100 protein-coding genes, 1 tRNA gene and 2 pseudogenes are annotated in these 115,343 nt (G+C 34.2%); 53 read left to right on the forward strand and 50 right to left on the reverse strand.

What is annotated here, in order from left to right:
* Nucleotides 1-362 precede the first annotated feature (362 nt).
* The 4 genes from BW942_RS03620 to BW942_RS03635 all read right to left on the reverse strand — a co-directional run bounded on the left by BW942_RS03620 (nt 363) and on the right by BW942_RS03635 (nt 4,705).
* On the reverse strand, nt 363-1,181 hold the full coding sequence (locus BW942_RS03620) for a metallophosphoesterase (protein ID WP_001228669.1): 819 nt from the start codon (nt 1,179-1,181) through the stop codon (nt 363-365).
* Nucleotides 1,182-1,683: 502 nt separating this feature from the next.
* Entirely contained in the window at nt 1,684-2,019 is a 336-nt protein-coding gene (locus tag BW942_RS03625; protein WP_000187969.1) for a rhodanese-like domain-containing protein, read from the reverse strand.
* A gap of 503 nt (nt 2,020-2,522) precedes the next feature.
* The gene (abc-f, locus tag BW942_RS03630) at nt 2,523-4,463 is read right to left on the reverse strand and encodes a ribosomal protection-like ABC-F family protein (RefSeq protein ID WP_002167151.1); all 1,941 of its coding nucleotides are present in this window, start codon (nt 4,461-4,463) and stop codon (nt 2,523-2,525) included.
* A gap of 71 nt (nt 4,464-4,534) precedes the next feature.
* The gene (locus BW942_RS03635) at nt 4,535-4,705 is read right to left on the reverse strand and encodes a hypothetical protein (RefSeq protein ID WP_001288293.1); all 171 of its coding nucleotides are present in this window, start codon (nt 4,703-4,705) and stop codon (nt 4,535-4,537) included.
* 1,319 nt (nt 4,706-6,024) lie between these two features.
* Here BW942_RS03635 and BW942_RS03640 point away from each other — a divergent pair.
* The gene (locus BW942_RS03640; RefSeq protein ID WP_000615575.1) at nt 6,025-6,474 is read left to right on the forward strand and encodes a DoxX family protein; all 450 of its coding nucleotides are present in this window, start codon (nt 6,025-6,027) and stop codon (nt 6,472-6,474) included.
* A gap of 1,583 nt (nt 6,475-8,057) precedes the next feature.
* Here the strand turns inward: BW942_RS03640 and BW942_RS03645 are convergent.
* Both BW942_RS03645 and BW942_RS03650 read right to left on the reverse strand, forming a co-directional pair.
* Nucleotides 8,058-9,107: a FecR family protein gene (locus tag BW942_RS03645; protein ID WP_000792403.1), complete on the reverse strand. Its 1,050-nt coding sequence runs from the start codon at nt 9,105-9,107 to the stop codon at nt 8,058-8,060.
* A gap of 159 nt (nt 9,108-9,266) precedes the next feature.
* The gene (locus BW942_RS03650) at nt 9,267-9,815 is read right to left on the reverse strand and encodes an RNA polymerase sigma factor (protein ID WP_000951509.1); all 549 of its coding nucleotides are present in this window, start codon (nt 9,813-9,815) and stop codon (nt 9,267-9,269) included.
* 103 nt (nt 9,816-9,918) lie between these two features.
* On the opposite strand from BW942_RS03650, the gene BW942_RS03655 reads away from it, so the two are divergent.
* A complete protein-coding gene (locus BW942_RS03655) occupies nt 9,919-10,761 on the forward strand; it encodes an LA_0442/LA_0875 N-terminal domain-containing protein (RefSeq protein WP_017861839.1) in 843 nt (280 codons plus the stop codon).
* Between the two features lie 665 nt (nt 10,762-11,426).
* On the opposite strand, the gene BW942_RS03660 is transcribed toward BW942_RS03655, so the two are convergent.
* Both BW942_RS03660 and BW942_RS03665 read right to left on the reverse strand, forming a co-directional pair.
* A complete protein-coding gene (locus BW942_RS03660) occupies nt 11,427-13,445 on the reverse strand; it encodes a hypothetical protein (protein WP_000043034.1) in 2,019 nt (672 codons plus the stop codon).
* Between the two features lie 166 nt (nt 13,446-13,611).
* Nucleotides 13,612-13,824, reverse strand: coding sequence for a hypothetical protein (locus BW942_RS03665; RefSeq protein WP_000433865.1), 213 nt, complete (start codon nt 13,822-13,824; stop codon nt 13,612-13,614).
* A 10-nt stretch (nt 13,825-13,834) separates the two neighbouring features.
* Here BW942_RS03665 and gpmI point away from each other — a divergent pair, with 10 nt between their 5' ends.
* Together gpmI and BW942_RS03680 are read left to right on the forward strand one after the other, a co-directional pair.
* Nucleotides 13,835-15,481, forward strand: a complete 1,647-nt coding sequence (gene gpmI / locus BW942_RS03670; protein WP_002084923.1) for a 2,3-bisphosphoglycerate-independent phosphoglycerate mutase — start codon at nt 13,835-13,837, stop codon at nt 15,479-15,481.
* A 595-nt stretch (nt 15,482-16,076) separates the two neighbouring features.
* Complete coding sequence (locus BW942_RS03680) at nt 16,077-17,774, forward strand: acyl-CoA dehydrogenase family protein (RefSeq protein ID WP_001199925.1); 1,698 nt, start codon at nt 16,077-16,079, stop codon at nt 17,772-17,774.
* 1,438 nt (nt 17,775-19,212) lie between these two features.
* On the opposite strand, the gene BW942_RS03690 is transcribed toward BW942_RS03680, so the two are convergent.
* From BW942_RS03690 to BW942_RS20760, 5 genes and pseudogenes are all read right to left on the reverse strand, one after another.
* Nucleotides 19,213-19,758, reverse strand: a complete 546-nt coding sequence (locus BW942_RS03690; protein ID WP_000687983.1) for a GyrI-like domain-containing protein — start codon at nt 19,756-19,758, stop codon at nt 19,213-19,215.
* Nucleotides 19,759-19,765: 7 nt separating this feature from the next.
* Nucleotides 19,766-20,272 (reverse strand): hypothetical protein, encoded by a 507-nt coding sequence (locus tag BW942_RS03695; protein WP_000577315.1) that lies wholly within the window; start codon nt 20,270-20,272, stop codon nt 19,766-19,768.
* A 2-nt stretch (nt 20,273-20,274) separates the two neighbouring features.
* Nucleotides 20,275-20,622 carry a PadR family transcriptional regulator gene (locus BW942_RS03700; RefSeq protein WP_000159365.1) on the reverse strand — a complete coding sequence of 116 codons (348 nt, stop codon included), beginning with the start codon at nt 20,620-20,622 and terminating at the stop codon, nt 20,275-20,277.
* 1,054 nt (nt 20,623-21,676) lie between these two features.
* Nucleotides 21,677-22,411, reverse strand: a complete 735-nt coding sequence (gene srpB, locus BW942_RS03710; protein WP_000615100.1) for a sigma factor SigX-regulated lipoprotein — start codon at nt 22,409-22,411, stop codon at nt 21,677-21,679.
* 275 nt (nt 22,412-22,686) lie between these two features.
* Nucleotides 22,687-22,770, reverse strand: a pseudogene (locus BW942_RS20760) (transposase); the annotation flags it as partial.
* A gap of 747 nt (nt 22,771-23,517) precedes the next feature.
* Here BW942_RS20760 and BW942_RS03715 point away from each other — a divergent pair.
* The 3 genes from BW942_RS03715 to BW942_RS03725 are packed head-to-tail and all read left to right on the forward strand — an operon-like array spanning nt 23,518 to nt 25,783.
* Entirely contained in the window at nt 23,518-24,351 is an 834-nt protein-coding gene (locus tag BW942_RS03715; protein WP_000809416.1) for an ankyrin repeat domain-containing protein, read from the forward strand.
* Nucleotides 24,352-24,359: 8 nt separating this feature from the next.
* The gene (locus tag BW942_RS03720; protein WP_000619735.1) at nt 24,360-25,046 is read left to right on the forward strand and encodes a TetR/AcrR family transcriptional regulator; all 687 of its coding nucleotides are present in this window, start codon (nt 24,360-24,362) and stop codon (nt 25,044-25,046) included.
* A 17-nt stretch (nt 25,047-25,063) separates the two neighbouring features.
* Nucleotides 25,064-25,783, forward strand: coding sequence for a PPK2 family polyphosphate kinase (locus BW942_RS03725; RefSeq protein WP_001237262.1), 720 nt, complete (start codon nt 25,064-25,066; stop codon nt 25,781-25,783).
* Nucleotides 25,784-25,903: 120 nt separating this feature from the next.
* Here the strand turns inward: BW942_RS03725 and BW942_RS03730 are convergent, their stop codons facing one another.
* Nucleotides 25,904-26,086, reverse strand: coding sequence for a hypothetical protein (locus tag BW942_RS03730; RefSeq protein WP_001010166.1), 183 nt, complete (start codon nt 26,084-26,086; stop codon nt 25,904-25,906).
* Nucleotides 26,087-26,516: 430 nt separating this feature from the next.
* On the opposite strand from BW942_RS03730, the gene BW942_RS03740 reads away from it, so the two are divergent.
* From BW942_RS03740 to BW942_RS03765, 6 genes are all read left to right on the forward strand, one after another.
* Nucleotides 26,517-28,046, forward strand: coding sequence for an SBBP repeat beta-propeller lipoprotein, LipL53 family (locus tag BW942_RS03740; RefSeq protein ID WP_000620247.1), 1,530 nt, complete (start codon nt 26,517-26,519; stop codon nt 28,044-28,046).
* Nucleotides 28,047-28,238: 192 nt separating this feature from the next.
* The gene (locus tag BW942_RS03745; RefSeq protein WP_001981943.1) at nt 28,239-29,477 is read left to right on the forward strand and encodes a hypothetical protein; all 1,239 of its coding nucleotides are present in this window, start codon (nt 28,239-28,241) and stop codon (nt 29,475-29,477) included.
* A 719-nt stretch (nt 29,478-30,196) separates the two neighbouring features.
* Nucleotides 30,197-31,639 carry an SBBP repeat beta-propeller lipoprotein, LipL53 family gene (locus BW942_RS03750; protein WP_000620240.1) on the forward strand — a complete coding sequence of 481 codons (1,443 nt, stop codon included), beginning with the start codon at nt 30,197-30,199 and terminating at the stop codon, nt 31,637-31,639.
* A 1,172-nt stretch (nt 31,640-32,811) separates the two neighbouring features.
* On the forward strand, nt 32,812-33,354 hold the full coding sequence (locus BW942_RS03755; protein ID WP_000752033.1) for a putative Ig domain-containing protein: 543 nt from the start codon (nt 32,812-32,814) through the stop codon (nt 33,352-33,354).
* Nucleotides 33,355-33,431: 77 nt separating this feature from the next.
* A complete protein-coding gene (locus tag BW942_RS03760) occupies nt 33,432-33,977 on the forward strand; it encodes an Ig domain-containing protein (RefSeq protein WP_001025523.1) in 546 nt (181 codons plus the stop codon).
* A gap of 773 nt (nt 33,978-34,750) precedes the next feature.
* Entirely contained in the window at nt 34,751-35,299 is a 549-nt protein-coding gene (locus BW942_RS03765; protein WP_000875567.1) for a hypothetical protein, read from the forward strand.
* Nucleotides 35,300-35,701: 402 nt separating this feature from the next.
* Here the strand turns inward: BW942_RS03765 and BW942_RS03770 are convergent.
* A pseudogene (locus BW942_RS03770) lies at nt 35,702-36,144 on the reverse strand (O-methyltransferase); the annotation flags it as partial.
* 336 nt (nt 36,145-36,480) lie between these two features.
* Between BW942_RS03770 and BW942_RS03780 the strand changes: the two are divergent.
* Nucleotides 36,481-37,560, forward strand: a complete 1,080-nt coding sequence (locus BW942_RS03780) for an LIC10774/LIC10365 family surface protein (protein WP_000680185.1) — start codon at nt 36,481-36,483, stop codon at nt 37,558-37,560.
* Between the two features lie 61 nt (nt 37,561-37,621).
* On the opposite strand, the gene BW942_RS03785 is transcribed toward BW942_RS03780, so the two are convergent.
* A complete protein-coding gene (locus BW942_RS03785; protein WP_000087787.1) occupies nt 37,622-38,317 on the reverse strand; it encodes an O-methyltransferase in 696 nt (231 codons plus the stop codon).
* Nucleotides 38,314-39,498 (reverse strand): acyl-CoA dehydrogenase family protein, encoded by a 1,185-nt coding sequence (locus tag BW942_RS03790; protein WP_001202091.1) that lies wholly within the window; start codon nt 39,496-39,498, stop codon nt 38,314-38,316. The genes BW942_RS03785 and BW942_RS03790 overlap by 4 nt, the downstream gene beginning before the upstream one ends.
* A gap of 78 nt (nt 39,499-39,576) precedes the next feature.
* Between BW942_RS03790 and BW942_RS03795 the strand changes: the two genes are divergently transcribed.
* From BW942_RS03795 to rsmA, 9 genes are all read left to right on the forward strand, one after another.
* The gene (locus BW942_RS03795) at nt 39,577-39,978 is read left to right on the forward strand and encodes an LIC10362 family protein (RefSeq protein WP_001973450.1); all 402 of its coding nucleotides are present in this window, start codon (nt 39,577-39,579) and stop codon (nt 39,976-39,978) included.
* A gap of 82 nt (nt 39,979-40,060) precedes the next feature.
* Nucleotides 40,061-40,822 (forward strand): electron transfer flavoprotein subunit beta/FixA family protein, encoded by a 762-nt coding sequence (locus tag BW942_RS03800; RefSeq protein ID WP_000692396.1) that lies wholly within the window; start codon nt 40,061-40,063, stop codon nt 40,820-40,822.
* Between the two features lie 11 nt (nt 40,823-40,833).
* Nucleotides 40,834-41,793: an electron transfer flavoprotein subunit alpha/FixB family protein gene (locus BW942_RS03805; RefSeq protein ID WP_000072965.1), complete on the forward strand. Its 960-nt coding sequence runs from the start codon at nt 40,834-40,836 to the stop codon at nt 41,791-41,793.
* Nucleotides 41,794-41,917: 124 nt separating this feature from the next.
* Complete coding sequence (locus tag BW942_RS03810; RefSeq protein ID WP_000874918.1) at nt 41,918-42,511, forward strand: LolA family protein; 594 nt, start codon at nt 41,918-41,920, stop codon at nt 42,509-42,511.
* Nucleotides 42,512-42,516: 5 nt separating this feature from the next.
* Nucleotides 42,517-44,337 carry a hypothetical protein gene (locus BW942_RS03815; protein WP_000016926.1) on the forward strand — a complete coding sequence of 607 codons (1,821 nt, stop codon included), beginning with the start codon at nt 42,517-42,519 and terminating at the stop codon, nt 44,335-44,337.
* Nucleotides 44,334-45,302, forward strand: coding sequence for a tryptophan--tRNA ligase (gene trpS / locus BW942_RS03820; protein WP_001221811.1), 969 nt, complete (start codon nt 44,334-44,336; stop codon nt 45,300-45,302). The genes BW942_RS03815 and trpS overlap by 4 nt, the downstream gene beginning before the upstream one ends.
* A gap of 610 nt (nt 45,303-45,912) precedes the next feature.
* Nucleotides 45,913-46,110 carry a hypothetical protein gene (locus BW942_RS03830; protein WP_001973364.1) on the forward strand — a complete coding sequence of 66 codons (198 nt, stop codon included), beginning with the start codon at nt 45,913-45,915 and terminating at the stop codon, nt 46,108-46,110.
* Nucleotides 46,111-46,165: 55 nt separating this feature from the next.
* Entirely contained in the window at nt 46,166-48,475 is a 2,310-nt protein-coding gene (locus tag BW942_RS03835; protein ID WP_000410893.1) for a ComEC/Rec2 family competence protein, read from the forward strand.
* Nucleotides 48,438-49,343 carry a 16S rRNA (adenine(1518)-N(6)/adenine(1519)-N(6))-dimethyltransferase RsmA gene (gene rsmA, locus BW942_RS03840; protein ID WP_000098504.1) on the forward strand — a complete coding sequence of 302 codons (906 nt, stop codon included), beginning with the start codon at nt 48,438-48,440 and terminating at the stop codon, nt 49,341-49,343. The genes BW942_RS03835 and rsmA overlap by 38 nt, the downstream gene beginning before the upstream one ends.
* Here the strand turns inward: rsmA and BW942_RS03845 are convergent.
* The 3 genes from BW942_RS03845 to BW942_RS03855 form a co-directional block, all read right to left on the reverse strand.
* Entirely contained in the window at nt 49,340-50,851 is a 1,512-nt protein-coding gene (locus tag BW942_RS03845) for an HDOD domain-containing protein (protein ID WP_000701780.1), read from the reverse strand. The two genes, rsmA and BW942_RS03845, sit on opposite strands and share 4 nt — an antisense overlap.
* A gap of 83 nt (nt 50,852-50,934) precedes the next feature.
* On the reverse strand, nt 50,935-51,759 hold the full coding sequence (locus tag BW942_RS03850) for an ABC transporter permease (protein WP_001058915.1): 825 nt from the start codon (nt 51,757-51,759) through the stop codon (nt 50,935-50,937).
* Entirely contained in the window at nt 51,752-52,666 is a 915-nt protein-coding gene (locus BW942_RS03855; RefSeq protein WP_001288326.1) for an ABC transporter ATP-binding protein, read from the reverse strand. Before BW942_RS03855 ends, BW942_RS03850 begins: the two co-directional genes overlap by 8 nt.
* Before the next feature lie 207 nt (nt 52,667-52,873).
* Here BW942_RS03855 and sixA point away from each other — a divergent pair, with 207 nt between their 5' ends.
* Nucleotides 52,874-53,356, forward strand: a complete 483-nt coding sequence (gene sixA, locus BW942_RS03860) for a phosphohistidine phosphatase SixA (RefSeq protein ID WP_000691324.1) — start codon at nt 52,874-52,876, stop codon at nt 53,354-53,356.
* 257 nt (nt 53,357-53,613) lie between these two features.
* A tRNA-Pro gene (locus BW942_RS03865) sits at nt 53,614-53,685 on the forward strand.
* A 1,535-nt stretch (nt 53,686-55,220) separates the two neighbouring features.
* Here the strand turns inward: BW942_RS03865 and BW942_RS03870 are convergent.
* Nucleotides 55,221-55,478 carry an LIMLP_16025 family protein gene (locus tag BW942_RS03870; protein ID WP_000428739.1) on the reverse strand — a complete coding sequence of 86 codons (258 nt, stop codon included), beginning with the start codon at nt 55,476-55,478 and terminating at the stop codon, nt 55,221-55,223.
* A gap of 149 nt (nt 55,479-55,627) precedes the next feature.
* Here BW942_RS03870 and BW942_RS03875 point away from each other — a divergent pair, with 149 nt between their 5' ends.
* Nucleotides 55,628-56,689: an NHL repeat-containing protein gene (locus BW942_RS03875; protein WP_000917839.1), complete on the forward strand. Its 1,062-nt coding sequence runs from the start codon at nt 55,628-55,630 to the stop codon at nt 56,687-56,689.
* A 643-nt stretch (nt 56,690-57,332) separates the two neighbouring features.
* Here BW942_RS03875 and BW942_RS03880 read toward each other — a convergent pair.
* From BW942_RS03880 to BW942_RS03895, 4 genes are all read right to left on the reverse strand, one after another.
* Nucleotides 57,333-57,983: an SGNH/GDSL hydrolase family protein gene (locus BW942_RS03880; protein WP_000844347.1), complete on the reverse strand. Its 651-nt coding sequence runs from the start codon at nt 57,981-57,983 to the stop codon at nt 57,333-57,335.
* A complete protein-coding gene (locus BW942_RS03885) occupies nt 57,980-59,476 on the reverse strand; it encodes an ArnT family glycosyltransferase (RefSeq protein ID WP_000506554.1) in 1,497 nt (498 codons plus the stop codon). The genes BW942_RS03880 and BW942_RS03885 overlap by 4 nt, the downstream gene beginning before the upstream one ends.
* Before the next feature lie 27 nt (nt 59,477-59,503).
* Complete coding sequence (locus tag BW942_RS03890) at nt 59,504-59,839, reverse strand: STAS domain-containing protein (RefSeq protein ID WP_000404111.1); 336 nt, start codon at nt 59,837-59,839, stop codon at nt 59,504-59,506.
* 64 nt (nt 59,840-59,903) lie between these two features.
* A complete protein-coding gene (locus BW942_RS03895) occupies nt 59,904-60,482 on the reverse strand; it encodes a tyrosine-type recombinase/integrase (RefSeq protein WP_001053455.1) in 579 nt (192 codons plus the stop codon).
* A gap of 1,634 nt (nt 60,483-62,116) precedes the next feature.
* Between BW942_RS03895 and BW942_RS03910 the strand changes: the two genes are divergently transcribed.
* From BW942_RS03910 to mtaB, 5 genes are all read left to right on the forward strand, one after another.
* Nucleotides 62,117-62,902 (forward strand): ATP--guanido phosphotransferase, encoded by a 786-nt coding sequence (locus BW942_RS03910; RefSeq protein ID WP_001987099.1) that lies wholly within the window; start codon nt 62,117-62,119, stop codon nt 62,900-62,902.
* Nucleotides 62,903-63,046: 144 nt separating this feature from the next.
* Nucleotides 63,047-65,587 (forward strand): ATP-dependent Clp protease ATP-binding subunit, encoded by a 2,541-nt coding sequence (locus BW942_RS03915; protein WP_017861729.1) that lies wholly within the window; start codon nt 63,047-63,049, stop codon nt 65,585-65,587.
* A gap of 2 nt (nt 65,588-65,589) precedes the next feature.
* Nucleotides 65,590-66,015, forward strand: coding sequence for a hypothetical protein (locus BW942_RS03920; protein ID WP_001121994.1), 426 nt, complete (start codon nt 65,590-65,592; stop codon nt 66,013-66,015).
* 216 nt (nt 66,016-66,231) lie between these two features.
* Nucleotides 66,232-67,146: a tetratricopeptide repeat protein gene (locus BW942_RS03925; RefSeq protein ID WP_000599558.1), complete on the forward strand. Its 915-nt coding sequence runs from the start codon at nt 66,232-66,234 to the stop codon at nt 67,144-67,146.
* Nucleotides 67,127-68,440 (forward strand): tRNA (N(6)-L-threonylcarbamoyladenosine(37)-C(2))-methylthiotransferase MtaB, encoded by a 1,314-nt coding sequence (mtaB, locus tag BW942_RS03930; protein ID WP_000555988.1) that lies wholly within the window; start codon nt 67,127-67,129, stop codon nt 68,438-68,440. Before BW942_RS03925 ends, mtaB begins: the two co-directional genes overlap by 20 nt.
* A gap of 73 nt (nt 68,441-68,513) precedes the next feature.
* On the opposite strand, the gene BW942_RS20770 is transcribed toward mtaB, so the two are convergent.
* The 4 genes from BW942_RS20770 to BW942_RS03945 all read right to left on the reverse strand — a co-directional run bounded on the left by BW942_RS20770 (nt 68,514) and on the right by BW942_RS03945 (nt 72,099).
* On the reverse strand, nt 68,514-68,762 hold the full coding sequence (locus BW942_RS20770) for a hypothetical protein (RefSeq protein ID WP_000270800.1): 249 nt from the start codon (nt 68,760-68,762) through the stop codon (nt 68,514-68,516).
* Nucleotides 68,763-68,832: 70 nt separating this feature from the next.
* Entirely contained in the window at nt 68,833-69,141 is a 309-nt protein-coding gene (locus tag BW942_RS20775; RefSeq protein ID WP_001068001.1) for a hypothetical protein, read from the reverse strand.
* Between the two features lie 17 nt (nt 69,142-69,158).
* On the reverse strand, nt 69,159-71,348 hold the full coding sequence (locus tag BW942_RS03940) for a sensor histidine kinase (protein WP_001010496.1): 2,190 nt from the start codon (nt 71,346-71,348) through the stop codon (nt 69,159-69,161).
* The gene (locus BW942_RS03945; RefSeq protein WP_000660873.1) at nt 71,338-72,099 is read right to left on the reverse strand and encodes a response regulator transcription factor; all 762 of its coding nucleotides are present in this window, start codon (nt 72,097-72,099) and stop codon (nt 71,338-71,340) included. Before BW942_RS03945 ends, BW942_RS03940 begins: the two co-directional genes overlap by 11 nt.
* Nucleotides 72,100-72,177: 78 nt before the next feature.
* On the opposite strand from BW942_RS03945, the gene BW942_RS03950 reads away from it, so the two are divergent.
* The 3 genes from BW942_RS03950 (at nt 72,178) to BW942_RS03960 (ending at nt 75,600) form a co-directional block, all read left to right on the forward strand.
* Nucleotides 72,178-73,566: a sugar transferase gene (locus BW942_RS03950; protein WP_000555539.1), complete on the forward strand. Its 1,389-nt coding sequence runs from the start codon at nt 72,178-72,180 to the stop codon at nt 73,564-73,566.
* Nucleotides 73,567-74,072: 506 nt separating this feature from the next.
* Complete coding sequence (locus BW942_RS03955; RefSeq protein ID WP_001982375.1) at nt 74,073-74,621, forward strand: hypothetical protein; 549 nt, start codon at nt 74,073-74,075, stop codon at nt 74,619-74,621.
* A gap of 76 nt (nt 74,622-74,697) precedes the next feature.
* Nucleotides 74,698-75,600, forward strand: coding sequence for a WG repeat-containing protein (locus tag BW942_RS03960; RefSeq protein WP_000598833.1), 903 nt, complete (start codon nt 74,698-74,700; stop codon nt 75,598-75,600).
* 741 nt (nt 75,601-76,341) lie between these two features.
* Here the strand turns inward: BW942_RS03960 and BW942_RS03965 are convergent.
* Nucleotides 76,342-77,004 carry a class I SAM-dependent methyltransferase gene (locus tag BW942_RS03965; RefSeq protein ID WP_001973506.1) on the reverse strand — a complete coding sequence of 221 codons (663 nt, stop codon included), beginning with the start codon at nt 77,002-77,004 and terminating at the stop codon, nt 76,342-76,344.
* Between the two features lie 329 nt (nt 77,005-77,333).
* On the opposite strand from BW942_RS03965, the gene BW942_RS03975 reads away from it, so the two are divergent.
* Together BW942_RS03975 and BW942_RS03980 are read left to right on the forward strand one after the other, a co-directional pair.
* Entirely contained in the window at nt 77,334-78,908 is a 1,575-nt protein-coding gene (locus BW942_RS03975) for a fibronectin type III domain-containing protein (protein WP_000704134.1), read from the forward strand.
* Nucleotides 78,905-80,041 (forward strand): tetratricopeptide repeat protein, encoded by a 1,137-nt coding sequence (locus BW942_RS03980; protein ID WP_001082055.1) that lies wholly within the window; start codon nt 78,905-78,907, stop codon nt 80,039-80,041. Before BW942_RS03975 ends, BW942_RS03980 begins: the two co-directional genes overlap by 4 nt.
* A 72-nt stretch (nt 80,042-80,113) precedes the next feature.
* On the opposite strand, the gene BW942_RS03985 is transcribed toward BW942_RS03980, so the two are convergent.
* Together BW942_RS03985 and BW942_RS03990 are read right to left on the reverse strand one after the other, a co-directional pair.
* The gene (locus BW942_RS03985; protein WP_000581000.1) at nt 80,114-80,542 is read right to left on the reverse strand and encodes a pentapeptide repeat-containing protein; all 429 of its coding nucleotides are present in this window, start codon (nt 80,540-80,542) and stop codon (nt 80,114-80,116) included.
* Nucleotides 80,543-80,714: 172 nt separating this feature from the next.
* On the reverse strand, nt 80,715-81,686 hold the full coding sequence (locus BW942_RS03990) for a metalloenzyme (protein ID WP_000578515.1): 972 nt from the start codon (nt 81,684-81,686) through the stop codon (nt 80,715-80,717).
* Nucleotides 81,687-81,798: 112 nt separating this feature from the next.
* On the opposite strand from BW942_RS03990, the gene BW942_RS03995 reads away from it, so the two are divergent.
* From BW942_RS03995 to BW942_RS04015, 5 genes are read left to right on the forward strand one after another with little or no spacing between them, the layout of a single operon-like run.
* Nucleotides 81,799-82,731, forward strand: a complete 933-nt coding sequence (locus tag BW942_RS03995; protein ID WP_000141840.1) for a hypothetical protein — start codon at nt 81,799-81,801, stop codon at nt 82,729-82,731.
* Nucleotides 82,728-84,818, forward strand: coding sequence for a hypothetical protein (locus BW942_RS04000; RefSeq protein ID WP_000147223.1), 2,091 nt, complete (start codon nt 82,728-82,730; stop codon nt 84,816-84,818). The genes BW942_RS03995 and BW942_RS04000 overlap by 4 nt, the downstream gene beginning before the upstream one ends.
* Before the next feature lie 19 nt (nt 84,819-84,837).
* Entirely contained in the window at nt 84,838-85,440 is a 603-nt protein-coding gene (locus BW942_RS04005; RefSeq protein ID WP_000274050.1) for a hypothetical protein, read from the forward strand.
* On the forward strand, nt 85,440-85,628 hold the full coding sequence (locus BW942_RS04010) for a hypothetical protein (RefSeq protein WP_001140951.1): 189 nt from the start codon (nt 85,440-85,442) through the stop codon (nt 85,626-85,628). Before BW942_RS04005 ends, BW942_RS04010 begins: the two co-directional genes overlap by 1 nt.
* The gene (locus BW942_RS04015) at nt 85,625-86,041 is read left to right on the forward strand and encodes a hypothetical protein (protein ID WP_000878663.1); all 417 of its coding nucleotides are present in this window, start codon (nt 85,625-85,627) and stop codon (nt 86,039-86,041) included. The genes BW942_RS04010 and BW942_RS04015 overlap by 4 nt, the downstream gene beginning before the upstream one ends.
* On the opposite strand, the gene BW942_RS04020 is transcribed toward BW942_RS04015, so the two are convergent.
* From BW942_RS04020 to serC, 4 genes are all read right to left on the reverse strand, one after another.
* Nucleotides 86,003-87,745 (reverse strand): LamG-like jellyroll fold domain-containing protein, encoded by a 1,743-nt coding sequence (locus tag BW942_RS04020; RefSeq protein WP_002070138.1) that lies wholly within the window; start codon nt 87,743-87,745, stop codon nt 86,003-86,005. The genes BW942_RS04015 and BW942_RS04020 overlap by 39 nt on opposite strands.
* Nucleotides 87,746-87,988: 243 nt before the next feature.
* Nucleotides 87,989-88,426: a ribose 5-phosphate isomerase B gene (gene rpiB / locus BW942_RS04025; RefSeq protein ID WP_000719443.1), complete on the reverse strand. Its 438-nt coding sequence runs from the start codon at nt 88,424-88,426 to the stop codon at nt 87,989-87,991.
* Nucleotides 88,427-88,912: 486 nt separating this feature from the next.
* Nucleotides 88,913-89,512: a hypothetical protein gene (locus tag BW942_RS04030; protein WP_000670745.1), complete on the reverse strand. Its 600-nt coding sequence runs from the start codon at nt 89,510-89,512 to the stop codon at nt 88,913-88,915.
* Nucleotides 89,512-90,603 carry a 3-phosphoserine/phosphohydroxythreonine transaminase gene (serC, locus tag BW942_RS04035; RefSeq protein ID WP_001973456.1) on the reverse strand — a complete coding sequence of 364 codons (1,092 nt, stop codon included), beginning with the start codon at nt 90,601-90,603 and terminating at the stop codon, nt 89,512-89,514. The genes BW942_RS04030 and serC overlap by 1 nt, the downstream gene beginning before the upstream one ends.
* Nucleotides 90,604-90,762: 159 nt before the next feature.
* Between serC and BW942_RS04040 the strand changes: the two genes are divergently transcribed.
* Nucleotides 90,763-92,436, forward strand: coding sequence for a P83/100 family protein (locus BW942_RS04040; RefSeq protein ID WP_000488503.1), 1,674 nt, complete (start codon nt 90,763-90,765; stop codon nt 92,434-92,436).
* Between the two features lie 269 nt (nt 92,437-92,705).
* On the opposite strand, the gene BW942_RS04045 is transcribed toward BW942_RS04040, so the two are convergent.
* Together BW942_RS04045 and BW942_RS04050 are read right to left on the reverse strand one after the other, a co-directional pair.
* Nucleotides 92,706-93,035, reverse strand: a complete 330-nt coding sequence (locus BW942_RS04045; RefSeq protein ID WP_000713411.1) for an LA_0364 family Cys-rich lipoprotein — start codon at nt 93,033-93,035, stop codon at nt 92,706-92,708.
* A gap of 481 nt (nt 93,036-93,516) precedes the next feature.
* Nucleotides 93,517-93,777, reverse strand: a complete 261-nt coding sequence (locus BW942_RS04050) for an LA_0364 family Cys-rich lipoprotein (RefSeq protein ID WP_001226103.1) — start codon at nt 93,775-93,777, stop codon at nt 93,517-93,519.
* A 764-nt stretch (nt 93,778-94,541) separates the two neighbouring features.
* On the opposite strand from BW942_RS04050, the gene gcvT reads away from it, so the two are divergent.
* Genes gcvT through gcvP form a run of 3 tightly spaced genes read left to right on the forward strand, consistent with a single transcriptional unit; the run spans nt 94,542 to nt 99,001 of the window.
* A complete protein-coding gene (gene gcvT / locus BW942_RS04055) occupies nt 94,542-95,657 on the forward strand; it encodes a glycine cleavage system aminomethyltransferase GcvT (protein ID WP_001973508.1) in 1,116 nt (371 codons plus the stop codon).
* A 17-nt stretch (nt 95,658-95,674) separates the two neighbouring features.
* The gene (gene gcvH, locus BW942_RS04060) at nt 95,675-96,067 is read left to right on the forward strand and encodes a glycine cleavage system protein GcvH (RefSeq protein WP_000852369.1); all 393 of its coding nucleotides are present in this window, start codon (nt 95,675-95,677) and stop codon (nt 96,065-96,067) included.
* A gap of 39 nt (nt 96,068-96,106) precedes the next feature.
* On the forward strand, nt 96,107-99,001 hold the full coding sequence (gene gcvP / locus BW942_RS04065) for an aminomethyl-transferring glycine dehydrogenase (protein ID WP_001089345.1): 2,895 nt from the start codon (nt 96,107-96,109) through the stop codon (nt 98,999-99,001).
* A 1,141-nt stretch (nt 99,002-100,142) separates the two neighbouring features.
* On the opposite strand, the gene BW942_RS04070 is transcribed toward gcvP, so the two are convergent.
* Together BW942_RS04070 and BW942_RS04075 are read right to left on the reverse strand one after the other, a co-directional pair.
* Nucleotides 100,143-100,838 carry a hypothetical protein gene (locus BW942_RS04070; RefSeq protein WP_000668002.1) on the reverse strand — a complete coding sequence of 232 codons (696 nt, stop codon included), beginning with the start codon at nt 100,836-100,838 and terminating at the stop codon, nt 100,143-100,145.
* Between the two features lie 225 nt (nt 100,839-101,063).
* Nucleotides 101,064-101,285, reverse strand: coding sequence for a hypothetical protein (locus BW942_RS04075; protein WP_000982944.1), 222 nt, complete (start codon nt 101,283-101,285; stop codon nt 101,064-101,066).
* A 198-nt stretch (nt 101,286-101,483) separates the two neighbouring features.
* Between BW942_RS04075 and BW942_RS04080 the strand changes: the two genes are divergently transcribed.
* The 3 genes from BW942_RS04080 (at nt 101,484) to BW942_RS04095 (ending at nt 104,001) form a co-directional block, all read left to right on the forward strand.
* Nucleotides 101,484-102,461, forward strand: coding sequence for a dienelactone hydrolase family protein (locus BW942_RS04080; RefSeq protein ID WP_000838456.1), 978 nt, complete (start codon nt 101,484-101,486; stop codon nt 102,459-102,461).
* Nucleotides 102,462-102,745: 284 nt separating this feature from the next.
* Nucleotides 102,746-103,126 carry a hypothetical protein gene (locus tag BW942_RS04085; protein WP_001983340.1) on the forward strand — a complete coding sequence of 127 codons (381 nt, stop codon included), beginning with the start codon at nt 102,746-102,748 and terminating at the stop codon, nt 103,124-103,126.
* Between the two features lie 392 nt (nt 103,127-103,518).
* Nucleotides 103,519-104,001, forward strand: a complete 483-nt coding sequence (locus BW942_RS04095; RefSeq protein WP_001254762.1) for a YbaN family protein — start codon at nt 103,519-103,521, stop codon at nt 103,999-104,001.
* Nucleotides 104,002-104,090: 89 nt separating this feature from the next.
* Here the strand turns inward: BW942_RS04095 and BW942_RS04100 are convergent, their stop codons facing one another.
* The 4 genes from BW942_RS04100 to BW942_RS04120 all read right to left on the reverse strand — a co-directional run bounded on the left by BW942_RS04100 (nt 104,091) and on the right by BW942_RS04120 (nt 107,640).
* Complete coding sequence (locus BW942_RS04100) at nt 104,091-105,332, reverse strand: DUF3592 domain-containing protein (RefSeq protein WP_001170509.1); 1,242 nt, start codon at nt 105,330-105,332, stop codon at nt 104,091-104,093.
* Between the two features lie 197 nt (nt 105,333-105,529).
* On the reverse strand, nt 105,530-106,579 hold the full coding sequence (locus tag BW942_RS04105) for a tetratricopeptide repeat protein (RefSeq protein WP_000821095.1): 1,050 nt from the start codon (nt 106,577-106,579) through the stop codon (nt 105,530-105,532).
* A 32-nt stretch (nt 106,580-106,611) separates the two neighbouring features.
* On the reverse strand, nt 106,612-106,953 hold the full coding sequence (locus BW942_RS04110) for an LIC10301 family lipoprotein (protein WP_000822936.1): 342 nt from the start codon (nt 106,951-106,953) through the stop codon (nt 106,612-106,614).
* Between the two features lie 396 nt (nt 106,954-107,349).
* Entirely contained in the window at nt 107,350-107,640 is a 291-nt protein-coding gene (locus tag BW942_RS04120; RefSeq protein WP_001290019.1) for an STAS domain-containing protein, read from the reverse strand.
* Between the two features lie 121 nt (nt 107,641-107,761).
* Here BW942_RS04120 and flgB point away from each other — a divergent pair, with 121 nt between their 5' ends.
* The 3 genes from flgB to fliE all read left to right on the forward strand — a co-directional run bounded on the left by flgB (nt 107,762) and on the right by fliE (nt 109,106).
* On the forward strand, nt 107,762-108,193 hold the full coding sequence (gene flgB, locus BW942_RS04125) for a flagellar basal body rod protein FlgB (RefSeq protein ID WP_000462091.1): 432 nt from the start codon (nt 107,762-107,764) through the stop codon (nt 108,191-108,193).
* Nucleotides 108,194-108,258: 65 nt separating this feature from the next.
* A complete protein-coding gene (flgC, locus tag BW942_RS04130) occupies nt 108,259-108,720 on the forward strand; it encodes a flagellar basal body rod protein FlgC (protein WP_000522494.1) in 462 nt (153 codons plus the stop codon).
* Between the two features lie 2 nt (nt 108,721-108,722).
* Entirely contained in the window at nt 108,723-109,106 is a 384-nt protein-coding gene (gene fliE, locus BW942_RS04135) for a flagellar hook-basal body complex protein FliE (RefSeq protein WP_000405186.1), read from the forward strand.
* Here the strand turns inward: fliE and BW942_RS21660 are convergent.
* A complete protein-coding gene (locus BW942_RS21660) occupies nt 109,079-109,264 on the reverse strand; it encodes a hypothetical protein (protein ID WP_002076295.1) in 186 nt (61 codons plus the stop codon). The two genes, fliE and BW942_RS21660, sit on opposite strands and share 28 nt — an antisense overlap.
* A gap of 3 nt (nt 109,265-109,267) precedes the next feature.
* Complete coding sequence (locus tag BW942_RS04145; RefSeq protein WP_000522883.1) at nt 109,268-109,468, reverse strand: hypothetical protein; 201 nt, start codon at nt 109,466-109,468, stop codon at nt 109,268-109,270.
* Nucleotides 109,469-109,927: 459 nt separating this feature from the next.
* On the opposite strand from BW942_RS04145, the gene BW942_RS04150 reads away from it, so the two are divergent.
* Nucleotides 109,928-110,335: a GFA family protein gene (locus BW942_RS04150; protein WP_000053804.1), complete on the forward strand. Its 408-nt coding sequence runs from the start codon at nt 109,928-109,930 to the stop codon at nt 110,333-110,335.
* Nucleotides 110,336-110,609: 274 nt separating this feature from the next.
* Here BW942_RS04150 and BW942_RS04155 read toward each other — a convergent pair whose 3' ends face one another.
* On the reverse strand, nt 110,610-110,843 hold the full coding sequence (locus BW942_RS04155) for a hypothetical protein (RefSeq protein WP_000554570.1): 234 nt from the start codon (nt 110,841-110,843) through the stop codon (nt 110,610-110,612).
* A gap of 283 nt (nt 110,844-111,126) precedes the next feature.
* On the reverse strand, nt 111,127-111,615 hold the full coding sequence (locus BW942_RS04160) for a GlcG/HbpS family heme-binding protein (RefSeq protein WP_000284396.1): 489 nt from the start codon (nt 111,613-111,615) through the stop codon (nt 111,127-111,129).
* A 1,260-nt stretch (nt 111,616-112,875) separates the two neighbouring features.
* Here BW942_RS04160 and BW942_RS04170 point away from each other — a divergent pair.
* On the forward strand, nt 112,876-113,871 hold the full coding sequence (locus tag BW942_RS04170; RefSeq protein ID WP_000595809.1) for a glycerophosphodiester phosphodiesterase: 996 nt from the start codon (nt 112,876-112,878) through the stop codon (nt 113,869-113,871).
* A gap of 121 nt (nt 113,872-113,992) precedes the next feature.
* Here the strand turns inward: BW942_RS04170 and BW942_RS04175 are convergent, their stop codons facing one another.
* Both BW942_RS04175 and BW942_RS04180 read right to left on the reverse strand, forming a co-directional pair.
* Nucleotides 113,993-114,265, reverse strand: a complete 273-nt coding sequence (locus BW942_RS04175; protein ID WP_001973446.1) for a hypothetical protein — start codon at nt 114,263-114,265, stop codon at nt 113,993-113,995.
* A 385-nt stretch (nt 114,266-114,650) separates the two neighbouring features.
* Nucleotides 114,651-115,154 carry a hypothetical protein gene (locus BW942_RS04180; RefSeq protein WP_000809294.1) on the reverse strand — a complete coding sequence of 168 codons (504 nt, stop codon included), beginning with the start codon at nt 115,152-115,154 and terminating at the stop codon, nt 114,651-114,653.
* Nucleotides 115,155-115,343 lie beyond the last annotated feature (189 nt).

Consider the following 115,343-nt stretch of genomic DNA (forward strand, 5'->3'; position numbering starts at 1 on the left):
TGAGTTTCAAACGCGATCCGTAAAAAGCGTTTCATTGAGTTCTTTTCGCTCCAGTTCCTTCGGAATTTTTCAAACTCAATGCTGCTTCTCTACGGATCGCAGCATAAGAATATCTTTCGCATTGGATTCTATCGAATTTACGTAAAACGACACTTTATGATAGAAATTTAGGCAATTCAATTTGATAAGGACCAGTAAAAAGAAAATTAAGATCAAAGTTTTAATAGACCATCTCAAAAATATCTTAGAATAACCGTCTTCATTTTAAACAAAGATAGATTATTTTGAAACGGTTTTTAATAGTTATATGAGTTTTTGAATATTCAAAATTCAGAAATTAATTACGAATTAAAATTAAGTTCCTACGGAGAACGCAATACGATCAAAGAAATTTCGGAAGGACAAAAGAATCGAATCGGTAAAATTGACCAACCGATACCAGCAGAAATAAATACGTCTTCACCAAACTTATTTTTTTTAAAACCAATATCAAAGTTAGAATCCTTTACGGGTAAAACAGGAGAAAAATTAAAAAATGGAATTCTTACTTGCCCACCATGAGTATGTCCAGTTAGAAACAAATCCACTTTTTCTTTGTGTTTTGTATTGGATGAATCAGGATTGTGAGACAACACAATTCTCAAATCTTTAGAAAAAGTACCGGATAAAACTTTATCGATGTCAGCTCTATCTTCCCAAAAATCTCCAATTCCAGCCAGGATAAACTTTGATATGTTTCGTCGTATCACTATATTTTTATTTCTAATAGATCGACCGCTTTTTTCTAAAAGTTCAAGTGATAGTTTATCGTTGGCCCAATGATCATGATTGCCATTAACGAAATAAGCACCGTCCTTTGCTTTTAGCTCTTTTAAAATAGGCCAAACTTTTAATAATTCTACATCCGTATTTCTTTTCTTAACATAATCTCCCAAACCGACGACTAGATCGGCATTTTGAGAATTTACTCTTTTGATAACCCATCGAACCCAAAATTCAGGATTTAAAAAGCCATAGTGAAGATCAGAAACGACCGCAATTTTATAACCGTCAAAATCTTTCGTAACTTTATCAGACTTGAATTCGTATTCTTGAAATCGAACCCAATATCTTTCAATAATAAAACAATTTACTCCAACTAAAAATAGAATTAATATAACATAAAATTTTAATTTTCTCATATATCTCTTAAAAACCAAGCAACAAAATACTCAAAAGCCAATCGCCAGACATAGACAATACATTATATAATTTTAATATTTTCTTCAGGTCAAATTCTAGTTTTATCATGAAACTTAAATTGTATAAGTTCCCACAAAAACCGTTTCATTGACAACAATCGAACAAGCTTCTAAAAGTTGAGTCTAAAAAATTTATAAATTCCTTAAAACAATATAATCTTTGTAAACTATCATCCGATTTTTTTAAAAATTCTGAAATGAACTTTTGCTGGGAACATATAACAGAGTAACCGCATATTTTGTACTAGAACAGAGCTTTGTTATAAAAATTTACAGTAATTACTTTATAGATATTCAGTAACAGAGTTGTTGAAAAGTGAATTCTCCACCTATTTCTGTATAAGTTCCCACATTTCATTTTTTCGTAAAAAATTAGATATAGGAACTCTTACAATTTCAGAATTGTGTCAATTCTTACAATCGAAACTTTAACATAAGCATATTAGTATTTAATAATAGAAGAATCCACTTCATCTGAATAAAGTAAAATTCCACCTTCCACATTATGCACTTTTGAAAAACCGGACTGTTTTAACATTCCGCAAGCCATCGCGGAACGTCCACCAGAACGACAGTATACAATCACATCTTTACCCGATTGTTTCCAAGAATCGATTTCAGAAAGCCTATTGGAAAGTTCTCCAACCGGAATCAAAAGATCGGTTCCTTCGATCGTACAAATATCCACTTCGTTAGGATTTCTTACGTCCAAAAGATAAAACGAATCTTTTGCCGTTTTTCTAAGATCCAATCGAGACTTAAGCTCTTTTGGTGTCATATACAATTTTCCTCATTATAAAAATAGAATATAATACTAAATAAATTTATTTTTCTTTTTGGTCAAACAAACTTAAAAAATTCATATATGCTATCAAAAGCGAGGTAAATCATTTTGTTTTCACAAAAAGAAAAATGAATTTTTAAACAACTATAATCGTTTCAACAATTTATTACTACAAAGACGTACAAAATTGTGTCAAAAACAAAGTATGTATTTTATAAAAATGTAGAAGCTCTTGCAAACGCACCGCGCTATTCTGAAATCAAAGGATCTAAAGAAAATGTTAGAGAATAATTTTCATTAATCTTTTACACCATCTAAATTTTTTATCTGACAATTACAAAATAATCATTGTACACAAAGATTTTATTAGAGTTGTTGAAAAATTAATTCTTGATCTGTTTTCGTTGTATTGAAACGGACAATTGAAGCAATTTTACAAATCTTCACTATGGAATTTTTCAACAACCTTATTTTAAATAAGATTCTTTTAGTAATTCCTAATTTACAGTTCCAGAAAGTTCTTCGAACTCTAATTGAAGTGACTCCCATTCCAAAGTCAAACGTGTAATTTCGTTTTTGGTTTCGTTTAAATTGTCCAATTCTAATTGATAACTACGATTTTTAAAAAAGTCGGGATCGGCTAACACTTCTTCCAAATTCTTTTTTGATTTTTCTAAAAGTTCGATCTTAGTTTCCAGTTGTTCTAAATCTTTCTGAATTTTTTTGATTCTGTTTTTATCTGAATTTCTTTTAGAGCGCGTTTGCCCTGTTTCCTCTTTTTTAAAAACCAAGTTTCCGATTTGTTGTTTAGATGATGTGGTCTCTTGCAAATTATATTTTAAATAATCCTCAAACGTGCAGTTAAAATCCCGAATTTGTCCCTTGTCCACAGAAATAGTACGATTACAAAGACTTCTTAAGAATTCAGGATCGTGAGAAATAATTAAAAGAGAACCTTCATATTCCATCAATGCTCTCAGTAAATTGTCCCGTACTACTAAATCAAGATGGTTGGTAGGTTCATCCAAAAAAATAGAATTAGCAGGAAAACGAACAAGCATTGCAAGACGAAGACGACTTTGTTCTCCACCCGAAAGAAGACTGGTTTGTTTATAAACAGAATCGTCAGAAAAAGAAAAATAACCTAAAAGACTTCTGGCCTGTTGTTCCGAAAGATCCGGGTATGCGGACATAACCGTTTGAATAAGATTTTTAGAAGGATCTAATTCCTCGTGATGATTTTGTGAGAAATAACCGATTTTCGTTTTAGGTCCATAATAAATTTTACCGGAAGTTAATTTATGAATCTCTAATAAACAACGAAGAAACGTGGACTTTCCTGCACCATTAGGACCCACTACCGCAATTTTATCACCCGCTGAAATTTCCAGATTAGCGCCGCTAAAAATAGATGGAGTTTTATCCGAATATGAGAAAGCTCCATCTTCAATTCTTACAGTAATTTTTCCGGAAGATATAAAATTAAAACGATAATCCGACTTGGAATTCCAAAAGGATTCCTCAGGCGCTTCTACCTTATTTCTTTTTTCGAGTTTTTTGATCGCGGATTGGACTTGTTTCGCTTTTGTAGCCTTTGCGCGAAAACGTTCGATCCATTCCATTCTCTTTTTGAGATAAGTTTCTTCTTTTCGGTACTGAGCTCTAAGTTTTTCTTGAAGTTCATTTTTATGTTCGAAATATTCCTCTAAGGTTCCCCGAAATTCTATAACTTCGGAAGAGGAAAGTTCCGCAATCGTATCACAAGTCGCATCCAAAAATTCCGGATCGTGAGTTACGAGTACAAAAGATTGACCTGTAGAATTAAGATAGTCCGCCAACCATTCTTTAGAAGTATTATCCAAATGATTTGTAGGTTCATCTAACAACAATAAGTTGCCCGGATTCAAAAGAGTAATTGCTAAACCAAGACGATGTTGATAACCTGGAGAAAATTCCCGAACTTTCATTTCCATCTGAACATTAGAAAACCCTAATCCACCTAAAACTTTGCGAGCTTTAGATTCAAGTTCGTGTACTCCATATGTAAAAGCATATTCTTCTAAAGCGCTTTGTTCATCCAGAATCGTAGTAAATTCCTTCGAATCGTGAGAAACAAGATCGAACTTACGATTGATTTCTTTCAAACGTTCTGAATATTCCCGATAATGTTTATGTTTTTCTAATGCAGTATCAATGACCAATGCTTCAGGATTAAATTCTGGAATCTGTTGGAATACTGAAATTTCAGTGTTTTTAGATTTTGCTACACTTCCTTCGTCCGGAATAAATTTTCCCTCTGCGATCCTAAACAAAGTCGATTTACCAGAACCGTTTGGACCCACAAGACAAACGCGAGACCCCGGTTTGATGTGCCAAGAAAAACCGTTAAACAATACGTTAGAACCGTACTGATGTTTTATGTCGATAAATTGAAGCAAGGATAGAAATGTTAGGGAAGCTAAAAACGAGCAGGAATTAGTCCGTCAAAAACAGACGGACCGGAAAGAAATTATTTCTTACCTTTTACTGCGAGCTCTTCCAATCTTGCATTGAGATGCAAAATGTATTTGCTAGAAGAGCCGTTCATTTTTTCTTTGGAAGTTTGAATCGCAGCGTTAATTTCAGCTACGGTCATTTTATTGATTTTTTTGTTTTTCTTTTCTTGAGTTTCTTCAGACATGAATATTCCGCCAAATAATCTTATGCCAGATTTTTAGACTCAGTAAGATTCGACAACCGATTTTAAGGTCAAATTTCTATATGAAATTTGCTGCTTTAGAATCACCGCACTACAAAAGTTAAAAATCTGTTTTATAGAACCCCCGAATCTTTTAATAAAAATGCAGTAGTTCCCACAGATACTCTCTTAGAATAGTTGATAGGTTATTGAATAAACTTTTGCTATTACTCATAACTATATAATAAGGTACCTAATATTTTACATAGAATCAGCGTTTTGTGATAAAATTAACGGTACTCAATTTTCTAGAGCTCAGTACGATTTCGAGTCAAACCCATAAAACCTACAAAATGTGGGAACTCATATGTAAGCCTAACAACAAAATGAGATTTAAAACAAGCAAATTGGTTTGAAAGGCATCATTTGTAAGAACTAACTATTTTTGTGAAGAACTAATTCAATGATTAGATTGGCTTACTTTTAAAGCCTTGGAATGAACTCTTCAATATTTCATTTAAAGTGACATAACTTTTAAAAAATATAAGATCAAAATTAAATTCTAAAAAGTACAAATGAAGGATGGATATTTTATTACCTTATAAAAAACAACTGAAACACGAAAACCAGTCGAAATGTGGGAACTGCTACTTTTTACTTTAGAACTTGTCCCAAAACCTAAAGACCGACCTTAAGGGAGGTGTTTGTTGAGCTTCCCGAGCGCCCATAGAAACGAGAACGTTGAGTTTTACTTGAACACCTAAAACGTGACCCCGAAAACTTAGCGAATGCTTCTCTAAGGATCGGCATTCAGGAAATGAGATTGGGTTTCACAACAATGTAAGAACTATTACAAAAATTTAACGAGATTAAAACTGCTCGAAAGTTCGTAAATTAGCCAAATAAGACCTAATTTCTAGGAACTACTGCATTTTATTAAAAATTTCAAAGAATGTTACGTAGAATTCTTTGAGGTTTTGGAATCAGCTCTTAGAATTCCAAAGATTCAATGTACTATTCAGACATACAAAAATAATACTATGATACTCTTTGTTTCAAAAATGAGAATGTGGATCTTCTTTAAAAAAATCAAAATGCCAAATCAAAGGCAATTCTAAAAGCTTTTGCATCTTTGGAAAATTGTCTCTTCATTTTTGGTACCACTTTCATACGTCCGAGTAGTAAATCAAAACTATTCAGTTACAATCGATTTCTAAAATGTGGGAACTATCACACCCAACATATTTTTCTCTTTGATTTTTTATCCCTTTACTTATTTTTAAAAGTTCATTAACGAAAAGAATACTTTGGAGTTTATCACTATGATTCAAAATTTCTTCTCAACGAAAGAATCGCTTTCTCCTCTTTTACTTCGACTCGGGCTTTCAATTTGTATTTTTCCACACGGAGCTCAAAAACTTCTGGGTTGGTTCGGAGGCGCGGGGTACGAAGCGTCCATGGATTATCTGGTAAATACTGCTCAGTTTCCGGCGACCTTATCTATATTAGCAATCATGTCTGAATTTTTCGGATCCATCGCCATTTTATTAGGTTTTTGCACAAGACTTTCCGCATTTGGAATTACGTGTACTTTAGCAGTTGCCGGATGGACTCACAAAGAAATCGGTTTTTTTATGAACTGGTTTGGTAATCAAAACGGAGAAGGATTTGAATACCATATTCTTTCAGTTTCTATGGGACTTTCTCTTTTACTTTTTGGGGGAGGTTCTTGGTCCTTAGATTCTTGGATCTACGACCACCTAGATTCTTAATAAACCTGAGTTCGATGTAAGAGTTAACAATAGCGATTACAGAGCCCTTTAATTTTATTACATCTACTTAGATATATATAATAAAGTACTAAATATCTTGCACTCAAACAGTGTTTTGTAATAAAAATTAAAGACTCTCAATTTTATAGAGATTCATAAAGTCAACTCTCGTCAAAAATTGAAGATAAACTTATAACTAAGATCAATAAGAAAACATTTTTAAATAATAGTTTTTTATTTTTATGAGGCCAGTTCCTTACCATAAACCAACCCCACAAGTATTTGATCTCAATATAAATCTGTCGGAATTACGACAAATCCTCTGTAAACTTAGTTCCCACCCCACAACGCGATTCATAAAGAGCGTTGTGCTGAGTTTCCAACGCGATTCATAAAGAGCGTTATGCTGAGTTTCCAACGCGATTCATAAAGAGCGTTATGCTGAGTTTCCAACGCGATTCATAAAGAGCGTTATGCTGAGTTTTCCCTATTTTTGGGTGGGGGAAGAGGTGGAAAGGTTTTCTCTATCAGAAAAACATACTTTTTGCAAGTAAAAAGACTCATTCTTGTCGGAACACTTGAAAAATGTGCCTTTTTGAGCCCAGAACGGCGATCCATAGAAAGCCCGTTCTGTTGAGTTCATTTTGATTCTAAAATCCTATCCAACTTGTGGGTAAGATTATGGTTTCTTACTCAGAGCAAAATTGAGTTTTTAAAAGTTTCACTGTAAAATCATATTTGTGAGAGTTCCCACATCATTTTACAGATAAATCTAAGTTTTATGGTAGTTCCCACATTTAAATAATCGATCTGTAGAGTTCAAATTCCAACTTTCAAAATCGTGAATTCCTTACGCCGAACTCACATTAATTTAAATCTACTTACAAACTTTTAAATACTTATTTTTTGAGATTTTAGTTTGTCTGAGTTCCCACATTTTATTTTTTGAGAAATTAATTTTTATACAGCAAAAAATATTACATCAAACCTATATTAGTCGGAACAAGTCCCAAAAATTAGTCGGTATCATTTTCATACGCCTTTGTAATAAAAACTTTCAAAAACGACACTTAAAACGTATCAACATACTTTAGGAGCTACTACGCTTTGATTCAAACTAATATTTTAAAACAAATTCTCACACAAAATCATACAATAAAATGTCTCAAACTTTATCTCTAAATTAGAATTTATGGCATCAATTAACACCGGAATCAATAGTAAATATCGTGAGCTCGACGTAAGAAAATCTGGGCGAATCCGGCTTACCTATGGACAAGCCCGGACAAGGCTCTCAGTTCTGGTCAATAAATTGTATATAGGAAAAATTATACAACAATCGTCTTTAGTTCCAATATAAAACGCAATTTGTCGAGCGACCGTAAAAGCGAGACACTGAGTTTTAGAGAACGTTCTGCTGAGTTCCATCATCTTGACGCTTTTGCGTTATACTGAATTCATGTTAAATAAATAAAAAGGAATATTAAAAAGTTAATATATGCTACAAACCACAAAATAAAAAGCCGCTTGGTCTTATATCAAGCGGCTTAATTTATAGAAAAATAAAAGTATAAAATAAAATCTTAATATTTAATCTTATCTACTGCATCTTCGTCTAAAATATACGAACCCTTCAAAGTTTGAACGACTAGCTTTCCTTTTTTCTGAGAAACAACTACACCTCTTAATTCTCTTCCATCCTTCATAATAATACGTTCAATACTAAGATCATAAGCTTTGCTTAACTCTTCTTCGGTTTTCGCGGATTTTAAATTCTGAACATCTAAAAGAAGTTCGCTATCCAGACTTCCAAGATTCTTTCTCATTTCTTTATATTCTGGCAGAGTAGAATTTAGTTTAGAAATATCGATCGATTCGATTTCTCCATCTTTGTTCACGGTTACTAATTTACTTTTTTCTAAAATATATATTTTTTTTGCAGGGTTCAAAGAAATTACTTCTACCGCTCCTTCCACTACAAAAACCATTGATTCGTTTTCAGAAGCATTTACTTCAAAAGAAGTCCCTCTAACAGCAGCAACTGCAGAAGGAGTTTCTACATAGAAGTTGCTCGTTTTTTTCTCTTTTTCTATTATGTTTAATACCCTACCCGAAGTTAAATTGATTCTAATCTGAGATCCATTGTCCTCTCTCAACTGTTTCAAAATCAATTTACTATTTTCTTTCACTCGTACAACACTAGAATCAGTTAAACCTATGTCCAATGCACCACCCGTACCAGTAAGAATTATATCGGATTCATTTAAAAGATCGCCTCGGTGCAATTTCATCTCGACATCTCTCATAACGGAGACCTGACCTTTTACAAAAACCACAGCAGCCTTTAAAGTAGTTCCTCGAACAATTTCAGATTCGGGTTTTGAAGTATAAAAGGTAACCCAAACTCCAATCGTAAATAATAAAATGGCTGCAGCAGCTAACCACACAATCTTTGGAAAACGAAAAATATTGGTATTATCGGTCGAGACATTCATGATTTTGTCTTCTACGATAAAGCGAGGTTGTTTTCCAATCCAACTCGGATCAAAAGCGGGAAGTTGGGTTGTTGGACCCTTTTCTTTCAGGAATTTAGAATATCCTTCAAATTCGGGAGTATTTGTTTTATTTTTCATATTTATGCTTCCCGTGCTTGCGTCATTCATCCGCTTCCTGTTCGTTAAACAAAACTAAATGAGTCAATTTGAGCTTTTTTTTCCATTTCTAATTTTTTTTATCAAAGTGGTCCGAATTCTTCACTTTTAAGACTATAAGAGGAATCAAAAAATATTTTATCATATATAATCCGCAGGTTGAAAACCTATTTTTTTACCTTCTTGAGCTAAAGCTTTCTCGGCTCTTTCAATCAATCTGGAAACACCGGAAATACTCATTCCAAGAATTTTAGAAATTTCATCCAGTTTCAGATCCTGTTGGTATCTTAAAAGCAAAGCTTCTTTATACTCTGTAGAAATTGTATCTAAGAGTGAATCTATGATATTTTTTACATCCAATTGATCAATTTTTTCCATCACTGAAAATTCAGGACTTGGTGATTTAGACGTAAAACTACTACCCGCATCTTCTCCTACCAGAGATACATTTCGCTGATAATAAGATTTAGAATGATTAATAATTAAATTCCTTGCAATTCTAAATAAAATCATCCTGCAAGAAGTAGGATCTGGAATGTCCCTATTCTCATAATATTTAAAAAAATTTAGAAAAGAATCGTGTAGTATATCTTGGGCAGAATTTTCGTCATAGAACGATTTTCTTATATAATGAAATAAATCGTCTTTATTGTGGTTATAGAGTTTTTCTAACTCGGAAGTATGTGCCACGGTAATAAAGAATCACCAATTCCTACTTGTTTTTTCAAGCAAAAAGATAATTTCTTGCACAAAAGATGAATTTTAAAATTTCATGACTAAGAATCATAACTCTATGTCTCGAACGTATCAACTTATAACCTCTTCGGGAATTTTCGTTTTAATAATTCTATTTCCTTTATCTCTAACAGCAAGTACGATCGTTCTTAAAAACGGAAGAACTCTTCAGGGTAAAATCATCAATCAATCCAGAACTGAAGTTCAGATAGAGGTGAACGGCAAATTACAAACCATTTCTAAAGCAGAAATTTCCGAGATCAATTTAAAAGATCCTAAAAAAGAAGAATCCAAAAAAAAAGAAGTTATTACTACCCAACCACCCGATCATACAAATCCGACTACGACTCAACTTTCGTGGCAAGATACTCGATGGGCAATCACGGGAAGATCTGCAATTCTTCCCGGTTGGGGTCAATGGAAGGTAGGGCAAAAAAGATGGGCAATTATCAGTTTTTTACTTTTTGCAAGCGCGGCTTTATACGCTAATAATTGTAAGGAAAAAGCCATAGCAGAAGAAAACGATTATAAAATCAATTCAACTGCAATCACAATTGCTGCATTTGCAGATCCAAATTTAAACCCGATCACTTCCGACGAAACGGTTCGTGTAACCGCGTTAATCACTAGAATTTTTACCACGGCCGCCGCAACCAATCCTTACTTCAACAGTTATGATCGTGCTACCTCTCAATACAATCAAGCTCAATGGTTGTTAGGTGCTATTTACGGATTACAGTTAATTCATACTTTTTTATTGGCTAAAGATTATCAAAAGTTACAAACCTTACTTTCTGATCCAAGTCCAGAAGGATGGAAATTTTCAACCCTTGTAGTTAGAAATCAGATGAATGGATCTACAGAAATTTCACCTAATATCGTTTATACGATTCGATTTTAAAATTCTTTCAAAACCCAAGTAGTTGTGAAAGTTTTTTATAACAGTTGAAACTATTGGATGAATTTATGATTTTGAAAAAAGTTGGATCCGAAATTTATAAATCGATTCCTAATGTGTAGGAACTACCACAATTTATAAAATAGAAGTTTATAAAACTTGAATCTATTATATTCAAGTGTGGGAACTATTACGAAAATTAGTTTGTCTGTAAAATTATGTAGAAACTACCACAAATCACGATTTTAAAAACAAATTCTAAAATTGTAGGAACTCATACTGTTTAGGTTAACTTGAATTTTGTATGTGAAAGCGATTATTATATTGCGACTATAACAAACAGCATTGAGTTCAAGAAACTCAGTAAAACGCTTTTTACGAAAGCGTTTCAGGTACGAACCATTAGATATAAAATTTGCGAACTGTTACGACTTCCCAAAATGCGATCTGTCGAACGTGAGCCAGAAAACTCAGCGAATGCCTCTCTAAGGATTAGCGTTCAGAGAATCGTTGTTATTGAGTTTTTTTATTCGCCAAGATTTTTTACGGCGAACTCACGTTAATTTACGCCGTTTATAAAGGATTTTTAATATGAGTCTACTTCCCGTTCCCGCACACTTCAAGTTTTAGCATAGACTTTGAAATAATTTCCACAATATAACAAACTTCTAAGTTGAAATTTTTTCTTTGCCCTTGATCTTTACAATTTCCTTCCGGAAATTTTCATAAGGATCTTCATTTGAATTTCCAGAATTATTTTTACCTTCTTTAGAAGCATGAGCTTGTTCCGGCTTAGATGCAAACCAAGAATCCAAATACTTTAAGGTTTTTGCAACTTTCTCGCTCTGAAAATCTTCTTCTTTATTTCTAAACTTAAAATCCAAACTTTTCTTTTTTTCAGTTAAAACTTTATGAATCTCTTTTGCTCTAAAACGAAAAGACTCATCGTTTGGATACATTAGAATCGACTCCGTTTTATCTCCCGAAGAATCTTGTATGAGTACAAACTTCTCACGATCTACAATTTGATGGATCAGTTCGGGCGAATATCCTGGAATCTCATAAAGAATTTCTTTTAATACAGGTGGGATATTTCTTTCAAAATAATATTGATTCAAAGCCTCCGAAAGTTTGGACTTTTGTTCCAAGGCTTTAATTTTTTCATCCTCTTTTAATTTTTCCTGAATTTTGCTTTGTTCTAACTTAAAAGCCGCATCTCTATTTTTGGATTTAAAATAAGATTGTTCAGAACGAATTTTTTCTTTGGCTCCTTGAAAAAATAAATCCTGAAGTAATTTTGCAACTCCGACAAAATCCAAAATCGAAAAGTACCAAGGAAAGTATCTAACGTAACCTTTACGAAGCACCTTTCCGTAATTTCTTACAAACTCTTCGTCTTTAAAAACAGAATGAATAGAATCTTCGTTCAACTCGATTAAATTACGAATACCTAATATCTTCCAAGCCTCTACGTTAGCTGCTGTTGAAAGTGATTTGATTACGGACCGAATAGTTTCTGTATCCATTCTCATAAAAGAATGGATTGTAATCCCTTTAGTCTCCCAAGGAGAATAAGCGATATGCCTATCTTCTGTTAAAAGTCTTTTTAACTCGGTCGGATACGTTTTAAATTCTTCATCAGAAATAAATAATACAAGTTTATCCCAACGACCAGCCTGTTTGGAAAGATGATCCGTCATTTCGTGAAAACGATTTCGAATCTGTTCCTGGTAAGAAGACTTGAGGGTACTTTCAATTTCATCACTTAAATTGAGAATCAGTTCTACTCCTATCAATTTACGTTTTGATTTTATTTCGGAATCCGACTCTAACGCTTTCTCAATTGCTCTCGCTCTTTTTTTACCAAATAGAGTAGTAGGAAGTGCAGATGGATCGTTTGCGTGCATTCTTTCTTCTTGAGAAATCGCAGCGAATGCATCCGATAAAGCCCATTTATATTTAGGAAATACTTTTTTAAAGTGAAATTCATCCACAAGCTCGAATAACGTCTGAAGTTCTTTTATTTTTACGACTAAATATCCGACTTCCGGTATTTCCCGAATTCTTCCTTTTTTAACCAATCCATCCGTTATTTCAAGCAACATATCTTTTACATATTCCGGATTTAAAGGAATGCTAATATTCGGAGCTTGGAAATAACTTTCAGGATTAAAAAAGAGTTTTAACTTTTGTATATTCTCTCCTTTAAAATCCGCTTCTAAATCCTCCCATAACATTTCTTTTCCAAGAGAAGGTCTATTTTCTAAATAAGATAGTATCGAATTAACAGAAAGATCCACTAATAAAAGATAAATTCGAGTAAGATCCCCTAATTCTGCATCCGAGTAAGCTACGTAACAAGGTTTCAACTTCAATTCGGAAGTGGCTGGGTCTACATAAAAGTAAGCAAATTGAAGAACAACACCATCTTCTAATAATCTTTTAATATGAAATGCAACTTCCGCAGTAGTAAGTTCGGGAGCTTCTGGAACTTTAGATTCCACTTGGAATAAATTTTGAGATCGAACATTTTTATGACTGGTTTGTGTAACGATCGCTTTATAAACAGAATGTGTCAGTCGATCATTTAGATAATAGCTGACTACTTCATTAATCTTTTTAACTTTTAAAAAGTTTTGCGTTTGGTTTGCGCCACCGAACGTTGGATTTAAAACCGGCTTACTCATCCATTTGCACCGTCAACAACATTGAAATCATTTTTAAATTCTCGTAAGACTTTTAGATCTCCGAAAAAACCTTATCACTAGTTCCAAGATCAAACTTTCTTTTTAAATTTCTCAAAGCCGCAAGTCAACTTAGGAAATTGATATTGTTTATCTTCAATTCAATCTGTCAAACGATCCATACAACAAATCTAAGAAAACACTCGTTGTATTTTTTCATTATAACAAACTGATACACTCTGTTATTTTCAGCATTAAACGTAATATCACAGACTCTAGTACAACTTCTTATCTTTTCATTTGATTTAGGAAAGGAAAGCAAATTTCCAAGTTTTTTTAATATTTGAATCTCTTGACTTCCGCTATAGTCAACTGGTTCCATGAATCCTAATATGAAGCTTTCAAAAAAATACACCTTTCGGTCTAGAAAAGTTTTACTCATTATCTTAGACGGCGTCGGTTACTCTCCCAAAGGTCCAGAATCTGGTAATGCAATTGCTGGCGCCAAACTTCCTTTTTTAAATCGAGTTTGGAATCAATTCCCAACGCTTCATATTCAAGCTCACGGAAAAGCAGTAGGAATGCCATCGGATGACGACATGGGAAATTCAGAAGTTGGGCATAATGTTCTTGGTTCGGGACGTATTTTCGATCAAGGCGCTAAACTAGTTTCTAATTCGATCGCGTCTGGTGATATTTTTAACGGTCAAGCTTGGAAAGAAGTGATCGGGAATTCTAAAAAGAACAATTCCACCTTACATCTGTTAGGTCTTTTTTCGGACGGAAACGTTCATTCTCACATCGATCATACAAAAGCTTTAATTTCACAGGCAATTTTAGAAAAAGTTCCCAAAATCAGACTTCATATTCTTTTAGATGGTAGAGACGTTCCTGAAAAATCTGCATTAGATTATTTGAATCCTTTTGAAACTTGGTTGAACTCTCTTAGAAAAAGTGGTACGGACATCCGAATTGCTTCAGGTGGCGGAAGGATGACCATCACGATGGATCGTTATGAAGCGGATTGGTCTATGGTGGAAAGAGGTTGGAAGGTTCACGTTAAAGGAGAAGGTAGATATTTTTCCTCCGCAAAAGAAGCAATTGAAACCTTCCGTTCGGAGAATCCAAAAATAATCGATCAATATCTTCCCTCGTTTGTAATTTCTGATAATGGAAAACCCGTCGGTAAAATTCAGGATGGAGATTCGGTTGTTTTTACAAACTTCAGAGGTGATAGAGCAATCGAAATTTCTCTGGCGTTTACTGAAAAAAATTTTGATAAATTTGACCGTGGCCCTCTTCCTAATGTTCTATATGCGGGAATCATGCAATACGACGGGGATCTCAAACTTCCGGAACGTTTTTTAGTGGCTCCTCCTGCCATTGATCGAACGTTAGGCGAATATATGGCAAGTTCGAACATACCTCAATACGCATTATCCGAAACACAAAAGTACGGTCATGTTACTTATTTCTGGAATGGCAATAAAAGTGGTTACTTCGATCAAAACTCAGAGGAATATCGTGAAATTCTTTCAGACGTAATTCCATTTGATCAAAGTCCTGAAATGAAAGCTCTTCTTATTACCGAAGCATTGGAAAAAGCACTGAATGAAAATAAACAAGATTTTTATCGAGTAAATTACGCTAACGGTGATATGGTAGGTCATACTGGAAATTATCTGGCCACCGTTCAAGCGATGGAATTTTTAGACGGTTGTGTGGAACGTCTCTGGAAAACATGCGAAAAACAGAATATTGTTTTATTGGTTACTGCAGATCACGGCAACGCAGACGAAATGTTCCAGTTAGATAAAAAAGGAAACGTTGAAAAAGATTCTCATGGAAATCCAATTCCTAAAACGAGTCATACTCTGAATCCGGTTCCGATTTCCATTTTAGATCCTGAAAATAAAATTCGATTTAATTCCAAACTTTCCAACCCAGGTCTTGCAAACGTAGCGGCCACAATTTTAGACGTGATGGGATATGAAACCCCGGAAGGGTATCATCCTTCTTTGATTCAAAACGAATCTTAAAGATAATGTGAATTCAACGTAAGAAAATTAGGGCGAATCCGACTGCCTGCGCCAGCCGGACCGGGCTCTCAGCTCTGGTCAATAAATTGTATACAAGAAATGTTATACAACAATCACTTTTAATTACAATTTATTAACCTCGCATCGATCCCTTTCGCGTTAATTCACGTTAAATATAAAATGTAAAACGGCTCGATTTTTTGAAATTTAAGAATAGAGTTATTGAAAAATTCCATAGCAACAATTAACAAAACGCTTCAATCGACCGTTTCCATACAACGAAAACCCATAGAGAATTAATTTTTCAACAATTCTAATATATGTTCGCGTCTGTTCTTCTTTTTTTCGCTCGCCCTAAAAGCAGGCAAAGTTATACTTTCCTAAAAATCTTTTTTCAAAACACAAGGTTTCAAAGAAAAAACCCGTTCTTACAGATTACTTTGTTTTTCAAATAAAGTTTACAAGATTATATTAGAATTTTTTGATAATATAATCTTATGAGTTCATGATTCTATTATTTGAGTTTCCACACTTTTAGATTTTGAAATAGACTTTAAAAATCAAATGATTCACTTGAATCAATTAGGAAAGAACAATGCAATACCCATTCAATCAATCTACAAATCCAGGGCTGGCTCCTTTTGATATTTCGAACTATAAAGGCAATCGAGGAAAAAACTTTTACGAAGAAGACAGAGTATTACAGACACTTGTAGAAAAATATTCTAAAGGTTACGATTCTACACATAAGAAAGCTATGATCGAACATCTTTTAGGTTATGGCGCCTTGGTCGGAGGAATTTTAGACGAACTTACAGAAGCTTCTCATAAAGAAGGAAAATACGGCGAGATTGTTAAATACGACCGAACCGGAAATCGAATCGACGCAGTTGTATATTCTAATGAACAAAAACTTTCTAGAAAAATTTCATACGACTATGGAATCGTAAATCTAAACTATCATTCATCTTGGAAACATCCTTTTACCGATTTACACCGCTATGCTCTTGCTTATCTCGCCAATCAAAATGGAGAAGGTGGAGTCACTTGTCCACTTGCAATGACCGAAGGTATGATTAAAGTTTTAGAGGCTCTCGGAACTTCAGAACAAAAAGAAAAATATCTTCCTCTTGTTGCAGGCGAAGGAAGTCAATCCCACTTTATGGCGGGACAATACGTAACCGAAAGAGTCGGGGGTTCTAACGTAAGCGCTAACAGAACGATCGCAAGAAAACAGGATAACGGTAAATGGATTCTCACGGGAGAGAAATGGTTCTGTTCTAATCCGGGAGATCTTTGGGTAACAACAGCAAGAGTAGAAGATACAAACACAATTGGAATGTTTTTAGTTCCTAGAATTAAAGACGATGGTACTTTAAACGGACATCATATTTTACGTAAAAAAGATATTATCGGTTCCAGAGGTAAACTCACTGTAGAAATAGTTTATGACGGAGTAGAAGCGGAAGCACTCGGAAGACCCGCACACGGAATCGCCAATTTAATCAAATACGTGATCGGGATTTCAAGATTACACGTATCCATCGCGGCTTCCGGAATTTCGAGAAGAGCCTGGATGGAAGCCTACGAATACGCCAAATTTAGAACCGCTTATGGAAGTAAAATATTAGAATTTTCTTCTTTACTAAAACAACTCAGTGATCAAAGACTCAAACACACTGCGATGTTAACTTCCATTTTCAGACATTTTCATACCCCTGAAACTTTAAAACTCGCAGGAGAGGTACTTGCTCCACTTTTAAAGTACAAATGTTCCGCCACCTCCACGGAAATTACCTATAACTCCATTTTAGTTTTAGGCGGAAACGGTATCGTAGGTGATTTTTCCCCACTTCCTAGACTACATAACGATTCCATAATCAATGAAACTTGGGAAGGAACCCATTTATTATTAAGCGAACATGTACTTCGGGGATTTAAAAGAGAAAAAGTTGCAAAAGCATTTTTTAAATATGTGGAAGAAATTACAGATCCAAACTCAGTAGCAGCAGAAACGACCCTTAAAAAATCAGAACTTTTACAAAATCTACTGGATCATTCAAGTTCTCAAGAATTGGATCTAAATCGGATTTATATCGCAGACCTGGCGTTTGAAACATTCGCACTCGCCGCACTTTCGGACGCTTCTGGAAAAAATTCTCCAGATTCTCAAAAGGATCTGTCGGCCTTCCGAGACGGTTATTTAGATTTAGTAAATTCCTCTCAAACTTTTTCTCAAAAAGAAAATTTTTCTGGAAATACGGAAAATCTCAAATCCGTTATTCATTTCTAAATAGAATTTTAGATTTTTATCATGTAATTAACGTGAGTTAGAAAAATATTTAGGACGCGTTAGAAAGGCAGATCATGACATTTGATAAACAAATTCAGAAGTTAAAAACCTAGGCATAGATAAAACTAAACATTGTTGTAAAGAAAAATAAGTTAGTTTGTGAATACCTGAACTTCTTTAAAATTTCACTGTGAAATCTAGATTTGTAGTTATTTCCAGAGATTCAGTCACATTACAAATTTTAAATATTTATTTTTTGCAATTGGAATTCGTAAAAGTTCCTACATTTTATTTTTACGAAAACGTAGAAATTTTTTTCAAATTTTATCTATTTCAAAATGGATTACTTTTTTGAAGTAATTCCACTTATCTCAAACAAACAATGCAAAAACAATTATTATGCTGCGATCCATAAAACAATCCATAGGGATCATTGTGTTCAGGAAGCAACGTTGAATTTGAGCGTAATTCGGCCATGACTAGACTCGCCCAAATTTTATTACGCCAAACTACGCCAAACTCATGTTAATCAGAATTATAAAATAAAGTCCCCAGTATCCTGGCACTAAAAGCTTGCCCTAGAACCAAACACCGACCTGCAGAACGACATAACCAACCCCACAAGTATTTGGATCTCAATATAAATCTGTCGGAATTACGACAAATCCTCTGTAAAACTAGTTCTCACCCCACAACGCGATTCATAAAGAGCGTTGTGCTGAGTTTCCAACGCGATTCATAAAGAGCGTTGTGCTGAGTTTTCTCTATTTTTGGGTGGGGCGGTAAGGTTCGGAAAATTTTTCTCTATCAGAAAAACATACTTTTTGCAAGTAAAAAGACTCATTCTTGTCGGAACACTTGAAAAATGTGCGTTTTTAATCCTTCTCATTCTAAAATCCTATTCAACTTGTGGGGTTGGTTATGGCAGAGCGATCATAGAAGCGATACATTGAGTTGGGGGTGTTTGGTAAATTACTTCGAACGATCCTTAGAAAGTGAAACTGAGTTTCATAAAAATGTGGGAACTACTATGAGAAAATTTAACAAGATAGAACTGCTCGAAAATTCATAAATTGACAATGAACTTAATTTATAGGAACTACTATACTTGATTTAAAATTTCTAAAGAATTATCGCATAAAATTCTTTGAGGTTTTACGACAAACTCTAAAACAGAACTTTGCAATAAAAATTTATGATACTTAATTTGATAAAGATTAGTAAATAGAATTGTTGAAAAATTAATTCTCCATTTGTTTCTACTTTATGGAAATGGGTAATTGAAGCAGTTTTGTTAATCGGAACTAGGGAACTTTTCAACAACTCTAATGTATAAATACTAGTACGTACTATCTATCTCAAAAACCTTATATTCTTACTTTTGAATATAATTTCAAAATATTTTAATTTATTTTTAAGATAGATTTTAATAACTTTTCTAATCTAAAGGCAGAAGATATGTAGTCTTATGTTCCGTAAGAGGTTCATAAATTTCAATGGATGCCCTTCCTTTAAGATCACAACCTCTTTCTTCACAGGCTCTGAAAAGTTTCGGATAAACCTTATAAATTCCAAGAAAAATAGAAAGAAAATTTCTCAATGGAAATTCCGCGGTAAGATATTTTTTAGAAGGAATGGTTCTTATTTTTAACTCTAAAGAAAGTCCATTTGGAATTTTTTCTAATGGTTCCGAAAAAAGAGCTCCTACTTCACATCGTAGTTTTTCTTTAGGAACCTCATTTGGATTATCCAAATATATTGAGAACAATTTAAAATTTCGAATTCCTTTTTCAGGCAGTTCTTTTTGAAGGGCTTCAAACGTAAGCCCAACGTTTCTATAATCTCCAATCCTTTCATGCGAAAGAACGTAAAACGGTCCTTTCATTTCCTCTTGAACCAAAACCCGATTAAAAGCGCCCATATAAAACAAGAACGCTACAAGTAAAACTACTAAAACTAAAATACTCAGTGCAAAAATTTTCATAAACTCCTCAAAGAACTAAAATTAGAAAAAAAGGAACTACTAAACTCATATTTATATAAAATAGATAAGAATATCTTTTGAAAACAGATCTTTTCTTTTTCAAAAGAAATAAATCTTGAACAAGTAAAACTCCCGCAAGAAATAATAGAAAAGGAAAAACGGATTCGGCAGGAACATTTTTTTCATAAGGGAAATTATGAAAAAATTTTAACCAACCTGGCCCGCCTATAAACAAACTCGCAAAAATCAGGATTAAAAATAAATTCCATGGAATCAATATTATAAGACCAAAAACGGAACGATGATCATATTCCCATAAAAGTCGCAATGATCTCATTTCGCTCAAGATTCTTTCTCGAAAACCAGATATTAAAATATCAAATAAATAAAATATTCTAAATGATCCATCTCGATATGAATCTTCCAAATGAATCTGAATTGCATCTTTCATTTTTTTTGGAAAAGAAACAGGATATACAATTTGAATCAGGATTTTAAAAAACCGAAAAATCATTTTCAATTTCCCAACAGTTTCAATTTTTTCGCTCTTTTTAAAGTCGTTTCCATTTTTTTGAGTTCGTAGACAAGTATCTCCTTACCGTCAGAAGTAATTTCATAATAGAGTCTTCTAGGATCGTCATTTTCCATCACTTTCTTTTTAGAATATCGAACCCAGCCAAAACCTCGAATTAATTCTAAAGTTCTATACAAAGTTCCCGGTCCAAGATGAAAATTTCCTTCCGAGGAAATTTCCACTGATTTTCCAATTCCATATCCATGTTGCGGTCCTTCCGCTAAAGAAAGAAGAATATGAAACATCGCCGGAGTAATTCCCTTCGTTTCAATTGACTCTTCTTTAGTCATCATATATCCATTATGGATATATCTACTTCGGACTCAATCATTTTTTAAACGATGGTTTAGTATTCTTAGAAAGGTGGCGTTCGACTATTTATTCTCACGTCTAACATTTTTACATTTATGATCAATTTAGAAGCTCCTCCCAAATCCTAAACACCGACCCTTAGTTGAGTTTTTCGAACGACCTGCAAGATTGAGTTTGATAAAATATAGAAAGCTACTACGAAAATTGAACGACATTAGAACTGCTTGAAAATTCGTAAATTACCAAATACGACCTAATTTGTAGAAACTACTGCATTTTATTAAAAATTTTTAAAGAATTACTACTCGGACACATGAATAGAATACTTGGGTTAGATTGTTTCAAAAATTTGAATATTTTGGTTCTGCTTTAAAATGCAGTAAATCCCAAATTTGCGGTATTTTTTAAGTACCACTATTTTTTTCGTAAATTCAGCCGTTAATAACTTGGTACTATGTTCATGCGTCCGGGTAGTAATTACGCGTAAAATTCTTTGAAGTTTTGAGACAAACCCTTAGGAGGGGCAATTCATAAATTTCAGATCATCCCATTTCCATAGATTTGGCTCTATCGATCTTTAAATCAAAGTTACAAGAAATTTGGAATTTTACCGAGCCTATAAAATTGAATATTGAAAATATTCACCATATAGAACTGTTTGAATGTAAAATATTGAGTATTCTATTATATAGCTATGAGTATTACAAAAAGTTTAGTAAAAACGAGATCCTTTCGTTTCATAAACAAATCATTATGAGAATTATTATATATTCGCAAGAAAATTTTTAAAAGAAGACCTTTATATTTATAAATGGATTTTCAATTTTTATAATGAAATTTCATTCAAAAACTTTGTTAAAAAAACGCATTCAAAAAATATAAATTTATCAAGGTAATCTAATTTTTCTAAAAACTACTACATTGAGTTAAAAATCTAAGATCAGGTTTTTAAGTCAGGCGGTTCTAAGATAATTTTTGAAAGAAACGTTTTGATTGAAAAACCGCCGAGCCTTTTACTCGGCGGTAATAGAATTAATGAAGTTTAGTTGTACTTTTATACTTTATCACTTGATTGATTTCTTCATCTCCAATCTTTCCGGTGACTTCTACAGTTTCATCCACGGTCATCGTTGCTTTATCCACATCATCCATATGTTCGAAGGCATATTTTCCATTGCTTGCTTTAGTAGTAATATCGCTCTTAGGATACGCATGTCCATTTACAGTATAAGAATCGAAATTGTTTCTAGAAGTAGAATTCATAGTATATCTAAGTTCAGGCTTTGCATCTTGAGGGGCAAAACCGACATCAAATATGAGATCTGCTCTTCCTTCAATCATAGCATCACCGTTCAAAGCCATGATTCTATTGGCTCCAGTGCCGGATGTGTCACGACCCATAATTCTACAGTCTATATACTTTACTTTAAGAGAATATTGCAAGCTCGCTCCAGTTTGAGAATCACTTTCATTCCATTCACCAGTGTGCAACACCTTTCCACCTAATGGACACACAGTAGAAACTTCTTCGGTAGTACTGGTTGTTTGAAAAGGAGATACGATACCTTTAGAATAAGCTCCGGCTCCACTTGAACCACCCATAGAACGCATAAGATCCATAGGAGCTAATAGTCCCGCAATTCCTGGATCTTGAACGGCTAAGGCCTGGAGTAAAAGTAAATTGTTATCTTGTTTATTTTCTGACTTATGACAGTTAGAAAAGAGTACGATCAAAAACACCAACATTACTATTTTTTTCTGAATCATGATTGGATCCTCCAATTGTTTCATCTATGCCAACGATTTTCGTTTTTTTTTGTGCCAAAAAAAATTTAAGAAATGAAATTAAAATTTAGGAGGAAATTGCGTTTAAAAAATAATAGAAAAATGAATTTTAAAAATTTCTATAAAATCTAAAGATAATGATTTTACCACTGATCCCTATAACCTGAATAAAATTGTCATTACTCAGAAATATAGATCTACAAATTTATCATAAAACCCGTTTACGTTGGAATACAAAATAGAATTGTTGAAAAACTCTATAGTTCAATTAACAAAACTGCTTGAATCGACCGTTTCCATGAAATAGAAAACAGATGGAAAATTGATTTTTCAACAACTCTAATACTGGTCCTCTGCTATATAAACCTAAGTAATCCTAAAACATTATTCTATAAATTTTTGAAATGAATATACTATTTAACGCAAAATTTGAACGCCCTACTTTACAGAACTTAGTAAAAAGCTTGTCCCAAAACCTAAACTATTAGGAAGGTATTTGCTGAGTTTTTCGAACAGCCTATGAGATTGAGTTTCACAAAAATGTGGAAACTACTACGAAAATTTAACTAGATAAGAACTGTTCACAAATTGCTAAATGTGACCTAATTTGTAGGAACTATTACATTTTATTAAAAATTTCTAAAGAATGATCGCGTAAAATTCTTTGAAGTTTTGGGATAAGATTTAAGTATAAATCGAAAAATGGATGAACTTCTACAATTTAGAGGATGTCATTTGTCATAACTTGCTAAAACTTGTTTTAAAAAATCGATTGTAAAGAAACGGTTTCTGTGGGAACTCTGCCACATTTTATAGAATAGAGTTATTGAAAAATTCCCTAGTTCCGATTAACAAAACTGCTTCAATTGCCCATTTCCATAGAATAGAAACAAATGGAGAATTAATTTTTCAACAATTCTAATATTCACAAAAGTTCAATTCTAAAGTTTTGGAACAAGTTCAATAAACTCAGCTACAGATAGAAATCATAAATTAAAAAATATATTTTTGAACGAGTTCAAAAAACTTTATTGCCAAAACAAAGTACTTCTCCAAAATTTGAACATGTTCAAATTTTGGAGAAGACCATGAAACAAATCATTTTCGGAATGATATTATTCGGAATTACGTCCTCAACCTTTGGAGATTCTATGTCCGATTTTTTTAAAGTAGTACGTAATGGAGATCTGTTACAGACTCAGAAAATTCTTGCATCCAAGCCAGAATTACTAAATCAAAAGGATAGCAGAGGAAGAAGTGCCGTTTTTTTTGCAATCGAAAGCAATGACACAAAAATGCTTCAATATATCTTAGACAAGGCAAACGACGAATCCCCATCAATAATATCAGATAACGATTACGCAGGGGATTATCCAATTCATTACGCCGCTCAGTTTCCAGATAAAAATATTATAGAATTATATTATTCTAGATATCCATATTCGGACTATTTGAATCGTCACGGCGAAAACGCGTTAGACATTGCCACTCACTATGAAAACACAGCTGTAATTTCTTTTTTGAACGCTCAAGGTCTTAAACATTCCAAACCTGGTTCTGGCCCTTATACGATTGGTCTTTATTTTGGATATTTGATCATCAGCATTCTAATGACAATCTGGGTCGCAAGAACTCTCTTCCATAACGGTAGAGTTTTTCTTGTAAAAATGTTCAATGGAGAGGAAAAATTAGCAGATTCGATCAATCACCTTTTGATCGTAGGATTTTATCTGATTAACATAGGTTATATTAGTCTTTCTTTGAGCACCGAACAAAAACCTTTAGATCTGGCGGAATGTATCGAAGTTCTAACTAAAAAAGTTGGAATCGTCCTTTTAATCCTAGGAGCAATGCACTTTTTCAATCTATTTTTGTTTGCAAAATTCAGAAAGAAAATCTCAAATACTTTCGGAGAATCTTAAATCCCGATATGATTCGGAAAAAAACCACAAAACAAAAAGAGACCGGCAAATCACAACAAACTCGGTCTCTTCTTTTTAAAACCGCAATTTTATCTTTTCAAAAAGAAGGTTATGACGAAACTACGATGCGTACCATAGCTAAAAAAGCAGGTTTGGCAGTAGGAGCATCTTACTATCATTTTAAAACAAAAGAAGAAATTGTTCTAGAATTTTATAGAACTACTCAAGAAGAAGCAAATATTCAAAATATTGAATTCTGTAAATCCAATTTAGATCTTAAGGATAGGATCAAAAACATAATTCGATTTAAACTTGGGCAATTTATCGGTTACGAAAAATTTTTACACGTTCTTTCTAGAAGTGGCGGAGATCCCAAACATCCTCTTTCTCCGTTTAGCAAGGAAACAAAACAAATTCGAGAAGACGCAATTTCCATTTTTAGGAACGCAATTTTGGATTCAAAAAATCCTTTTCCTTCCGATCTAAAAGAAGACCTTCCTTTGTTATTTTGGCTTTTTCAACTCGGAATTATATACGTTTGGCTTTTTGATGAATCCACTCATAAAAGAAAAACTGAACTTTTAATCGACAAAGGGTTAGATCTAATATTCCAACTTTTGAAACTATCTTCACTTCCAATTTTTAAATCTGTTCGCAAATCAATTTTATCATTAGTAAACCTCTTTAAGAAATGATTTCAAAGTAAATTTAAATGCGCCTTAAAGAAATAGACACCCTCCCGCCAAAAGATAAACTCAAAGAAGAAGTGATTCAAAAAACGGAAGAATACATTAAGAATCTTTCTTATCTTCAAGAAAAGTTATATGCGCTAAAAAAACATTCGATTCTTATTATATTACAAGGTGTAGATACGGCCGGTAAAGATAGCACGATCAAACATGTTTTTGCCGGAATCAATCCTCAAGGTTGTTATGTTAAATCTTGGTCAATACCAAATTCGGAAGAGATACAATTTGATTTTCTTTGGAGAATTCATAAATACGTCCCTCCAAAAGGTATGATTTATATTCACAATCGCTCTCATTACGAAGACGTAATCATGCCTAAAATACAAGGAACTCTTTCGGATAAAAGAATTGAAGAAAGAATGGAATCGATCCGTGACTTCGAGAAACACCTTTTCAGAGAAAAGGGAACCGTAATTTTGAAATTCTTTCTGCACATTTCCAAGGAGGAACAACTAAAAAGAATTCAAGAAAGAATTTCTGATCCGGATAAAAATTGGAAATATGATCCCTCTGACCAAACAACTCAAGATCGTTGGGATGATTATCAATCCGCCTATGAAATGATCTTAAACGATAAAAATCAATTCAAGGAATGGTATATAATTCCAGCAGATAAGAAATGGTTTCGAAACTATCAAGTTGTAAAAATCCTTTGTAAAGAACTGGAAAAAATTATCTCTTAAATATGAGATTGGAAACAAAACCGATCCTCTAAAAATATTACAACAGTTTAACGACCTATACTGTTTTAAATCACTAACCTATTTCATTACGAAACTTAAATAACTTTCACTTTGAGATGATTAGGGATTAAATACTATAATCTTAAAAACACCCACTGCATCTTTTAAATTTTTTATATATTCTATTTTTATAAAATAAAGCTCTTTAAAAATTAACTTTCCTACATTTTTAATAAAAGGAATGGGTAAAATCTTTTTATTAGTAGACTCTAATATACTACAAGCACAGCTTAAGAAATTCATTTTCCAAAAAAAGTCGAAATCTGAATTTTACAAATCGATTCCTAAAATGTCAAAACCACCAAAAACCAATATCTTGCAATTAAATTGTAAAACTCAGTTTCTTACTCAAACTCACATTAATACAAATTATTCTTAAAGTATAATTCATAAATTAAAAAGAACAATTTCAAAGTAGGGTAAAACACCCTACCCTGATCGCTTATCTGTCTAAAATTTTTTTAGACTTTCTTAGTCAAAAAATAGAAAGTATACTGTGGCTTATACTAAAATAGAATTGTTGAAAAATTCCATAGTTCAGATTAACAAAACCGCTTCAATTGTTCGTTTCCATAAAATAGAAACAAATGGAGAATTAATTTTTCAACAATTCTAATCTCAAATAAATAAAAACATACAAATATTGAGATAATTCTTAGGTGGAGAGAGAACTTTGATTCGTTTGATAATTCTAATTTTTATAATATTCTTTCAGGCTTGTTCGCCCACTTCTGGCAAAGAGATAAAAAACTTTTTAATTCCTTTGGTCCAAGGAAACTCAAGTTTTCCTCAAAATTCATTTGCTTCAAATCCAGAGGAAAGACCGATCGATCTTGATCAAAATCCGAATATCTTAGAAGAAAACGCAGTTATCCCCGAAGAAAGACCATTGGTTTTCGGCAGAAACCCACTTAACTTGGAATGGGCTACGCTACTTGAAATCCCCTCCAATAATACGATCAAGACGCCAAACATTGCAATTGATGGAAATGGCTTCATTTATGTGGCTTCTGATTCCAATGCAAATCTAATTGGAGATAAATTAAAAATCGGAACTAGAGATGTAATCTTAAAAAAATATGATTCTCATCAAAATGAACTTTGGATGAAACGAATTGGCTCTCGAAATACTCATTTAACAATTACCGGTTTAGCAGCAGATATAAACGGAAACGCATATGTAACTGGTTATACCAATGGTCCACTTGAAAAGGCGCTTATATCTGATCAGGATATGTTCGTAATTAAGTTCAATACAGATGGAACTATCGCTTGGAAAAAACAGGCTGCTCCCCAAAGAGCAAAAGGAGTTTATAATACTTATAAAGTCTTTACGGAAGGAATTACAGTAGATATATTTGGAAATTCTTATATAGTTGGAACCTCTAATGGACCATTCGGAGATAATGCAGACGGTAACCTCGGCGGTGGGTATATTATCAAATTTGATACTAATGGAAATCAGATTTGGGTAAAACAAATTTCTATAGTTGATGCCAGTATCTACCCAAAGAATGTCGCGGTGGATGAAGATTTAAGGCAAATTTATGTAGCCGGAACATCAAAAAATGCAAACTTTAGAACCAATAAAACTTTTAACTATTCCAATGGTGCAGGAGGTGATGACCTTTTTATTCTTAGATTTGATGAAAATGGAAATCAAGAATTTTTTACTCAAACGAATCTATATAGAGATAGTATAACACCCAATTCTCTGACTGTAGATTCATTCGGAAATGTTTTAGTTGGAGGATCTAGCATTATAGATCTTGAATTTGGCACATACGAAAGGACATATTTGCGCGGAGTTTTAATAAAATATGATCTCAATGGAGACGAAAGATGGATCAGACAATTGGGTCCTCGGGAAGACGCTCAATTTATTCAAAGATCAACTACAATCACTGGAATTGCAACCGATGAGAATGGAAATATTTTTACTACGGGTTCAACTAATGGAAATATCATCAATGAACATAGCGAACCACTAGGAAACCAAGATATCTTTTTGACAAAATACAATTACCTAGGACAAATCGAATGGATACGTCAAATCGGAAGACTGGGAGAAACTTTATATCCTGGTAAGATTGGGATCGACTTTAATAGAAATTTATATACTACCGGACTTACAGACAACAATGGAAAAGAATATCAAGTTATAGGTGGAGACTTAGATTTATTTCTCATAAAGTTTAGATAATTCAACTTCACCTAATTTTGCACTTTATAATTTTTTAAATTATGTTTTTCGGAGTTGTTTTAAAAAGGATTTTATTGAACGTGATAAAAGATATTTCTACTTTTAGAACGAATTATCTAAAAGAATTGTTTACTCTAAAAGAAACCTTAATTTTTTAATTGTATTCAATTTTTGTAAAACTAAAATTTAAAAATGAATCTAGCCATTCAGTTATTAAAGAAAAATAGAATTTTAATCTTCCACATTACTACATCCTTCATCTTTCTTTTCAGTGTTTATACATATTTTTATACGATTCGTAAATATTCGGTCAATTTTCCCTTTGGAGACGATTACAATACAATCCTTGGTTTCCTAGATCTCTGGGAAAAAAGCCATTCAAAAATTTCCATTTTATTTTCTCAATACAATGAACATAGACTAGTTTTCCTAAGAATTATAATCCTAGCTTACTTAAAGTTGTTTCATATAATAGACTTTTCTCATTTGATTCTAATCGGGAATACATTTATCCTTTTATGTCTTCTATTACTTTATTATACAATTGAAGATAAAAGAAAATTTATACTTATCTCTCCAATATTTTTAGCCATATTGAATTTTTCGAATTGGGAAACCCAAACTTGGGCAATGGCATCCCTTTCCAATTACCCTGTGATTTACTTTGGATTCTTATCTTTATACTTTCTTTCCAAAGATAAACTTATCGATTTCGTTTTAGGAATTTTTTTTGCAGTAATCGCAGTATTTTGTCAAGGGAACGGAATGTTTGTCTTTCTAAGCGGAATTCCTCTTCTATTAAAAGACAAACCTAAACTATTCATTTGGTTATTCATTTTTCTAATGATCATTTTATTATATTTCATTATCTTTCCATACAATAAACCGAATGGTCACCCTGAATTTTTCTCTAATACTAAATTCTTTTTCTTGAGTCGGATTTATTATGGACTAGCCTTATTATCAAATGTATTCAATTCTAAATTTGTACTAATCTTAGGAATGATTCCACTTTTAGGCATTTTATATCTTTATAAGAATTATCTCAAAATTTCAAAACTTCATCTTTCAATGATTTCCTTTTTACTCTTAAGCTTAAGTTCGCTCGTAATTACAAGAGGAGGATTTGGATTCGAACAAGCTTTTTCATCTCGTTATCATATCAATACTTTATTTCTTTACTCATTGATTTATATTTGTCTATTCCCACTCATTAGGATTAAAAAACATTTTTTATTGATCTTATTCTTTACGCTGCTTTTTTACTATAATACAAATCTTATTAATATTCACCAACTCAGTGTTCAAAAAAATAAAATCATGAATGATAAGTCTTGTATGTCATGTACAGAATATAAAACCTTTCCAAATGTATCTCGCGCAAAAGAACTTCTCATCAATTTTTCAGCAAAAGGATTTTTTCGGAACTAAAACTCCAGGTTTATTTCTTTTGTCTTGATCAATCTTATCCCAAAACCTAAAGATTATAAACGATTTGATTGATGAAAAACTCCTAGGAAAATTCGCAAATGTCTAAATATGGCATAACTTGTGGAAATTTCAGCAGTTTATTATAAATCTCTAAAATAGAAGTTAGTATTTCTAGAGGTTTTAGAATAGACTCTTTGATATAATCCAAAAAACATTAAAATTGAATACTATTTTGTGATTATCATAATAACATGTCTTGGATCTTTAGCAAGAATGGATTTATCTATAGAATTGTTTAAAAATTAACTTTCCTACATTTTTAATAAAAGGAATGGGTAAAATCTTTTTATTAGTAGACTCTAATATACTACAAGCACAGCTTAAGAAATTCATTTTCCAAAAAAAGTCGAAATCTGAATTTTACAAATCGATTCCTAAAATGTCAAAACCACCAAAAACCAATATCTTGCAATTAAATTGTAAAACTCAGTTTCTTACTCAAACTCACATTAATACAAATTGTTCTTAAAGTATAATTCATAAATTAAAAAGAACAATTTCAAAGTAGGGTAAAACACCCTACCCTGATCGCTTATCTGTCTAAAATTTTTTTAGACTTTTTTAGTCAAAAAATAGAAAGTATACTGTGGCTTATACTAAAATCTCAAATAAATAAAAACATACAAATATTGAGATAATTCTTAGGTGGAGAGAAAACTTTGATTCGTTTGATAATTCTAATTTTTATAATATTCTTTCAGGCTTGTTCGCCCACTTCTGGCAAAGAGATAAAAAACTTTTTAATTCCTTTGGTCCAAGGAAATGGGATTGGGCCTATTGCAATTCACGAAAATTTAGATTCTTTAGATCCGGAAGAAATACCATTTCGAGAAAATCTTGTAAACTTTGAGTGGGCTTTGTTATACGGAGATCATCTTAAACTGACCAAAGACTCTCACCTTGCAGTCGATGATAATGGTTTTATCTACATCGCAGCTGATACGGATGGCAATCCATTTTATGACAATTCTGTCCATAGACTAATAACAGGTAAAAAGTTAGTTCTTGGAAAGTATGATTCTCAGAAAAATGAAATCTGGACTCATGAATTGGAAAATCCCTATGTAAACCTTGACGTCACTGGAATTGCAGTCGATACAAAAGGAAACGCCTATGTAACCGGTTCTTCCACAATAAAAAATTATTTTGAAAAATCACGTATAGAAAAAAAACAATTTCTGTTTGTAATTAAAATCAATTCGGAAGGAAATTTAGAATGGATCAGAGAAATAGGATCGTCTAACGACGCGTACAAAGTTAATCCCAGAACCATAGCAGTAGATACATTAGGAAATTCTTATGTTGTTGGAACTTCTAACGGACCATTCGAAGGAGACAGCGTAAAACCGGAAAGTGGATTTATTACCAAATTTGATACGAACGGAAACCAGGTTTGGGTAAAAGAGCTTTCCGCCTTAGAAGCAAAAATAACTCCAACTAGTGTCGCTTTTGATAAACGATCGGGAAATATTTATTTATGTGGTTCGGCAAACAACAATAACATTAGAAACGATAAGAATCCAAGAATCGGAAGAAATGATCTTCTCGTTTTTAAATATGATGAAAACGGCAATGGACAAATTTTTGCACGATTAGGTTTTGCTCTGGGATCGGTTTTCGGCAATACAATTACGACAGATCCACTTGGAAATGTCCTAGTAGGCGCGTACACAGACGTAGATTTCGCCTCAAGTACAATTCAAGACAATAGTCACAATGGACTGATCATCAAATACGATTCGTCCGGAGCACAAAAATGGATCAGACAATTTGGTCCGAGCACACCTTTAAAATCTACCTTTATCAGTGAAATAACCACAGACAGATTAGGTAACGTTTTTACAACCGGTTCAACCAATGGATTTATCAAGTTTAATGACGGTCCTTCGGAAGGAAACAGAGACGTCTTTGTAACAAAACATAGTTCTTCGGGAGACGTTTTAAAACTCTGGCAATGGGGAGTTCAACAAAAAACTATGATTGGTTCTGGAATCGGAGCCGATTTTAATGGAAATCTTTATGCTACTGGGTGGACAGACGGCGAATTATTCGAAAATCGCAATATAGGAAAAATAGACATATTTCTTATAAAATTCCAATAATTTTATATTCAGGATCTATGATAAATAAATATTCATTTGATCCTGATTCTTTTTTCATAATCAGAAATATACTATATAACTTTATCAATCATACAATATAAATTTGATTTTTAGAATATTGCTCAAATCTAACCAATCTTTTTGAATTCAATTCGCGTCACTCAGAGTCATATAATAAAAGTACCCAAAATTCTGATTTTAAACACGGATTATATAAAAAATACTACTCGGACGTATGAATAGAATACTTTGTGTTAGATTGTTTCAAAAATTTGAATATTTTGGTCTTGCTTTAAAATGCCGTAAATCCCGAATTTGTGGTATTTTTTAAATACCACTATTTTTTCGTAAATTAGGCCGTTAGTAATTTGGTACTATTTTCATGCGTCCGAGTAGTAACACTATTCTATAATATAGTTATCAATACTAAAATAAATTCTATATAAGTAAATTAATAGAATATCCCTCCATTCTTTTTAAGGAACCAATATTATACTTCTGTAAGCTCGGTATAATAAAATTCGAACGAATCCGGTTAATCATAAAGCGGTATTATTGAGTTTTTCTTGCTACGATCCGTAAAAAACGTTTTGTTAAATTAAAAAGACTGAAGCATAGAGTTCTAAAATTTATACTCGATGTTCTGATTCAGAAGTAAATGAACCGTTCAAAAATTGAGCATTAGGGAACGAACTCTGAAATATAAAATGATAAATAAGTATTTTATAAATTTCTAATAAAATATAAAATCCATCTAGATTGTTGCCTGCGAGTTTTTCATTTTCAAATTTTTGTATGGAATTTCCACAACTTTGAAGAATCTATCTTTTCGTTTCCATTGACATTCAACTGGTCTTCGAATCATATTTTAATTCATTTGTCATTCCAATACTCACTTTACATGAACATTACCATCTAGTTTAAAAGATAGATGACTATTAAATTAGAGTTGTTGAAAAATTCTATAGTGGAGTTTAACAAAACTACTTCAATCGACAGTTTCCATACAACGAAAATCGATGGCGAATTAATTTTTCAACAACTCTATTAAAAATTCATTTTTAAAATTTTTCTATTTTATTATAAAGTTTATCTCTAAAATGAAAATTCTCAATTGAAGTAGACACAACAAAATCAATAGAAAACATATAAAATTCGAGGTAGATTAACCTGTGAAAAAAACTCTATTGATTATATTTTTAATAATCACGATTTTAAATTGTGATCCAGATAAACTCAATCCCTACGGAATTGATGGGAATGAAGAAGAAAATTTTAGAAATATAGTACTGTTCTTAGCGTTAAGACCATCTTTAACTTACGAAAAAACCCAGCTGATATTTATAAAAAATATAAACACAAGTTATACTCCCATTTTGAGAAACGCATCTATTGCAGGTGGATCCTTTATGATTTCCCCAAATATTTCTAATACCTTATCTTTCAATACCTCCACAGGAATTATTTCCGGAACACCTACATTGTCCCAAACCAAATCCGTTTATATTGTGGATTTTATAAATCAAGAAACTCAGATTCAAAGTAATCCATTCAACATTTTTGTAGAAGAAAGTGAAGGCAGTGGGGCTTGTAATACGACTGGGATCTTTTCTGGCTGCGATTCCAAACGTCCGTTTTCCTGTTCTGACGCAATTCGACCAGCTAAATGTTATTTTAGGGCTTCCGATTGTCAAAACGACGTTTATTGTTATTAAAACGTAAAGTAATTATGAATTTAATTTTCTTTAAAAATTTTTATTTGCGACTTCTCTAACATATCAACATATAAAAAATGAATATTCAAAAAAAATTATATATCTTCATTCTTGCAATTCAAACTTTTAATTGTTCGTCTTCTTGGTTGAACATTGGCTGTGATCTATATTGTTATGCAATCGTTTCCGAATTAGAAGCGATATTAGAACCTCCTTCGATAACATATAATAGTTATTCTCCACTTATATTTACAAAAAACGTAAATACAAGTTATACTCCTGAAATCAAAAAAATAACTCCAACCGAAGGGGCTTTTACAATTGCTCCGGATTTGCCAACTTCTTTGTATTTGGATAATTCCACAGGAATTATTTCTGGAACACCTACACAAGCACAAACCAAATCGACGTATCGAGTTCAATACGAAAATGCAGGAACCATTTTAGAAAGTAATCGATTTTATATTTTGGTCCAGGAAAGCTCTGAAAGTGGAATTTGTAATACTACCGGAATTTTTCCCGGCTGTAATTCAGAACAACCTTATTCCTGTTCTGATGCGGTTCAACCTACTTATTGTTATCGAGAATTATCGCACTGTCAGCAAGATATTTACTGTTATTGAAATGTTGTTCTAAAATTTATTAACTCATCAAAAGTAAAATGAAAAATTCAATTTAAACTTTTCTTCAATAAGAAGCTTAAAATCGTTTCTAAAAATTCTACAAAACGAACGAATTTTTACTTAGAACTATATAATAAAAAATTCAATCCAGTAATTTACACTTCAATAATATGAGCTTAGAGCAAGAAAACCGGGGCGTAGCTGGACTCTCAGCTCTGATCAATAAATTGCATGAAAGAAACGTAATACAATATTTTGTCTTTAGTTTCAATTTATTATAGAACACGATCTGTCAAACGACCTGCATCGCGACTCATAGGAAGCGTTTACTGAGTTCAAGAAGCAAAACGCTAAGTTTGAAAGAACGTTCTGCTGAATAGTTCCCTACGCCTCCAGTTACTTTCGCATTGGATTCTATCAAATTTACGTTAACGGCATCTTGTAATAAACATTTAATTACTCAATTTTATAGAGATCAGTTAATCGAAGAACTGGAACTTCAAAAAGTAATTTCTTATTATTTATCCTAACTTGGATGAACTTGAAACTTGGTTTTAAAAAGTTGTTCAGCAAATCATACTTTGTTAGAGTAAAAACCATCTAAGTTTTAAAACAAATCTTGTTTTTCTTATTACTCATAACTATATAATAAGGCACCTAATATTTTGCATAGAATCAGCGTTTTGTGATAAAATTAACGGCACTCAATTTTCTAGAGATCAGTAGAATTCTATTCGTTTGACATTTTAATAAGATTTATTTTTTATGCAAAAATGAAATATAAAATAATTTTAATTTTATCACTAATGTTATTTCTTTTCGTTTCCTGTCCGGATGAAAAAAAAGAAAATGAATTGAGTACTTATATTTTATATAGTGTTCTCATAAACGCAACTACTCAATACGATTGTGTTACTAGTTCGGAAGTAGTATCAGACTCTTATAACAAAACAACAATAACCTTCGAAAATAAACCTCAATATTACAATTCACCCAGTGGAAATGTAGTTCCAAAAGCAATTATGCCGATTTTGATTAAAAAGGGGCAGACAATTCAAGTATCCAGTATAACGACTAACGTTAAGTATGAAGCGACAAACCAAGACTTAACTTTTCTTTTTAGAAAAGATGGTTGTCACGGTACAAACTCCGAAATTGCAACCTATGCAGGAGCTACTAATACAAATGTTTTTTTAGGAAACACAAATACTGTTAGCTTAACTCAATTTAAATTTACCGCCGACTATAATGGGATTATACTAATCGTTGGGAAAAACCTAGGTGCAAGTTTACCTGGAGATATTCGTGTGAATGTATTTTAAGTAAGTAGAACGATAAGCAAAAAGTCATAACCTTATCCACAAGTTGCGAAGGATTTTGGAATCAAAATTAAACTCAACACAACGCTCTCTATGAATCGCGTTGTGGGGCGGGAACTAAGTTTTACAGAGGATTTTGTCGTAATTCCAATGATAGAATCTTAAGATCCAATTATTTGTGGGTAAGGTTATGGCAAAAAGTGGGTTTCTATCTCGTTAAATAACGTGAGTTCGGCGGTTGAAAGTCTGGGCGAATCCGCTCGCAGATTTCATAGCTAAAATGGCTCGCGACCGTGCTTTTCGCGAAAATTCCTTCGGAATTTCCAAACTCAACACAACGGCTCTCTACGGATCGCAGCATAATAATCGCTTTCGCATTTGTTATATCGGATTCACGTTAAATAACTACCTCTTTCTTACGAGCGAAACCCCGTCCGCAATCGGAACTAAGCTGATATCCACCAAAGAATCGTTATATACAAGTTCATTAAATTTACGAATTCCAATTGTAGAAGGTTCTTGATGAGAAAGATCAGCCACACTTCCACCCCAAAGAACGTTATCCGCAATCAAAAGACCGCCAGATTTAAGAAGTTTTAAAATCAACGGATAATAATTCGGATAATTTTCTTTATCTGCATCTAAAAAAACAAATCGATCGAAGAAGGTCCAAAGGCAAAATCGGAAGCCCAAGTCGGTGCAGATTTTGAATCAATCAACACTTGCAAGGTTTCTAATGCGGATCCGAGTTTTAGAAAAATCTTATTTTCTAAACCGTTTTCTTTCCAGTATTTACGCGCAACGTTTGTCCATTCTTCACTAATATCACAACAAAGAATTTTACCGTCGAATTTCTGATTCGCACAAACTTTCAACCATCGAATGCACTCTATTTAGAACTATCCTAAAATCGAAAAGGAAACTGGCAGGAGTTCCCGCATTTCAGGAGTTTTGGAACTTGAATGCAATGCCGTCTTCCATCGAAACGTTATCCTTTTCCTCGCATAATTTGCGTATTATAAATCCGAAAAGTTTCCGCTCGAAGCTTCCCTTTTGAGTTTTAATTTCGGTAATTTTTGGTTTACTATCTATGCCAAATTATTGAATAAAAATGACTTCATTAATATTGACAAAATTTAAACTTAATTCAATGTTTCAAAACTTTTAAAACAAGGATACCGAAAATGAAACATTTTTTAAATATTTTTTTCGTAGGATTGTTATTAGTCGGCTGTGCTTCGGAAAGCGGCGAAAACAGTAACGCTTCCCAATTGCTTTTAGGAATTGTAAATCACAAACAGCTTAACCTTGCCCATCCCGAACGGAATTCGGAACTGAGGATTTTAGATATACCGACGCATTACGTGGATTCCATCTCCGGAAACAACTCCAATGCAGGTACTAAGTCCGCCCCCTACCGTACAATCACAAAGGCGATTATAGCATCCAAGGCCGACGGTACAAAAGTGATTCTAGTTGCGCCCGGAACCTACGACAAGTCCCTAGGAGAGACATTTCCTATTTATATTCCGGATGGAGTTAACTTATACGGAGACTATGATGGAAAGGGTTTGGTCGGCGGTTCTTCCTCCCTTTACGCGGGACCACCGGGAACCACACCTAAAACAGGACCCACTTGGATCAACGGGGGAGGAGACGACATTCCCCACGTGAATGCCACCATCATCCCGAACAATAACTCTCAAATTGCCGGATTTAAAATCACCAACCCGAACCCGGATATTCCAGATGATTATTCAGTTAGAGGGATTTCTATACAGAATTTCGTATCCATAAAGATTAAAAATAATACGATCACTGGAATGCCCTTGGGAATCGGTATCCAGTACGAATATTATCACGTAACGGCTGTCGGTCATAATATAATCTCTGGAAATCAACTCACTTTTAATTATCATGGGATCATCAATAATGGAATTCGAGCTTCCTATGACAAAGTGGAGAACAATGTAATTTCTAAAAATTACATAGGTATCGGCAGTCCAATTGGACTTGATTTAGGACAGGGGCCGACCGGAAGCGCGGGAAATAATACTATATCCTGCAATTCATACAATGATATATGGATTCCAGGAAATGGTAACGAAACACAAATTATATACGCAATGAATAACAATTGGGATCACTTTCCGCCTCAGATTTCTTTCGACCACAGCAAGGCTGGCTTAGACATAGGACACGTTAGTAATGCAACTCTTGTTTACTACGAGGATGGGGGATTGGCTCCAAACGCTTGTAAATAAAAAACGATCCTTCCTTCTTTTCGATATCAAACGAGGGAAGGATCTTCGAAATCAATTACGGTTATCTCTTCCTCACCAACGAAACCCCGTCTGCAATCGGAACTAAGCTTACATCCACCAAAGAATCGTTATATACGAGTTCGTTAAACTTTCGAATCCCGACGGTAGAAGGCTCTTGATGAGAAAGATCAGCCACACTTCCACCCCAAAGAACGTTATCCGCAATCAAAAGACCGCCAGGTTTAAGAAGTTTTAAAATCAACGGATAATAATTCTGATAATTTTCTTTATCGGCGTCCAAAAAAAACAAATCGATCGAAGAAGGTCCAAAGGCAAAATCGGAAGCCCAAGTCGGTGCAGATTTTGAATCAATCAACACTTGCAAGGTTTCTAATGCAGATCCAAGTTTTAGAAAAATCTTATTTTCTAAACCGTTTTCTTTCCAGTATTTACGTGCAACGTTTGTCCATTCTTCACTAACATCACAACAAAGAATTTTACCATCTTCTGGCAGAGCAGAAGCGAAACAAAGAGAAGAATAACCGGTAAAAGTTCCGATTTCTATAATTCTTTTTGCTCCGCTGATTTTAGTAAGAATATTTAAAAATTGTCCTTCTTCAGGACTGATTTGCATATTCGCCTGAGCCAAGGTGCCAGTTTCTTTTCTCAATTTTAAAAAAGAATCCGGTTCTCTTACGGAATTCCGAAAGATATATTCTTCCAGACTTTCGGTAAGGGAAATGTTCTTTCGACTCAAGGAGTACCTTCGTAGATTTTTTTCAAATCGGCGACGATGTTTTTTTGCATCGCCTCGTTGGTTCCCCCACCAATCGAAAGAAGAATGGAATCCCTATGTAATCTTTCTACTGGATATTCGCGACAATATCCATAACCACCTAACGCTTGAATGGCGTTTCGAGAAACTCTTTCCGCCATTTGAGTAGCAACTAACTTTGCAGAGGCGGCACCAAGAGAATTCCTACTTTCTGGATGAATCCCACTTGCTACTTGATATACGAGTGCTCGAGCTGCTTGATAATCTGCATAAGATTCTGCTAAAAGTCTTTGAATTTGTCCAAACTCGGAAAGTTTTTTACCAAACGCTTCCCTATGACGAATTGTGTAATCCGCCATAACGTCTACACAACGTTTTGCGATACCTAAAGATTGAGCTGCAAGAGTTATCCGCTCAATTTCTAAATTTCTCATCATATGAACGAGTGCGCCGTCTTCCTGACCGACTAAGTTTTCTGCGGGAACTTCACAATCTTCGAATATAAGTTGAGTTGTGGGAGAGGAACGCATTCCCATCTTTTCTTCTTTTTTACCAACGCTAAATCCTGGAAAAGAACTTTCTACGATAAAGGAAGTGGTTCTTTTAGAATCCTTATCCATTTTAGCATATACTAAAAACACACTTCCAACGTTCCCGTTGGTGATATATTGTTTAGAACCGTTTAACACGTATTTGTCGCCTTTCTTTACGGCGATCGTTCTCATTCCTAAAACGTCCGTACCCGCTCCTGGCTCGGTCATTCCCATTCCGCCGATCCATTCTCCAGAAATTACTTTTAAAAGATACTTAGCTCTTTGAGCAGCGTTGGAACTATGATAAAAATTATTTACAAACAAAACTTCGTGGGCCAAATAAGAAAGTGTAAAACCAGGATCGTATGCGGATAATTCTTCGTGGATGATTACAGCTGCGACCGCATCCATTCCCATTCCACCGTCTTCTTCTGGAACGGTAACCCCAAAAAGTCCAAGCTCAGAACCGATTCTGCGAAACAGAGATAAGTTAAAGGTTTCATAGTCGTCGTGTTCTTTTGCCTGAGTGTCCATATTCTCTTTCGCGAACTTTGCAACATTTTCTCGAAGTGCAAGATGGTTCTCGGTCGGATTAAATAAATCATTTGATTTTTCAAGTAAAGCTCTCATGTTTCCTCTTCTCTAATATTCTCTTTCCCAAGGCTAAAACAGCTCGACAGAGAATCTTTGCTCTCCAAAAACTATCTTATGATCTACGCTCTGATTTTGACAATCCTTTGTGTGCTTTTTTTCTTTTTATCTTACGGCTTCTTTCAAAAATCGGATACTCTTTTGCAAAAAGATTCAAAGACTCAAGAAACCGAAACAAAAAGAACAGGTTCTTTTCAAAACGAATCTCCAAGAAAAAATAAATCGAACTTATTCAAACCGTCTGTTTTTCGTTCTCAATTCCAAAGTGCACTTCATTCTCCCTTTCAAAAAGAATCCATCTTTCTACTTCTGTCTCTTTGCACTTGGATGCTTTTACCTTTATTTTGGGGACTAGCGTTTTTCTTAAAAACAGACGCAAACGTTTTGATCGTAATCGGATTTATGATCTGGACTTACTACTGGTTGAAATATCTACTTTCAACGGATGAGACAGTTTAGACTTGTTTAAAAAAGTGGTTTGCACTACATAGACACAAGATTTTTGTGTTAACAGCACTAATTTTTTTGGAGTACCCATCGAATGAAAATCATCGTATTAGTGAAACAGGTACCTGACACCGAAACGAGTATTAAAGTAGGGGACAAATCCATTAACGAAACTGGAATTAAATGGATTATCTCTCCTTATGATGAATTTGCCATTGAAGAAGGAATCAGACTTCGTGAAAAACACGGTGGAGAAGTCATCGCCGTTTCCCTCGGACCAGACAGAGTCGTAGAAGCTCTTCGAACCGCTTACGCAATGGGCGCAGACCGCGCGGTTCATATCAAAGTGGATAACTACGTTCCTTTCGACACGAACAATACAGCAGAACTGATTTCAAACTTTGCAAAAGCAGAAAACGCAGACGTAATTATCGGAGGAAGACAATCCATCGATACGGATTCTTCTCAAGTTGTCATCCAAGTTGCAGAACTTTTAGGAATTCCTCATATTGCATTTGCAATCAATCTTGAAATTAATGGAACCGCGGTTAAAGCTACAAAAGAAGTAGAAGGTGGAACTCAAACCGTCGAAACTTCTACTCCAGTGGCTCTTACAGCACAGAAAGGATTGAACGAACCTCGTTATCCTTCTCTCAAAGGGATCATGACCGCTAAGAAAAAACCTGTGGAAACTAAATCTGCAGCAGATCTAGGTAGCCCCGCTAGTAAAATCGAAATTGTTGGACTGGAGCCTCCTCCTCCAAGAATTCCAGGTAGAAAACTAGAAGCTGCAGATGCGAACGCATTTGCAGCTCAACTCGTGAAGGCTCTTAGAGAAGAAGCTAAGGTTATATAAGGAGAACACAAGTGAGTAATGTATTCATTGTTGGAGAATTAAAAGACGGAGAACTGAAAAAAATCTCCAGAGAAATTACTTCTGCAGGTAGAAAAATCGCAGATTCTATCGGTGGAAAAGTAATTGCACTTCTGATCGGAAATGGTGTCGAAAAACACGCTCCTGAATTGGCTGCAGTTGGAGCCGATACAATCCTTACCGTAAATTCAGGCGATTACAACGCAGAAACATATTCTAATCAAGTTGCAGAAGTAATCAAAGCACAAAACCCTGCAGTAGTTCTTCTTCCACATACTTCTCAAGGAAAAGATTATTCTCCTAGAGTAGCTGTAAAGGTAGGGGCTGGAATTATCGCAGACGTTGTAGGATTTTCTGTAGATGGTGGAAAGGTTGTAGCAAAAAAACCAATCTATTCCGGAAAGGCTTACGCTAACTTCAAAGTAACAAGCCCGATTCAAATTTTTACCGTTCGTCCTAACTCTCAAGAGATTACTCAAAAAGCAGGTGCAGGCGCGGTAGAAGCAACTTCCCCTTCTGCAGGAAATGCAAAAGTAAAAATCGTATCTTCCGACTTAAGTGGCGGTTCTAAAGTTCAATTAACGGAAGCTTCTATCATTGTATCCGGTGGGCGCGGAATTAAAGGACCTGAAAACTGGCCTATCCTTCAAGAACTTGCTGACACACTGGGAGCAGCACTGGGAGCTTCTCGTGCAGCTGTGGATGCGGGATGGATTTCTCACTCTCATCAAGTAGGACAAACCGGAAAGACGGTTTCTCCAAATTGTTACATCGCTTGTGGAATTTCTGGCGCAATCCAACACTTAGCTGGAATGGGATCCTCTAAGTATATCGTTGCAATCAACAAAGACGGAGATGCTCCTATTTTTAAAGTAGCGACTTACGGTATCGTAGGAGACCTCTTCGAGGTAGTTCCTGCAGTAACTGCAGAGTTCAAAAAAGTACTTGGATAATCCACCTGCAAAACGATCCGAAACTCATAAATGCCTTCCTATGGGGCGGCATTTAGGGAGTTGAGCATGAGTTTTTATTGAAAAAAGTACTTGGATAATCAACCTTCGCGCGTAGTTTGAAACTATGGCATTTTTGAAAATCAGGAGAATTCTCCCAGGTGCCGCAGGACTGATCTTAGTCTGCGGCATTTCTGTTTCAGGAGATCCTGGAAGAGATAGACTAGGTGCACTCTTAGGAAGGATGAGCGAAATTTCCAGCCTTAGAGCCAGCGTAACGATCAATAACGAAATATCAGGAACACTTTCCTTTAAAAAACCGAATTATTTACACGTCAAATTCTCAGACGGTAGAGTTGTATCTTCCAATGGTAGATTTCTTTGGTTTTATTCTCCTGCAAGAGCTATCGTAGGAAAGCAAGATCTTCGTGGAACCTCCGGAGGAGTTTTCGGTTTACTCAGCGGCTACGAAGAAGTTACCCAAGTCGGCGGTTCCATTCGACTCAAATCTCCTACAAAAACATACGAAGAGATCGTAGTGACTATGAATTCAGACAACACTCCTAAATCTTTAAGAATGAAAAAAAGAGGAAGCAGCGAATACACATCGATCAGTTTTTCCGGTGTGCAAACAAACGTAGGTCTTTCCGCTTCCCTATTCAACTTTAGTGCTCCCTCTAGTGCACAGATCGTAGAAAATCCTCTGAACGAAAAGGAATAACTCTCTTGTCTGGAAGTTCAAGGACCGACGCTCATAAGACATTCGCGGATCTCTACAGAAAGCAGAGAAGCCCCGAACATCAGGAGAAAATCGACGAGGTAATCCAGAAGTCGAACGACATTTTCATTCGTATTGATTTGATGAAAAAGGTCGACGAAGAGTTCGAAAAGAAAAGACAAGAAGAAAATAAAAAGTCCGAAGACGAAGATAAAGCCAAAAGGACAGCAGAAAAATCGACCACTACTTCTAAAAGTTCCGCGAAACCCGCTCGAAAAACTGAAACCTCTTCCGGAGGAATCGGCTTTTTAACGAACCTTTTCGGGGGAAACACGGCGATCAATAAATTCGCAAAAGAATCTGGAACAATGGACGTAGGTTTTTTAGGTAGAAAACTACAGATTTCTTCGGGAGTTCATAACCTATTCAAATTTTTGAAAGAAGATCAGATCATTGCTACAATCCAAGCGCTTCGATTTTGCGAACAACAAGGTTGGAGATATTGGAAACCTCTTGTATATAACGTAGTATTAAACTTTAATAAACTTCTTAACAGTATTATTACTTTGGATAGTTTGTTTATCGATCAGATTTCCCCAGAAATATTTTTAAACCGTGCAACTAAATTAGAACTTTATTATGCAAGACATTTGAGCCGGGCAGATTGTAAGGACATTATTATGACGGAAGTTCCTGAACTGATTCGTAAAGACGAAAAACTAGTTCCTAAAATGCCTCAGATTACAGCTGGACTTTCTTACGGTTTAAATTTAGAAGACGGAAGACCCAAAATGTCCGATGCAATCCGAGCTTTTCATATCGTTGCCACCAAACGTATGATTACTTGGGATGAAGTGGTTCAACAACTTAACATTCCTCCGATCAATGAAACTAAATTTCAAGGATCTCCAGATATTATCAAAGAAGTGGAGACTACACTACTTCGCCTTGCGGACGATATTCAAACTAGACTCAATAGAAAAGAAGAATTACAAGGCTTAAGAGAAAGATATTTTAAAATCGATGATAAAGGAAAAATGAATTTCGACTTTTTGAATTCAATTGTAGATGATTATTTCGAAAATCACGTTCCTGAAAATATGCAGTCCGCGTCTCTTAAATCTTCTTTTAAAGGAACACCTCATAAGTTGATGTATTTATTACTTAGAGATTTTCAAGCCTCGTTTGCTCCAATTTTAGAAGGAACGGTCAAGGTAGGTACAAAAAATCAAAGTAGAGACGTAATCATCATGCTTCCCGGTCTTTTTAAAAGTGATATAGAACAAATCAATAATTTGCTTCGTCTTTTGGACGCATTCAATAAAAAATATCCTAGTTTCCAGTATAGTTTTGCGACTTACAACGAACATACGACTTCAACGGTAGGAGTAGAAGATCAGATTACTCAGAACCTTTTAAAACTGATTGGGGACGCCGCGGGTTTTATGGGTAAATTCGCTGAAAAGATCAATATTCTCGTGGAAAACCACTTACTCGCCAAACAATACGAAGCTTCAGGCAAATTGAACGAAAGAGTTTTAGTTTCCAAAGAGAAGGTTATCGAAGAAATCAAAATTCTTCATAGATTTATTCCTTATTGCGACTCTCCGATCGTTTCCGGAAATCGATTAAACGGAAAAACATTAGAGTTCGCCTTTTTGGAAATGGCAAAACTTCTCTATAACTACGCCGTAATTTATAAAGATAAACTTACGATCACTAAATTAACCTTACATAAAAAAATCGATACAGAACTTGCATCTTTGACGAAAGAATACGAAAGACTTGCTGGTAAACCTTATGATACAAAACGAACGGAGGAAACATGAGGATTCTCACTGGGGTCCAACCTTCCGGTAAACTTCACTTAGGAAATTTTTTCTCAGTCATTCGAAAACTCAAAGAATACCAAGATTCGACTGACTTATTTTGTTTTATCGCAGATTTACATTCTCTAACTACGTTTTCTTCAAAAGAAAAACAAAGAGAAAATACGTTTAACGCAGTCTGTGATTTTCTTGCACTTGGAATTGATCCAGATCGATGTACTTTTTGGCTTCAATCTTCTGTTCCAGAAGTAACGGAACTTGCTTGGTACCTAAGTCATTTTATTTCAGTCAATCAATTGAGTTTGGCACATTCCTACAAAGATAAAGTGGCAAAAGGTTTTCATCCTGGAGGCGGACTTTTCTTTTATCCCGTTTTGATGGCTGCGGACATTTTAGGTTTTGACAGCGATCGAGTTCCAGTTGGTAAAGATCAAAAACAACATTTAGAATTTGCTAGAGATATTGCTTCTACTTTCAATCGCGAAGTCGGTCCCGTCTTTAAAATTCCCGAACCGGAAATAGATGAAACTACAGCGTTGGTTCCAGGCGTAGATGGTCAAAAGATGTCTAAGTCTTACGGAAACACGATTAATTTTTTCGACTCCGAAAAGGAACTTAAGAAATCCATAATGTCTATCACGACCGACTCCGCCGGGATCGACGAACCCAAAGACCCTTCTAAAAGTAATATTTATGCAATTCATTCTTTGTTTTTAGATGCCAAAGGAAAAGAAAATCTGAAACAAAAGTTTTTAACCCCAGGAATCGGTTACGGTGATCTAAAGAAACAACTTCTTCAAGATACTTTGGATTATTTTGCCCCTTATCGAAAAGAACGGGAAAAAATAGGAGCAGACAAAATTTTCGTAGAAGAATCTCTAAAAAAAGGACAAACAAAAGCGCGGAAAATAATTTCAAACGTTTTAGACAGAGTTCGCAAAGAATTAGGAATTTATCAATTTTAAACCATAAATATATTATTATTTTATAAAATATTACTTAACTCCCGACAACAGAGTTGTTGAAAATTTAATTTTTTGCGTCTTGCATTAAGAGATTGTCCAAAACCGTACACCGTGGGAACTACTACGAGCATTTGGCATAAGAGAATCTGGGCGAATCCGGCTTGCCGGACCGGGCTCTCAGCTCTGGTCAATAAATTGCATGCAGGAAACATCATACAACAATCGTATTCAATTGCAATTTATTGACCTCGCATCGATCCCTTTCGCGTTATACTCAATTCACGTCAAATTACTACTCGTACGTATAAAAATAGTATCAGAAAATTAATGGGCAATTTTACAAAGACACTGGAATTCTCAAAAAATTATCCAACTTGAAATCGTTGGTCTTTTTGTGTGAGATTCTACATTTTAAGTTTTGAAACAGGCTTAGAATAGTATTATTTTCATGCGTCCGAGTAGTAATGAGAATTCGATATAAGAGAGAATAGAAAAATTTTTCTAAAAATAAGGTCCCTACATTCATTCATAAAAATGTTTGATCCTAGTTTTAAAAACTACTCATAACTATAGAATAAGGTACTAATATTTTACATAGAATCAACGTTTTGTGGTAAAATTAACGGTACTCAATTTTCTAGAGATCAGTAAAAACAGTGGAGTTCCCACATTTCAAAGTTTTATCGTAAAATATAAATTTATGGTAGTTCCCACAAATTCAGTCGCATTACGGATTTTTAAATATTTATTTTTTGTAATTACAGCCCTTACATTTTCAAAATTTATCTGTAACTATCCACATTTCTAGCAAAAAATCGGCTAAAAAACTTCCCAAACGACCAAACCAATAACCGTAAAAGGGTATGGAAAAACATATCCGAAATTGGATTCCCTGTTCCGCATTTTCAAAGTTTTCGCTCGGAACACTTACAGGAATCGTTATAGACCTAATTTTTCCCGGAACTGTCCTACTCTGGGCCGGCTTTGCGATCGGCTTGTTTTCAATCAGTCATTTTTTAAAAAAACGATTTCAAATTTCAAAATATTTTATTTTTGGAATATTCTTTCTTTTATATGTTTTAACTGCTTTTCCAGAAAAATTTCAAATAAACCCACAAAAAAAGTATTTCAACGTTTCCCAAAAAAATCCATTTGGAAAACCGGAAAAAATTTTCCAAAAAAAATTCAGAGAACAAGTTCTATTAGATTTAAAAGAAGCGGGACTAGAAAAAAATTCCAATCGAATCGCTTTAGGACTTATTTTTGGAGAATCTAAACAACTTTCGCAAGAATTTAAAACGAAAGCAAAAGAAGGAGGAATTCTACATTTATTTGCCGCTTCTGGATTACATCTTGGAGTTTTAATGGGAGTTCAATTTCGACTTTTAAGTTTGATTCCCAGTTTAGGATACAACACACCTAGAATCATTCCACTCCTCACTGGCTTTCTTTATCTGTCTGCTTTAGGTTATCCGACTTCGCTCGCAAGAGCCTGGATATTTGCAGGAATGTTATTATTCCAAGGATTATTCTTTCGTAAATTACGACCGGTTGATCTATTACTCGGTTCTGCTTGGATTTTATGGCTCTTAGATCCTATTCGATTTTATTCGGTTTCATTTTGTCTTTCTTTTGGAGCAGTAACAGGAATATTCTTTTTTTCTTACCCAATTAGGATCGCTTGTAATTTTCTTTCCGATGAAAATAAAATATCTTATTTTTTAAAAGAAAATTTATCGATTTCATTTTCTGCCGGACTTGGTACAATGCCCGTCCTACTCCTTGCTTTTGAGTCTTACAGCTTTGGATCCATTTTACTCAACTTAATCATGGTACCCTTAGCGGGAATACTTCTTCCAATTCTTTATTTTTCTTTGCTTATACAAAAAACAAAACTAATCTTACTAACGGAACCAATTTGGTCTATTACTGAATTCTTAATCCAAATTTTAATCTACTTATCAGAAAACTTATCTAAACCGCTCGGCTTTTATAAGGAAATGAAAGGTTCTGTCTGGATAGGAATTACAGGTTGGATCCTACTTTGTATAAAAATATTATATTATTCTTATTTTATAGAAAAAAATTATCTAAAAAATACAGAACAATCCATAGAAAAAGAGACATTGAGTTCATACGAAAAATTTACAGAAAACAAAACTACAAGTTTACAAAGTGAATCAATTTCCATCGATATAAAAGAATCTCAACAAACATACCACAAAGATCAATTCCCGTATAATCAGATTTTTAATTCAAAAAATATAATATTTATAAAACAAAATACACAATCGGATCGCTCGCCGAAAAGACGAAAAGCGAATGAACTTTTATTTCCAAACTATAAAAAAGAAACACCGTTACTTCGTAATTCAAATCCGGAAATGTTCAAAACAAAGGTTTCATTCCAAAAACAGATCCTACCCGCTTTTCAAAAAAATTCAAGGCCTCTAAACGATAAATCGAAAAACACAAATCAAAAAATTCAAAATTTAGAATATTATTTTTTATTTAAAAATAAATCATTCAGCAAAAAAACGTATCCGATTTTTTGTATTTTATTCTTTCTTACAACGTTAGGAATCCATATATTACTCTACAAATCACCGGATTGGTTTCCCTCAAAAAATAGAATTATAAACAATAAATTTTTCTTCATATTCCGAAACGGGGACTCGCTGATTTTTTCCGGAAAATGTAAATATGGGTTCAAAAGAATTTCAAACGCATTTAAAATCTCTAAAAAAATCTATTGCGATTCCACAGAGAAACATCCTCTAACAAAAGTTTTTGTAGAAGACGAATCTTGTCTCAGCTGGACGTTTCAATGTTTGCAAGATCACCCTCAAACAAAAATTTTTTATTCTGGTTTAGATTTCGAAGCTTGGAGTCAAAAAAGCAGATTTTATTTTCTCAAATCAAAACCGATTCGAGAAATTTCGATTTCACATCGATCTAAAATATTATTCTTTCATACTAAAAAAGATTCTCTCTTTCAACTCGCTCAAAAAACAAAAATAGGTAGCGGTTGGATACTTTTAGAAACTCCTTTTGGAAACCAAGAAGATTCGAAAGTATGGAATCGAAACCGAAAACTGCTTGGGCTTACGGAGAGTTGGGTGTTTCTGGAAAAAGATGAGCTCCAGAGAATACCCATTTCGGAAAGTTTCTGAGATTCGAAAATTCTTGGAGTCAAAATCCTCCGCGCCGTTAAAAAAATGGGGGCAGAATTTTTTAATCGATCCGAACGCGATTCGATCCATTTTAGATTGTCTGAATTTCGACCTTCTTTCTACAATCGATCGAATTTTAGAAATTGGTCCCGGACTGGGCGCAATCTCTCACGGATTACTCGACTTCAAAAAACCAGTAACGTTATTCGAAATCGATCCCATATATTCAAATTGGCTCAGAGAATATCTTCCAGAATTTGAGCTTAAAGAAGGAAACGCTCTCGACTTTTTATCCGAATATTCACAAGATTCAACATATCTTTTTGGAAATCTTCCTTACTATATTTCTTCCGAACTTACCTTAAACTCGGTTAAAAATTTAAAAGGACTGAAAGGCGCTACATTTTTAGTACAAAAAGAATTCGCAAAAAGAATTTCAGCTGAACCTTCTTCGATTCAATTTTATCTTTCGGCCTACGGAAATTGGAGTTTAAAAAAAGACATAAAGGCCGGGGCTTTTTATCCAAAACCAAATGTAGATTCCTCAATTTTAGAATATAAATCTTTACCCGTATTTAAAAACGAATCCGGATTTATTGCACTCGAGTGTATTTGTAGAACCGCTTTCTGGGGAAAAAGAAAAAAATTAACTTCGTCTTTTAGAGACGCTCCTATCGAATCTTTACCTTTGGAAGTTTATTCTTCCGAAAATTTTTCCGAAAAAACATTTCGTACCGAATGTTTAAAAGCTTTAAAGAGTGTAAACATCGATCTGGACAAAAGACCAGAAGAATTAAAATCGAAAGACTTTCATGAAGCCGCAAAAATTCTTTCGGCCTATATATCAGAAATATTGAATATATCTTAAGGAAAGTTTTTATATTCTAGAAGAGTTTTATCCATAAATTCTACAAATTCTTCTTCCTTTTTAAAACCAAAATGCTGAAGGACCGCAGACTGTATCATAGAATAATCGGAAATACCGCTGGAAATATCAATGATCATATCCGAAAGATAAATCGCAAATACAGTGTCTTGAAATTCTCTTTTGACCAAAAGAGGTCTATGATGCATTTCTGCCGCAACTCGAATTGTATCCGAAAAATTCCACTTCTCACAAATCATCCCACCCAAAGTAGTATGAGAAATTCCTAATGCAGCTTCTTCCAAAGTCAAAGGAGAAGGATAAAGTCTATTTCCCAAAATTTCAGATATTTTTGCCGAAACATTCGGGTCGATAGAAAGTAAAATTACACGGCCAACATCGTGTAACAAAGCCGCACAAACCAAAACGGTGATTGTTTGTTTTTTCCAGCCCATTCTTTCCCCAAGACGTCTACAGATAAACGCGGATAAACTGGACCTTTCCCAAATCGCTTCAAATTCATTGTATTTTTCTTCTAGAATTTTTTTTGTTCCTAAACTCAAAAGTATATTGTTCAATTCTGAAAGTCCAATTACTTTGATCGCATCTTCCAAATCTTCTACTCTCGCTCTTTGAGAAAATGAAGCAGAATTTGCTAATTTTAGAATATTCGTAGAGAGTGATACGTCTCTACTCACAAGTTCTGTAATATTCTGAATCGAAGAGTCAGGTTTATTAATCAGACTCATAATCTGATTAATATTATCCGGAAACGTAGGAAGAGTATCTAGTTCTGCAAAAATATCTCCAGTTTTTTGGAGATTGATATTTCTTTTTTTAAATTCAAAAGGAATCTTGATATAGGCAGAAGTAATTCCTTCCTCGGATTTGATCCGATATGAATCCCCTTCAATTCCTTCGTTTTTTAACATCAAAAGTGACATCGCCAGCCCCAAACCGGCACCTTCCGATTCGTCTCCGTGATTTTCGAAAACCTCTGAAAGATCATTGTAAGAACGAGCCTTTGAGATTCTTTCCTGAATTCTCTGATCTTCTTCGGGAAGAATTCCTACGTTATTCGAAACCTTTAAAAGAAAACTATTCTGGTTAAAACCAAATGTAATTAGAACATACAATCCATTTTGTTCCAGAAGATCTGCGTAAAGATCTTTTTTTGAAATCAATTCTTCCTTGAACCTTTCCATTCCGATCAAGTATTGATCCGGATCTTTAATATCCAAACCGGCTTCTTTAAAAACCATTCTCTTTTGATTGGCTTTTATCGCGTTCATAAGAGTTTCTCTTAAGATGGAAAAGATACATTCTCGAAGAGGCCCAATATCTAAATATTGTAGATAACGATCTAAAATAAAACCGATGATTTTATCGATGTTCTGATTAAAATGAGTGATTCTTAAATAGAGAGGATTGAGAGATTCAATCGGTTCGTTTAAATTTTTAACAGAAAGATAATATCCTTCGTTTTCATAATGAAACCACTGAATCTTCATCTACGGATTTCCAAATTCCGCTCGGATCGTTAGACCCAAGACAGAATTATGATTCTTCCAAAGTTTGTCAATCTGTATTACGATCAGAGTTCTTTTCTATCTAGAATAACTTTCACAAATCCGAAACAAAGAAAAACCCAAACGCTAATCTGAATGAGCGAATATTCCCCATAATAATGAACCTGAGAAAGACTTTTTGCAAGAAGAGAACTCGAAAAGAAAAACACAGTTCCCTCTTGAGGAAGAATCCAATAGATTACTTCTAAAATTTGTTTTTTCAAATCCGAAGCCTGAACCATACTCGCAGCAGCTGACTCATAGATGAATAAATCTAAAAAAGTGGAAAAAACGAGAAGCGCAAGTCCCCCGAAAAATCCCACGTTTTTACCAAAACCTAAAACGATTACAAAACCGAAAAGAATCAAAAAGTAAAAAACGAAAAACATGGTAAAACATGCTTTTAAAAGATCCCAGGAAAAGTTTCCTCCACTAATTTGCTGTTTGGCGAGATAAGTCCCAATCAGAAAAATTCCATTCGCAAAAACGAGTAAAAGAACTCCTAAAGATTTTCCACCAATGTAAGTCAAAGGAGAAACGGGTCTTGCAAGAATCGGAATATAAGTTTTATTTTCTAATTCGTCCCCCAAAAGAGAAACCGGAAGAAACAAAGCGAGCACAGTATTCCAAAATGCAAAAAAAAGAAAAGTTACGTAAACTTGAAAATCCGGATTTCCGGATCGATCTTGACTGCCGATTTGAATCTGACACGTAAAATTCAGAAATAAAAACAAGGCTGATATTATAAAAATAAAATATACGACCCTCTTTCTAAGAGTTTCTCTTAGAGTTAGAAATGCAATCGAAAAGACTTTCGGAATCTGATCTTGAATCCAAGAGAAATTATTCATCGTTTCCCCCAGTTACTCTTAAGAAAACTTCTTCAAGGGATTCAGTAGTTCTTTCATATTTCAAAATATTTGCTCCTAAAGCAACAAGCTCAGCTGGAATTTTTCTCAGATCAATTCCACCCATAGGAAGAAACTCGATTTGATTTTCCTTAATTTTTTGCTCCGAGGAAATTTTACGAATGTAAGAGTCTAACTCTGAGGTAACAGATTCCAATTTGATAAGAATTCTATTTTTTCCTTCTTTCAAAGATTCTAAAGGACCAATCGCAGCAAGAGTTCCTAAATTAAGAATCCCAATTTCGTGACAAACTTTTTCCACTTCCAAAAGTCTATGAGAATTTAATAATACTGTTGTACCTTTAATTCGATTCTCTTCTACAAGAGTTTCCCGAAAGTCGATATAACCCTTCGGGTCTAAACCGGAACCGGGTTCATCTAAAATCAAAAGTTCGGGATCACTGATCAAAGCAGATGCAAGTCCTAATCTTTGCAACATCCCCTTAGAGTAACCGGAAACTTTTTTAGAAGCCGCGTCCGCAATACCTGTCTTTTCCAAAAGGCTCTTAGACTTATCCCGAATCAAAGCGCTTTTCATTCCAGCTAACTTACCGCTGAAAGTCAAAAATTCTTCTCCCGTTAAAAATCCAGGAATAGAAATTTTTTCCGGAAGATAACCTATTTTTTGCCTCAATCGAGTAGAAAATGGAAGTCCAAATAAACGAAAGTTACCTTCGGTTTGTTTGGAAAATCCCATCAGGATTCGAACCAAACTCGTTTTTCCTGCGCCGTTTGGACCGAGAAGGCCAAAAACAGAACCTTTAGGAACTCGAAAGGAGACGCCCTTGAGAGCCTTTTGTTCCTTGTATTTTTTTTGAATCGAATCGATTTCAATTGCAAATTCAGACATGGACTTTTCCTTGGAATTAAAGCCTTCTCTAAAATCGTCTCAAAGAATTCGTATTTTCATAAGAGATTCGAATCGTAATACGAAACTTTTATGTACAATTTTGGAGACAATCGGAAGAACATAATTTAATTGGACCCTGTTTAGGTTCCAATTAAAGAAGGCTCAATGATTTTTTAGGAATCATTCTCTGTCAATTCTCTATAAGAAATGAAGATTATAATTGCAAGACATGGAGAAGCAGAAACAACTTCTCTAGATGGAACAGATCGTTCAAGACCGCTTACAGCGAAAGGAGAAGCGGATGTACGAAAGATGGGAAACTTTTTTAAAACTGGTTTCAAAATCACAAAGATCTATCACAGTCCTTACGAAAGAACAAAAAACACCGCGAAAATTTATACGGACATTCTTCAACCCGAACAAGAAACAGAATCATTAAATTATTTAGAAGCAGGTCAAGATATGTCTCGGGTTTGTCCGATGATTCGAGAATATTCGAACTCTGATACAATTCTTTTAGTAGGACATAGCCCAGACGTTTCCATATTTGCAGAAAAACTTTTAGGAATTAGCGGAGTTGGAAAAAGTTTTCTTTTTTCTCCAGGTTCCGCACTTGCAATCAATGTTCCAAGAGAAAAATTCCACGACGGTCAAATCATTTGGTTTGTTTGTCCGGACTTTCTTTGTTAATTTTTTCTGTTTCAGAAATCACAATAGAGTTGTTAAAAAATTTCATAGTTGCCGATTAACAAAAATGTTTCAATCTACCATTTTATGAAATAAATAGGAGAATTAATTTTTTAAAAACTCTACTCATAGAATGTCGAAACTCTTTCTCTAAACAGGGCTTGATCCCAAAATTTATAGTAATCCATTACGTAGAGGCTTATTCTTTTTTAAGTTTACAGAAGAGGCTTTTGAGAAATTCTTACTGTTATAGAAAGAATCGGGGTGTAGCGCAGTGGTAGCGCACTTCTCTGGGGGGGAAGGGGTCGCTGGTTCGAATCCAGTCACTCCGAGATTCAAAATCTTATATTTATTAAAACTTTTTGGCAAAAACCCGCCTTAAAATTATCTGTAAAACGATTCTTATCGAAACAAAATCATTTTTTTAATTGATTTAGAAAAATAAAATATACTACTTTTCTAATTTACTTCTGTGTTCACAGAGTTTTCATTTTTGGAAACCTTTAAAAAATCCAAAACAAATAATTAAAGCTGTTGAAAAATTTCATAATTTAGTTTAACAAAACTGCTTCAATCGATAGTTCCCACGAAACAGATAGGGAATTTATTTTTCAAAAACTTTATTACTGATAACCAATCGTAGAGCGCTCAATACTTTTGATTTAAACAGAGTTCGGAATAGAAATTTATGGTATTTAATTTTATAAGAAACAGTAAAATTGAATTTCTTCATAAAATCGCCGTTATTACGGCTATCATAAAAACTCTTTTATCGAGGTCCCATTGAATAATGGATTCATTTTATGCAGTATTTCTTTTTAAAATCGAGAGCGCTCAGTTTTTAGATTTAAAACAGTAAAATAACGTAAGTTCGCGGAAAAATCCATTTTATCTTAGGTCAATTTTTTCGTAAAAAAATAGATGTGGGAACTCTCACAAATCGTGAATTTACAGCTAAACTTTGAAAATTGTGGGAACTATTTATTACTCATAACTATATAATAAAGTACTTAATATTTTGTATGGAATCGGTGTTTTATGATAAAATTAACGGTACTCAATTTTATAGAGATTAGTAAAAAATACAAAAAGAATCATCGTCCAATCGGATTTCTGCGCAAAACCACTGTTTTGCGGCCATCGTCAAAATTTAAATCCCATTTTAATGCAGGTTCGGCGCGAGTAAAAATTTTCTAAAGGTAGTAGTTCCTACAACTTTAGAATTTATTCGTAAAATCGTGATTTGTGAGAGTTCCCACATTTAAAGAATCAATCTATAGAGTTCAGATTCCAACTTTTTTCAGAAAAATGAATTATGAACAAACTTACATTAAATAACGTGAATTTGGTATAACCGCGAAAGAAATCAATGCGAGAGGAACTCAGTAGAATGCTCTTTCAAACTAAAGCCGGCTCGCTTCTATGGCGCTCGAAAAATCGCGTTCTATAATAAATTGAAACTAAAGACAATTGTTATATCCTGTTTTCTATATACAATTTATTGACCAGAACTGAGAAGTCCGGTCCAGCTTACTCGTAGCAGGTGGATTTGCCCGGATTTTCTTACACCGAATTCACGTTAAAATAAAAAACTTGCGGGATTACCAATGATTTAACTTACTAAAAAGTACGAAACGTCCAGATCCGATGTAATTTGTGGGAACTCCAGCGCTTTATTAGGAATTTCTAAAGAAGTACTCGATGATACTTGTCGAGGTTTTGGGATAAATTCAATATCTGAATGTGTAAAACTTTATTTAAGAAATTCCTTCTTCCCGAAAAACTCAGGAAGAAGGCTCTCAAGAACGCGAATTTAATCGGAACGTATTTTCTTAAAATCCAGAGAACAAAAAAGTTTAGCAAAAACCTATTTTTTGATAAAATGATTGAGGATATTATCTCGAATCTCTTCGAAACGAACCAGCCCCCAAGCTAAATTGACTTTTAACTTCAGAGCATTATCGCTCATATCTTTTTCACCCTGTGTTTTTAATTGATCGAATCTTGCTTCGATCTTCTCTTTGCCTTCATTCAATTCATCTACGAGTTTATCAAAAATCTCGCGAGATGTCTGAACGGCTCCGATCCCTACGTTGATTATGTCATTTAATCTTTTATTTTCCATATACAACTTACCTCAGTTTGCTTTCGAGGATCTCATCTTCTATTTTTGTGCAGTGCATAAAAATAGCAAATACTTTTTTCCTTTTTTTCTTACCTATCTCCCTACCTTTTAGTAGTTCATAGGATTTAAAAAGGATATGGCAACACATCTTGTTAAAACAGACAGAAAAAAGTGAGAATTACTTACTTTCCTTGTTAGGAATGATTTTATTTATCATCTTTGGACTTTTCAATTGTGGAGTAGAAATTAACCCCAGTGGTCCTTCTGGAGCGGACTGCAAAAAAATCGAAGGGCTTCCAGGTCCCGAAGATTTAGCAATCGATCGGGAAGAAAAAATTTTATATATTTCAAGCCACGAAAGAAGAATTAAAAACCAAACCGGAAAAATTTTTAAGATCGATTTGAAAAATCCATCTGCGACCCCTGAAGAAATTTTGGTAAAATATCCTTCTGAATTTCGACCTCACGGAATCAGCCTTCTTAAAACCAAAAATACTTACAGACTTTACGTCATTTCTCACCCAGAATTTTTTAAGATTCATACAATCGAAATTTTTGAACGAAAAGGGAAAGAATGGTTCCATGTAGGGACTCTTACGGACCCATTATTAACAAATCCGAACGATCTTTCAGTAGTATCAGAAAATGAAATTTATCTTTCCAATGATCATGGAAAAGGCAATATCCTAAGGTATCTCTGGGATGATTTGTTTCAAATCAAACGCTCAGAAATTTCCTACTACGACGGTAAAACTTGGTCAAATCTGGGGAATCCTCTTTCTTTCGGAAACGGAATTTTATATACAAAAGATTCCCAAGGAAACGAATTTTTATATCGATCCGGTTATATGGATCAAAGTGTATTTCAATTTCAAATTCGCAGAGAACAGGGAAAACCAATACTTGGAAAACCGAAAAGGATTCTAATTAATTTTGGTCCAGATAATCTAGAAATAGATTCAAAAGGTAGAATTTTTGCGGTCACCCATGGCTCTGGGTATCAATTTCTAAGACACATAGGCAATCCAGAATATCTATCGCCAACAATAGTATTTCGAATTTCTTCAGACGGAACCTTTCAGGAAGTGTTTGCTAATTCAGGAGATTTAATTTCGGCCGGAAGTACTGCAATCCCCTTCGAAGGAAGATTGTATATAGCTCAGGTATTCAATCCATATATTCTAAATTGTGAATATAGTAATTCTGATTAAAACAATAAATTTCAAGTCCATCCTGAATTCCCAACAAAAGGTGTTAGCTCCACAGAGACTAACACTTTTTGTTTTACTACTTACTAACATTATAATTTTTGTATGAGTTTTCACATTCTTGTGGGACTAAAGCATCTTCACTTCTATGGGCGCTCTCAGATTCCAACTTGTTTCAGAATCATGCGTTCCTTACGCCAAACTCACGTTAAATGATTACTTTATCATATAACTTCTGGTGGGAATTCCTCATTCATTTTTTACGAAAAAGTCAGGTTTTTATAAAACGAATCTCTTATATCAAATTCACGTTGTTTTACTATTCTATTTACTGTAAGGAGGATCGTAGATGCGACACCATTCTTTGTATATGAAGTTCCTCTATCTTTTGTAGACATCGCCACAACACAACTTTCTCACAAAGCCAAAAACTACCTGACTCAACTTTTCAACAATAGAGTTATTAAAAAATTAATTTCCCATCCGTTTCTATTTCATTGAAATAGACGATTGAAACAGTTTTGTTAATTTGAACTGCGGAATTTTTCAATAACTCTATTATATTCAAAAATTCTAAAATTTATAAAAAAGGATCCTTGACGGAAATTATTACTTATAGAGAAATTTTTATACGCCGAGCTCCCGTTTATTTAAAGTAGAATTTAAGAATCGTATCCGCATAAGCGGTTCCCATTAAATCATATCCGACCGGATTTGGATGAACTGGATCCGTTTGCGAATACAAAGAAACAGACTTTTCTTTTTCTAAAAAAACCGATTCCACATCCGTGATCGGATATCTCGAACCTAAACTTTTTAGATAAGAATTGATCCGAAAAATGTTCTCTCGATAACCGGGATTGATCGTAGGTGGTAAAATCGTCACTAAGATTATAGAGTTACTACGAGCTTGAATAGAACTAAGAAGAGTTTCGTAATTTTCAGGAAATTGATCGATAGAACCCGGAATCGCGTCGTTTGTCCCCAATTCTAAAATTAATAAATCTTGGCGTTCCGTCAAAACGGATCCAATCATATGAGTACAACCGGGAACGTCCATTCCCGAAACGGAATAATCCGTGATGGTAAATCTAGATCCTAATTTTTCTCTCAAGCCAAACCCGTCCGATCTCTGGGACAAAGAATCTCCTATGATTCCTACCTTCAAAAGAGGACTGACCAAAGGCAATAAAGAAGAAAGCCCATGTTGTTCGCCTTCTTTTCCTACACAGGAAATCAATAAGAAAAACAGAATATTATGAAATTTAAAAATTTTACTACATATATAAGATTTCATTTTTTTTTCCGAAGATAAATTTCTGCCTGAGCACGTATTAGTTTTCTGGTTGTAGAAGGTGAGACCGATATACTTCTCTTATAAAAAGAAGATGCGTTTTCTTTCAGATAATTTTCAACATTTTCGTTCCGTTTAGTACCTTCACTAAAAACAAAAGTATCAATAGTATCCAAAGTGTTCACAAACATTTCTGGAGGAATTGGTAGTTCTCCCGGAATAAATTCTAAAATTTTTTGATTGGGATATTTTTCTTTTAAATAGAAATACGGATCAGGGATCGCTTGAAGATAAACTTTTTTAGAATACTTCAACTCCGCAGCAATTTCTTCTGAAAATTTTTTCCCCAGATCAAATTCAGGATTGATAAAACCAACTTTCCGATACGCTAAAAACAACACAATCAGGTTACAAAATAATAACCCGGAACCTACATAGATCACCCTCTTTCGATCCGATTCCTCCAGAAGTATTCCGCCTAACGCAGAAAGTGGCAGAGTAAGATACATCACATAATAAAATTCTGTTGATAAAAATAAGAACACAACAGTTCCTAAAATCCAAATTAATAGAAATAAAAATTGTTCCTTCTTTTCCTTGAGTAATCTTTGGTTGATTCCGATTCCCGCCAAAAGAAAAATATAAAATAATATTCTGACTCCCGGATTTTCATATCCTCCGATTAAAATTTTGATCTTAGTTAAAATTGAAAAGACAGAGAAAAGTTCCTTTTTCCTACCAAATTGCAATCCAAACTGAAATAGAAATAAATCCCAATGAGGTAATAACCAAACAACCCAAACCAGGATCGGAATCATTCCTCCTATCCAAAACAAAATAGAAAATAATGATTTCCTTTTCCAAAGAAGATACAAGGACGGAATTCCAAACACAGAACCGAATGGATGAGATAAAAAAGAAAGTCCTAAAAAAATTCCGGAGAACAAAGATTCTATTTTCCCAACAGGTTTTGGAATTTCATCTAAGGCGGTTCGGACTATACAAAATAAACTTGTTAACGCAAAGAACAAACAAAGAGTTTCCATCCTTGCCATCGTCCCTACTCTCAAAAACAAAAGATCTGTAACAAGTAACAAACAGGAAAACAAAGCGGACAAAGAAGAGAATCCAATTCTAAGTAAGATTCCACAAAAAATAAAAATACAAACTGCCGCGACTACAAGGGTATATAGCCGAAGTCCTACAATTCCCGGAAAAACATACTTCATCCAAAAACCGCCCGAAAAAAAATACAACGGCGGCATCCATAAAGTTACTTCTTCCATTCCAGGAATCAATCCTTCTAAAACCTGAGTTCGAACAGTCCCAAACTCTGCAAAATCTTGAGAAGGAGAAAAAAATAACACTTCATCCGGCCAAACAGGAGGAAACTCAAGCCGATCGTTATATGAAGTCCATAGAAAAAAAAAGACTAAAATAACCAGAGCAAACCAAGTAATTGTCTTGGCGGGAAGAAAACGGGACATAAAACCCAAGGAGATAATCCGGGGCAAACCCGGACTTTAGGCAAGTGAATCGAGAGCGGAACTTTCTGTTTCGTAAACTTCAAACAGATCCAGCAATTCGACTACATCAAATACTTTTTTTACAGGCGGAGTGATACAACAAAGCTTCAATTTCCTTCCCTGCTTTTCCAATTCTCTTACCATACCTACAAAGATACGAATCCCCGAAGATGAAATGTAAGAAATATTTTCCAGGTTGATTAAAATATCACCCTGCCCGGATTGAACGTCATCTAGTAACTTCGCTTCTACTTCGTCTGAATGTCCAATATCCAGCCTGCCGTTGAGTGCTACCAGAGTATGTTTACCGATCTTTTTCGTTTTGATTTCCAAAGATGGCTTCCTTTTGGAGTATTAGGACTAACTTAAGTTTTCGAAACGCGTTTACAACTCATTTTTAAGTTTCAATATCCAGAATTTCATCTAAAGAAAATTTTTTTACCGCTTTCGACTTCGATTTTTTCCCAATCAATTGGTAAACGGCTCGTCTTGTTTTTAACCCAAGAAAGTCCGCAATAAATTGAATTGAAAACCCTCGAGAACTCAATCGAACTGCAATTGTCTCTCGAATTTTAGAACAACTCACTTGAATCCCAGTTTTATGTTCTAATTTTTCGAAAAATTTTTGAATCGTTTTAGGATGCAACTTTCCATTTCTTCCAGGAAATAGATATTCTTCTGGATTTTTATGTCGAACCGTTCCGTAAAAATCTCCAAGTAAAAAAGGAGAAATCTTTAGATGTCTATCTTTTCTCCCTCGATCTCCTCGAACCATCAATAATTGATTTTCTAAATCAACATCTCCACAACGTATAGAAATCAGTTCTTCCGGTTTTAGTCCAAACATGATCAGAAATCGAATCCGAACAAAATGATCAGGTTTATCTCTGCTTGCATTTATCAAACTTCTTATTTCTAAATCTGTAAGTATATTTTTATATTCTTCATTTTCCGGATTCGTTTTTCTCAGATTCATAAATAAAGATCTCTCCTGTTTCAACTTAAGGAATCTCTATAAAACCCAACAATCTTCTTATCAAATTACTGAATGAAATCACCGTTTTTTGATTATCATAAGATAAAAGGGCTATTTATAGAAGTTCTATTTAGGTTTTTCATATATCGTTCAAAAACAACGATAATAAAATCTTTTTTTGATCGAATCAAGAAAATATTTCCAACCATATAACAAATTTTATGAATATTCAAAAAATGTTAAATATTCTATTCCGGAATATTCAAAATCAAAAAATAACTTTCAATTTTCTTTTTATAATAAACTTATAATTTTCTCTAAAAATCTAATTAAATTTCTTGAGAAACCATTTACAAAACCTAAAGGAAAACTATCGTCTCGACAGATCTCCGGATAAAGTCACCATTTAGTTAGAACTCTATAAAAGTATCCTACAGTTTAGCCACAATGTGGATTAGTTTTCACAAATTACGTCTCTTTATGAATTTTTACTACCTGGACATATGAAAATAGTACCTAAAATTAATGAAGAGGATACAAAGGTTCTCAAAAAACTACGCCTAACCTAGATTTTGGGCTTTTTTGTGGTAGATACCACATTCTAATTTTTAAAACAAGTTCAAGATAGTATTGTTTTGATATGTCCGAGTAATAAATGAATGTGAACCCAGCATTAGAAATCCTTGATTCGTTTTTAAATCTTCTGATTGTAAGAATTACTTCATTTCGAGAATTAGAATTTTAAAAGTCTATAAGATAAGAATCTTTTTAATTTGAAAAAGTTAGAGTTCTTATACAAATTGAGAAGGCCTAAAGAACGTTTTATCTACGTGATGCGAACATAATCTATAGTAGCTACTGTACTTCAACAAGGTTTTTCTGCAAAACGAACGAGAAACTCAGGGTTATAAGACAAGCTCTTAATTTTGTGAAAGTTCCCACAGAAATCCATCGCATTACGAATTCTTAAAGAACTTGAATTCAGTTGAAAAAGAATTTTCTAAAAGTATAAGTCCCTACAATTTTAGAATTTGTTTTTAAAACCGTGATTCATGGTAGTTCCCACATTTCAGGAATCGATCTGCAAAGTTCAAGACTTCAACTTTTTCAGAAAAACGAATCATAAATCCTTACGACAAAAACTCACGTCAAATAATAGTTTCTTTGAAGTTCCTAATACAAGTTCCTACATGGAAACAAATTCTGAAAAAACGGTTTTAGTTCTGAAAGAAAATTGAACTAAAAATCACATTCCACAAAAGTAAACCCAAACTTTAGACAATCTAGTTCACGATAAACTCAAATCACTCAAACTTAGATTTACAATCGATTTAAGACGTTGAACAATTGTTCGGATTTTTCGCCTAAACACAAACTTACTTGGACCTATAAAAATAGCACTCAAAGTTTTTACCAAAGATACAGAAGTTTTCGAAAATTATATCTATCCCGGAATTTTCAGCTGTTTTGAAGGAGATCCTACATTCTAAATTTTTAAATAAGTTCAACACAACATGAGTCTGAATAGTATCTCAAAATTTATAGTGCTACAAAGTTAAGCAAAACAAAATCATTAATTCAACAAGAAAGATTGGATATAAAAAGGTAGTAGAATTTTTTTGAAAAAATATTCTATGTCTTCCGAAACCTGTATCTATTGTGGAACGAATCGAACCATCTGGAATCAAAAAGGAAAGATCGGTTGTATTCATTGTCTCAAATTATTTCGAAAAGAATACCAAACTCACATAAGACAAAAAGACTTTATGATTTCTTCTCGATTTTTGCAGGGTCAAGAATTTGAGACTTTTCTTCGATTTGAATCTCTTTCTGAATCAGAAAAAATTATAGAACTAGATCAGATTTCTTCTCCATTTACATACAGATTAAGAATCGGCCGCAACCTTTCTGGCAGAATTTATCCAATTGCCGCCGGAGTCCCGACCCAAATTCTCAGAGAATTCTTAACTCATACTCTACAAGTAAACCCAACTCTCCTTAAAACCGAAGAACTCCCCCAACAAATCTCTTGGGGAGAAGGAAATTTTTTTTTCGGAGATGAAGAACATATTCGTTGGGAAGTTACAGCTTCTACCGTTTCCGAACTATTCCGACAAATTGAAAATTCTCCTTTAGAAAAACTAGAAAATCAAAACGATTTTGACTATGATCCTGAATTAGGTTATGTCACGTCCTGTCCTACGAACGCAGGTACTGGAATCAAAATCAGTTTTAAACTCTCTACAAAATCTTGGGAAAATCGAAAAAACGCTTCTTTTAAAATACCCGGATTTTTAGAATTTTATCTCGAAAATTCATCCGAATTTGTCGTTTTTTATCTGAAAAATTTTGCTCTTTCTCAAAAAAATTCCTTTTTAAATTTAGTTTATTATTTAGCCTTACAGGTGGAACCAGCCTAAGCCCGGAATTTAAACTAACTTCCGCTTCTTTTTTGAAAACGTTCCGATACTTAAATTAAAATCAATGATCTGGTTCCCACTTAGGTGGGAATTTCAAAGCGAATTCAGTCTAATCATTAAAAATCAAAATACAAAGGCGCTGATATGCTGGAATTTACAAAAAGAGCTAAAAGAGTCATCAACGAGATTGCTCAGGATGAGGCGAAGCGTCTTGGTAGCGATTATATCGGACCAGAGCACATTCTGCTTGGTCTTCTGAAAGAAGAAGATTCGGTCGCTATCAAAATCCTGAACAACCTCAACATTAACCTCAATGAATTGCGTAAAGAGGTAGAAAGAAGAACGCGGGAAGCGTCCGGAGCCTTGCTCATGGACGTAGCCGGTGGTCAAGATCGTTATCAAAAAATCATTGAACTCTCCAAAGAAGAGGCAAAACGTCTCAAACATAACTATGTGGGAACGGAACACATCCTTCTTGCATTGCTTAGAGATAATAATAACATTGCAGGTGGAGCTCTTTATTCTTTTAGCGTAAATTATAATGTTATAAAAAGCGAAATCTTGCGTTTGCTCGGAGCTCCTCCTACGAGTTCCGTAGGTGTAAGTTCCACTACACAATCAGGTCCTCAACCTCGTCAGGAAAAAACCAAAACTCCCATCTTGGATGAATTTGCTCGGGATTTAACTCAACTTGCAAGAGACAAAAAGTTAGATCCAGTTGTAGGAAGGGCTACTGAAATACAAAGAGTGATTCAAATTCTTTCCAGAAAAACCAAGAACAACCCCGTTCTAGTAGGAGAATCCGGAGTCGGTAAAACCGCAATCGTAGAAGGTTTGGCTCTTGCGATCGTAGAAAAAAGTGTTCCTGATCTTTTATTTGAGAAAAGAGTTCTTTCTTTGGATCTTGCGTCTTTGATCGCTGGAACTAAATACAGGGGAGAATTTGAAGAACGTCTGAAAAAGATCATGAAAGAAATTACTTCTTCCACGAATATCATCATCTTTATAGATGAACTTCATACTCTGATCGGAGCCGGTGCAGCGGAAGGGGCTGTGGATGCTGCTAATATTCTCAAACCTGCTTTAGCAAGAGGAGAATTACAATGTATCGGTGCCACTACAAGCGCTGAATATAGAAAATACATCGAAAAAGATTCCGCATTAGAAAGAAGATTCCAAGTCGTGAAAGTGGCGGAACCTTCCGTAGACGATGCGATCCAAATTTTACAAGGACTCAAAAAAGCTTACGAAACTCATCATAAGGTGAGATATTCTGATAAGGCTTTGGAACAATCCGTAAAACTTTCTCATAGATATATCAACGATCGTTATCTACCTGACAAAGCGATTGATATTATCGACGAAGCAGGAGCTAAAGCGCGTTTGGCGAATTGTGCTCGTCCACAAACGATCAAGGATCTGGAAGAAGAAATCAAATCTCTTGCTTCTAAAAAAGAAGAACTGGTCCGTGCTCAAGAATACGAAAAAGCAGCTGGCGTTCGAGACGAAGTGAATCGTAAAAAACAAGCAATGGAAGAAAAACTTCGTTCTTGGCAAGAGAAGATGGAAGACTTTGCGGTTAATATCGAAGAAGACGATATTCTCTCAGTAATTTCTTTATGGACCGGTATTCCTTTGGAAAAAATGGAAGAATCCGAATCCGATAAACTACTTCGTTTAGAAGAAGAGTTGAAAAAACGAGTCGTAGGTCAAGCCGAAGCAATCGAAAAAATCGCAAAAGCAGTTCGTCGCGCTAGAACTGGTTTTAAGAGTGAAAGACGCCCTACCGGTTCTTTTATTTTCTTGGGACCGACCGGTGTGGGTAAGACAGAACTGGCAAAAGCTCTCGCAAACTTTCTATTCGGCAACGACGACGCAATGCTTCGTGTAGATATGTCTGAATACATGGAACCTCACGCAGTAAGCCGTTTAATCGGAGCTCCTCCAGGCTATGTAGGTTATGACGACGGAGGTCAACTGACCGAATTTGTTAGAAAAAGACCTTATTCCATCATCCTTTTGGATGAGATTGAAAAAGCTCATCACGACATTTTCAACATTCTACTCCAGATTATGGAAGAAGGAAACTTAACCGATACGAAAGGACGAAAAGTCAATTTCAGAGATACGATCATCATCATGACTTCCAACATAGGCGCAAAAGAAATTCAAGCCGGAGGAAGACTTGGATTTGAAGATCGTAAAGATGAAGCGTTGAAATACAAGTCTGATCAAACCAGGGATCAATTGAAAAAATATTTCAACCCAGAATTCTTAAACCGTGTCGACGAAGTCATTTACTTCGGATCTCTCACCAAAGAAAACATCATGTCCATCATAGATATTATGGTGACCGATACGAACAAAAGGCTTCATGGAAAAACGATTCAAATTTCCATTACTCAAGCGGCAAAAAATCATATCATGGATATTGGCTACGACGAGAAATTTGGAGCGAGACCTCTTAGAAGAGTTTTCCAAAGAGAGTTGGAAGATCACATGGCGGTTCAAACTCTCAAAGGCGCTTACAAGGAACCTACAAAAATCGAAATCGATTTTAAAGAAGGCAAACTTGAATTCCTAGAAACTCCGTGGACTGACTATAAACCGGTTGATCCTAAAACCGGAGGGAACGACAATTCTTCCGGCAATCCTGAAAGGTCGGAAGAAATTGCCTTAGTTTAAGGATGCCTATACTCATCCCTGTATTGATTCTGATTTCCTATCTTCTGATTCGGAAGATTTGGTTTCATCTTAGGAAAATCAGAACCATTGCAGGGATCGAGAAAATTTCTCTCTGCGTTTTTTATCCTGATTTATTTCTTCCCGAAGTACGAGTCTTTTATAAGTATTACTTTCAAGGCGGAGTTTATTACGGCTCTGGATATATGCTTTTGACTGATTTTATCGGTCAGGAAGAATATTCCATCTATCGAAATGCGGACGGTCTTCCTGTTCTTGAAATGGAAAATCAGGTCGTTCTTTCCGAAGAACAGATTGAACATTTTCTGATGCAAAAGTATCCAAGTATCATTGTTTATATTGATCCTGTGGAACCGTTTCATTCTCTTATTGATTGTATTAATGCGAAGTCTATGAGTATGACCGCCTAAAAATTTTAGAAGAGTACCAGAATGTCAATTTGCAAGTTTCGATTTTTACAATACACCCTAGTCTTAAATTTGTTCCAAAATCTAAAAACAACTTGGCAGAAATTTCTACAGATCCAACCTCCTCAGTTTCCTTTTATGGTTTTAAACAACTTTTTCGCTTGGAAGTTCTCGTATGAGTTCCCACATATTTTTAATTTTAGGATAAACTTTTTATCAATGATATTAGACCACGAAGGCCAGTCTTATAACCGTACGTCTCGATTTTCATCTTCATTACTAAAATCTAAAAATCGATTGATCGAAAACAAAACGTCAGGTATCAAAGGCGGCATTTTTTATTCCTTTAGGAATCAATTCTTATTTCTTTTACTGAGCCTATTGGTTCTAACTCATTCTCCCCTTCTACTGGCTCAAACAAACGAAGATTATTCTATTGCTCTGAAAGAATTCGAAACCAAAAACTACGAGAAATCTCTTGAGATTATTCGAGTTTTACATGAACAAGGAAAACGTTCTTACGAAACACATTACCTCGCGGGGCACTGTCATTTTGCTTTGGGAAGAATTAAGTCCGCAGGTTCACATTGGTCCGAGGCTCTTTCAATGAAACCGGGAGATCCAGCGGTCAGTTTAGATTATTCTAGATTTCTTTTAAACAACGGAAGAGAAGACGACGGTTTATTAGTAATCGCTCGCGCGTATGAACTCAATCCGAGGAATAAAGACATACGTCTTCTTTTTGGAACGGCTCTTCTTTATAACGGTAAAGCAAGAGATGCTTTGAACATCACCGAAAAATTAAAGGCCGAAGATTCCAACGACTATCGTCCCTTGGTTTTAGAAGGACAGATTTATTATTATCTTGGAAATATTGAAAAAGCGGAAGTCAGTTTGAAATGGGCGAACTCTCTTGTTCCGAATAACGCAAACGTGTTGAACAATCTAGCTTTAGTTTACGAGAAAGCTTCCAATCAGGAAAATAAAAAAGGCAAATATGGAAACGCTAAGAATTTTTTGAATTCCGCAAAAGAACAGATTGAATCTGCCTTAAAACTAGAACCTGAAAATTCTCATTTTAAAAATAACCTAAAAAGAATCGAAGCCAAACTCAATGCATTCTCCAATAGCTGAACAAACTGTTCTTTTTAACACTCTAGGTTGTAGACTCAATTTTTTCGAGTCAGACGGTTTATTTGCCTCTCTTTCAAAACACGGTTATCGTTCTGCAAAATCGGAAGAACATCCTGAAGTAGTGATCATCAATACGTGTACGGTAACCAATAAAGCGGATTCTAAAAATAGAAATACGATTCGAAACGCGATTAAAAAATTTCCAGGTTCTCAAATATGGGTCACTGGTTGTTACGCGGAAACCGATCGAGAATCCATCGAAGCAATTCCAGGTGTAGCCGGAGTTGTAGGAAATACGGAAAAGTCCAAACTCCCCGCGATGATTCTCGAAAAGAGAGGATTGATCGAAGAAAGCGAACTCGTCGGAAAAATTTTTGATCGTTTTTCTTACTCGGACGTTTTACCGAACGGTCATACACGTGCTTATCTAAAAATCCAAGACGGTTGTAATCGTAAATGTTCTTATTGTAAAATTCCCCAGGCACGTGGACTGGGAGTCAGCCGGAATTATCAAGACGTTTTAGATCAGGTTCGATTTCTACAAGATAACGGAGTCGGTGAAATCGTTTTGACTGGTGTCAATCTAGGTTGGTATCGAGACTCCGAAAATAAAAAAGCATTTAACAAGATCCTTGGAGAAATATTAAATATTTTAGAATATTCAAGAATTCGAATTTCTTCTATCGAACCTCCTGACGTAGGAAATGAATTAGTAGAGCTGATGACTCACCCTCGTTTTACTCCATTTCTCCATATTCCGTTACAAAGTGGAAACTCCGAAATTCTAAAGAAAATGAAACGTACTTATACTCCAGAGACTTTTCGAAAACGTGTAGAAATTGCTAAAGAAAAAATTCCAAATTTGTTTTTGGGAACCGACATTATCGTAGGTTTTCCTGGCGAAACCGAAGAAATGTTTCAAGACAGTGTTTCTATGATTCGCGATCTAGGTTTTGCTAAAATCCATACATTTCCTTTTTCCGTAAGAAGAAATACATTAGCCGAAACATTTCCGGATTCGGTTAGTAAAGAGATCAAAAAGGAAAGAGTTCACACACTCAACTCTTTGTCGAGAGAGTTACATCAAAAATACGCGTTATCCGAAATTGAAAAGGTTCGAGAAGCAATTTTAGAACAAGGTGGAATTGCGGTTACGGACAATTATCTCAAAGTAAAACTTTCCGACACCGAGCTGAAAAATCTCAAAGTGGGTCAGTTTTTGAACGTAAAACTTCTGCAATACGAACCCGAAGCGGATAAAGAGGGAACGTTTATCGGACGTGTGTTTCGTTAGATCGGAATATTTATTATCATTTACTAAACTATTAGTTAACCTGATTTTTAATTTTGGCTCAACAAATCGATTTTTAAACTTTGAAATCCATCACCAAAATGGAATGTTCGTCCTGTCCCGGCGTAACAAAAAAAGCGGTCGATTGCATTTTCAAAATTGTTGTATTTTCTAATGCCGCTTTTATCGAATCATACGTCCATTCCAGCGTTCTTAAAATGAAAAGTATTTCCAGATCTTCGTAAATTTCAAGTTCGGAAACATTTTCCTCATCCTCCTCTTCATTTTCCAAAACGTTCTGAAGAACTTCTTGGAATGCGTACAATCTGATTTCTTTTCGATTATTTTCGTTCGTATATTTACCCTTGAGTCTGTACTTTCCTGCAATATGACCTTTATAACGGAGAGAATCCTGCCAGCAGCTCGTATCCGCTATAACAATCAATCCAAGAAGTTGTTGGTATGTATGGAAAAACCTCTTTTCCCGCCCAATAGAAACGGATCACACGAATGTTTTTTTCTAGGGATAAATATGTATTCTCGATTTTTCTGAAATTTTCCGATAGATCTTCCGTCATAGATCGAATTATTTCCAAAGAGTTCATCGCTAACAGGTCGGTCACAATCGGTTCAATTTCAGAATATTCTTTATGATTGCGAAGCGCATCCAATTGTCTTAAAAATTTTTCCGTAAATGGGTTCATTTGTTCTCCTATCAATTTTAATCGATCCTATCTTCGGGAAGAAATATCTCTACGAAGGCCGTATTCGCATTCAAAAACTCTAAAGTAAGATAACCTCCGAAAATTTTCAACAAGGCGCTATGGATCCTAAGACCTTGTCCAGCCGATTCCAAGACGTTTGTTTTATCGTTTTCGATCTTATTTTTGATCCGAATTAAAATCCCTTTTTTGTCCTTGTCGCTTTCTAAAAATGCGATGGAAATTTTTTCGTTTGCTCGCTCGCCCGAATATTTCACCGCGTTTCGAATCGATTCGCGACACGCGTAAAAAAGAATTTCCAAAGCTTCCGGTTTAGTGATTGGAAATCTATATTTCAATTCAGAATCAAAATCCCAATCAAACCAAGACGTTTCAAATTCTGAACCAGTTAAACGAATTAAAGCTTCTATCAAACCAAGTCTTTGTATTTCCAAGCTCGCATCCGGAAGTTCTCTTAAAAAGCTAGAAATCCGTTTGTGTAAATTTGTAAGAAGTTGGATCTGTTCCGAAAATATCTTGTCATTTTTAAGCTGAGAAAACATTAGAATTGATGAATGTATTTCCGGAAGAATTTCATCGTGAAGAATTTGTCTCGTTTTATAATCAAAAATTCTTTGCTCTTCTATATGTTTTTTTTGTAAAGAACTTAAAATAAGAGAATTACTTTCAACAAAAAGTGAAAAAAGTATCCAAGAAGCCGCCGCTTTTGCCGTTTCGATTTCTTCTTCCGCATATAAACCTCCATTTTCTTTTTGACCTAAAAATAAAAGTCCTTCTCCAGAGTGATCGTTTAATACTTTGAGACAAAGAACAAAATCAGGAATATCATTTTCTTCTAAATAAGTTATATCTTCGTTTTCAAAAAATACATTCTTCTTTTTGAATATATTATAATCTATATTTTTATTTTTTTCCAGATCTATCGGATAAGTTAAAATCATATCCGCAACAAAAGGGATTCTACTTTCACTGATAAATAAGGCGGAAGAGGTTTCTAAAATATCCGAACAAAGTATTTCAAAAGGTTTTTGTAATTTTTCCTTTGGACTTGAAATTACATTTTCAGCAATGTTCTCAGTTGTAATGATAGAATTTAAAATAGAATTTTTCGCAAGTCTAAGTTCTTTGTTCTTTTTCAATAAAAAAGTTCTGGAAACATTATAAACGTAAGATCCGATTAAAAAAAGTTCTATTTTAGAAAAACCTAAAGTTGAAATTATAAAATACAAAAAGGTAATCAATAAAAATCCTAAATTGATTTTTTTCCATTCCTGTCTTAAACCAATTTTAGGTAAAATTCTTCCCGTGAATATTTCATAGGAAATCAAAGCTTGTCCCAGCGCTAAAACAGAGATCGAAACTAAAAATTGTATCCCAATTAAAAAAACGTAAAAAGGAACCGGATTTAGAAACAATTTAAGAACTGGATCCTCTATGATTCCAATTTCTCCACCTAAAAATAGAAAAAATACAAGTATAACAACTCCTAAAAGAAGTAAGGAAATTGTTTTAAGATAAGGAACTGCTTTATTTTTAGCAATTTCTGGTAGAATTTTTTTTGAAGTCCGGAAAGAAAAAAGACCTATAATCGGAACGGAAATACAAATTAGTATATAAAAAAGATAAGATAAGCGAAAAGAAAAAGGAACTACATTCCAAAAACTAAATATAGATAAAGTGAGAGGAAACTTACTACTCCAGTTCAAAAAGAAAATGATCGCAAAAATCTGAGAAGATAATAAAAGTAAAATAAAAAATTTATAATAACCCATTTTGACAAAATAGGCTTTTATACTTCGATCGTTCAAATTCGTAAAAAATAAACCCAATACATTGGTTTTCCAAAAATCGGTCAGAAAGTTTTGAGATACGCCGTTATTTTGTTTTACTTTTAAAAAACCCAAGAACCAAACGTTTATAAAAAGCCAACCGAAAGGAATTAGAATCAATCCGAAAATTCCTGGAAAAAAATATACTGCGGGATAATTCAAAATCTTTAAAATTCCAGATTCTCCGATCCAAGAAAAAAATCCGAATAACATAGATACTACGATTAAAAGCGTAATCGTAAAAGTTGCGGGCAAATTTCTTTTTTCTAAATTGACTATGGTAGTAGACGCGAGCCAAAAAAGAATTGAAGATAAATAGAAAAAAACGGAGCAAATTAAAATTTCTAGATTAAAGTTCAAGATTTGATTCCCATCGAATCCAATCTCCGGACCCATTTCTGTAATATACGTTACCGTCTTCCTCCCACTGCAAAAAGCGGTTTTCTCTTACGATCAACGCGGCTCTTGTTCTCGCCACTTTTTCATCGGAATTGGATTCGTTTAAATCCCAAGCCGCATAGATTTGTCCGTTAATCCTACTAATTGTCCTTTTATCTTTAAAACCTAAACGAGCTGCAATTTGTTCGTTACTTAATCCTTCACCTAACATTTTTGCTACGATCTTTTCATTCGGTTCTAAAATTGCCATCGGAGAATTTTCATCTTGATCTTTTACTTCCACGATCCTGGTTTCTATTTCGGGATCGATAAAACTTTTACCTTCGTAAGCGAGTTCAATCAATGGAACAATCATCTGAGGTAAAAGATAATTCGATTTTCGAACGTATGCGTAATGACTCAAAATTCCGGCTTTGCGAAAGGCACGAAAATATTCATCACTGTCTTGTATGGAGTAAATGACTACAGGCTTTCTAGGGTATTCTTTTCGAATCGCAACTATGGTTTCAATTCCGCTTAACGTTCCAGCTAACCTTACATCTGCGAGTAATACATCAAACTCGTTTTTTAATGCAAAGTCTATCGCTTCTTCCCCTTTTGCACAATCATAGGAAATTTTCAGTTTTGCGAATTCTTTCATACCTTCTATAAGGGACTTTCGCAACCTTTCATTGTCTTCTACAATCAATAGATTTAAAACTTTTTCTTTCATAGATAAAAAACCAGATTCTATGTTTCTTTATTAAACTGTGTCAAGCACTTGAGTGCTTTATAATTTGCACTCAAGAGGATGCATTCTTTCAAAAACTTTTATATATTCTCAAACATGAAAAGAATCATCGAAATCGTTTTATCCACCCTCGCTTTAATTTTATTCTCTCCAATTTTGATCGGAGTAAGTTTTTTAATTCTTTTGATCAATGGTCTTCCAATTTTCTTTTTTCAGGAACGACTCGGTCTTTTAAAAAAACCGTTTCTAATTTTTAAATTTAGAACGATGAAAGATGGAAAAGTTACAAACCTAGGTTATTGGTTGAGAAAAACCGGCATTGACGAACTTCCTCAAATTTGGAATATCTTAATCGGAAATATGGGAATTGTTGGTCCAAGACCACTCACTCAACTTGACATAGATCGTTTAAATTGGAATGGGAAATTTCACGAAATGCGTTGGTCCGTTCTTCCTGGTATCACAGGACTTTCGCAGTTGTATTCCGGTATGGGTGCGCGTATTTCCTTTTGTTTTGATCGTTTTTATTTGGAATCAAAAAATCTAGGACTTAACATTCTTATCGTTCTATTGACTTTCGTCATAAATTTATTTGGTAAGAATAGAATCCGAGAAAAGCTCAAATCAAAACTTAAAACTAGAAAAAACAAAATCCAATGGAAACATTGGAAAAATCATTTTAAAAAAAATGAAAATCGTATCTTGCCTAAAATCGATTTCGAAACTTTAGAACTTAACTCAAATGAAATGCGGTCAATCGCTTACTCGCTCGCTATATTCCAGTTAGGTGAATCTGGGGAAGGTAGAATCGCAAAAGAAATAGACAAAACAATTCTTTTCGGAATTGACGATTTTTATAAAGAAGCGTTAAAACTTTTTGTAAAAGAGGAAGGTAGACACGCCAGAATTTTAGGAGAATGTATTCGAGCTCTCAAAGGAGAATTGATCAAATCCAATTGGACGGAAAAGTTATTTCATTTTGGTAGAAGATTACTCGGAATCCGCTTGAAGTTAATGGTTCTTCTTGCTGCGGAAGTTGTAGGAATTTGTTTTTATAAAAAACTTTCTGAAAAAATTCCAAACGGATTTATAAAATCTGCCTTACTTGAAATTGTAAAAGACGAAGAGAAACATCTTAGATTTCACGGAGATTTTTTCAGAACTCAGGTCAGAAATTTTTTCAGTAAATTCGTTTTTAGATTGTTATGGAGATTCGTCGCATTCGCTGCTTGTGTCGCAGTGATTTTAGATCATAGAAAAACTTTTTGTATATTAGGAATTTCTAATTGGAAAACTTTTCTGAAATTTCAAGAGATTGCGAAAGCCACAGAGGACTTTATCACGGAAGGTTTAGAGTTTTATTCCCATACCTCAAAATATAGGAACCTATACGAAAATTTAAATGATATTCAAACTACTTACTACTCTACGCATGAAAATGGTATCTGAAATTAACCGTCAATTCTACAAAAATGCGGAAACCCTCAAAAATTGAATCTAATCTGGAATTGTTAGCCGTTTTTAAAGAAGATCATATATTCTAATTTTTGAAATAATCATAGTAGTATTATTTTTATGCGTCCGAGTAGTAAAAGTTCGTAAATCACCAAATGTGACGTTTCTGTAGAAACTATTCTAATTTATTAAAAATTTCTAAAGAATTTTCACACAAATTATTTGGGTTTGGGAACAAGTTCTAAATTTGGAAATTGAATTGAGAATTTTTGTAAAATCAAAATTTGGATTTGTAAATTAGAATTGTTGAAAAATTAATTCTCCATTTGTTTCTATTTTATGGAAATGGGCAATTGAAGCAGTTTTGTTAATCGGAACTAGGAAATTTTTCAACAACTCTATTATGAAATTTTAAATTTATAAAATAATTTTTCGATTTCTTTCTACTTGATTCGAAAAAACTCTGCGTGGACAAACGAAAACGTTTTTTCGAGGTATGCATGAAAGATCACAAAATGAAAATAGCCTTCATTCTGGCTGTATTTTTTCTCTTTCTAATGATAATATTACGCTTTTTGCATTTCATTCCTACCTGGAACAAATTCTACATATGGATCAATTATCTTCTATTTTTAATAAGCATTATATTACTCTTATATATTATCTTTCAAATTGGAAAAGTTTTTTGGAAATTATCCAAATGGCTAACGATTTGTTTAATCATTCCTTTGATTATGCCAGTTCTTTTTTATTTTTCTTTCATTTTTATTGTAAACCATTTGGCCGGGAATGAAGATCCCAGATGTAACATAGATAAAATCACCGAGTATCCTATCGGAGAATATCCTAAGACGTTATTCGTCATTTATTATAATTGTACTCCGGATCTGGTTTTTAAAGTTCGAAAAGGTTGGCTTCCGATTTGGGAAAACGTAAATTTTGTTGAAAGTGATAGTGAGCATTCTCAAATCATTGAAATATCCGATCAATACGGAAACCGCTATGGTTATGATCCTATTCAAAACAATTTTTGGCACATTTTAAAATAAGTTCGGTTAAAAACGGATCCTTCTAAAATTACAACTTGATTATTACATTTTATATTAGAAAAATACGATAGAATTTATGATAAAAGTTTATTTTATTTTATTCTTGGTTTTTGGATTTTTCAAATCTCTAAAAGCAGAAATTCATCCCTGCACCGCGAACTTTAAATTCAATCGGATTTCAAAAAACGGGATCTATCTATCATCTACCAATCCAAACGTTTCTACAATCGCGGTCCAATTTGAAGAAGCAGATTCTTTTGTGGACGGACTTGCTCTTATAAAACTAGGAGGAAAATACGGTTATATCGATAAATCAGGAAAACTTGTCATCAAACCACAGTTTGGCGAAGCGTATTCTTTTTCGGAAGACCTGGCTCTTGTTAAAATTCAAGGTTCATACGGATATATAGATCGAAACGGTAATCTTGTGATCCAAACTCAGTTTGAACATTCCGGTTTTTTTTCGGAAGGTTTAGCTTTTGTTAAATTCAGAGAAAAATTCGGATATATCGACAAAACCGGATCGATTGTAATTCAACCTCAGTTTGAATCTGCATCCGATTTTTCGGAAGGTTTAGCTTCGGTAAGAATTATAGATCGATGGGGTTTTATAAACAGATCAGGACAAATCGTAATTAAACCTCAGTTCCAATTTCCAGCTTCCTTTTCGGGTGGTATTGCAGCAGTAACTAAAAATAGAATCGATTTTTATATCGATAAGAACGGTAACCAAACGACAACTCCTCAATTTAAAGATTTTTTTTCTTTTTCTAAAGATCTGATTCCGATTCTAATAGAAAAAAAATGGGGTTATATGGATCCAAAACATTCGATCGTTATCAAACCCCAATTTGAAGAAGCGGGTTCTATTTCTTCTAATCAAATGGTAAGGATTAAAGTTCGAGGCAAATGGGGATTTATTAATTTTTCCGAATGTTTAAAAAAAATTCCCCAAGAATCGAACAAAACTGAATATTAGTCATTTATAATATTTCTATTCATTGATCCGTCGAGCGACCATAGAAGCGAGACGATTTTGTTTTGAAATTCAGTAGAAATAATTATTTCGTGAGTTCGTGAAAAAATCCACGATTCTGAAAAAAGTTAAAATCTGAACTTTACAGATCGATTCCTTAAAATGTAGGAACTACCAATTTAAAAAAATAGACGTTTATAACAATTGAATCTGTCGTATTCAAGTGTGGGAACTCACATAAAACTTAGGTTTATCTGCAAAATAATGTGGGAACTACCACAAATTACGATTTTAAAAACAAATTCTAAAATTGTAGGAACTCATACTTTTAGAAAATTCTCTTTCATTTTCCCCACCAACTCATGTTATATTAGTTTTTTTGAAACTTTCTTTGTACGAACTATATTAATTTTTGTTCTAAAAAATCCCCGCGCAAAGGATCGAAGCGGGGTCAAGTTATTGAGTTTTAAGTTTTTATCTTTTGATCAGATCATTTTTCAATAACTTGACCAGAGCTGAGAGCCTGGTGTTTGGTCGTTTCTAATTAACTTTTTTGTTTATCGTAAAAATCGGGCCAAACATGCGCCCATTTTTAATAAGAAAATTCTATAAAATAGATTGTAGAAAAGTTATTTTATAGATTCGTTTTTTGTTTAATCGCAAAACAGCGTTTTTACGATTAAATCTAAATTTTATATTTGGATTTTAGAGAGGTTTCTTAAATTTAAAATCATAAATTTGTTTTTAAGATCGGATGAATTCTTCCGTTGTATCCTCTTCTTCTCTGAGATCGTAAAAACTATATTCAAAATTTTTTCCCGCTACAACTTCAAGTCCGTATACGTGTTCCGAAATTCTTACATTTTTTACTATGTCTAAATGATAAAGCTCAGCTAAGAATTTCATTTTGTCTAAGGAAATCTTATCGTTGATTTTTGGTCCGATCGAATATTCATTTTTCATCCAATCTAATACGATCAGTTTGCCTCCTTTTTTTATGGAACGTATAAGTCCGTCCATAGCAAGCCCCGGATCTGGAAACGTGGATAAAACTAAAGATGCAAATACTGCATCAGGTGCCGGTATCCATTCTGGTAACAATGGATGATCCGACTTTTCAATGAAGAACGGTGTAAAGTTTGAAATCTCTTCTCTATTTTTCCAATGAAGCACTTCATCCAGTAAATCCTGCTGATAATCCGCTCCCCAAAGCCAAGCGTCCTTAGGTAGTTGTTTTTTGAGTTCCAAGGTAAAATAGCCCAGTCCCATTCCAAAATCTACTAGGTTCATGACTTCTTTCAAGTTGAAGTGTTTAAATACGATTTCAGGTGGTGTGAGTTCTCTACGTTTACTGGAAATCAGAAAATTCTGATACTCAGGGTTTTCGTAATAATCTAGATCGCTCATTTTCCTATTGGGATTATGTCTATTGATTCTTTCAGAAATGTCAAATCGGAAATCTTTATTGTGATAGTTTCCACAACTTACAATGAAGTTTACGTTTCTTCTACAAAATTCAAGATATGTGTGAGTTCCCACATTTTAACAAAAGAATTTCTCTTCTTCGATAAAATCGAAACTAGTTTCATTCACTTCACGCAAGAAACTTTAATTTCTAAAATAGAATCTAAACCCTTCCTGGTGATAATTCGTTTTAAGTCATTATTACCTACTTCGATTTGGTGTTAAATAACAAGGGTCGGATTGCCGATATTTAGACCAAAGACGTTGATCTTATGAAAATTAGTACCCGGATATTGCTATTATTTTCTTTGATGATACTCGTTTCCTTTCCGGGAGCTCAGGACCACACATTCAATCAAAATCAGGTAGAAAACTATAGTATCGCAAATTCCATTCATGCAGAAATTTTAAAAAAGGATGAGAATTCAGTCAGGATCTTTTGGGACGCTCCAAAAGAAACCGGAGAAATTATAGTCGCCCGTTCCTCTTCTATGATCGACACCCCTGAAAAATGTATGGTTGCAGATTCCTTGGGAAAATATCCAAGCGGGATTGCCGGAGGGGTAACTCAAATCTTTGACTACAACCTCAAACCAGGAACTTATTATTACGCGGTCATTTTGGCTCATAGAGTTAAAAATGGTACAGTCAAACTAATTCCAGGGAGAAACTTCACTACAATTCCGGTCGTCATCGAACACGCGTTAACTCCAACGGAAAACAAAATCCCGGAAATCCCAGACGACGCAAGGGTTATCGATCTAACAGTTAAAAGGGAAGGTAAATACCTTCGATTGAATTGGACCCCCTACGAAAAGGCAATCCCAAACGCGACTGTTTATACTGTTTATCGTTCTGCAGAACCTATGTCTTCTTTATCCTTGATGAGAAAAGCAGAAAAACTCACCGAACTCAGTCACCCCGAATCCACTTTTTTGGATCAAGATTTGAATAAATCTCAGACGATTTACTATGGGGTAAGCGTTCGCTCCGGAGCCAAAGAAGTTTTACCTCTGATCAACGGACAATCTTTTATCCGATACTTTTACATTGGAAACCCCAACAAAGGTGGCTCTGAAAATATTACAAATCCAGAATATTCAGAAGATGAAATGCGCATAAAAGATCTTACCGCCGAAGTGGACGATCTAAATGTAAAACTCTCTTGGAAGGCCCCTGAAAAGGCAGACGCAAATACGGTTTATACAATCTATCAAGCGTTAAAACCTTTAAGCGGTGGAACCGCTACATTTTTAGGCGGAAATGTGCGAAAGTTAGGAGAAGTCAATCATCCAGATACCGAAGCCCAGATCAAAATGAAATCCTTGGATGCGAAAGTTTATTTTGGAGTCACTGTAAAACATAAGGACAAAGAAGGGTTCAACCTTGTAGAAAATGAATCTTTTATAGCAATCTCTCCAAACAAGAAACCCGAAAACTCAGAAGAAAATAGTGCAGAAGAGACACCTCAGGAAAATCAGGAAGAAACATCTGCTTCAGATCCAGAAAAAGAACAAGAAAAAAGTGAAGAAGTTTCTAAAGATACAAAACAAGAAGAAGAATTTTCCGGGAATAACGATGAACTAGATAAAATTCTAAGAGAAACCTACTGGAAAAAAGAATACTCCCGCACGATTCGAGATCTGAAACCGTATGCAAAAAACGGAAATTCAGTGTACATGAAAGGAAAAGCAAAATTTTTCACTGGACTCTCTTACTATAAAAAAGGGAATTACAAAGAAGCACTTAAGTATTTCATCAATAAAGATAGTAAATTTTACAATACGGAACGCTCTGAGTTTTGGTCGAAGCGCTGTCTGTCTCGGATCTCCGGAGGAAATCCATGAACCGTTCTATCATATTAATTACAGGATTTTTATTTATCTGCGCCGGCCTTTTAACCGCAGTGTATCAAACTACGATTCAAGACGAAGATTCCAAACGAAAGAACGTTCTGGAAAAAATTAAAGAAGGCGAGGAATACTTAAAACAAACCAATTCAAAAGCTGCAGAAAAGGCTGTGGATATATTCTCTGAACTTTCCGCCAGAGAGATTCCAGAAGAACATTCTTTCCGTGTTAAGTACGATATGGGAAGAGCACTTGAAAGAAACCAAGATAGTCTTTTAGCGCTGGGGATTTATAGAGAATTAAATCAAAAAGAAGGCCTTTCCAGAGACGAACGCTCAAAAGTTGCGTATTCCATGGGAAATCTTCTTTTACAACTCAATCGAGACGAAGAAGGAAAAGGTCATTTAGAAGAGGTTCTTAGAATTTCAGCGGATTCTAAACTTCGTTCAAACGCGTTATCTGCAATTGCTGACTATTATATGAAAAAGGGAAATTATGATCTTTCTCGCAAAAATTACGTCCTCGCCCTCCAGGAAGATCCTGAAAATGTAAAAGCCAGAGTTCGTTGGGGAAAATCTTTACGCAGAATGGGTAAGGATTGGTCCGCCTACGATGTTTATGACGATTACGCTCAAGCTGGATTCTACTTTGATCCAGAAAAAGAAAAAGTAAGTTCCGAGTTTAGAAGTGGTATCTTAGAGAAAGCAAGACAACTCTACGTTCGTAAACAGTACTATGGCGCTATCGATACTTTTAAAAAAGCCCTTGATATGGGCGTCAGCTCGAAAGCGGAAGAACAAGCTTTGTTTTATATTGCAGAAAGTTACGAAGCGATTGGTAAATCCGATTCCGCTCTTCAATACCTAAATCGAGTTTTAGGAAATCAAGATGGCTCTTTAGATCAAACGGCTCTTTTTCGCAAAGGTACAATCTATTTTAAAAGTGGTAAATATGAAAAGGCTGCAGCCTTATTTCAAGAAGCCACGGATAAATATCCGGATTCTCCCGTTGGTAGAAAGGCAAGCGCTTGGAAAAAAGAATCCTTGGATCAAGTGGAAGATAATCTTCATTACAAGCAGGAAGATAAAGAAAAAAGTAAAGAGGATCTAGAAACCGAAAAATTGGATTGAGATCCGTTTGCCAATAATTCTACGAAACTTTTAGAATTCTCCACAAAACCAAATCGCATTGTTTAAATAGATTCAAAAGTCTATTTCTAAACTATACAAAGTAAGTTCAAATTTATGTACTTTAAGAATTTCGTTTCGTACATAAATCAGACACTTTTCAGGGCTCAAAGTCATACCGTACGCGTAATTCGTTCCAAATACAATTTGATCTATGTTTTTTCCGGTAATTATAATTGATTCGATATGGCAATCGGAAATATAACAATTCTCGATAGAACAATCTCGGACAGATATAGTTTTGAGATTACAAAAAATGAATTTAGCATTTTTAAGATTACATTTTTCTAAATTAATATTTATAAAACAATCTTCAAATTCTACACCTTCTAAATCATAGTTTCTAAGTGTAAAATTAAAATCCTCAACAGATACGCCCGTAAATTTCTTTTCCCCTTTTTTAATAAGCTGAACAAACTCTTGAACAGAAAGATCATGAATCATTTTTTATAGACCTTTCATCCTTTTTACGATTTTGAGACAAGCTGTAATTTTTGGGAACCTCTACAAAACGAACTGACATCCCAAAATGATGATTTTATGAAGAAAATTGATATTAAGAACTTTGTATTTGGATTTCATAGAATTCCCTTTTATAATCTTAACCTAACTCACGTTAGGTCACTTCGCTTTTAATAAATTCCTCATCTTTGAGTTCAATATCGATTCCTAAAACATCATAAATCGCGGAAGGAATATCCACAATCGAACGAATCTTTTGTTCCATTTTAGAAGTATATTTTCCATAAAGAACCGTAGGGACCTGATTAAGAGTATGAACGTCCACGCTCAAATTTTCCAAATTTCCATGATCAGAAGTAACAATTAATTGATCTTCTTCCGGATTCAACTCTTCTAATATTCCTGTCAAAAAAGATTCCAACTCGCTGATATGTTTTTCAGCTGCCTCCCAATTCATCTTATGACCAATTTTGTCCGTTAGAAAAAACTCATAAATACAAAGAGTGTAATCATCCTCTTTACAATTCCGAATAATAGACTTTCCAGTTTGATATGGATCTCGAACTTGAAACAATTCATCAGATTCATCTAAATAACCTCTGGAAAATTCTTTGAGATATTCGTGGGTAATATCCATATAAAGTCCCCTTCCCCGACGAAGATCATCCATCCCTTTGAGAGGTTTATCACTCGCCATCTGAATCAAAGTAGAAGCAGAAACGTGACGAGGATTTTTTTTGACGTATTCCGTAAACGCAGGAGTATAACAATTTAAAAGATCAGCTTTAAAACCGTGTTCTTCTAAAATCCGAATGATCGAATATTTACTGATAATTTTTTTGAGAGTAAACGTAGGAAATCCGCTCAAATGTCTTTGAAGCACCTTACAAGCGTTAATCCCTGTCCAAAGAGAAGTTTGACCAGTGGCGCTTTGAGGAAGGCCTTTGATTCCCATACTCGCATCCGTTTTTAAAAAGACCGCATTTTTCAGAGATAAAGGCGCATTTTGCGGAATTGATTTTCCGGCGAGTGGTAAAAAAAACGACTTTGCATATCTGGAAAAAGGATTTGTCTCCGGATCATCTGGGCCAAATCCAATCCCATCGATAAACATATAAAAGATCATAATTACAGCTTCCTGCCTTTTTGTAAAAAGACGATCTGAGTTTTAAGACAAGCAGTAATTCCGTTCGGTTTTCTACTTTTCGGTTGAACCCAAAGAACCGATACTAAGAACAGTGACGTTCGATCTTTACAGAAAAATCGCCTTTGCCTTAACACTGATTCTATTAGGGCTGATTCCGATTTCCATTCCTTTTTTCAAGAAAGAATGGAAAGAATCTTCTATGGAGTTTTCTTTAAACCCCGCTGGAAATGAAGGAATTTTAAAACGAGAAAGTTTTTTAAAAGTTTGGTCAGATATTAAAAAAGCCCCTCTTTTTGAAGCAGGACCCAAAATAGAATATTCAATTCGGAACTTTTCTTTACCTAAACAAGCCAAAGAACTCGGCGAAAGTTTACTTAAAAATTTAGAACTCAGATCAATCAAAATATACGATTCCTCTTATCATTTAGTCTATTCCAGCGAATCTACAAAAGAGATTTTTAATAAAGATCTTCGTTTAGGAGATCTGAAAATTTCGCCTTCCGGGATCAATTTCGATTCAATGGGAATCCCAATCTATCGAAGCAAAAATGGAGAATGGTTTCTCTGGATGAATGGTTTTACTTTGGGAACACACGTATCTATTCCTTTTAATATCAGGGAAAAACAGATCTATTGGATTTTCGAATCTGAAAAAATAGGACACGATTCTTTAATCGGTTCTAACGATTTAAGATCCCTAAACTATCCGGATAACCTAGAAGAAATATTAGCAGAATTCAATAAACCAACTATCAACTGGAAGGAACGTCCGCTTTGGGAAAAAAATAAAATCGGAAATCATATCATTTTTCTTTCTTATGATAAAGGTTCCAGAATCAAACAATTGATTCTCATATTTAGTTTTTTGTCTTTCCTACTCGGAGCCTGCGGTTTGGGAATTTTATCTTCTACTTTGGTACATTCCATCATAGTAGAAAAAGAATTCGATCACAAAGAAAAAGTTCTCAAAATGAGGGACGTCTTTCTTAGGATCATACAACTTTTAAAAAGGGATTTATCATGACCGGACTCAAGTTAAGAATTGCTATTTTAATTTTATCGGTCCTTTCTTTTTTTTATTATAGATTTATACCGTATTTTCCTGATGGAATATATTATAAAAACAGAATGAATTCTGCTTTTACTAATCTAAACGAAGAACTCCGCCATCTTGAGACTGGACTAGGACAAATCAATTCAATTTCGGAATTAGAAAATTTACAGTTGGAATTCCCGATCGTTTCCGGTTTAAAATTTGTAACCGAATCCGATCTATCCTCCCGCAAAGACCCAGAAGGAAAACTACTTAAAGAAACCTTAAAAGATGGAACCAGCCGTTTATTTTTTTTAAAACCATCCTTGGTGTTTTGTCTTCCCCATCCTGAAAAAAAGAAATTGATTCTCGCAGAACTCAGGGAGGATTTATTTAGAGTCTCTTTTTCAGGTGTAGAATCTATGTTAATTCCGGATTTAAAATTTGGAGGATATGCGGAGCCGGGAGGTTTTAACAAAGGAAGAATCTCTTTCCTATTGATAGAAGAATTGAGCCGGTCCGAAAATGCCGTCAATCGGATTGAAATCGGTTCTTCTCCGTTTATCGGATATTATTACGCGACACCCGAAAACTCATACGGATTTTTAAAAGGAATTCTCATTTTAAAACCCGGAAACGACGGACTTTTTTTCTTATTTCTATCAGGGTTTTTAATCCTACTATTCTTGATCGATTTCATGATTCGAATCTTAAGAATCAAACGGAATTTTTTCACTCATAAGGAAGGAAAAGAAATTCAAGAAATCATTGGTCAGATTTCTAAAAGAATCGATGCACTTCAAACCGCTAAACAAAAAGCAATAGAATCTGCTCAGAAAAGTGAAGTAGAAGAAATACAGACTTTAACTTCCGAAGAAGTAGATTTCGACCTACAAAACGTTCCGATCCCAATGAAAGAAGTAAAACAAGAAGATGGTCCCTCCATTTTCGTTTTACCATTCGAATTGAAAAGAGAAGGTTACGTTTCTCCAGCTTTTTTAAGAGATCCTGAAAAATTTAAAGAGCCCGAACCGATAGCTCCAGAAATAGAAAAGAAACGTTCCGAAATTTTTACTCCCGAATTGCAAGACTTGATTTCCAAGGTGAACGAACCTATTCGCGAAAAACCGGATATACAAATCGCCAAACAAGAGATCGAACCAGAACCAATTTCTACGAATCATACGGAATTAGGTCCCGGTTATATGAAATGGTTAAATACTCTTCCGATCAGAGAACGAAGAAAAATATTGGAAGTATTGGATGAACTTCGTTATGGATTAGAATCAGAATATTCATTTATTTTAAAATACTATATATCCGTATTTTTAGATCTAAAACTTTATGGATTTGCAATTCATTACTACGACAGAAGAAACGGAAGTTATAGCCCATTTGTAACCCAAGGGCTTAGGGAACGTACGTCTGGAAACATGATTTTTTTATACGATGACCAATATATAGGAAAAGAATCCGGAACCTATTCCATTATAGAAATTACGGATGAAAGAAAAATGGATCGTTTTTTCAGAAAAAAGTTCGATCCGATCGATCTTGAAATTTGTACGTCTATCCTTACAATTCCATTGTCCAATTTTGGAATCCCATTTCGATTTTTTCTATTTTTCAAAGACCCACTAACAAAAGAAAACGCTCAGGAAATAGAAAATTTAATCTTTCATTCTTTGGAACCAGTAATTCCCGCGTTCGAAGAATACGATCGAAAAATTTTAGGGGAACTATTCAGAGACAAGCGAGACGTAGTTTCTTCCCGAGTTCATTTAATGAGAATTGCGACAGACGGAGAAAGAGGACTGACTAGATCCTTTAAAATTGAATTTCATGGAAAAAATTTTAAAACTCTCGAATCCCTTCGCAAAAAAACAATGTCTCAAATTTCTGAAATTATCGGTCCAGAAGATATATGTTTCGGAATCGGAGTTGGTGCCTTTGGTTTATATACTAGAAAAAATTTGGAAAAACAAATTCGTTCTTTAATAGATCAAACTGGAAATCCCTACGATTTTGTAGAAGACATATATCCTGAAAACGGAAAAAACCTATTCATATATCTTTAAGGTTCATTCCAATTTTATCATGTATTTTGTTCGCTTATTAATTTGGTTTTTGTATTTTGTATTTTGTATCTCTTCTCTTTTCGCAACCGAGGAAAATCGAAAAGAATGGAACAAGTCTGTCAAAGAAAAAATTCTCAAGATGAACGAAGCTCGAGAAGAAACCGAATCAATTCCTTATCTAGAAAAGTTCGTGGAAAAAAATCCAGCGGATTTGACCGTTAAACTTTGGTATGCAAGAGCCTTATTCTATCGAAAAGATTTGGAAATTCCCGAACACTCGGAGGAAATTTTTTCTAGAACAGAAAAATTAAAGAAAATCAAAACAAATTATTTACTAGCAGCAAAAACGTTTGAAGAAGTCTTAAAATATCTTTCTCAAGCAACTCCTAGAGATCCGGATCTAGGCAAATGGCATTTTCTTTGGGCCATGTCAGAATGGTATGCTGGAAGAGAAGACCGAGCGATTCAGATCTTTAAGAAATCTTTTAAATACGATTTCCGACTTAACGAAGCAAATTACAATATCGCATGTATCTATCAAACTCTAGGTCAATTAAAGGACGCAGAAATTTATTTTAGAGCATATCTGAAAAACGATAAAGAAATGAGAGAAGAAAACTGATGGCGAAAGTAGATAAACGATTTCAACTTTTAATGACAGAAGAAGAATTAGAACTTCTTAAAAAAGAAGCAGAAAAAAGAAATCTATCTGCGGGAGAAATGTTACGTCTATCTTTTCGAAATGAAGTATATAGATCCGATTCTTACGAAAGATTAGAAGCTCTTAAAATTCTCTCAAAATTAAAATGAAATACTATCTCTCCAAATCTTTATTAGAAATCATCATTCAAGATCCTTCCGATCTAAAAACGATCGTAGTAGAATCAATCGAAAGATTGATCAAAGAACAACATCTATTTTATACCGGAACAATCTCCATCCTTCCCTTGTTAGAAAAAGAAAAAGATCCAATCCAAAAAGAAATCATCTGGAGTCAGATAAAACGCCTTTGTTTGGAAATTTTGGATTTCAAAGCCGAAAATCTTTCTTTGGCTCAAAAATTATCCCTAGAGTTTGGAAACATAGAATGGGTTTGGAACGAAATATCAATCGCAATCCAAAAAGATTTGGACGGTTTTATCACAGTGGATAAAAATCTTCCAGACCAAAAAATGATCAAGATACTACTCGCTCAAAAAATAAACTTCAACGGGATCACTTAATGTGGAAACCTGATCTTTCCCATTTTGGAAATGATAGAATTTATTATAAGCGCTAATCCTAAAAAAATAAGTGGTTCCTTTTTTTAAAAACAGCTGATTTTTTTCCAAAAGGATTTCCGAATTCAAAGAAATGATTCTATTATCTATACAAGTAGAAAGTTTATTATAATATTCTTGAATATGAATGTAATTTTTTCCGGGAGGAAGTCCGGAAATCGGATCTAGATAATCCGAAGCCGGATGTTTAGGACGGTTTTTTTTATTAGGCGTTTCACCCGATTCACCCAAAGTTCCTCGAACAATCCCAACCATTCGATCCGGATGAATTCCATAATGAATGAAATATCCACCTCCGTTAATAACATCTTTTTCTGGATTGGATTTCCAATTTAGACATATACTCGGGCCGCTATCGTCAACACCATTTTCAGCAACTTTTAGACCGAGAGGACGTACAGGAGGATTTGTTTCTCTAAAGGTCAGAGATATATTTTTTAATTCCGGAGTTTTATTTCCGCTGGGATCGGATTTAAATTTAACTCTCCACTGATAATATCGAAATGGAAGAAGATCCGTTTTATCTTCCGTAATTCCCAAAAATTTTTTTAGAGAATATTTCAAAGGGATCCTATAGGTATCTGGTTCAAGAGAATCTATTTTAGAATTTTCTAATTTTCTTAAGTCAACACCAATCCAGGCGGGGGATTCAGAATTTGGAGTAAACGGAACTGGAGACACTCTCAGATAAAGTTCCAAAGCGGAAGAAGTCGGAACTACGGCCTTCAATTGAACTTCTTCCAAAAAAGAACTGGAATACTTGCTTTTATAGACAGGAGAAATTCCTATTCCGAACTTGGATTCGGAAGTATGAGTTTCCGAATCAAAATTTTGGCCTGGAAAAGAAGTGTCTTCGGAACTAGGATTTGGTTTTCCTGGAAAAACAGAAAAATTTTCCATCCAGCCATAATAAGAGCTCGCGATTCGAAACGAAGTAGTATCATCAGCATGAAAACCGATTCGAGTCAAATTTTGGCTGGCAGGAACAGCAGCTCTTGCCGATTCTTTTCCATTGAGATAAAGTACAATTTCTCGATCGTTAGGGTTGAAATAAAGAAGAACCCGATTCCATTGATTTTTTTTCAGAGTCGTGTTAGAAGTCAGATATAAAGAAAGAAACCGCTTTTCCTCCGTTTCAAAAAAAGAATAAAAACCTGCTTTGAGTCGATCGTCCGCGATCTTTAAATCCCAACCGTAACTATTTCCGGATGTTTCATAGAGTTTAGAAATTAGAGTCGCATCCTTTTCAACCGTTCCAGGAAGAAAACTAAAAGAAATGTAAAATTCTTTTGTCAGATCTTTGGAGGTCAAGAGACCTGAATAAGAATGTGCAATCTTGATCCCAGTCCTTTTACCCGAAAAACGTGCGCTTCTTTTAGAATGAAAAACGTTTTCTGAATCAGGTAAATAAGAGGACATGAGAATTTTATAATTTCCTGATGCATCCTTTAGATCAGACGGATTTCCAGATTCAAAATCTAGATAAAGTTCGGAACCGAAACTTCGATTTTTAGTTTGCAGTTTTAGAACTTTATTTTCAGAATTATTTCCGGAAAGTTCCAATCCGTTTTTTTGTAAATCATCTAGCGGAAAAGTTTTGGTCTCTGTAAAAAGTGAAAAAGGGTAAAAAAATAAAATTGTTAACAAAAAGACAATTTTGATTTTATTCCAAAGTTTTAGGACATAAGAGTTATTACTAAAACCAGAATTTTGATGTAAAACAGAGCAGCTAACAACGAATACATGGTCTACAAACATCAAAACGTTGTATGCAACACTACTTAATTTGTGAAAATCACTATATTTTTTTAAGTATTTTGAAATCATAATCGTGATTTCTTTTGAAGTTTTAAAATAACCTTTTTAAAAATTGATCTCATCCAGTTTTTATTAAGAATTTAAAGTCTCGAGTTGATTGACCCTTCTTTCATGGCGTCCACCTTCAAAAGAAGTATTTATCCAAGTACGTACGATATTAAGAGCCAACTCTTTACCAATAATCCTTCCACCCAAAACGAGAACATTCGCGTTATTATGACGTTTAGACATTTCAGCGGTAAATTGATCGTGGCAAAGTGCAGCACGAATTCCACTCATACGATTAGCGGCAATGGAGGCCCCAATTCCAGTTCCACAAAGAGCGATCAAACCTTCCACTTCTTTGGAAAGAACTTTTTTACAAGCGGCCGAGATAACAATCGGATAATCCACAGAACTTTCATCCTTGGTCCCGTAGTCTACGATTTCCAATTCTCCTGCAAGAGACTTGCGGAGAAATTCCTTGAGCTCAAAACCTCCGTGATCAGAGGCAATTCCGATTTTTTTCATGATCTAAATTGGTTATGTCCCGACTGTATTTAGGTTTCAAGCAAATAATTTTGACCGTGTCCAGTTTGTAAATATTAGTGAAAGTTTCCGAGGAACTCTTACAAATATCTATTTTATCGTTAAACGTCGTATTCTTATTCTATGATCAAATAAGGCTTTATCATAGAGCTATTGAGAAATTAATCCTCCGCCTATTTTCGTTGTATTACCCAAACAATTGAAGCAGTTGCGCTAAACTTCATTATAGAATTTTCAACAACTCTAATAAAAATTGAAAGTATTCAACTTGTAAACTTATAGAGATAATCGTTTAGAATTTTAGATACTTTACCATTCTAAACAATATCAAATTACCCCATAGAATCGACATTTTGTAACAATCATCAAAAAAATTTATCTTCCAGAATTCTCATAACTTTTAAGAATAAAACACGTTTTAGAAAATAGATTTTGCAACGAACATTGTCTTACAAAAGTAAAATCAATTCAAAGAATAGAATCCCGAAACGTTTTAGGCATCGCGTCCCAAAATTCAATTTGAAGCAGAAATAACGAAAGATAGATCATTGAAAAATTTTCTTCGGAAATTTTTTCTCCATTCAGAGCAAAACCGGTAGCGTCATTTAACCTGGTTAAAAGTTCTTTCTTTTGTTTGAGATGGGTCGTAAGAAGTTCCCATTCAATTGAATTGAGAGACCTAGTTTTATCATCCGAAAGAATATAATTTTCATAATAAGAATTCAATTCCGCATACGTGAAAATATGGCGGTTCCAATCCATAAAAAGTTTAGACTGATCTTCTTCCGAAAGATTCTTATTCTGAATACAAACGATCGACTGAAATCTGGACTTTCCTTCTTTATACGCAATCGTTTCTGCAATTCTCTTTTTTTCTTCCAAAGGAAAAGTAGATTTATATAAGTTTGAAAGCTCAGAAGAAGTTGTCTCATTCGTAAAACAGTCCTTAATCGGAAGTTGTGTATTAAAATTTAATCCCGAAGCTAAGAGGCCTCCGGACAAAGCTCCGACTAATGTAAAAACTCGGATCAAAATTAGAAAAAACTTTTTAAAGGATAAAAACTTCATCAAATCTTAGATTCAAAATCCTTCATAAAGGAAACCAACTTTTGAACTCCCGTGAGAGGCATAGAATTGTAGATAGAAGCCCTAAAACCTCCTACCAACCTATGACCGCCTAAACCGTGTAAGCCGTTTTTTTCTGCCTCGTCTAAAAATTTAGAATCTAAATTTTTATCCTTAAGTAAAAATACTACATTCATTTTAGAACGCGCCCTTTTTTGAACCGGACAAACATACAAGGAAGAAGAATCAATAAAATCGTAAATCAGTTTTGCTTTTTGTTCATTAACCTTTTCGATCGCTTCGATTCCGCCTAATTTTAAAAGCCACTCAAATACAAGCTTGGCGATATAAATAGAATACGTAGAAGGAGTATTGTAAAGAGATCGATTCTTTACCATGACAGAATAATCTAAGAGAATCGGAATTTTTCTTCCTGAAATTCCGAGTAAATCGTTTCGAATGATTGCAAGACTGAGCCCTGAAGGTCCTATGTTTTTTTGAGCACCAGCAAATATAACTCCGAAATCTTTAACGTCTATTTTACGAGAAAGAAGTTCGCTCGTCATATCGGCTACCAGTGGAATTTGTTTGATTTTTGGAATCTCCGGATATTGAGTTCCGTAGATCGTATTGTTGGAAGTAATATGAAGATACTTTCCTTTTCCAGAAAGGTTAGAATCGGTCAGAACAGGAACATCCGTAAAATGATTGTTAGTCGAATCATAAATGACATTAACTTCATTAAACTTAAGACCCTCCTCCCAAGCTTTTTTAGTCCAGATTCCAGTATGAGCAACGTCGAAACTTTCTCCTTCTTTCAAAAGATTGAGGGGAAGAGCAGAGAAATGTAACGTAGCTCCTCCTGAAAAAAAAGCGATCGAATAATCCTCTCCAAGATTCAAAAGTTTACGCAAAAGTATTTCTGCTTCCGTAATTACGTCTTCAAAAAGAGGTTCTCTATGACTGACTTCCATAACGGACATTCCGGAACCCTTATAGTTCAAAAACTCAGCCGCTGCAATCTCCATCACTTCATTGGGCAACATCGCGGGTCCAGCACCAAAATTATAGATTCTTTCTTGGAACAAATACATAAGGGATAAGGTTGCAAAAGGGAGGTGGGGAATCAACTTTCTTACGACAAAGGAGACTACAGATGGGGAAAAATCCTTGTCTCAATACAGCGCTTGAGGATAATCTATTTCCGGGTCAAATGGCTCTTTATTCAGATAGATAAAAAGGAGAATTTTTGAATGTTCAGAATCTGGATCGTATTTTTATGTTTCGGTTTTTCTTTATCGTTATTTTCTCAGGAAAGTTCTAAACTCGGAGAAAAAGAAATTCGATCTTCTCAAAGAGTTCGGTTTATTAATCGATCTTCTGCGCGAGCAGGAGAAGAGGTTAGAGGAACCAATGAAAAGGTAGGTTCCGGACTTGCAGAATCTCTCAAAAAAGAGCCAGATAAAACTCATACACAAGGTGGAATCAGCGTAACCAGAATTGCACCTGAAGAAAAAAAATTTGGAGCAGATGTGATCTCGGTTTTAGAAGATTCCGATTTTGGTCATATCAATTCTATCCAGAGAATTCTAACCGGTTTTGTAAAACTCAACTTCGGCTATGACGATAAAAATTCGGATATACTTGCCACCTATATTTTGTATTACAACGCCATTCATAGAAAAGATAAATCTTATATCTCCAAAAAGTATTCCAATTCTGTAATTAAGTTTGTAACTCCTCAGTCCATAGGAATTTCTAAACGTTATTCGGAATGGCCCGGAAAAACTCAGATTTTGATTCCACTTGTAGAAGACGTTTTAGGTAAGGATGTTCATACGGATGAATTGGAAGACGAAGTTAATAAAGAATTGGATAAGAAAAAAGACGGACAATCCGAAAAAGATAAGTTTGGAGATCTTCAAAACGAAAAAAACAAAAAAGAATTAGAAGAACTAAAACGTAGAAAAGAAGAGAATCAAAACAAACAGAAAGAAATTTCCGATAAAGAAACAAAAACGGATAAAGAACTTCAAGAACTCAATAAAGATCCAGTAAAAAATAAAGTTCAAATCGTAGAAAAGAAAAAAGAAAAAGAACAAATTCAAAAAGAAAAAGAAGCCGTTAAAAAGGAAGAACAGAAGTTAAAGGAAAAAGAAAAGGAAGTCGTAAAGAAAGACGAAGAAAGAAAAAACAATAATAGCTCTTCAAGTTCTTCGAGCTCATCCAGTTCTTCTAAATCCGATTCTAAAAGCGATTCGAGTAGTAGTAAATCCGGAAGCGATAAGTCTGCGTCCGATGACAAAAAATCAGAAGCGGAATTGAAAAAAGAACTCGCAGATACTAAAAAAGAATTGGAAACAAAAAAAGAAGAGGAGAAGAAAAAAGAAGAATTCGATAAGAACGTCGTCGGAGGAAAAATTCTTTTCTTAAAAACTCTAAAGTATTTAGATAAAGGACATTATAACAACGAATTACAGGTGTTAGATCCCACAAAAGACGATACGATTATCAGAGGAGATTTTAACAAAATTTGTGGTAGAACGTTTGAGATCGTAGACGGAAAGGCACTTGTAATTGGCTTCGAAGACGGTCACTCTTCTAACCATAAACTGATTTTAATCGACCAAGAAACTTTAAAGCCAGTCTTATTCGCAGAAGACAATATATTTTGGAGATCTCCTATGATCATCAAAGGAGACGAGATCTACGCGTTTGAAGAAGTAGAAGAGAAATATTATCTTTCTCGTTTCGGTAAGGATCTCAAAAAACAAGCCAAGTCTTCTGAGGAAATTAGCCCAAATTCAAACGTCACTTTCTATGGAGAAAAAATTTATGTTACCGGCAAGGAAGAAAGTTCGGGTAATATTCAAATCACCGTTTTTAATAAAGCCGATCTAAAACTGATTAAAAAAATTAAACCTTAGTCGATACCCGCCCTAAACCCTAAAAGAAAACTGCAATAATTCTTTAGGGTTTAGGGAAACTATTGTTCAAAATTATATAATAAAGCACTAATACTCCGTTATAATATAATAGAGTTTTACGAAAAAGAAATATAAAGTACTCAATTTTATAAAGACCTGTAAAAATATCAAATGAAATGGCTTCAAAATTTTTCAATTAAAAATCAATAATAACCATAAATAGATTCTTTTTATTCATGGTTATTCAATTAAAAAAAGAATTACTTTGTTCAATAGGGGTGTTTTTTATCGCAATCCGCTTCACAAGATGCCTTAGAACCTATACAAAACAGGGGATTATAAAGAACACTCAATAAAGAACTCGAAGAATTAGAATTCGTAGTGGTGTTGCCGTTTGTCGTACCACCATTCGTTGTGCCAGTATTTGTTCTAGAGTTATTATTTTCAAACAACGACGAAATCAGCAAAGAAGCAGCAATACAATCCGCATCGGCGGATTTACAGTAATTATCTTCGTAACATTTTTGACGAGGGGAAAGTTCAGAACATTGAACTACAAATAACGTTAAAATCAACATAAGAATATGAAATTTTTTCATAAAACCACAATGGTTAAATATGAGATTTTTATGCAATAAAATTATCACAGACAGAACATTTTAGATGAAGATTTTATACTTTTAAAAATATTAAAAAAATATATTTTTTTGATTTGGTGACGCCATTAGTTGTTTGTTAAGATATAAAAACGTATAGAATCAACTATTTATGTCTTTTACTCTTTACTATCATCCTTATAAAATTGAGTAACGTGAATTTTTTCATAATATTTCGTTTGAACTTAAAAATCAGGTATTCTATTAGAGTTGTTGAAAAATTAATTCTCCATTGGCTTCCGTTGTGTTAAAATGGACCATTGAAGCAGTTTTGCTAATCTATACTATAAAATTTTTCAACAACTCTATTATATTCCAATCTGAGAAACTCAAAAGATACTTCTATCAATCAGTATCCAAAAAAAACAGTTTAATTTTCCTAAATGTAAAAAATCTTATTTTCTTAACTTCTTTTGAAAGAAAATTAATAAGGATGTTTTCTATAACAATCCAATTCACAATTGCTTTGAAGAGTATTACAAAGAAACGCCCTACTCGTAATTTCTTCATTTGATACTTCTATATGAAAGAGTACATTTACAAGTGCAAATCCAGCAAAACAAGCTTGAGCACGATTTCTACAAGCGTTATCTTCCATACATTTTTCTTGAGGAGAAAGGTAATTACAAACATTAGTCGTAAGACCAAAAATTAATACGACGATTATAAATATGATTTTTCTCATAAAAGTTATTTAATATGTTTGTAACGTTATTCAAGTCTTAATCCGATGACTTTTCAAAAAAGCGATCTCACTTTATAATTTGAATATAATAGAATTTGATCTTATTAAAAAACAAGTTAATAACTTATTTATAAACACATTAATGTTTACGTTGAAAACTTAGATTCAACTTCACCTATAAAAATAAGTCACAAAGAAAAAAAGCAACTTACTCCGATAAATCCAACTGGTAAAAGAATACGCTAAAATTATTTGAAGCCGATTTATAAAAAAGATACGGTTGAATTTATAAAAATTCTACACATCCGTTTATATAAACAGGATCGAACTTAGAATATGTAAACTCCTACAAGAATTTAGCGCTAAAAAAGTTTTTCAAAAACAGAATAGAATTAATTTTGTGGGAATTCCCACAGATTGAATTTTTTACTAAAAAACGTGAGTTCGGTGTAAGAAAAAATTTTCTAAAAATAATAATTCCTACAATTTTAGAATTTATTCGTAAAATCGTGATTTGAGAGGAGTTCCTACGTTTTAGGAACCGAGATTACAACGTTTTTGAGAAAATAAACTATGGATTCTTTATGTCGAACCCACGTTAAAAAACTTGTCCCAAAAGACGTCCAATAATGCGCAGGCAACTCATCCCATTCGTTCTTTGAGGTTTGACAATTATACCCCGAGTCATAATGAATCGGAAATTTTCTTTAAAAATCAATTTGTCCCTGTATGGAACTGGTAAAAATTGGTACATGGAAAACCTTATGTCCCAAGATAAAAAAACACCTCTTTACGAAACTCATCGCACTTTGGGTGCTAAAATGATTCCGTTCGGTGGTTGGGACATGCCAGTCCAATATTCTGGAATCATTGCAGAACATAACGCGACTAGAGAGGCCGCTGGACTTTTTGACGTTTCTCATATGGGCGAAATTTTTATTACCGGAAATCCTAAATCGATTCTTCTTTTTTTAGAATCGATTACCTGTAATTCAGTCGCCTCTCTTTCCGATTTTCAAGTCCAGTATAACGCGATCTTAAATCAAAACGGCGGGCTTGTTGACGACGTAACAATCTATAAATTTTCTTCTGAAAAATACATGATTTGTTCTAACGCTTCTAACTATGAAGCAGTTACAGAACACCTACTCGAACATCTTCCAATATCGGGAGTAAAAGTAGATAATCAAAGTTTACAATGGCATCAGATTGCTTTGCAAGGCCCAAAAGCGAACGAGATTTTTTCTAAATTTTTAAAAAGAGATTTAGATTCGATTCAATATTATCGTTTTATGTTACTCCCCTATCAAGGAGAAGAAATCATCGTTTCTAGAACCGGTTATACGGGAGAAGATGGTTTTGAAATTTATTCTTCCATTCCAATAGGTTTAAAACTTTGGAATGAACTTTTAGAATTCGGAAAACCTTATGGACTACTTCCTTGTGGACTTGGTGCAAGAGATACCCTAAGAATCGAAGCAAAATACCCACTTTATGGTCACGAATTAAACGATCAATGGACCCCGATTGAATCCGGAATCGGTTGGATCGTTAAGGAAAAAGAAAATCCTTACTTTTCTTCCGAAAAAATTCTTTTTCAAAAAAAGAACGGAGTTCCCTCTAAAATCGTTTCATTCGCATTAACGGAAGCTGGTGTTCCAAGAGAAAACTTTCGAGTTTTAGATTCTCAAGGAAACGAAATCGGTAAAACTACTTCGGGCACTTTTTCTCCTTCCTTAAAAAAAGGAATTGGTTTGGCCTTAATACAATCCGAAAAAATCAAGGACGGAGAACCGATCCAGATCGAAATTCGAGAACAACCGAAACAAGCCATTATAACAATGAAACCTTTTATTCCAGGCAGCATTAGAAAAAACTAAATTAGGAAAAACAAATTATGGCAGAAACACAGGCTCCCACAGGTTATCTTTTCTCCGAAAAACACGAATGGGTAAAAGTAGAAGGAGACATGGCTCTTATCGGTATTTCGGATTTTGCTCAATCCGCATTAGGTGATATTGTGTTTGTAGATCTTCCAAAAACCGGAAAGAACATTAAACAATTTGAAACCTTCGGAACAATCGAATCGGTAAAAGCGGCTGAAGACTTATACGCTCCTATTGGTGGAGAAGTGATTGAATCCAATTCGGCTCTTTCTAAAAATCCGGGAGACGTCAACTCTAAACCATTCGATTCCTGGATGATTAAGGTGAAAGGTTTTTCCACTTCCGAACTGGACAAACTTTTAACTCCGGAAAAATACAAGGCCTTAGTCGCCGGATTAGAATAATAGAAAAGTCTAATATAAAGAATTTAGAAGTAGGCAAACATGAACTCGACTCTACAGAACCAAACAAAAACCAATCTTGAAAAGGTGGGAACAGATCCTTTGGATACTTTTCCAAGAAGACATATCGGACCGAACTTACAACAAACCGCCGAAATGCTGAAGGAATTGGGACTCTCTTCTGTAGAAGAGTTGATAGATAAAGCCGTTCCTGTAGGAATTCGATTAAAAAAATCTTTGGATCTGCCAAAAGCGTCCACTGAACATAAGATTCTTCAGAACTTAAAAGGAATTGCTTCTCAAAATCAGGTTTTTCGCTCTTATATTGGTGCGGGTTATCATTCCTGTATCATTCCAGGTGTAATTCAAAGAAACATTTTAGAAAACCCGGGTTGGTACACCGCTTACACTCCTTATCAAGCCGAAATTTCTCAAGGTCGTTTAGAAGCTTTATTGAATTTCCAAACGATGATCATTGATCTGACTGGCCTTGAAATTTCGAACGCTTCTCTTTTGGACGAAGGGACCGCCGCCGCCGAAGCGATGTTTCTTGCCTACTCCGTTCGTAAAAACGAAACCGCTAAAAAATTCTTTGTGTCGGAACTTTGTCATCCACAAACTATAGACGTTGTCGTTACAAGAGCCAATCCTTTAGGAATTGAAGTTCAAATCGGAAACCATGAATCTATCGAACTTAATGAGGATTTTTTCGGTGTTCTTCTTCAATATCCCGCGACAGACGGAAAAATAATCGATTATACTTCTTTTATTCAAAGATCACATAACGTAGGTGCAATTTCCACGGTAGCTGCAGATCTTTTAGCTCTTACACTTCTTAAATCTCCAGGAGAAATGGGAGCTGATATTGCTGTAGGTTCTTCTCAAAGGTTCGGACTTCCTCTTGGATTTGGAGGTCCACACGCTGGCTACTTTGCCACCAAGGACGAATTTAAACGCAGTATGCCAGGAAGATTGATCGGAGTTTCTAAAGATTCTCAGGGAAATTCCGGCCTTAGACTTTCTCTTCAAACTAGAGAACAGCACATTCGAAGAGATAAAGCGACTAGTAATATTTGTACCGCTCAGGTTTTACTTGCCGTCATCTCATCTATGTATGCAGTTTATCACGGACCAGAAGGACTTAAAAATATCGCGACTCGGATTTATAAATTCACTTCCATTTTTGCAAATGTGTTGAAAAACGCCGGTTTTTCGATTACGAACGAGTTTTTCTTTGACACGATTACGATCCAGGCCGGAACCAAAGTCCAGGAAATTTTAAACAGAGCCTATTCTAAAAAAATCAATTTTAGAGAATACAAAGATGGAAAAATTGGAATTACATTAGACGAAACAGTAAACCTGGAAGATTTAAAAGATTTATTAGAAATTTTTGAAATCAAAAATACAGACATTGAAAAACTTTTCGTGGATGTATCAAACGTTCCTGATTCTTTTAAAAGAAAAACTTCTTATCTTACACATCCTGTATTTCAATCCCATCATACCGAAACAAAAATGCTTCGTTATATTCGTAAATTAGAATCCAGAGATCTTTCACTTACTACTTCTATGATTCCTCTCGGTTCTTGTACAATGAAACTCAATGCGACCACGGAAATGTATCCCGTCACTTGGCCGGAGTTTGGTGCGATTCACCCATTTGCTCCCGCAGATCAAACGAAAGGTTATAAAATCATTTTTGAACAATTGGAAAAATGGCTCTGCGAAATCACCGGATTTGCAGGAGTTTCCTTACAACCAAACGCCGGTTCCCAAGGGGAATATGCTGGGCTTTTAGCAATTCGCAGATACCATGAAAGTAGAAACGAATCTTACAGAAACGTTTGTCTGATTCCTATCTCTGCCCACGGAACCAATCCAGCAAGCGCCGCAATGGCTGGCTTTCAAGTTGTGGTAGTTTCTTGTGACCCAAACGGAAACGTGGATTTAGAAGATTTAAAAGCAAAAGCTGAAGAACATAAAAAGGATCTTGCAGCTTTAATGATTACGTATCCTTCTACTCATGGAGTATTTGAAGAATCCGTTAAAGAGATTTGTCAAATTGTTCATTCTTGCGGCGGCCAAGTCTATATGGACGGAGCCAACATGAACGCTCAAGTCGGTTTAACAAGTCCGGGTGAAATTGGTGCAGACGTTTGTCATCTCAATCTACATAAGACTTTTTGCATACCTCACGGTGGAGGTGGTCCGGGAGTTGGTCCAATCGGAGTCGCCAAACATCTCGTTCCATTTTTACCGGGGCACGTGTTAGTGGACAACGCAACCGGTAATGAACACGGCGCGGTATCGGCGGCTCCTTGGGGAAGTGCGAGTATCGTTTTAATTTCTTGGGTTTACATTGCACTCATGGGATCGGAAGGTCTTACAAACGCGACCCGCAATTCTATTTTAAACGCGAATTATATCGCTAAACGTTTAGAAAAAGTGTATCCTGTTCTTTATAAAGGAAAGAATGGTTTTGTTGCTCACGAATGTATTTTAGATCTAAGACCGTTTAAAAAATCCGCAGGGATCGAAGTAGAAGATGTTGCCAAAAGATTAATCGACTATGGCTTTCACGCTCCTACAATGTCTTTCCCAGTTCCTGGAACTTTGATGATTGAACCAACCGAATCCGAATCCTTAGAAGAGCTAGATCGTTTTTGCGAAGCAATGCTTTTGATTTATCAAGAAATCTTGGACGTTCAAAGTGGAACATTAGATAAAACTGATAATCCTTTAAAAAATTCTCCTCATACTGCTGCTATGGTGACTTCGGATCGTTGGGATCATTTATATCCGAGAGAACGCGCAGCTTATCCCGCTTCTTGGCTAAAAGATCATAAATTTTGGCCTTATGTGGGAAGAGTGGATAACGTATATGGAGATCGAAATTTAGTTTGTTCTTGTCTTCCAATAGAAAGTTATCAGTGATTTTTGATCCGGATTCAACATGACTTTTAAGGACCAATAATTTAATTTTCTGGATCAGTTTATGATTCAAAAAATCGCCAATCCTTTTCTGACATTTCAACGGAGTCTGATTTTATATTTAAAAACTTGCAAAAATAGTAATATTATTTGGAGCCTGACGATACCGATAGAACCCCGGATACTGTCTTGTTAAGAAAAAATTAAACAATTAAAGTGGATCAACCTTCTTGTTTCTCCTTCAATGACAAACAAATATCCGTATTATTTAAAACAATAAAAATCATCCAAATTTAATATCAAAAAACCTTAATCTCCACAGGAAAGCCAAATTCTAAAAGAAAATAGTCTATTCTTCTCTAACTTTAATCACCTAACATGCGTTATTTGATTAGATTTGTGTTATAAGAAAACTTTTATAAACCCAAACAAATTTTTGCATAAACCGTCGTTTTGTAGTCTACACAAAAACTAAAAATCTATCTTATAAAAGTTCTCATAAAATGTTTGAAATTGTTTTTAGCTCCAGCGTGTCCCAAAAACTTATTGTACTTTATCGGAAAGACTAAGCTGCAGTAACTCAACAGAGCGAGATGTTGCCCTCGCTACGCCCCATAGGAAGTAGTGTTATTGAGTTTCCGAACGACCCGCCGGGAGTGAGATACCAAGTTTCTCGAACAACCTAACATAGTGATACATAGAAAGCCATCACCAACCCCACAAGTATTTGGATCTCAATAGAATTTTTGAAAAATTCCATAGTGGAGATTAACAAAACTGCTTCAATCGTTCATTTCAATGCAATGGAAACCGATGGAGAATTAATTTTTCAACAACTCTAATATAAATCTGTCGGAATTACGACAATCCTCTGTGAAAAGACTGGCCCACCCTAATTTTTTGGGTGGGGGTGGAGGCGGTAAGGTTCGGAAAATTTTTCTCTATCAGAAAAACATACTTTTTGCAAATAAAAAGGCTCATTCTTGTCGGAACACTTGAATAATGTGCATTTTTGAGCCTTCTGATTCTAAAATCCTATTCAACTTGTGGGTAAGGTTATGATAGAAAGCGGTGTTCTGAGTTCAGAAGTAAGACACCGAGTTTCATTCAAAGACACTTATTCTAAATTTTTTGGACAAGTTTTTTAATCCTTGGAAAGACTTTTTGAAATCAAAAATAAAAAATCCTCTATCTTAATTAAAGGATCTGTTTTCACATCCCCAAATATAAAATCACAAAGTTTATGCCAGTTGAGAAACAATTGATGGCGTATACCACGCACATGAATTTCAGGATCTACACCTTGAACATTCCATTGTCCAGCTTTTGTTGTAATTCCATCACTCATCAGTAAAAATAAAATCAAAAGGGGTATAACGCTAAAGATGACTCGATAACGGATTTTAAAATACAAAAGTGTAGAAATATAAAGTATTAAGAATGTGTAAAAAACGAAAAAGAAAAGAAATAAATTTCGATGATCGTTCGGAGTGATTAATGTATCCTGAAAAATCGTAATCGGCCCCAACAACAAAAAGAAAAATATATACCATTTCATTTTTTTTACAACGGATTGAAGAGTGGTTATAAAGTTTACTTCCGAAGTTTCGGGGACAGAAACAGTTGCATAAATGGGAGCCACAAAAGAAAAAAACAGATAGTTCGCCACCCATCCAGCAAACAGACAGGACCCTCCCCAATCCGTTCCTCCTTGCAAAATGATTGGAATTGAAGCTGTGGCAATTTCCCAAGGTTCATATCTAGCGCCCGTACTAAAAGCAATTAAGATTCCCCAAGGTAAAATTAAAGTTGGATGAAAGATTATAGAAAAAAATTTCATATTTTGATAAACGTAATTCTAAAGGTAAAATTTTTGTACCTGTTTTACTGATCCTTATAAAATTAAATATCTTAAGTTTCTGTCGCAAAAACCTTTTCAAGGCAAAATATTAGATCTCTGCTCTATTGTTATATAATTCTGATTATTGTCTATATTCAAACTATATAATGTATTCGTTACCATCATTCTAGACAAATATTTATTAAAAAAAGTATTTCGATTTTATCAAAGGATTAAATTTTGCCTAACGTAACTTATTACAAATTTAAATTTACCAGAAAAACGTCCATTTGACGATAAATTACTCAGAAACATTTTCTGCATTAGAGTTGTTGAAAAATTAATTTTCTTCCGTTTCTTTTTCACTCGAACGAGTAATTCTATTTTATTAATAGTAGACCAGGAATTTTTAACAGCTTTATTCAATCGTCGTTCAGTAGGCATCATAAAAATAAGAAATCCATTTTATCTAAACATCCTAGACTAAATAGACTAAAAAATCGAACCTATCAGTGGCTCCATGATCAAACCATTCAAAATAATATCTTTTTATATTGGAACGAAAATTCAAATCTCCGTTTCTCATCCAAGATAATTTTTCATTTTTGAAGAAAGATTTTACTTCTACGTTGTTATATATCTCGTATGAAATCTTTGATTAAAATTTATCTAACACTAATTCTTTTTTTACTGATCTTTCAGTGTAAAAATTCAGACAAAGAAAATGCTCTACTCTTAGCGGGAGCCTCCTTAATCATTGCACAAGAACTTGAAGCACAAAGTTTAATGTCCGGCCCCGTATTGATCGATCAAGAAACAGAACTTACAAATTATCAATTTAAGTTCTATAATTCGACTCAAAAACTGACTTTAGAAGCTTACTTTTCCAAACCTGCCGGAATGGGCCCATTCCCTTTAATCGTTATGATGCACGGCTGTGCTGGAGCACATTCAAACAGTGATGCATCAAAACCGCCCTCTTCTCTTTATACGGAATGGGCTAGTCGAGGTAAAACTTTAGGATATGCTACTCTTTTGATCGATAGTTTTACACCTAGAAACGCCCCTCAAAATCAATGTAGTAACGGGGCCGGTGTTGGAACGTCCGAAGTTACCGACAGACCAACAGACGCTTATGCAGCCCTTGCTTATGTTAAAAGATCCAAAGTTGTTAACAATGATCGAATCGTTTTACTAGGATGGTCTCACGGAGGAAGCAGCGTGTTTGCAACAGTAGATACAAATTCTACTTTACAATATCGTTCTGAAAATCAAAGGCCATTTAAAGCGGTGATTTCTTTTTATCCTGGCTGTGGTCTTAATAATGCCTTTGGCGGAATCTCTAATAGTCAATATTTACCTTATACTCATATTAAAATCTTAGCGGCGGGAGCAGACCCACTTTATACTGGCGGTTATTGTAATACAAGAGTTTCAAGGGCGCAAACGTTAGGCGCAAGCTCTGCGACTAACAATTCAATTGCGATGACCGTTTATCCAAACACACACCATAGTTTTGACGAAGCGAAAGCGGTTTCGTCTAAATTCGACACAAACGACGTCGCCGCAAAACCAAACGCGGATCAAGAAGCGGTTAACTTTTTTCAACTGTATAATCCTTAATGATTACATTCATAGAATAGAAAATTAGAATATATTAAATTAATGGATTGTTATTAGGAAACCGAAATTCAAGATTCAAACGGTGGAAATGGACGAAAATGCGGGCTTTACCGGAAATCTGGTCATCACCCCTATAGAAGATCTTACTCCACCCGTAATCTCGAAAGCGATAGACAACTTGGACCGAAATTCTTAAAAACGCAGAGGAGCTGGTTCTTTCCGATCCAATCTTTAAAGATTCGGACCCGTGGTTCGGCTTCGGTATTTCCCTTCAGGGCAAAATCTTGAATGAAAAGGATCTGTTCTCTCAAATCGATTCTTTAGATCCGGACTTGGAAACGTCTCTCGTTCGATATTTGGACACATTGATTCATTACAATCAAGATCAAATGGATGGAAAAGGACTGGCGACCCACGAAGAATTGGAAACGGGAACATTTACGATGCTTCGTTTACTCCAAAAAAATTTGAGCTATTTACCGTTGTATCTGAGATACTTGGGTTCTTTGGATTTAGAACATACTGTGGCGCAGTTGGACGTTTTATTTAGTCTCAAAAAACAATATTCTTCCGAGCAATTGAAGCCTCTTAAAGAATTTGTCAAAAATGCAAATATCGAGTCTTTTCTATGGAGGCTGGAAAATGATGAGGCCTTGGAAGACTGAATCAGATATATTCAAAAAATCTAATTTAATAATAAGTCGTCGATAACCATTATGCAAAAGTTCTCACAACAAATCCGAGAACGGTGAAATGTTCAATGAGTAGGAGTTTCCACAAATCGAGTAGATATCTAAAACGCGAGTTCCCACGAATTTTGTCTCATTAGTAGTCGATTGTATTTTGAATCACCTTTTTGTTGCAAAAATCCATGTTAAAGTTTCTACATTTGTTATCCTATCGATAATTTATCAGATCTTAAACCGCCTAATCGTTGCAGTAGTTCCCACATTTTATCAGGGATCTGCCAAAATTCCCGCAAATTCAAAACGTTGGAGTTCCTACACATTCCAAACGGACGGACTCCAAAAAACATAGAGAACTGTGGTCGCAGTAATTGCGTAGGAGTTCCCGAAAATCGAAAAGAATTGAATTCTTATATACGATTTTGATTCTATTAATTATGGAAATAAAAGATTATAGTGACGAAGTTCGCCTACATCGCTCCAGACTAGTTCGATTTCTACTTTTTATAACTGGTTCGATTTCTTTGGCTTTGGGAATCATCGGAATTTTTACTCCGATCCTACCTACAACTCCTTTTCTACTTTTATCTGCGGCTTGTTATGCAAGAGCATCTCATCGATTTTACAATTGGCTAATGAACAATCGATACTTCGGTTCTTATATCCGAGATTGGAGAATCCACAAAATGATTCCTCTAAGAGCAAAGATACTCGCGATTTCCATGATATTCTTAACGATTGGAACTACGGTGTTCTTTTTTATTCCTATCTTAGCCGTAAAAATTCTAGTTTCTTTAATCGGAATCTTTGTAGTCATCTATCTGATTCGGATTCCCACAAAACGGAAGAATTGAATTCATACGATCAAAAATGTAGAAGAAATTTTATCTCAAAAAGATCAGGATATTCTTTCTTTTAAATCGAAAAATTTTACCATCTATCATTAGGTCAAATTCTCCATAAATTTTTTAAAGAAAACCACCTGATCGTAGGAATCAAACCTGTCTATAAATATATCATTATTTTCTAAATCTTTTGCCCAAAGCTCATTTCCGAAGAACGTTGGATTTTCTATTATAAAATAGTTTTTTAAATTCGCCAATTCCAACTTTTTAATCCGCCTCCAACGAATGGGGGAATTATAAATGATACACGAAACTCGATTGAGCCTAATTATAGTTTTATTAAACGAAATCAAAACGACGGCTATAATTCCAAATATAAAAAATAAAATCGAAATAATTTCAATAATCGCAGGGTTTCTATTTTGAAATAGAAATAAATTTTCATATCCTCTATAAAAAAATATAAAACCAATTGATACAAATATAGGCATAGATAATACAATAAACATTAAATACGATATCCAACGAATTTTGAATATATAAAAATGTTCGTCATGAGTACATTCGGTATTACTTGGAAGAGTTCCGATTTGATTTTTAAAAATTTTTTCATCTTTTTCCTGAATCAATCTGGAATCATTTTTTACTGAACCCTGATCAGTGATTCCTAAATATAAGAATCGAATAGAAACATAAATCAGTAATATTACAAATAATAAATCAATAATTTCTAAGTATAAAAACCAATCCATTCCTCCATCAAAACCTTGGAATAAACAAGATATTTGAGGATTTTTTGGATTATAAAAAACCGTTATCTCAGAACCGATCGGATATTTTTTGACAAAACTTTTACTTTCATCCCGAGAAGGTAAATCCGTTCGATAGAGATACGTATACGATCCGATTTGTTCAACTCCATCGGGAGATATATATGAGTATTTCAGATGTAGATAAAATTCAGTTGATCTTTTAGATGCAATATCTCCGGTCCAGCGGATTTCGTTTTCTAAAATTTTACCTTTTGTACTAAGATAGTTTTCAGTTTCTTGGATCGAAATGATTACTTCATAAACTCCGATCGAATAATAAATTGAAAAGATAAATAAAATAATCGATATAGCAAAATCCTGTGCTCTTCTTTTTTTCATAAAAAAAGAGAGCAAATCAGAAAGAATAGAAATAAATCCGACCAAAGCGATGAGATAGACAAACCAAAAAGCTATATTAAAAAAACCAAATCTTTCATGCGCAGGAAGATACCATACTAAGACAAAAAAACATATTATAACGAAAATCGCCGGGATTGAAATTTTTGGTTTATGATCTAACTTTTGCAAGATGTTTCTGAAAAATGTTGAAGTAGTGTTTTACGATAAAATAAACGGTGCTTAATTTTATAAAGATCAGTAAGACGAACCAATAAAACCATTTCGTTAGTCGTAGATGGATTTTTTCAACAACTTTAATTTATCATAGATTCAACCTCATTGGACGCCTAATCTACGTTTTGTGGTCTTTAATTGTTTTGTAAATCTCAGTATGGAGATCTAGAAGGAAACATATGAAAAACTTTAGAATCGTTCTCTTTGAGGAGTTCCGCAATATCCAAAGCTTCTTGAATTTTTTTACGCTTGTCTGGTTCTTCTTGAAGCCAGAAAGCCACAAAAGATTCTAATCTTTTATAATCTTTGATAAACGAAAGAGAGCGGATGTATTGAATTTTGTCTTCTTCTTCAACTATTTTTAATTGTATTACAGATTGATAAGCAGCGGCGGCGGCACGATAATTTCCAGTATTATAATAAGCTTGAGCTAAGAATCTTTTTTCGTGAAGAGGAAGTTCACCATACTGAGAATAAATTTTAATTGCCTTTCTGTAATTTTGATGAATCTCTATTACAAGTCTTGCATGAATCAACATGTATTCTTTAGAAATAAATCCTTCTTTAACAAAATCGACACACTGGGAATAAGCATCCGCTTTGTTTCCTAAAAGAAAATTGGATTTTAAAAGAAGAAGTTTCGCGGCTCTAAAATTTGGCTTCAGTTCTATAGCCCTTTCTGCTTCCGCCTTTGCTCTTAAAAAATTTCCAGTCTCAAAATAAGCCAATGCCAAGTTGATTCTATAAAACGGATTGTAATTAGAAAGTTCCACCGCCTTTTGAAAGTATTCCAAAGACTTTGCCCATTTATTTCTTTGAACAAAAATCATTCCCAATAAATAGTAAGAAGGGTCGTGACTGGAATGAATCTGAATCGCTTTTAAAAGAGAATTTTTCGATTGAGGATACCTTCCCTGAGCGTAAAGATAAGAACCTTTCAAATAATGATATTCAACCGAGTTTTCATCCAATTTTTTAATCTTATCAATATTGATAGAAGCTTTAGAAAGATTGTTTGCTCGAATAAGATTAACAGTTTCCGTATTTAAAGCAGTAATTTGAATTTTACGTCTGGCTGCATCAGTCGGACTTAAAGGAACCTGATCTTGATTAGATTCCGGAAAACTTTCGTCTTCCTCGTTTGCAAAAAGAATTCCCGAAAGAAAAAACAAAAATAAAAACAAGTAAAAGATACGTTTCATACGTTTCTTTAATCCGAATCGAAAATTACGATTCAGTTTTTCTCGAAATATTCCTCTGCATTGGTTTTCTTATTAAAAAGCCTGAGTTCTTTTTCGTTCACTTTTAAGATTCTATATTCAAGATCAAATGCAAGATCAGCGAGATTAAAATGAATATCGTCTCCCTGCATTTTATAAGTAAGATGAAATGCATCGTATTTAGCCAGCCCTTGGGGAAAAATTTGAAGATGATTTCTTTTTTCCTGATTGATACATTCTCCTTTTTCGGAACATTCTTTGATCTTTACCCAGTCTCCTAAAATTAGCTCTTCCTTTTTTTTACAAGCGGTGAATAGAAACAAAATCAAAGTAGAAACAAGAACGATTCTTTTCATAGATTCAAATATAGAGATGCTTCTCTATCTGTCCAATGAAAATCGCTACTTCTTGGCTAAGAGTTCGAACGCATTTTGTCAAAAGCCCCGTAGATTAAGTATGATTCTTGGACACAGGACAGTTCGAAGTGTGAAACACTGAGTTTTATAAAATGTAAAAACATAATAGAGTTGTTGAAAAATTAATTCTTGATCTGTTTTCGTTGTATGGAAACAGACAATTGAAGCAATTTTACAAATCTTCACTATGGAATTTTTCAACAACCTTAATAACAAAGAAATGCTAAAAAACTGTAAAGCTACAATACGACGACCTTGTGGGAGCTCACACATTGGATTGAAGATTCAAAAAATAATTGATTCTAAGATTTTTGGATGGCTCTGTAATTTTCAAATTTATTGAACTTCCAAGTAATCTTTTAAATTTAGCACTTCAAAAGTATTCAGAAGATCCGGATGAATTGAGCTAATTGTACAGCCAATTCCTTCGGAACGTGCATTTTTTAAAAACCAAATCAGAGAACTGATAGAAATAGAATTCATAATTGGAATATTCCCCAAATTCAAAACGATATTCTTTGGTTTTTTGGCAATGGCTTCCATAAGTATAGTTCGAAAAGTATAATAATCGTGAAAAAGAGTACTCAAATCCGGAGTGATTTCAATTGTTTCAGGGATTTCTGACATGGGAATTCATTCCAAGTTCTTCCGTATACTATATCAAATTTTGGATAAAAAAGCTTTCTCTTCAAAAAAATCTATTCTGGAAATCTCAAATTCAACCGATTTTTGAGAAGGGGGAGAAATAATGTTTGAGAAAACTCATTTCATGAAAACCCAGGACTTGCTGGAAAGAGGAATGAACAATTCCATTTTTAAGAGAAAAGTAATTTCGGATAATATCGCAAACGCGGACGTTCCTCATTTCAAAAGATCCGAGGTAATTTTCGAATCGATGATCAAAAGGGCCATCGAATCTGAAAAAATCGAAGCCATCAAAGAAGTTCCGACTCAAATTTCAGACGAACGACACATTCAATTTTTCAAACCATTGGACTATCGTGAGGTTCAACCAAAAGCAAATACGGACTACTTAACTACTATGAGAGCTGATGGAAATAACGTGGATGTGGAAAAGGAAGTCGTAGAAGCCTCCAATTCTCAAATGCAATATATGATGATGGCAGAGAGAATCAATCAGAACTACAGAGAACTGAAACAAGTCATGAGAATGGCTTAAAAATTTCGTTTTAATTACTTGAATTGATAATAATGAGACATAATTTTATACATTAGGAAGTGCCCATGGGACTTTTTTCATCGATCAACATTTCTGCAACCGGCTTATCCGCTCAAAGATTGAGAATGGATGTTATTTCCAATAATATTGCAAACTCTACTACTACCCGAAACACAAATGGGGACGGCCCTTTTAGAAGAGATAGGGTTGTTATGACTCCGATCAACCTAAGAACCAAATGGAGAAGCCCTGTTTATCCGTTTGGAGTTTCTCCAGGAGAAGGAAAAGGTGTAAAGGTAATGAAAGTCGAAAAGGATATGACCCCTCTTCGATTGGTTTATGATCCAACTCATCCGGACTCGATTCAAATCGGCCCAAAAAAAGGTTATGTAGAAATGCCAAATGTAAACATCGTTACAGAGATGACAGATATGATTTCCGCTTCCAGATCCTATGAAGCAAACGTTCAGATGATTAACGGATCAAAAGCGATGTTTAACAAGGCTTTAGAAATAGGTAGGGCTTAATTATGGAAATCAATTCTAATTCTTCTCTTTGGCATTCGTATAACTCTGGTTATAACGGAAACAAACCTCACCCCTTAAGTCCGAAAGGAGATCAGGTCAAAGTATCCATTACGGAAGATAGACATTATAAAGATGTAAAACAACCAGTTTCTCCTGATTACGTAGCAGAAAGTTTTTCAGAAGCAATGAAAAACGCTCTGACCTCGGTCAATGATCTTCAAGTAGAAGCCGATGAATTGACTCAGAAAATGGTATTTGACCCGAATTCCGTAGACGCCCATCAAGTTATGATCGCTTCTGAAAAAGCAAGAGTGGCTCTTACATTTACAAAAACGATCGCTGACGGCGTAGTTCGTGCTTATAGAGAACTTACTTCTTTAAGATAAATTGGTTTTAAACGATTTAAAAGAATATTTCTAAAATTGAATATTGAGCTAATTCTTAAAAATTTATAAAGACTTTTAAATGATACGTTCAAACTTGCAATTTTACTTATACAACGATTCAGTTTTACTGTAAAATTTAGGTTTGCGGTAGTTCCCACAAATTAAGTCTCATCGTACGACCCAATTGTATTTGCGGAATCAATTCTAGAATAAATCTTCTGAACGTAGTAGTTCCTACATTTTTTAAATTTATCTATAAAATCGGGATTTGTGGGAACTCTTACATTTTGAGTAGCCAACTGAATATTATTCATCATTATTTGAAAAACCGCTGAAGATAGGTTCAAAAAAATTAAACCCATTTTAGAACTGCAGTAGTTCCCGCAGATTAAGTCTCATTGTGAATGTATATTTTTTTAATTTACGTATGAATTTCTCCACTTAAAAAGTTTTTCTAAATTTTATAAAATTAAGCATTATAAGTTTTTATTATAAAACGCTATTGGAATACAAAATATTAAGTACTTTTTATATAGTCCTGAGTAATACAAAACATTCGATATACCTTTGAATAAAAATTATCTGATTCAAGTTTTTTGGAATTAGATTTATAGACCACTTTAATAAGTTATTATATTCTATAGAATAATAACTATCTGAGTTCTATAAACTTAAATATATGACGGTTTCTAACAGCCTGATTTAAAACTATAGTTTCACTGTAAAAAATCTTTTTAGCCAAAACTTTTTTAGACTTGAATCCGTATGGGTTTATTTCATTTTGCTTTTTGAAAAAGTTGGAATCATTTAGGGTATAAAATATGAGTTTGAAAAAGTATAATGGAAGTTGTCATTGTGGAAAGATTCGATACGAATTGGATCTTGACCTTTCCAAAGGAACGAGTAAATGTAACTGTTCTTATTGTTCTAAAGTTAGAAACTGGATTTCTATGGTAAAACCAAACGCATTCCATTTAATCACTGGCGAAAACGAGCTTGGAAGTTATCAATTTGGAACTAAAAGTGCCACTCATCAATTCTGTAAAAATTGTGGAGTAAGATTATTTACCAAAGGTCATCTAGAGGAACTGGGAGGAGCTTTTATCAGTGTAAGTTTAGCTACATTGGATAATGTGGATCTCGAAGAATTGATCACCTCACCTCTTTGGTACGCAGATGGACTTCATAACAACTGGAGAACACAACCTTCAGAAATTCGTCATCTCTGATCTAATTTAAGCCGAACAAGTTTAAAAGTTAATTTCAAATTGAACAGTTTTGAAAACTCCATCAGTCATTTTTTCTATTGTTAGTTTTTGCAGTAACTCCATAAATTAAGTCACTTTACATAATCTAACATACGTTTGGCGTAAAAAATGAGAACAAATTTTCAAAAAACATTTTTTACAATTTTTAGAATTGGCCTATAAAATCGGAATTTGTAGAAATTTTAAAATAGAACAAATCTATTCCAAAACTTCAAAAAGCATAAATGATAATCTTTTAGAAATTTCTAATTGAATGCTGGAGTTCACACGAAACCATCACATCTGGGTTTTCAAACTTTCCAGCATTTCTCCCATTATTAAATTTCCATAATCTTTGGGTTTCGAGACAAGCCCATAGACTTTTACTTTCAAGGATTTGAATTTCAAAATTAAGAATTGTCCCAAATCCTAAAACCGATCCATAGAGAAGTGTTTGATGACCTGCAGAGCGATCATAGAAGCGATGCATTGAGTTCAATAGAAGCGAGATACTTTAATTTCTCAAGCGGGCCGAGATTGAGTTTCACAAAAATGTGGGAACTACTACAAAATTGAGCGAGATTAGAACCGCTTGAAAGTTCGCAAAATGCAACCTAATTTGTAGGAACTACTTCATTTTATTAAAAATTTCTAAAGAATGATTGCGTAAAATTCTTTGAGGTTTTAGGACAAACTCTTAATTCATTGAATCTATTCTTTGTTATTTTCAAAACAAAGTTTTAAACCACCAAACATCAATTTGGCGATTTTGATCATTCCTTGAGAATTTCCAAACCACTTTTAGCAACTTGCCCATCCTGAACAGACGTTCCACCTGAAACTCCGATTGCACCCGCAATTTTTCCGTCGATCAAAATCAATTCTCCCCCTTCAAGAGGATAAACGTTCGGCAAAGCTAAAATTCTAAGTCCAATTCCACCAGCCGCAACGGTTTCTTCCATTATCTTAGTAGATCTACGAAAGTTGTTCGCACATTTAGCTTTTCCTTGGGAAATATCAATAGAAGCAAATTGAGCCCCATCCATTTTTTCCAATAACACTAAATTTCCTCCAGAATCTACGATAGAAATCACCATTTTCCATCCGTTCTTCTTCGCTTCTGATTGAGCTTTGAGAGCAATTTTTTTTGCGACTTCTAAATGAATCGGATTTCCATAATCAGGAAAATTGGGTTGATTTTGACTCATAGTAGGAAACGTCACAAAAAAACAAATCGTTATGATCCATAACTTCTGATACATAAATTCTCCTTAATGTTTGTAAAACGAAGATTGAACAAAACCTATTTAAAAAATATTAAAGTATAGATTTTACTTTCAAGGATTTTTATAAAATGAATTTTTAATTTAGTAAATGTAATTTTATTCAAAAACTTAATGCCTACGTTAATTATTTTCAATTGGACAACAACTCTTTTTGAATCTTATAGGTTTCAATTTTCAATTAAACAATAATCGCAAAATAGAAATTTCATGGAAACGATCGACTGAAACAGTTTTGTTAATTGAATTATAAAGTTATTCAACAACTCTAATATTTAAAATTCTATCTCTCAACAAAATTCTCCCAAAACTCATGACGGTCTAACATATAGAAATCGGTAGTGATTTACTGAGTTCTACAAAAACTAAGTAAATGTTAATTTAAAGTAATAAGATTGGGGCGAATCCAGCCTTTGCAAGCAAAGGCTGGACCGGGCTCTCAGCTCCGGTCAAGTTATTATAAAACTTCAGAATCAGATTCAATTTTCATAAAATACCAATAACTTGACCTCGCATCGATCCCTTTCGCGTGATAACAAATTCACGTTAAGTACTGTCAATTTTATTGTAAAATACCGTTTCAACATAAAATATTAGGCATTTTATTATGAACTTATCCCAAAACCGTCCAATGTGGGAACTCACACAAAAATTTAACAATATTAGAATTACTTGAAAATTCGCAAATTACCAAATGTGACGGTTTTTGTAGGAACTATTGTGTTTTATTAAAAATTTCTAAAGAACTATCATGTAAATTCTTTAAGGTTTTGGGACAAGTTCTGAGTAGTAATTCCTATAAAATTGAGTTTATCACAAGTGCCATTTCACGTAAGTTCGATAGAATAATGCAGAAGCGATTGAAGCGTAGGCAAACTCAGCAGAACCCCCTTTATGAATCGCGTTTTACAATAAATTGAAACTAAGACGATATGTTGTATTACATTTCTTTTATGAAATTTATTGACTGAAATTGAAAGAGCGGTCCGGCAACGCCGGATTCGCCCAAACTTTATTATGCAAAATTTCACATTATTAAAATGTAAACGATTGAATTGAGACTTTATTATATAGTTCTGGGTAAGAACCAATCTTTTAGATATAAAATTAAATATACTTCGTTATATAGCTATCGCTAAGTAACAGATGTCTTATCAGGGATAGTCAGCAAAATTCATTTGCTGATTCAATAAAGTAAACAAATATAAAATTCTTAAAAAAAATGCTTTTCTAGAATCAATGATCAAAAGAATTTCTCAATCAATGAATCTAAAAATTAAAGTGGGTTTTCTCTTAAAACCTTTAGTCGTTTTCATTTTTTATTTCGGAACAAATTTCTGTTCAAGCTCCTCCATTCTTAATAAACCTCTAAATGGAAGTTTAGATTTACAAGGACATAGAGGCGCCAGAGGTCTAAAACCTGAAAATACATGGCCCGCTTTTGAAGAGGCAATTCGATACGGAATGACTACTTTAGAATTGGATACGGTTCTAACCAAAGATAATAAAATTATCATTCATCACGATTCGTTTACCAATCCTACTATTTGCCAGAAAAAGGACGGGACTCAAATCGTATCAACTTCGTTATACGAATTAACTCTTTCCGAATTGAAACAACTCGATTGTGGAGCAAAAAAAAATCCTAAATATTTCGAACAAATTCCAGTTCCTGGAACTGAACTAATTACGATCGAAGAATTTTTTACGCTTGTCGCAAACGCCGAAAAGAAAAATCCAAACCGAACCAAGTTAAAATTTAACATCGAAACAAAATTTCCAGACGACAGCAATTCTCAAATTCCAATAGGAAAAGTTAAAGAACACGTAAACTTATTAGTTCAAGCGATAGAAAATGCCAAGGTCACTGATCGGACTACAATCCAATCTTTCTATTTACCAGCTCTTACAATTGTAAAAGAGATAAATCCAAAATTGAAAACAAGCGCTCTTTTTTCTCTCACCTATTTTCAAGGAGCTATGATGAAATTAGGATTCGGAAACGGAACTCGTCAAGACGCTCTCCAAAAAACATTGGAAGTAAAGGCAGACATCATTTCCCCTTACTTTTTATACGTAACCAAAGAATTCGTGCAGAAAATCCATTCTCATAAAATATCTGTGATTCCTTGGACGGTCAACGATGTAGAAGATATGAAAAAGTTGATCGATGCGGGAATAGATGGAATTATCAGCGACTATCCGGATCGGCTAGCACATATCATCAAGAATTAATTATATTCTATTACCACAAAAGCGTTGTATAATATACTTATAAAGAATTTTAAATCGACAAAATGAGTTATAGTAAAAGAAAATTATCCGTTTATTCTAATGAAAAAGAAACGGAAGAAAATTAATTTTTCAACAACTCTAATACGGATAACCAAAAACGCTCGTTGTAAGGGAAAGTTATTTCTTTCAAAAATTTAAGTCCCGCGGAACTATTATCTTTCGATTTTAAATAAAAAGAAGAGTCTATATGTAAATGATCCGCCAGTTTTTTGAGAAACAACGAATCGACGTTATGTGGAAAACTTTCTTTTACATTACCACTTCCATGAGAAACAAAGTAGAGTCGCGGTTGATTCTGCTCATTTTTTCTTCCGGATGATAGACTGATCGTCAATCAATTGACTTTCTGTATTTTTAAGTTCGTCGTCTATAAATTCATCTAAAAAAAACACCGTGATCTCCTAAAATAAAATTCCTAGCAGTATTTTATTTCAAGATAATCAAGATTAGTTTTCATTAAAGTTCTCTTATTCAAAGTATATTCAGAATTTATAATTTTTTATACAAATATTCCATTAAATTATGCAATATTATAAAATACTGAAATATAATCTATTTACCAATAATTGCTTAATAAAATTTAAAATAAACTCGAAATTTTAAGGAACCTCCATAAAATCCAAATTCAGGATACTTATGAAGTTTTTTGCGTAAAACAAATGTTTAACGATATTTGTTCTTTTTAAAATTCATTTTATAAAGGTTCCTTATTTTCAATTTTACTCTACGGTTGTAATTTCTTTCAAAGCCTTTTTGAAATTATCCTTGGTTGCAATCGTATATTCAAAAACCGTTTTATTTTTTTGGAAGATACTCAATCGATCCGCCGAACTCGCAAGAAGTCCTTTAATGACCGATTCTTCCATGTAAAAATAAAGTACGAGCGCATTAGAAGACACATCTGACTTATAAAAATTTCCGTTGAAACTTTTCTTTCCTGCTTTAAATGAAATTTGAGAAAACGTATCCATTTCGGAATAAACGTAGTTATTAACCCAAAATTCCACGTTGTATGCAACGTATGATTTATCTGGAGTCATAACCTTTGTGAACACTAAAAAATGATTGTAACCGTCTTTATCCTTAACGGTAACGTCTATGTTTTTAGTAGAATAAGTTTTTTTCTCGGATTCGTCCGCATACGAATCGGAAGCCGCTAAAAAGAACGTTAATAAAACTACAAAAATTGAACGTCTTAGTTTTTTAAGTGAATGTTGTTTCATGATCCATCCTCTATCTGCATTTTAAGTACAGATAAGGGCATAACGTTTTTCTAAAAACAACATTATGTAAAGTTAAATTTACATAGAAATTTAACTATAACAGAAAAATTTTATCAATTCAATATACCATTTCTTAGTTCAGTAATTATGATTGTGAAAATTTTGTCAAAAATTCATTTATATACATTA

Origin of the sequence: Leptospira interrogans, from assembly GCF_900156205.1 — a bacterium.
GTDB lineage: Bacteria > Spirochaetota > Leptospiria > Leptospirales > Leptospiraceae > Leptospira > Leptospira interrogans.

What these genes read in the sequence shown, in the direction of transcription:
- BW942_RS03620 (WP_001228669.1), bottom strand. Translation starts at nt 1,181, where the DNA reads ATGAGAAAATTAAAATTTTATGTTATATTAATTCTATTTTTAGTTGGA.
- BW942_RS03625 (WP_000187969.1), bottom strand. Translation starts at nt 2,019, where the DNA reads ATGACACCAAAAGAGCTTAAGTCTCGATTGGATCTTAGAAAAACGGCA.
- BW942_RS03635 (WP_001288293.1), bottom strand. Translation starts at nt 4,705, where the DNA reads ATGTCTGAAGAAACTCAAGAAAAGAAAAACAAAAAAATCAATAAAATG.
- BW942_RS03640 (WP_000615575.1), top strand. Translation starts at nt 6,025, where the DNA reads ATGATTCAAAATTTCTTCTCAACGAAAGAATCGCTTTCTCCTCTTTTA.
- BW942_RS03645 (WP_000792403.1), bottom strand. Translation starts at nt 9,107, where the DNA reads ATGAAAAATAAAACAAATACTCCCGAATTTGAAGGATATTCTAAATTC.
- BW942_RS03655 (WP_017861839.1), top strand. Translation starts at nt 9,919, where the DNA reads ATGTCTCGAACGTATCAACTTATAACCTCTTCGGGAATTTTCGTTTTA.
- BW942_RS03660 (WP_000043034.1), bottom strand. Translation starts at nt 13,445, where the DNA reads ATGAGTAAGCCGGTTTTAAATCCAACGTTCGGTGGCGCAAACCAAACG.
- BW942_RS03665 (WP_000433865.1), bottom strand. Translation starts at nt 13,824, where the DNA reads ATGGAACCAGTTGACTATAGCGGAAGTCAAGAGATTCAAATATTAAAA.
- gpmI (WP_002084923.1), top strand. Translation starts at nt 13,835, where the DNA reads ATGAAGCTTTCAAAAAAATACACCTTTCGGTCTAGAAAAGTTTTACTC.
- BW942_RS03680 (WP_001199925.1), top strand. Translation starts at nt 16,077, where the DNA reads ATGCAATACCCATTCAATCAATCTACAAATCCAGGGCTGGCTCCTTTT.
- BW942_RS03690 (WP_000687983.1), bottom strand. Translation starts at nt 19,758, where the DNA reads ATGAAAATTTTTGCACTGAGTATTTTAGTTTTAGTAGTTTTACTTGTA.
- BW942_RS03695 (WP_000577315.1), bottom strand. Translation starts at nt 20,272, where the DNA reads ATGATTTTTCGGTTTTTTAAAATCCTGATTCAAATTGTATATCCTGTT.
- BW942_RS03700 (WP_000159365.1), bottom strand. Translation starts at nt 20,622, where the DNA reads ATGACTAAAGAAGAGTCAATTGAAACGAAGGGAATTACTCCGGCGATG.
- srpB (WP_000615100.1), bottom strand. Translation starts at nt 22,411, where the DNA reads ATGATTCAGAAAAAAATAGTAATGTTGGTGTTTTTGATCGTACTCTTT.
- BW942_RS03715 (WP_000809416.1), top strand. Translation starts at nt 23,518, where the DNA reads ATGAAACAAATCATTTTCGGAATGATATTATTCGGAATTACGTCCTCA.
- BW942_RS03720 (WP_000619735.1), top strand. Translation starts at nt 24,360, where the DNA reads ATGATTCGGAAAAAAACCACAAAACAAAAAGAGACCGGCAAATCACAA.
- BW942_RS03725 (WP_001237262.1), top strand. Translation starts at nt 25,064, where the DNA reads ATGCGCCTTAAAGAAATAGACACCCTCCCGCCAAAAGATAAACTCAAA.
- BW942_RS03730 (WP_001010166.1), bottom strand. Translation starts at nt 26,086, where the DNA reads ATGAATTTCTTAAGCTGTGCTTGTAGTATATTAGAGTCTACTAATAAA.
- BW942_RS03745 (WP_001981943.1), top strand. Translation starts at nt 28,239, where the DNA reads ATGAATCTAGCCATTCAGTTATTAAAGAAAAATAGAATTTTAATCTTC.
- BW942_RS03760 (WP_001025523.1), top strand. Translation starts at nt 33,432, where the DNA reads ATGAATATTCAAAAAAAATTATATATCTTCATTCTTGCAATTCAAACT.
- BW942_RS03765 (WP_000875567.1), top strand. Translation starts at nt 34,751, where the DNA reads ATGAAATATAAAATAATTTTAATTTTATCACTAATGTTATTTCTTTTC.
- BW942_RS03780 (WP_000680185.1), top strand. Translation starts at nt 36,481, where the DNA reads ATGAAACATTTTTTAAATATTTTTTTCGTAGGATTGTTATTAGTCGGC.
- BW942_RS03790 (WP_001202091.1), bottom strand. Translation starts at nt 39,498, where the DNA reads ATGAGAGCTTTACTTGAAAAATCAAATGATTTATTTAATCCGACCGAG.
- BW942_RS03795 (WP_001973450.1), top strand. Translation starts at nt 39,577, where the DNA reads ATGATCTACGCTCTGATTTTGACAATCCTTTGTGTGCTTTTTTTCTTT.
- BW942_RS03800 (WP_000692396.1), top strand. Translation starts at nt 40,061, where the DNA reads ATGAAAATCATCGTATTAGTGAAACAGGTACCTGACACCGAAACGAGT.
- BW942_RS03810 (WP_000874918.1), top strand. Translation starts at nt 41,918, where the DNA reads ATGGCATTTTTGAAAATCAGGAGAATTCTCCCAGGTGCCGCAGGACTG.
- trpS (WP_001221811.1), top strand. Translation starts at nt 44,334, where the DNA reads ATGAGGATTCTCACTGGGGTCCAACCTTCCGGTAAACTTCACTTAGGA.
- BW942_RS03835 (WP_000410893.1), top strand. Translation starts at nt 46,166, where the DNA reads ATGGAAAAACATATCCGAAATTGGATTCCCTGTTCCGCATTTTCAAAG.
- rsmA (WP_000098504.1), top strand. Translation starts at nt 48,438, where the DNA reads ATGAGCTCCAGAGAATACCCATTTCGGAAAGTTTCTGAGATTCGAAAA.
- BW942_RS03845 (WP_000701780.1), bottom strand. Translation starts at nt 50,851, where the DNA reads ATGAAGATTCAGTGGTTTCATTATGAAAACGAAGGATATTATCTTTCT.
- BW942_RS03850 (WP_001058915.1), bottom strand. Translation starts at nt 51,759, where the DNA reads ATGAATAATTTCTCTTGGATTCAAGATCAGATTCCGAAAGTCTTTTCG.
- BW942_RS03855 (WP_001288326.1), bottom strand. Translation starts at nt 52,666, where the DNA reads ATGTCTGAATTTGCAATTGAAATCGATTCGATTCAAAAAAAATACAAG.
- sixA (WP_000691324.1), top strand. Translation starts at nt 52,874, where the DNA reads ATGAAGATTATAATTGCAAGACATGGAGAAGCAGAAACAACTTCTCTA.
- BW942_RS03870 (WP_000428739.1), bottom strand. Translation starts at nt 55,478, where the DNA reads ATGGAAAATAAAAGATTAAATGACATAATCAACGTAGGGATCGGAGCC.
- BW942_RS03880 (WP_000844347.1), bottom strand. Translation starts at nt 57,983, where the DNA reads ATGAAATCTTATATATGTAGTAAAATTTTTAAATTTCATAATATTCTG.
- BW942_RS03895 (WP_001053455.1), bottom strand. Translation starts at nt 60,482, where the DNA reads ATGAATCTGAGAAAAACGAATCCGGAAAATGAAGAATATAAAAATATA.
- BW942_RS03910 (WP_001987099.1), top strand. Translation starts at nt 62,117, where the DNA reads ATGTCTTCCGAAACCTGTATCTATTGTGGAACGAATCGAACCATCTGG.
- BW942_RS03915 (WP_017861729.1), top strand. Translation starts at nt 63,047, where the DNA reads ATGCTGGAATTTACAAAAAGAGCTAAAAGAGTCATCAACGAGATTGCT.
- BW942_RS03920 (WP_001121994.1), top strand. Translation starts at nt 65,590, where the DNA reads ATGCCTATACTCATCCCTGTATTGATTCTGATTTCCTATCTTCTGATT.
- BW942_RS03925 (WP_000599558.1), top strand. Translation starts at nt 66,232, where the DNA reads ATGATATTAGACCACGAAGGCCAGTCTTATAACCGTACGTCTCGATTT.
- mtaB (WP_000555988.1), top strand. Translation starts at nt 67,127, where the DNA reads ATGCATTCTCCAATAGCTGAACAAACTGTTCTTTTTAACACTCTAGGT.
- BW942_RS20775 (WP_001068001.1), bottom strand. Translation starts at nt 69,141, where the DNA reads ATGAACCCATTTACGGAAAAATTTTTAAGACAATTGGATGCGCTTCGC.
- BW942_RS03945 (WP_000660873.1), bottom strand. Translation starts at nt 72,099, where the DNA reads ATGAAAGAAAAAGTTTTAAATCTATTGATTGTAGAAGACAATGAAAGG.
- BW942_RS03950 (WP_000555539.1), top strand. Translation starts at nt 72,178, where the DNA reads ATGCATTCTTTCAAAAACTTTTATATATTCTCAAACATGAAAAGAATC.
- BW942_RS03955 (WP_001982375.1), top strand. Translation starts at nt 74,073, where the DNA reads ATGAAAGATCACAAAATGAAAATAGCCTTCATTCTGGCTGTATTTTTT.
- BW942_RS03960 (WP_000598833.1), top strand. Translation starts at nt 74,698, where the DNA reads ATGATAAAAGTTTATTTTATTTTATTCTTGGTTTTTGGATTTTTCAAA.
- BW942_RS03965 (WP_001973506.1), bottom strand. Translation starts at nt 77,004, where the DNA reads ATGAGCGATCTAGATTATTACGAAAACCCTGAGTATCAGAATTTTCTG.
- BW942_RS03975 (WP_000704134.1), top strand. Translation starts at nt 77,334, where the DNA reads ATGAAAATTAGTACCCGGATATTGCTATTATTTTCTTTGATGATACTC.
- BW942_RS03980 (WP_001082055.1), top strand. Translation starts at nt 78,905, where the DNA reads ATGAACCGTTCTATCATATTAATTACAGGATTTTTATTTATCTGCGCC.
- BW942_RS03985 (WP_000581000.1), bottom strand. Translation starts at nt 80,542, where the DNA reads ATGATTCATGATCTTTCTGTTCAAGAGTTTGTTCAGCTTATTAAAAAA.
- BW942_RS03990 (WP_000578515.1), bottom strand. Translation starts at nt 81,686, where the DNA reads ATGATCTTTTATATGTTTATCGATGGGATTGGATTTGGCCCAGATGAT.
- BW942_RS04000 (WP_000147223.1), top strand. Translation starts at nt 82,728, where the DNA reads ATGACCGGACTCAAGTTAAGAATTGCTATTTTAATTTTATCGGTCCTT.
- BW942_RS04005 (WP_000274050.1), top strand. Translation starts at nt 84,838, where the DNA reads ATGTATTTTGTTCGCTTATTAATTTGGTTTTTGTATTTTGTATTTTGT.
- BW942_RS04010 (WP_001140951.1), top strand. Translation starts at nt 85,440, where the DNA reads ATGGCGAAAGTAGATAAACGATTTCAACTTTTAATGACAGAAGAAGAA.
- BW942_RS04015 (WP_000878663.1), top strand. Translation starts at nt 85,625, where the DNA reads ATGAAATACTATCTCTCCAAATCTTTATTAGAAATCATCATTCAAGAT.
- rpiB (WP_000719443.1), bottom strand. Translation starts at nt 88,426, where the DNA reads ATGAAAAAAATCGGAATTGCCTCTGATCACGGAGGTTTTGAGCTCAAG.
- BW942_RS04030 (WP_000670745.1), bottom strand. Translation starts at nt 89,512, where the DNA reads ATGAAGTTTTTATCCTTTAAAAAGTTTTTTCTAATTTTGATCCGAGTT.
- serC (WP_001973456.1), bottom strand. Translation starts at nt 90,603, where the DNA reads ATGTATTTGTTCCAAGAAAGAATCTATAATTTTGGTGCTGGACCCGCG.
- BW942_RS04040 (WP_000488503.1), top strand. Translation starts at nt 90,763, where the DNA reads ATGTTCAGAATCTGGATCGTATTTTTATGTTTCGGTTTTTCTTTATCG.
- BW942_RS04045 (WP_000713411.1), bottom strand. Translation starts at nt 93,035, where the DNA reads ATGAAAAAATTTCATATTCTTATGTTGATTTTAACGTTATTTGTAGTT.
- BW942_RS04050 (WP_001226103.1), bottom strand. Translation starts at nt 93,777, where the DNA reads ATGAGAAAAATCATATTTATAATCGTCGTATTAATTTTTGGTCTTACG.
- gcvT (WP_001973508.1), top strand. Translation starts at nt 94,542, where the DNA reads ATGTCCCAAGATAAAAAAACACCTCTTTACGAAACTCATCGCACTTTG.
- gcvH (WP_000852369.1), top strand. Translation starts at nt 95,675, where the DNA reads ATGGCAGAAACACAGGCTCCCACAGGTTATCTTTTCTCCGAAAAACAC.
- gcvP (WP_001089345.1), top strand. Translation starts at nt 96,107, where the DNA reads ATGAACTCGACTCTACAGAACCAAACAAAAACCAATCTTGAAAAGGTG.
- BW942_RS04070 (WP_000668002.1), bottom strand. Translation starts at nt 100,838, where the DNA reads ATGAAATTTTTTTCTATAATCTTTCATCCAACTTTAATTTTACCTTGG.
- BW942_RS04075 (WP_000982944.1), bottom strand. Translation starts at nt 101,285, where the DNA reads ATGATGCCTACTGAACGACGATTGAATAAAGCTGTTAAAAATTCCTGG.
- BW942_RS04080 (WP_000838456.1), top strand. Translation starts at nt 101,484, where the DNA reads ATGAAATCTTTGATTAAAATTTATCTAACACTAATTCTTTTTTTACTG.
- BW942_RS04105 (WP_000821095.1), bottom strand. Translation starts at nt 106,579, where the DNA reads ATGAAACGTATCTTTTACTTGTTTTTATTTTTGTTTTTTCTTTCGGGA.
- BW942_RS04110 (WP_000822936.1), bottom strand. Translation starts at nt 106,953, where the DNA reads ATGAAAAGAATCGTTCTTGTTTCTACTTTGATTTTGTTTCTATTCACC.
- BW942_RS04120 (WP_001290019.1), bottom strand. Translation starts at nt 107,640, where the DNA reads ATGTCAGAAATCCCTGAAACAATTGAAATCACTCCGGATTTGAGTACT.
- flgB (WP_000462091.1), top strand. Translation starts at nt 107,762, where the DNA reads ATGTTTGAGAAAACTCATTTCATGAAAACCCAGGACTTGCTGGAAAGA.
- flgC (WP_000522494.1), top strand. Translation starts at nt 108,259, where the DNA reads ATGGGACTTTTTTCATCGATCAACATTTCTGCAACCGGCTTATCCGCT.
- fliE (WP_000405186.1), top strand. Translation starts at nt 108,723, where the DNA reads ATGGAAATCAATTCTAATTCTTCTCTTTGGCATTCGTATAACTCTGGT.
- BW942_RS04145 (WP_000522883.1), bottom strand. Translation starts at nt 109,468, where the DNA reads ATGGGTTTAATTTTTTTGAACCTATCTTCAGCGGTTTTTCAAATAATG.
- BW942_RS04150 (WP_000053804.1), top strand. Translation starts at nt 109,928, where the DNA reads ATGAGTTTGAAAAAGTATAATGGAAGTTGTCATTGTGGAAAGATTCGA.
- BW942_RS04155 (WP_000554570.1), bottom strand. Translation starts at nt 110,843, where the DNA reads ATGCATCGCTTCTATGATCGCTCTGCAGGTCATCAAACACTTCTCTAT.
- BW942_RS04160 (WP_000284396.1), bottom strand. Translation starts at nt 111,615, where the DNA reads ATGTATCAGAAGTTATGGATCATAACGATTTGTTTTTTTGTGACGTTT.
- BW942_RS04170 (WP_000595809.1), top strand. Translation starts at nt 112,876, where the DNA reads ATGATCAAAAGAATTTCTCAATCAATGAATCTAAAAATTAAAGTGGGT.
- BW942_RS04180 (WP_000809294.1), bottom strand. Translation starts at nt 115,154, where the DNA reads ATGAAACAACATTCACTTAAAAAACTAAGACGTTCAATTTTTGTAGTT.